Below are 109,504 nucleotides of genomic sequence, written 5' to 3' on the forward strand. Positions count from 1 at the left end.
GTGTCGGTTGTCGGCCTGCGGTTCGCAGCTGTCGCCATTTGCGGCGTGCTGTGCGGGATTGCAGGGGCGTATCTGGCCACTGCCTTGCAGGCTGGGTTCGTCAAAGAGATGACAGCCGGGCGCGGGTTCATCGCGCTGGCCGCGCTGATCTTTGCCAAATGGCGGCCCTGGCATGCCATGTGGGCCTGTCTGCTGTTTGGGTTGTTGCAGGCCATCGCGCTGCGTTTCCAGAACATTGATCTGGGTGGCGTGGTCATTCCGGTGCAGGTCATGGACGCCTTGCCCTATATCCTGACCGTCGTCATTCTGGCCGGGTTCGTGGGCAAGGCCATCCCACCGCGCGCGGGTGGAGAACCTTATGTGAAGGAACGCTGATAAGTCCAGATTCGGACACAGTTCAGTCCTGTTCGCTGCAGGGCGGCATGCAGAGTTGATTTTGCACGCCGCAACCGCTCTAAAGGGGTATGCGTGTGTTTCCTGTGATAGTCGAAATCGGACCTGCCCGAGTCAGGGTGATAGACACACACGACCGCCTCCGGACCGAGGCGCGTTACAATCAGCCAGATCAGACTGCCGGGCAAAAGGCGGGCTCACTACCCGGCAGGACGATATTCGCCATGTGGCAGAAAGGGTTATTCCCTGAACGTCACATTAACGCCTCACCCCAATGGTATGAGCCGAACCGCATCACCTTGCGTGGTGCACCAACGCTCATCCGGTAATTTCACATGCAAATTTACCTTCCTATCGCTGAAGTCTCTGTCAACGCGTTCCTGCTGCTGGGTTTGGGCGGGATGGTCGGCATCTTATCAGGCATGTTCGGCGTGGGCGGCGGGTTCCTGATGACACCACTGTTGTTCTTCATCGGCATCCCCCCCGCCGTCGCTGTTGCGACAGAAGCCAACCAGATCGTCGCATCATCTTTTTCGGGCGTGCTGGCACATTTCCGACGAAAGACCGTCGATTTCAGGATGGGCACGGTCTTATTAACCGGCGGGTTAATGGGGGCCGCCCTCGGGGTGGTGGTCTTCAACTATCTCAAAAGCCTGGGCCAGGTCGATCTGCTGGTAACGCTGTGCTATGTAGTGTTCCTTGGCGTCGTCGGCGGGCTTATGTTCATTGAAAGCCTGCGCGCCCTGCGCAAAGCCAAAAAGGGCACTGCCGCCCCCGCGAAACGTCGGCAGCGCGGCTGGGTCCACTCGATGCCGTTCAAGATGCGCTTTCGCACTTCGGGCCTGTATATCTCGGTCATTCCGCCCGTTCTGGTAGGGCTTTGCGTTGGTGTTCTGTCTGCCATCATGGGCGTCGGCGGCGGGTTCATCATGGTACCTGCGATGATCTACCTGTTGGGCATGCCCACAAAGGTTGTGGTCGGGACCTCTCTGTTTCAGATTATTTTCGTGACCGCGTTCACCACCATGCTGCACGCGACCACCAACTATACGGTCGACATCGTTCTGGCCGTTTTACTGCTGATCGGCGGCGTGATTGGTGCGCAGATCGGAACGGTAATAGGGGCACGGATGCCTGCCGAGCAATTGCGGGTTCTGCTGGCCGCGCTTGTTCTCGTGGTCTGCGGCAAGCTGGCCTTGGACCTATTAATCGAACCGTCCGAACTCTACTCCCTTGGCACTGAAGGGGGACACTGATCATGCTGAAACGCCTGATTGCAGTATTGGTCCTTTGCTGCTCAGCAGCACTGGCAGAGGACGAACAGGTTGTCCTGGGTCTCAGCCAGGACCGCGTCGCCATCACTGCGACGTTCGATGGTTCGGAGATTCTGATCTTCGGCGCCGTCAAGCGAGAGACGCCGATCCCGGACGGCCCGCCGCTCGAAGTCATTGTGGCCGTGGCAGGGCCGTCCAGTCCGGTGATGGTGCGGCGCAAAGAACGGAAGTTGGGGATATGGGTCAACACCGATAGTGTTCTTGTCGATCTCGCGCCCAGCTTTTACGCCGTGGCCACCAGCGGGCCGCTGGACGCTATTCTGACAGACACCGAGGATCTGCGGCACCGCATCTCCATCGAGCGGGCTATCCGCTCGGTCGGGGCGGCCATGCACATCCGCGGCGCACAGGCTTTTGCGGATGCTGTTGTTCGCATTCGCGAGGACGAGGGGCTGTACTCTATTCGTGAAAACACCGTCGCCGTGGACGAGCAAACCCTGTTTCGCACATCGATCGCGATGCCTGCTGACCTGACCGAAGGGGATTATGCAGCGCGGATATTCCTGACACGGAGCGGCGAGATTGTGTCTGAGTTCGAGACCATCATCGACGTGCGCAAGGTCGGGCTAGAGCGGTTTCTATATAATCTATCCCGGCAACAGCCTGTCTGGTACGGGCTGATGTCCCTGGTTATTGCGATTGCGGCGGGCTGGGGCGCGTCGACGGCCTTCCGGTTGCTACGCGAAAACTGACGTTTATCCGCGCCCGATATACGGCATCGTTGTCGCCATCACGGTCATGAACTGGACATTTGCCTCAGGCGGCAGCGTCGCCATATGCAGAACCGATCGGGCGGCATCTTCAACCGCCATGGTCGGGTCGGGCTGTTGTCCAGCCTCAACGGCGGCATCCACCAGCCCCTGCACCATCTGCGTTCGTGCATTGCCGATATCAATCTGACCGCAGGCGATACCCAGATCACGACCGTCCAGCGACAAGCTACGGGTCAGGCCGGTGATGGCGTGCTTCGTCGCCGAATAATGCACCGAGTTCGGACGCGGAACATGCGCGGCAATTGATCCATTATTGATGATGCGCCCACCCTGCGGAGACTGATGGCGCATGGCCCGAAACGCCTCACGTGCGCACAGGAACATGCCGTTCAGATTGACGTTGACGCTCTGATACCAGTCTTCCAGGGCGATTTCGTCGATGGTGCCCCCGGTTGCGAATATTCCAGCGTTGTTGAACAGAACATCCAGACGACCAACCTTTTCCAGAAACGTGTTGAAAGCGGATTGCACCGCCTCTGGATCGGTGACATTGGCGATCAATGGAACCGCGTTTTCGTTGTGCGACGCCATTTCGTGCAAGATGTCCGCGCTGCGTGCAAGCAGGCCAACCTTCCAGCCTTCAGACAAGAACAGTTCAGCGGTGGCGCGTCCGATGCCCGAGCTTGCGCCGGTGACGATGATAGATGTCATAACTCTTCCGCCTCCAATGTCAGCGACGCCGCAGGTACAGCCCTTAGATCGTCCACTCGTAGGGGGTGGGTGGGCTTGGCCAACCGATTGCGCACCACCCAGATCAAGCGTTCCTGAGCCCGGGTAATGGCAACGTAAGCCAGCCGCTTCCACAACGGTTGTCCGGCCTCGGTCCGGCCCATGCGCGCGGCAGCGTAAATGTCGGGGGCAAAGACCTGCACCGTGTCCCATTGCGACCCCTGAGCCTTATGAATGGTCACCGCAGCGCCATGCAAAAAGGTTGCCCCCATCCGCGCAGCAAAGGGAATGAACGGCTCTTCCTCGTCCGGTTTTTCGATCTTGACGATAGACGCGGCACTAACTTGCGGGTCTTCTGCGCCCATGACATGCAGGCGTGAAAATCCCGGTTTACGCCCCGGCCCCAGATAGATAACCTGAGCCCCCTTGATCAGCCCCCGTGCCTCAAGATCCAGCCGTTTCTTGCGGTGTTTTAACGGCAGCTCGATGCCATCACAGATCAGAGGCTCGCCTTCCAGCAGCTCGGTATCCGGTGCGTCATGGACGTGCCGAAATGCTTGTATCAGCCGGATACGCGTGGCGTTGCGCCAGACCAGAACCGGACTGCGAGCCATCAGATCAACCTCGACCCGTTGGCCCCAGACCACACGATCATCCTTTCGCGCGGTCTGTTCGATCAGGCGTTCGAAATCCTCAAAGCCCATCTGTGGGTCCGCCAGCGCGTGGGCCAGATCCAGAATGGGGTTGTCCGCGTCCTGCCGGTGGACCCGGTGCAGAATCTGCTTGCGCGGTTCCGGCAAAGCCTCAAACACCATGCTGCCTGATTGGTTGACCGGGGCCAGCTGCGCCGGGTCACCAAACAGCAGCAGTGTTGGAAATATCTCTTGCAGGTCTTCGAATTGCCGGTCGTCCAGCATCGAGGCTTCGTCCACAAACCCGATATCCAGCGGCTCATCCCGGCGTTTCCAGCCTGTGATGAAATCCGATCCGCGCAGTCCAGCCGCCGCCAGCGCGCCGGGGATAGATTTATTGTTCTCATAAAATGCCGCTGCGCGGTCCAGCGCATCGTCCGTCAGACCTTCGATCTCGGGGCGTTCGTCATTGCCCGCCAGCCATTCGGCGATCCGCTCGTATTCGGGGTCATAGACCGGTGTATAGAGAATGCGGTGGATCGTGGTCGCAGGCACGCCACGTAGGCGCAGAACGCTGGCGGCTTTGTTCGTCGGTGCAAGGATAGCGAGGCTGCGTTTCTCCTTTGCCTTGCGGCTTTCGAAATCACCGGACACGATTTGCACACCGGTCTCAGCCAGAGCCTTGTAAAGCTCGGCCAAAAGCAGGGTTTTACCCGACCCCGCCTTGCCGATCACCGCCATCACACCGGATTTTCCGGCGCCCGGCAATTTCAGCAGTGCATCGTCATCTAGGTCAACACCTGCAGTTTTCAGCATCTCTGAGATGCTGTCATAAGCGGCGGCCTGATCATCAGAGAAGGTCACGGGGGGCATAGACATGGCGCGACCCTACAGGGCCGCGCCAGCTATCACCAGACAGGGATTTGGGATTTCCGTACATCAGGCCGAAAGGGCAAACCTGTGCTGCCGGTCATTGCCAAACGCGGTCTTGAACCAAAGCCGGGACAGCTCGCGCGGGATACCCGCGCGTTCAGCGACACGGGTGCAATCCTCGGCGGAATAGGGCCACAGCCCGACCGATATCTGGTCGCGCCCCTTCCCTTCGGAACCCAATACGATGGGTGACGATCCAATCAGGCGATAGATCCGAATCATACGTGCATCGAAAACACCCGCGATATGGGTCAGGCCGAACCCTTCCATCACTTCTCCACCGCTTAACATGATGGCCCCGGCGGTATGGGGGCTGGCTGTACGGGACAGGCAAAACCGGGTCACTTCCCAGATCAACGGGCTTTTGATCGGGCTACCCCCCGTCAGATGACCAAAGACCTCATTCACCATAACTGGTCCGGTGGTGGGCAGGATGCGCATGGACCCGCCGTGACTGCCATCCTCTTCTTCCCAGATGACATAGAGCGGGTTCAGGTCATCATACTGATCCCGTTCCTCTCCTTTTTCGTTGACGTGAACGTCCCAGCCTAGTCGGGTTTTGAACTGATCCGCGCGGTCCCGGAACATTCCTTTGGCAAGCTCCGGAAACTTGTAAAGCTCGTCGGCAAACAGATAGCGCAACATGACTTTTTTCCCCTTGTCGTCCTGTGCAGGAACGAAGGGGGTACAAAGTCATAGTTAATTTCCCGTTCTAGGGGCGCTCGCCTCTTAAACCACTATTAATCCTCGGCTAAGTGCAGTGGCGATCGCATGGGTCGTGTTCTGCGCCCCAAGCTTGGCCCGAGCGCTTTCGATATAGACCCGCAGCGTGTGCTCGGAAATCGACAGCGAATGTGCCACCTGTGCGCGGCTCTGACCCAGTGCCAACAGGGTCATTGCGTCTACCTCACGAGGCGAAAGTCCACGGGGTGCTTCCGGTTGACGGTCTTTTTCGAACTCCAGGGCTTTGCGATTGAAGTAATGCGCAATCAGGATCAATTCGCGGCCATGTGTGGCGATGAATTTTTGCCAGGTCTCATCGTCACAAGAATGGTTAACCGTGAACAAAGCGAACTGACCATTCGGCCCACGGATCGGAATCGAGTATCCCTGATTTCCAACCCCATGACTCTGCGCGTCCTGCAAAAATGCCTTGGATACCTTGCCCGACCAGTCCAGCGTTTTCCAATCGACCGGATGAAACCGCTGAAAACAGCCCAGAATGACCGGATCTATGCGATGGTAGTTCTTTTCCTGATACCGTTCCGCCCAAGCGTCGGGATAAGTCGTATAACCGTATTGGTCACCGGCGCTGTCGACCCAATGGTAAATGAGATGATTGACACGCAACCTGTCGCGCAATTGGACGGCGACATTGCTAAGCTCATCAAGCGTGCTGGTGTTTTCCAAGGCCTCCAGGACCTGGCTCATATCGAGTTTTGTTCCCATCCCCGGGCGCCCGTACCTCAGTCTTCTTGGACGCGATCTCGGCGGCGGCGATCAGCTTGGTGTCATCCAACTGTTCGGCCAGCGCGATCAAACCGTTCTCAACAGCGAAGGCGTTGAGATCCGACAATACGTCCAGTATCCACTCATTTTGCGCCATCAGGTTCGCTCCGAAAAGGTTAACGAAGGGTTAACTCAACCATAGCATGTGCAGTATTTTTTAGCCTATTCACTGATTTCTACTCCCCAAAAACAGCGGGGGTGAAACGCGCAACCATCTGAAAAGAAAAAGGTTATGGCCAGAAAGACTATGCCCGCGAACCGTCAGGACGATTCGCGGGCATAAGCATGTATTTTAGTGTGCGGCTCAACCGCGAGCGTCCAAAACCTCTCCCAGAGTGCGCATTCCGGTCTGAGGTGCCTGAACCAAGACCGACATATTGCCCGGCTTGTGCTCGTTCCGCATCATCTTCATGTGCGCCTCGGGCAAATCGTTCCAAGCGAACACTTCGGACATGCATGGGTCAAGACGACGCTCAACCATCAGCTGGTTTGCCGCGGCCGCTTGCTTGAGGTGGGCAAAGTGCGATCCCTGCAGGCGCTTCTGGTGCATCCACATATAACGCACGTCGAAGGTCAGGTTGTAACCGGTGGTACCGGCGCAGATCACAACCATGCCGCCTTTTTTCACAACGAAGGTCGAAACCGGGAAGGTGCTTTCGCCGGGGTGTTCGAACACCATGTCGACGTTGTTGCCTTTACCGGTGATGTCCCAGATCGCCTTGCCGAACTTGCGGGCCTCTTTGAACCACTCGGCATATTCCGGCGTGTTGACCGTGGGGAGCTGGCCCCAGCAGTTGAAGTCTTTGCGGTTCAGAACGCCCTTCGCACCCAGACCCATGACAAAGTCACGCTTGCTTTCGTCCGAGATCACGCCGATCGCGTTAGCACCTGCGGTGTTGATCAGCTGGATCGCGTAAGAGCCCAGGCCACCCGAGGCGCCCCAGACCAGAACGTTTTGGCCGGGTTTCAGGTCGTGCGGCTCGTGGCCGAACAGCATCCGATAGGCAGTGGCCAGCGTCAGCGTGTAGCAGGCACTTTCTTCCCAGGTCAGGTGCTTGGGACGCGGCATCAGCTGCTGCGACTGCACGTTGGTGAACTGCGCGAACGAACCGTCCGGGGTCTCATAACCCCAGATACGCTGGCTGGGTGAATACATCGGATCGCCACCGTTGCATTCTTCGTCGTCGCCATCGTCCTGGTTGCAGTGGATGACAACCTCGTCACCAACCTTCCACCGAGTTACTTTCGCGCCAACTGCCCAAACGATGCCAGAGGCATCGGAACCGGCGATGTGATATGGGGCTTTGTGGCCGTCGAAAGGCGAAATCGGCTTACCCAAAGACGCCCAGACACCGTTGTAATTCACGCCTGCTGCCATCACCAGAACCAGCACCTCGTGGCTGTCCAGTTCTGGGACATCGACAACTTCCTGTACCATTGCAGTGTCAGGCTCGCCGTGACGTTCCTTGCGGATCGCCCATGCATACATTTTCTTTGGCACGAATCCCATCGGGGGGATTTCGCCCATCTCATAGAGGTCTTTTTCCGGTGCCTCGTACGACGCGATGCCGCTATCGGTGTCCAGAGCCATGTTGGCCTCCTTTGTTCTAAACGTTTGCCGCGATGCAGAATCGCCCGCATTAACCGATGAGATATTGGCCTGAGAGAAATATTGCAATAGATTTTGCTTGAATTTTGTAATTTTATGACCCAGCGGGTGCAGAAATCTCTTTTGCAGATGCAGCAATGCGCCATTCAGCGTCCGGCGGCACCGAAGCTGCGTAATAATCAAGAAGGTCAACCCGTTGACCTGATGGACATAATTTCCCGTCCTCGCGTCTCAGTATGTGCCGGTCGACCAGTTGATCAATGGCCGCCTCGGTTGCTTCCCTGTCAGAGTGATCGGAAATTCCGTCACAGCGCAAACTTTTTGCCACCAGGTCCAAGGCGTCCTTTTCCAACACCGCCCCCCCGTCCCGCACCAATCGGCAAACAGCCGGTCCCGGAACCATTGGAATCTCGGCGGCTATACCTGCCATCAGATCCCTTGCCAGATCGGTCATTATTTCCGTGCCTCGCACGGCCCGAAAAGCACGCAGTGATATCGGCTGCCCATATCGCACCGACGCCAGACCAAACCGCTTGTATCGTCCGATCAGACGCCGCCCGATCTGTTTGAGTATCCATCTGGCGATCACTCCGATTCTGGCGCGGAACCGTCTTTGATTGCCAAGGGCGGCCTTAGTCAGGATCGTGTCCTCCAATACGCGATCGTAGTTTAAGGCCACGGGTACAAAAACGACGTCCCGCCCCTCGGGGGTAGTACCGTCGATAATGTATTTCAGCAGGCCCAGTTTTGGACGTCCAAGCGCACCTGTCAGGCTCAGGCCACCTTCGGGAAACATCGCCTGTGTGACACCCGCTTCGGTCGCGTGCCGAACATAACTGGCCAGAACCTGACGATACAGCTCACTGCCTGACTTGCGGCGGATAAAATATGCGCCCATCGCCCGGATAAGGCGGCTTAGCGGCCAGACCCGCGCCCATTCGCCCACGGCATAGGACAAAGCGGATTGCTGCGCCGCCAGATAAGTGACCAACACATAATCCATGTTGCTGCGGTGATTCATAACAAAAACAACCGTGGCGTCCGGATCGATGCTTTTCAGGGCGTCTTCGTCAGCATAGCTGAGCCGCACGTCATAGAAGGCATTGCTGAGCATTCTGGCCAGGCGGATAGCGATGCTAAAATAGGCCACAGCTGAAAATGAGGGAACGATCTCGCGTGCATAGCCCCGCGCCTTTTCAAAGGCGACTGCCTCGGGAATACCCTCTTCATGCGCATGAGCCTGAACCGCTTGTCCGACCTGCGGGTCATAGATCAGACGTTGGATCATGTCATGCCGCCGCGCCAATTTGAATGGCTGGATCGGCCTTTGCAGGCGTGTATTCAGGCGCTTGACAGCCCGTTCAAGACGACGTCGAAAGAACCACCGCACCGATGGAAACAAGAAATGCGAGGCCAGTGTGACCGCGGCAAACACCAGGATCAGCAAAAACAGCCAAAGCGGAAGTTCCACGGTCTGCGTCATAGCAGCACCCTGCCATCAATTGGCAACACCCACAATCTGAATAACCCCGCATGCCGCAACGCAGCGAATTGACATATCCCGAAAATTGCGCTTTAGAACCCTTGAACGTAATATTCTTGCCCACTCAAGAGACGAGGTCCAGCAATGACGCAGACGCAGAAAGACCGCCCCTGGCTCATTCGAACCTATGCCGGTCATTCCACCGCCAAAGCTTCGAACACGCTGTATCGCGGGAATCTGGCCAAAGGTCAGACAGGGCTGTCGGTCGCCTTCGATCTACCAACCCAAACCGGGTATGACAGCGACCATACGCTGGCGCGCGGCGAGGTCGGTAAAGTGGGTGTGCCAATCAGCCATCTGGGCGATATGCGAGTTCTGTTCGACCAAATTCCGCTGGAGCAGATGAACACCTCGATGACGATCAATGCGACGGCACCGTGGCTGCTGGCCCTCTATATCGCTGTGGCCGAGGAACAGGGCGCGGATGTATCGAAGCTGCAGGGCACAGTTCAGAACGATCTGATCAAGGAATACCTCAGCCGTGGCACCTATGTCTGCCCGCCAAAACCGTCGCTGAAGATGATCGCGGACGTGGCCGAGTATTGTTATACCAATGTGCCGAAATGGAACCCGATGAACGTGTGTTCTTATCACCTGCAAGAGGCTGGCGCGACGCCCGAGCAGGAACTGGCTTACGCGCTGGCCACCGCGATCGCCGTTCTGGACGAACTGCGCCCCCGCGTCCCGGCCGAAGATTTCCCGGCGCTCTGCGGGCGGATTTCGTTCTTTGTGAACGCCGGTATCCGCTTTGTCACCGAGATGTGCAAAATGCGCGCGTTTGTCGATCTGTGGGACGAGATTCTTCTGGACCGCTATGGCGTTGAGAACCCCAAATTCCGCCGCTTCCGCTATGGGGTTCAGGTGAACTCGCTGGGCCTGACCGAGCAGCAGCCTGAAAACAATGTCTACCGCATCCTGATTGAGATGTTGGCTGTGACACTTTCGAAAAAAGCGCGTGCCCGTGCTGTACAACTGCCCGCGTGGAACGAAGCCCTTGGCCTGCCACGTCCGTGGGATCAACAATGGTCGATGCGGATGCAGCAGATTCTGGCCTATGAAACCGACCTGCTGGAATACGGCGATCTTTTTGACGGCAATCCGGCAGTGGACGCCAAGGTCGAGGAACTGAAAGAAGGCGCGCGCGCCGAACTGGCGAACCTCGAGTCGATGGGCGGTGCCGTTGCCTCGATCGAATACATGAAGTCCCGCCTGGTCGATTCCAACGCCGAACGCCTGAACCGCATTGAACGCAACGAAACCGTTGTGGTCGGTGTCAACAAGTGGACCGAGGGCGAAGCTTCGCCGCTGGAAACCGAAGACGGTGGCATCATGGTCGTCGACCCGGCCGTAGAGCAGGAACAGATCGACCGCCTTAACGAATGGCGGTCTGAGCGCGACGTCGCGGCAGTAACAAAGGCTCTGGCCGCGCTGCGTGAGGCGGCGAAATCCGGGGCCAATGTCATGGAACCCTCGATTGCTGCAGCCAAAGCTGGCGTGACCACCGGCGAATGGGCCGAGGAAATGCGCAAGGTCTTTGGCACCTATCGCGGGCCGACTGGTGTATCCGGATCGGTGTCAAACAAAACCGAAGGTCTGGACGACCTGCGCGCTGCAGTAGATGCAGTAAGCGACAAGCTGGGCCGTCGCCTGAAATTCCTGGTTGGCAAACCTGGACTGGACGGGCATTCAAACGGCGCTGAGCAAATTGCATTCCGGGCACGCGACTGCGGCATGGACATCAGCTATGAGGGTATTCGCCTGACCCCCGAGGAAATCGTGACAGCTGCGCTGGAAGACAAGGCCCATGTGATCGGTCTGTCCATCCTGTCAGGCAGCCATATCCCTCTGGTTCAAGATGTCATGACCCGATTGCGCGACGCAGGTCTAGGTAATGTCCCGGTCGTGGTTGGCGGCATCATACCCGATGACGATGCCGCGAAACTTAAAGCCATGGGCGTTTCCAAAATCTATACGCCCAAGAATTTCGAGCTGAATTCAATCATGGGCGATATCGTTACGCTGGTTGATCCGCAGAATATGGCGGCCGAATAAACTTCGGCGCATCTTAAATCTTTCAAACTATCCCTTTACAGGAAAGGGATAGATAATCTTTGGTTTTGGAATTACGGTGAGCTATTATGTCCATTTGTGGCCCTTTTCAAAATGGAGATTAAAATGGCGATCAGCCTCGAGAAAATGTCACGTAAAGAACTGCTTGAATTACGTGATCAGGTAGAAAAAGCCCTGAAAAGCGCCGAAAAACGCGAGCGCAAAGAAGCGTTAAAGGCCGCCGAAAAGGCAGCAGCAGAATTCGGATTTACCCTTTCTGAACTGTCTACCGAGGGCGGCAATAACGGCAAAGGCACAAAAGCGAGCGCTAAATACAGGAATCCCGCAAACCCGGACCAAACCTGGTCAGGTCGCGGGCGCAAACCGCAATGGATTCATGACGCCATGAAATCTGGCGCCGATATTTCCGATTTGGAAATCTGATTGGAATTGATTTCAAAATGACAATTCATATCGGCGCTGAAAAAGGCGAAATCGCTGAAACCGTTCTATTACCTGGTGACCCTTATCGGGCCAAATGGGCAGCGGAAACGTTTCTGAAGGACTCGAAACTGGTTAACAATGTGCGTGGCATGCTGGGTTTTACCGGAACTTGGAAAGGCAACCCGGTCACAATCCAGGGCAGCGGCATGGGCATGCCGTCACTGTCGATCTACGTCAATGAATTGATCCGCGATTTCGGCGCCAAGACTCTGATCCGCATCGGCTCGTGCGGAGGGATGCAGGACAGCGTCAATATCCGTGATGTTATTTTGGCGATGACGTCCACCACACTCAGCACCCCGTCGCGCGGGATCATGAAAGAGATGAATTTTGCACCTTGTGGTGACTGGGGGCTGCTCAAGGCCGCCGCCGAAGCTGCAGCCGCGAAAGGCACACCAACCCATGTCGGTGGTATTTATTCATCGGATGTATTCTATGACGAACGTCCAGATCTGAATGAGCAGATGGTGCGGCACGGCATTCTCGGCGTCGAGATGGAAGCCGCGGAGCTTTATATTTTGGCGGCGCGCCACAAGTGTCGGGCCCTAGCGGTTCTGACAGTTTCCGATCACCTGCTTACCGGTGAGGCACTACCATCATCCGAACGCGAAAGCAGTTTTGGAGACATGGTCGAGATTGCACTTCAGGCGGCATTCCCAGACGCCGCATGACCTCAAGCGGGGCGCTAAAAGCCCCGCTCCATTCATTGACTGTCTTTGAGGCATCTGGTCGGCTGGTCGGCCCCGTCTTGTTGCGCACCACAATAGGTGCAAATCCACACTCCCTCTTTGCGGTGTTGCCTCCAGCGGCAGTCGCGCGTCAAAGAGGTTGTGCGGGATCGCCAATAAAGAAAGGCGAACACTGCGATGGCCAGCAATAGCAAAAGAATGGGCATGGCTATGCATTGACCAACTTGGAGGCCATTTCAAGCGCAGGTTTTAATGATCAGGCCGCGTTGGCGTATTCGAACAGGTCTGGCTCACGCAAGCTTTCATCCGCCGGCGCAGGCTCGGGCGTGTAATAGGCCCATGCCAGTTCCAGAAAAGCCAGAGCTTCGGCCGCGTCAATTTTGTTTGTTGGATTTTGGTCTTGCATCGGAGCGATCCCTTTTCGGTTCCATCACTCCTCCCTGAATGCAGGGTACGACCAAACGGTTCAGGTCGCATTGCATAATTTTGCAATCTTGCCATGCGCCTGCCGCAAAACGGCAAGCGCAGCTTTTTTGCTCGCTTAAACCGCGCGCTCGATCATCATCTTCTTGATTTCCGCGATCGCTTTGGCCGGGTTCAAACCCTTGGGGCAGGTTTTAGCGCAGTTCATAATCGTATGGCAGCGATACAATTTGAACGGATCTTCCAGCTCATCCAGACGTTCGCCCGTGGCCTCATCCCGGCTATCGATGATCCAACGATAGGCATGCAACAACGCGGCGGGGCCAAGGTATCGGTCACCGTTCCACCAGTAGCTGGGGCACGAGGTCGAACAGCTGGCGCACATCACGCATTCATAAAGACCATCCAGCTTCTTACGGTCTTCGATGGACTGTTTCCACTCTTTCGCGGGGCGGTTGGTCTTGGTTTCCAGCCACGGCATAATACTTGCGTGCTGGGCATAGAAATGGGTCAGGTCCGGGATCAGATCTTTGACAACCGGCATGTGCGGCAGCGGGTAAATCTTCACGTCGCCCTTGATCTCATCCATGCCGTAGATACAGGCCAGCGTGTTGATCCCGTCGATGTTCATCGCACAGGACCCGCAAATACCTTCACGGCAAGACCGGCGGAAGGTCAGAGTCGGGTCAATCTCGTTCTTGATCTTGATCAGCGCGTCCAGAACCATCGGACCGCAGCTGTCCATATCGACAAAGTAGGTGTCGAGCTGTGGATTTTTTTCATCGTCCGGGTTCCAGCGGTAAATCTGAAACTTGCGAACATTGCTGGCGCCTTCGGGCTTGGGCCAGGTTTTACCCGTCGTGATACGGGAATTCTTGGGAAGGGTCAGCTGAACCATGTACCTGAAATTCCTTGCGCTACTCGCGCGCAATCTGCCCTAAAAGCCACTAAAACACAATGCGACAAACGCCCGTATACTGCTGTATTCAGGGTTTTTCTCGCCTAAATTTTCGCGATTTCCGTGTAATTTGCCGTACAATTTTGTCGTGATACTTGGGAACAATCATTCTGGACGCTTCAGCCGAACTTTTAAACTCGAACAGAGCAGGTTTGACCTGAGTTCCGCGCCTCACAAACAGCATCAGATTCTGTTTGAACCATCCCATGACGGCTGGGTCCATCCATAAATTTGGTCGGAACGCATCATAAAAATCATAGTTTTGCTCGGCAAAAATATCTACCCAATAGTCCTGCCATTGTTCATTCTTATGCCCTGTCCCCCCTTGCCCTGCGATAGCGGCTGAAAACAGAACGACATCCGACAAACGGGTCAAATCTGCGACAAAGCTTTCGGCGCGGCCGGGTTCAAGATGTTCGGCGACTTCGGTGCTGACACAAAGATCGAACCTGCGCTCCAATGAGAAGGGTTGCTCCAGGTCGGCACGACGCAATTCACTGGTCGAGAACTTGACGGCGGTCTCCTCTAGCCAATCGCCTTCTACCCCACATATTTCACAACCGGCCCTTTCGAATTCAGCCAGCAGAAACCCAACGCCGCATCCAACATCAATGACAGATTCCACCTCAAGAAACCGTTCACACAATCCATGGATCTTTCTCGCCGAGTGTATGCGGGCTTTTTCCTGACGGATGTGGCCTTTATGTAGACTTTTGTAAATTTTGCCCGCATCCATATCCGTTTGCCTTGAATTGTAGCTTCGGTTTCAAGGCTATATACTACTTCGGTGGGCCGTATCGGCAACTCGAAACTAGCTGAAATTGGAGCGCGTATATGTCACTTGCAGTTGTGACGATGGTCTATGACGACTACGAGTTTTTGCCGATTTGGGTAAAATACTGGTCGCAACACGTAGAACCCAAATGCATGTATGTGATCATTAACGGATCCAACCGCAGGCTCCGACGCATGGCCCGCGGATGCAACGTAATTGAGATGCGTAGACCCCCTCCAAAACGCCATATGGAAGTTGAGCGCTGGCAGATGCTGGGGCACTTTGTCAGCGCCCTAACAGTCATGCATGATTCAGTCATGTATACAGATGTCGACGAAATTGTAACGTTGGACCCAAATGTCGGAACCGACGTCAGAGACTACATCCTCAGCAGCGACTCGGATGTAACGGCACCTTACGGGCTTGAGGTTATCCATCGCGAAGATCAGGAACCCGCTGAATTTGACCCTGACGAAAGCGTTCTTGAGCAACGCGGATTGGTGCGCGTAAATGCAAGTTTTGGAAAACCAAGCATGGTCAAGGCACCTATCGCCTGGCGAAGAGGCGGTCATTTTGCCTATTGCGAAGACATTCTTTTTGACACCAATCTCGTCGCGTTCCATCTGCGGTTTTTTGACATGCAGCTGTTTCGGTCGCGGGCGGTACGCCGGCGGAATACGTCAAAGCCTCGCCCGAAAAAAAATAGTACACCTGCCCGCGCGTGGAGAGCATCCGATAAGGGAATCGACGACATGGTGGCCGAGCTTCACGGCATGCCCCTCGCAGGGCTTCTACCCGAAGATCGATCATCTTACGTAGCCGCAATTGAAAAAAGCCGCCATCTGATCACTGAAGACGGCGCAACTTTCACCAAACACAGAACATATTCATCCGAGCAGTTATTCCAACTGCCAGAACGCTTCAAAGGCCTGTTCTAGATTCCACCAGTCGATGGGCTGCAAACAGAAAACCCACGCAACTAACCATAGTCGCGTGGGTTATTACCACCAGACATTCAGTATCGGTCAGAACGTCCGCGCTTTGGGCGCAATCTTGTTCAGGCTGATACCACCCTCGTCCTCCGTGGTCAGCGGATCAACGATGACCGGACGATAGCTGAGCTCGACCTTGTTACCCTCGACCCGGGAAACAGTGTGAACACGCCAGTTTTCGTCGTCACGCTCGGTGAAATCCTCGTGCGCGTGGGCGCCGCGGGATTCTTTGCGTGCCTCGGCACCGACGATGGTGGCCAGAGCGCTGGGCATCAGGTTGGTCAGTTCCAGCGTTTCCATCAGATCGCTGTTCCAGACCAACGAGCGGTCGGTGACTTTCAGGTCGTCCATCTTGGCGGCAATCGCCGTCATCTTCTCAACACCTTCGGCCATGGTTTTGGCGGTGCGGAACACGGCGGCGTCTTCCTGCATGGTCCGCTGCATCTCAAGCCGCAGATCGGCGGTCGGGATCGCGCCGCTTGCGTTTCGGGCCGCATCAAACCGATCAAATGCCTTATCGACCGACGCTTGGTTCAGAACCGGGTTCGATGCCTTGGCATCAACCACTTCACCAGCACGGATCGCAGCTGCACGTCCAAATACCACCAGGTCGATCAGCGAGTTCGAGCCCAGACGGTTCGCCCCGTGGACCGAGGCACAACCTGCTTCACCCACAGCCATCAGACCCGGCACAACAGCGGTCGGGTTGTCGGCGGTCGGGTTCAGAACTTCGCCCCAGTAGTTTGTCGGGATACCGCCCATGTTGTAGTGCACGGTCGGCAGAACCGGGATTGGTTCCTTGGTGACATCAACACCAGCAAAAACGCGTGCCGATTCCGAAATACCCGGCAGACGTTCAGCCAGTGCTTCGGCTGGCAGGTGGCTGAGGTTCAGGTGAATGTGGTCGCCATTGTCGCCATGGCCACGACCTTCGCGGATCTCCATGGTCATCGAACGCGAGACATAATCGCGCGGCGCAAGGTCTTTGTACTGGGGCGCATAGCGCTCCATGAAACGCTCACCTTCCGAGTTGGTCAGGTATCCACCTTCGCCCCGTGCGCCCTCGGTGATCAGGCAGCCCGAGCCGTAGATGCCGGTCGGGTGGAACTGGACAAACTCCATATCCTGCAGCGCCAGACCCGCGCGGGCCACCATGCCGCCACCGTCGCCCGTACAGGTATGGGCCGAGGTGGCGCTGAAGTATGCCCGGCCGTAGCCACCGGTTGCCAGAACAACCATCTTGGCGTTGAAGACATGCATCGTGCCATCGTCCAGCTTCCAGCAGACGACGCCCTGACACTGCCCGTCATCGGACATTATCAGGTCGATGGCAAAATATTCGATGTAAAACTCGGCGTTGTTCTTCAGCGACTGACCATAGAGCGTGTGCAGGATCGCGTGACCGGTCCGGTCGGCGGCGGCGCAGGTGCGCTGCACAGCAGGGCCTTCACCAAACTCAGTGGTGTGGCCGCCAAAGGGACGCTGATAGATCTTGCCTTCTTCGGTCCGGCTGAAGGGCACGCCATAGTGCTCCAACTCGTACACGGCTTTGGGAGCCTCGCGCGCGAGGTACTCCATCGCGTCGGTGTCACCCAGCCAGTCAGAGCCCTTGACGGTATCGTACATGTGCCACTGCCAGTGGTCGGGGCCCATGTTCGACAGCGACGCGGCGATGCCACCCTGCGCTGCAACGGTGTGGGATCGGGTCGGGAAAACCTTGGTCACGCACGCCGTACGCAGGCCCTGCTCGGCCATGCCAAGAGTTGCCCGCAGACCTGCACCACCTGCGCCTACGACAACTACGTCGTATTCGTGGGTTTCGTATTCGTATGCTGCTGTCATTTATCTTGTTCCTTACCGCGCATCATCACAGGGCGAGCTTGACCAGAGCGAATAGCCCTGCCGCCATCAGCGTGTAGCCCAGGGCCCACATCGCAACGAGTGAGATTTTCTCCATCACACCATGCACGTAGTCTTCGATCGCCTCTTGCGCCTCATACATCAATTGCTGCAGACCCACGATCAGGGCCAGCGCCGTGACAATCGCCGGGAACGGGCGGCTGAAATAGGCGAGGACTTCTTCGTAGGTGCCGCCAATTCCGGCACCGAATGTGAAGATGAAGATCGGAACCAGTACGGTAAGGATCATTGCCCGAACCATGGTTTTCCAATGGGTTTGTGTACCGGCTTTCCCTGCGCCCAGACCCTGCGCGCGCTTGCGGTCAGTCAGATATCGCATGTGCTGTCTCCTTAAACCGCAATCACAGTGATGATGGTCAGGATGGTCGCGCCAACGAACATGCCCAGACCCAGCTTTTCGGACACCTCAACATCAAGGCAATAGCCGAAGTCCCACAGAACGTGCCGCAGACGGCCCAGCGTGTGATACCACAAGCCCCAGGCCGCAGCGGTCAGGATGATATCGCCGAACCAGCTACGCAGAAACGCGTCAATACCGGCAAATGCGGTTTCCGACGTTGCAGCGGCCAAAAGCCACCAAACAAACAGAATGGATACAGCGAACACCCCCAACGCTGAGATGCGAACCATGATCGAAGACACGGATGTCATCTGAGGGCGGTAAATCATAATGTGTGGCGAGAGCGGGCGGTTGCCCCGATTGACATCGGCCATGTCGGCTCCTCTTACGTTGGCTATCAGTGGTTTTACCGTTTTTTGCCTCTCTGTCACGTGCTGCGGGTGCAAAAATGAGTAAAATCACCGCATTTATGTTGATTTTAATCTTATGTGATCACGCAAAATGTTACTGTGATCACAAATACTCTTCAGCTGCTTGAATGTTAGCGTTTTCAGGGGAAAAGCGTTGTGATCACGAATCTGCGCTAGTCAGTCCAAAGCAGCAGATTGCTTTGTCACCTCGCGCAGCAGCTTCTTTCGGATCCGTTCAGGGTAATCCTCGAACCCTGCTGCCGATACAACAAACGCCCCTTCGCCGACGATGACGTTTTCAAAAAAATAAGTCATCAGGTCCGGCTCACTTTCCTCGATTGCAATGGCATTCACGGTCACTCCTCGCATCCGTAAATCCCTGTGCAGTTCAGCAGGTTCGACACCTTCGTTCGACACCCCGTCACCCGAAATATCAATCAGGTGGCGTTTGCAGTCGGCAACCTCGTCAAAGCTGGACATTGTCATCTCCAGCGCTTCTCCGATAGCGGTGGAGAAATTGCGCCAGATCCGTGGATCCTGATTAACCTGATCAGCAAATCTGTCCAGCGCTTCAAAGCTGTCGATCCGCGTCCAGGGGATGGTGATTTTCTGGCGCGAAGAGCCCGTCCACTGCACCAGCATCAACCGCGCCTGCCCGCGCACCAGTGCCTCGGACACGACCGGATCGCGCAAACCTTCGGCAAGCCCGTTCATCTGTATCCGGTATTCGTAGGTATCGACCGACCCGGACACATCCACCGCCAATGCCAGAGCAAGGTCGCACGCAAGGGCGGGCGACGCCAGAAACAGACTAGCAGCGAATGAACGAAGCAATGCCATGAACTCAGCCTAGCATGAATGCGCAAAGCTGCGGTCAAATGAATGTGCGCGGCCGTTAGATCGGCATCAGGGCCCAGTAATCCAGATCCAGCAGAACTTCGGGCAGATACCGACCGTCTTCCCCCTTCAGAGCAAACGGCGCGCCGCCTTTGGTGGCCACAAGCCGAAGGCGGATGGCGCCAACACCGGGCACGTCGGTTTCGGCTTTGTCCAGAACTTCGGACCATGCCTTGATCGTATCACCCGAGAAACAAGGGTTCGCATGCGCGCCGCCATTCAGGCCCACGATCATCTGTGCATTGGCAAGACCGTTAAACGACAGCGTCCGCGCCATCGAGATCACATGACCGCCATAGATCAATCGGCCTTCGGGGCGGAAAGTCAGGTCGAAATGCACCTTGGCCGTATTCTGCCACAGGCGAGTCGCCAGCATATGCTCGGCTTCTTCCACGGTCACGCCATCGACGTGGTCAATGGTCTCGCCGATTTCGTAATCACCCCAACGATGCGGCTCGCCCGCCAGGGCGAAATCGTAGTTCGAGAATCCCAGCCCCTGCGGCACCACCAGATCCTGCGGGTCCAGCACCTTTTTCAGGTCGGGCACCACGGCCTCGGGGGCTGGGGCATCCAGATCCGACTTTCGCACCATCACCCAACGCACATATTCGATCACTACCTCGTCACGCTGGTTCAAACCGCGGGTGCGGACATAAACAACACCGGTCTTGCCGTTCGAGTTCTGCTTGACCCCGATCACTTCGGATTCCGACCGCAGCGTATCGCCGGGATAGACCGGCTTCAGCCAGCGGCCTTCAGCATAGCCCAGGTTGGCCACAGCATTCAGCGAGACGTCCGGCACGGTCTTGCCGAAAACAACGTGGAACGCTGCCAGATCGTCGATCGGGCTTTGCGGCAGGCCGCAGTTCCGGGCAAACTCATCCGAAGAATACAACGCATGCCGCGCCGGATACAGCGCATGATACAGCGCGCGCTCTCCATTGGTCACCGTGCGCGGCACAGCGTGGTGCAGAACCTGCCCTACAGAGTAATCTTCGAAGAAACGGCCCGGATTGGTTTTTACCATTATTGCTGTCCCAGTTTCATGTCGGGGGAATAGTCAGCGTCGACCTGTTTGGTCACAGCCTGCGCACATCGCATCACGTTATTTGCAGTGTCAAAGGCGTATGACGGATCGCCATACAGCTCCCATCCTTTTGCCAACGCGTCCGACACTTTGTGGCAGAAGGCGGCAGTGTCTTCCTCGGTCAGCAGACGGTAGAGTTTTGCCATGATCTGAGTTCCTTATCCGCCGAACGGGTTATAACCAAGCAGAGTGTGAATGTAGCCGATCACGCCCATCAGCACGATCGAGGCGACAAAAAAGATCGCGTCCTTGCCATAGGTGCCAGGTTCGCCCGGGGTCCAATCGGGCTCGGCCTTGTTGATGACCACCGTTTCGGCCATGGCCCACAGAAACAGCCCCCCAAACAGAATGATCGAAGCCAGATCACCGTTCACCAGCAGGTGCGCAAAGGCCCAGGCTCGGAAACCCGCCAGCATAGGGTGACGCATTTTGTTCAGGATGCGGCCCTTCTTGCCTGCCGGGCTCATCAGGAAGATGGCAATCAGCACCAGCAGATTGTTAATGTGGATCATGAACGAGGGCGGCGACCACACGTGAATGAAATCGGTCATGCGATAGCCGAAAATCATCAGCACAATCGCCACCACCAACGTCAGCGCAACTGCGCCTTTACCACCATTACCCAGCGCCGCACGCTGCGCTGGCAGCACGCGCTTAAAAAGATGTGCGGCCCACCAAAGCGCCACACCAAAGATCAGAAGAACAAAGCCCATGCTGGCTTACCCCGCTTGCAATGCTGTAATTGCCTCTGCTTTTGCCAGAATTTCGCGGGCGGTTGCAACGTGCAGGTTTTCAACAATCTTTCCGTCGACAACGGCAACGCCTTGCCCCTGCGCTTCGACCTCCTCAAATGCCGCGATCTGGCGTTGCGCCAGATCAATTTCCGCATCTGAAGGCGCGTAGGCCGCATTGGTAATTTCTACCTGCGCCGGGTGGATCAGTGTCTTACCGTCAAATCCCATGTCGCGACCCTGTTCACATTCGGCGGCCAGACCGTCCGCATCCTTGAAAGCGTTATAGACACCATCGACGATAATCAGCCCCTCGGCCTTGGCAGCCAGCAGACAAAGGCCCAGAGAGGTGACGAGTGGAAGGCGATCAGGGCGGAAGCGGGTCTGCAACTCCTTCGCTAGATCATTGGTGCCCATGACGAACCCGGCCATCAGAGGATGGGCGGCAATCTCCGCAGCGTTCAACATCCCACGTGGTGTCTCCATCATTGCCCAGATCGGAATGTCGCCGGTGATCGTGGCCAGCGCGTCCACGTCAGCAGCCGAATTCACCTTGGGCAGCAGGATCACGTCAGCGTCCATCTCGCGCACGGCCTCGGCATCGGCCCGGCCCCACTCGGTGTCCAGCCCGTTGATCCGCACGATCTTGACCCTGCTGCCATAGCCCCCTGCAGCCAGAGCCCTCTTCAGAGTTTCACGAGCATTGTTTTTTTCATCAGCGGACACCGCATCTTCCAGATCGAAGATGATTGCATCCACCGGCAAGGTACGGGCTTTCTCTAGCGCCCGATCACGGGACCCGGGAATGTAGAGCACAGAACGATAGGGGCGCTGACGGGGATCCATTGGCCTCTCCCTTTGAAATAAAGTTGCGCAGAATGGGGCATTTTTTGTCGGAAAGTTCAAGCGCAAAATTGCCGCAATGCAGCATTCCTGTCTTTCGCGGCGCAACGTGCGTTGCCTTAACGGGATTTCCGCCTACGATCCCCACCCTGAGTTCGAAATGGACTCAAAAAAGGGGATCGTAGATGGAAAAGACTCTGATCAAAATGACGATGGGGTTGGGAATCATGGTTCTGGCGGCGCAGCAAGTACACGCCCGCACCTGCGCACCTCGTGAGGATGTGGTGAAGCGGTTGACGGAATCCTATGGCGAAACACGTCGGGGCATCGGCTTTGCACAACAGGGTACGCTGATGGAGGTTTACGCCTCGGGTCAGACCGGCAGTTGGACGATCACGGTGACGATGGCGGATGGCGTGACGTGTCTAATAGCCTCGGGCCAGGCTTATAAAACGATGGCCGAGGCGCTGCCCCCAAACGCCTGATCAAGTCAGCGCATCCCAGATCAGCTTGCTCCCGGTGAGGGTCAGCAGCACATAGGCAATGCCGAAGAACAGGCGCTCGGACAGCATGAAATGCGCCCGAACGCCCAGCCACGCACCCAGAATTGCAAAAGGGGTCAGCAGCAAGTCGGCCCAAGCGGTGTGCCAGGTAAACAGGCCCAAAAATGCATAGGGCACGAATTTGGCGATATTGATGACCCAAAAAACCAACACTGTACTGGCTTGAAACTCTGTCTTTGTCAGTCGCTGCGACAAGAGGTAGACAGCAGCGGGCGGCCCACCCGCATGGCTGACAAAGCTTGTGAACCCGGCGACCACCCCTGCGGTCAAACCGGCTGTGGGTGGCAAACGGTTGGCAAAGCCGCGCACCCAACCTTTGGTTTGGGCAATATGCCAGACTACAAATCCAACCGATATCGCTCCGATCAGCAGGCGCAGCAGGTCGTCATCGGTGGCGCGATACAGCCACGCACCCAGTGCAACGCCCGGTATAGCACCAAGCATCAATAAGCGGGAATCTGGCCAACTCCAGCGTTTCCAGTAGGGCCCAAGCGTGGCCACGTCGATCACCATCAAGATGGGCAGCATCAGCGCCAACGCCTGTCCCGGTTCGAGTATCAGCGCCAGAATCGATGAGGATGCAAAGGCCACTCCTGACCCGAACCCGCCCTTCGAGATCCCGGCAAAAATCACCGCAGGGATCGCTACAGCAAAAAACATCAGGTTCAGTTCGAACATGCAGCGTCCCGTGAATCGGCTTGTCCCTAAGGCCGTTTAGCGCAATCAGTCAAAGTGGCGCAATCAGTATGCGGCGGTATGCCATCATGCAGCACCCTTGCGCGAAGCCCATTTAGCGACTAGCACAACCGCGATTTCAATACCGACCGGAGATAATCCAAATGGCCAGACCCAAGATTGCGCTGATCGGCGCGGGGAACATCGGCGGCACGCTTGCTCATCTGGCAGCTGTCAAGGAACTGGGTGACGTTGTCCTGTTTGACATTGCTGACGGGCTGCCGCAGGGCAAGGCACTCGACATTGCCGAGTCCGGCCCGTCCGAGGGCTTTGACGCCGCAATGTCCGGCACCAGCGACTATGCCGATATCGCAGGCGCGGACGTCTGTATCGTCACCGCAGGCGTCGCCCGCAAACCGGGCATGAGCCGCGATGACCTGCTGGGCATCAACCTGAAGGTCATGAAGTCGGTTGGTGAAGGCATTGCAGCCCACGCCCCAGACGCTTTCGTGATCTGCATCACCAACCCGCTGGACGCGATGGTCTGGGCGCTGCGTGAATTCTCAGGCCTGCCGCACAATAAGGTCTGCGGCATGGCGGGCGTACTGGACTCGGCCCGCTTCGCGCACTTCCTGTCGGAAGAGTTCAACGTCTCGATGCGCGACGTCACCGCATTTGTTCTGGGTGGCCACGGCGACACCATGGTGCCGTCGGTGCGGTATTCGACCGTTGCCGGTATCCCACTGCCCGATCTGGTCGAAATGGGCTGGACCACGCAAGACAAGCTGGACGCCATCGTTCAGCGCACCCGTGATGGCGGTGCCGAAATCGTTGGCCTGCTGAAAACCGGTTCTGCCTATTACGCGCCTGCAACTTCGGCGATCGAAATGGCCGAAGCCTATCTGAAAGACCAGAAACGCGTTCTGCCCTGCGCTGCGTATTGCAATGGTGAGTTGGGCGTCGACGGCTTGTATGTCGGTGTGCCCACCGTCATTGGCGCTGGCGGCGTCGAGCGCATCGTCGATATCAAGCTGAACGAAGACGAGCAGGCCGGTTTCGACAACTCGGTCAACGCTGTGAAAGGCCTGATCGAAGCCTGCAAAGGCATCGACAGCTCACTGGCATAATCACTCGGTAACCTGAATACCGAACCGGCCCGATTTCGGGCCGGTTTTCTTTTTGACCGACCCCAACCAAGGTCTCTCGGCAAGGCGCTTATGTTGGCGCAAACGGCCCAAACACCCTTTTTGAATGTGTTTTCTTAAGACAAAAATGAGAAATCGAATCAAATTCGAGCGGCTGTAAATTTTGTGATCACGCCCCAAAAAGCTGTGATCACAAATCTCGAAAATCTTCACAAAAAACGACTTCCCCGTCAAAAAACCCTTTAAACTTGCCCACTAGACACGCCTATAACGGTTTGATCGTAGTAAGACGGGACAGTTTCGATGAACATTCACGAATACCAAGCCAAAGCTCTTCTTCGCAGCTATGGCGCTCCGGTCTCCGAAGGACGCGCGGTTCTGCGCGCCGAGGAAGCCAAAACCGCAGCCGGTGAACTCGATGGGCCACTTTGGGTCGTCAAGGCACAGATCCACGCAGGTGGCCGCGGCAAGGGTTCTTTTAAAGAGGCCGACGCTGGCGAAAAGGGCGGTGTCCGTCTGACCAAATCGGTAGAAGAGGCCGCCGAGGAAGCCAAAAAGATGCTGGGGCGCACGCTGGTCACGCATCAGACTGGCCCCGCAGGCAAGCAGGTCAACCGCATCTATATTGAGGCCGGGTCGGGAATCGAGACCGAGATGTATCTGGCCCTGCTTGTGGATCGCCAGACCAGCCGCATTTCCTTCGTCTGCTCGACCGAAGGCGGCATGGACATCGAGGAAGTGGCCGCCGCGACGCCCGAGAAAATACTGTCCTTCTCGGTGGACCCCGCGACCGGCTATCAGGCCTATCACGGCCGCCGCATCGCCTTTTCGCTTGGTCTGCAGGGCGCGCAGGTCAAGCAATGCGTCAAACTGATGAACCAGCTCTATAACGCCTTCGTCGAGAAGGACATGGAGATGCTTGAGATCAACCCGCTGATCGTTTCCGACAGCGGCGACCTCAAGGTGCTCGACGCCAAGGTCGGCTTTGACGGCAACGCGGTCTACCGCCACCCCGACATTGCCGAGCTGCGCGACACGACCGAGGAAGACCCCAAGGAACTGGAAGCCAGTAAATACGACCTGAACTACATCGCGCTGGATGGTGAGATCGGCTGCATGGTGAACGGCGCCGGTCTGGCAATGGCGACGATGGACATCATCAAGCTGTATGGTGCCGAGCCTGCCAACTTCCTCGACGTGGGTGGCGGCGCGACCAAAGAGAAAGTGACCGAAGCATTCAAGATCATCACCTCGGACCCGCAGGTCAAAGGCATTCTGGTCAACATCTTCGGCGGCATCATGCGCTGCGATGTCATCGCCGAGGGCGTTGTTGCCGCGGTGAAAGAGGTCGGCCTGCAGGTTCCGCTGGTAGTGCGTCTGGAAGGCACGAATGTTGAAAAAGGCAAAGAGATCATCAACACCTCTGGCCTGGACGTGATCGCGGCGGACAACCTGAAAGACGGTGCCGAGAAGATCGTGAAGGCGGTTAAGGGGTAAGTCTGTGAAGGTTACTATCAAAGCAGCCTTATTGGCGTGTGCCGCAACCTTGACAGCTTGTGGCGCGCCTTCTGCAGAAAAAATCGCCGCCGTCTCATTCAGCGAGACCGAAACGAACCAGCCCGTTCAATTGTTTTCGGAGGCTTGTTTGACGACGCTACCTAACTTCAACGGGTTCCTAAATGTCGTAGAAAAACGTGGTTTGACAGGCGCAGCTAAGCGAGGCGAAAACACTGCTTACATAGCACCCGGTGAAAAGTTCATGACCGCCACTGTGTTCGAAGAGGACGACAAAGCGGCATGCGCTGTCGCTTTCTTGGGTGCCAGCAATAGTGAAGAAGTCGGCGCGTTGTTCCTAGACGCAGCAAGCCGACGCACGGGTGGAGCCCCAAAAGATCGTTTCCCAAGCGGTCGGTTTAACTATGCCTATCAACTCAAGAACGGCAGCGTTTTGGTCTACGAAGCCAAAGAAAAAAGTGGCCAGTTTCGGCACATCGTTCTGATTTCTAAACCCGTACCTCGAGAGGAGGTTGCGGCGTACATCTACGACTAGGGCCAAACAGTCAGGCAATGCATTCTTTGCCTTTGAATCGGATTTCAGCGGATCTCATTCGCAAATATAAGGAGAACGCCAAATGGCAGTCCTCATCGACGAAAATACCAAAGTGATCTGTCAGGGCTTTACCGGCTCGCAGGGCACATTCCACAGCGAACAGGCCATCGCTTATGGCACCAAGATGGTCGGCGGCGTGACCCCCGGCAAAGGCGGGATGGAGCATCTGGGCCTACCCGTGTTCAACTCGGTCCACGAAGCCAAGCACGTGACCGAAGCCAACGCCTCGGTGATTTATGTTCCGCCGCCCTTCGCGGCTGACTCGATCCTCGAAGCGATCGATGCCGAGATGGAAGTGATCGTCTGCATCACCGAAGGCATCCCGGTTTTGGACATGATGAAGGTGAAACGCGCGCTGGAAGGCTCGAAGTCGCGCCTGGTCGGGCCGAACTGCCCTGGGGTGATTACACCTGATGCCTGCAAGATCGGCATCATGCCCGGCCACATCCACAAGCGCGGCTCGGTCGGCGTTGTGTCGCGGTCGGGCACCTTGACCTATGAAGCCGTCAAGCAGACCACCGATGTGGGTCTGGGCCAGTCCACCTGTGTGGGCATCGGCGGCGACCCGATTAAGGGCACCGAGCATATCGACGTGCTGGAATGGTTCCTGGCCGATGACGAGACCGAGTCGATCATCATGATCGGTGAGATCGGTGGTTCTGCCGAGGAAGAAGCCGCTCAGTTCCTGGCGGATGAGGCCAAGAAGGGCCGCAAAAAGCCGACCGCCGGTTTCATCGCAGGCCGCACGGCCCCTCCGGGCCGCCGCATGGGCCACGCGGGTGCCATTGTCGCCGGCGGCAAAGGCGGTGCCGAGGACAAGATCGAAGCCATGCGCTCAGCCGGTATCGTCGTGGCCGAAAGCCCCGCCCAGCTGGGTGAGGCTGTGCTGGAAGCGATTGGGTAAGTGAATTCGATGAGCCTCGCTAGAGTTTCAATTCTCGCGCTAGCTTCTGTTCTTTTGGCAGCATCAATTGCGGCAGAAGAAGTGTCCGCCATTGCGACAATTGATATGTGCGAGGCTCGCTACTCCTCCATTACAGACCTTGTGGAGCGAGCAGAAGGCTTGGGTTGGAAGCAAGTCAAAGGCGCGGAGGCTGAAAAAGTAGTCGACCGAACCGTTTGGATTGGGTTGCCTTTTCTCAAGTCGGACGAGATTGACCCAGACGATCCAAACGGAACCTTCTGCGGAGGGTTTGCCATGGATTGCCACCTCCCTGAAGTCGGTCAATCACCCTTGAACGATCAAGCTCACTACGTGGCTTTTTCGTCCGGCACTTCCGCGCTTCTTATACTTGTTGATTTCGGGGGCGCGGGCCAGCATTCCAAAGCAGACTTTGTGGAATACAAAAGCTCTTGCACTGCAATCTTTGGGCAGGGCAAAGCCTCTCGTGAGCTCGGAAGCGCCTTTAGCCGACCGGAATTGAAAAGAAACCCGTCTGGCACATCGCAGGTGATCTCGGAACGCACGAGAAACCCGAAACTTGATTGGCCATATCCTCAGATCACTCACAGCACTTCCATTCATGCACCTTATGCACACATACTTGAGGTCAAGGACTTGGAATGGCTTAACTATGTAACAGGTTTTGGAACCGGATACTCCTACACTTACCAAGCGGGGGATTCATGACCTTCTCTGACGCCATCCGAACCTGTTTCTCCAAGTTCTTCACCTTCTCGGGACGTGCCTCACGTCCCGAATACTGGTTCTTTTTCCTGTTCATCGTGATCTGGAGCGTCATCGCCGGGATCATCGATGCGCAGTTCTTCACGCAGGTCTCGGTCAGTGAAAGCGACGAAGTGAAATCCGTCACCGCCACCTCCTCGCAACCGGTGCAAAGCATCGTGAGCCTGATCGTGTTCTTCCCGCATCTGGCCGTCGCTTGGCGGCGGATGCATGATACCGGGCGTAGCGGGCTTTATGCGCTGTTACCGATCCTGCTGATCCTCGCGGCCTTTGCGGTTCTGATCTTCGGCATCGGTCTGGCCTCCAGTTTCCAGCATGGCGGCAATCTGGACATCCTGTTCACCCGCGCCACGTTGCTGGTTGTAATTCCGACACTGCTGGTCCTGTTTGTGTCGCCCCTTCTGGTGCTGTGGTGGCTGACCCGACCCAGCCAACCCGGCACCAATCAATACGGTCCCAACCCATATGAGGTAGCCCCATGACCGAACATACGCCCAACTCTGCCTTTCATGCCTCAAGCTTTATGCAGGGGCATAATGCCGAATATCTGGAGCAGCTCTATGCCCAGTACACAAAGGACCCCAACGCAGTAGATGCCGCCTGGGGCGAGTTCTTCCGGGCCATGGGTGACGCTACCCCGGACGTCCAGCGCGAAGCCGAGGGGCCGTCCTGGGCGCGTTCTGACTGGCCGCCGATACCTGCGGACGATCTGACAGGGGCCTTGACCGGAGAATGGGCCGAGATTGACGCGAAGGCAGCCGGCAAGAAGATCAAGGACAAGGCAGCGGACAAGGGTGTCGAGGTCAGCGAAGACCAGATCAAGCGCGCGGTGCTGGACAGCCTGCGGGCGCTGATGCTGATCCGGGCCTATCGTATCCGGGGGCATCTGGCTGCCGATCTGGATCCGCTGGGCATGCGAACCGCCAGCACGCATCCTGAACTGGACCCGAAGACTTACGGCTTTACCGACGCCGACATGGATCGGCCGATCTTCATCGACAACGTGCTGGGGCTGCAGATGGCCTCGATGCGGCAGATCGTGGATATCGTGAAACGGACTTATTGCGGCACCTTCGCGCTGCAATACATGCATATCTCTGATCCCGAACAGGCCGCTTGGCTGAAGGAACGCATTGAAGGGTACGGCAAGGAAATCGCTTTTACCAAGGAAGGCCGCAAGGCGATCCTGAACAAGATGGTCGAAGCCGAAGGGTTCGAGAAATTCCTGCACGTCAAATATATGGGCACCAAGCGGTTTGGCCTGGACGGTGGCGAAGCTCTGATCCCTGCTATGGAACAGATCATCAAGCGCGGTGGGGCTCTGGGTGTCCGGGACATCGTGATCGGGATGCCGCACCGGGGTCGCCTAAATATTCTGGCCAACGTGATGCGCAAACCATACCGCGCGATCTTCAACGAATTTCAGGGGGGCAGCTTCAAGCCCGATGAAGTGGACGGTTCGGGCGACGTGAAATATCACCTCGGCGCCTCGTCGGATCGTGAATTCGACGGCAATTCGGTTCACCTGTCCCTCACCGCGAACCCATCCCACCTTGAGGCTGTGAACCCGGTGGTTCTGGGCAAGGTTCGCGCCAAGCAGGACCAGCTGGGTGATGAAGACCGTACGAAAGTCATGGGCATTTTGCTGCATGGTGATGCGGCTTTTGCCGGTCAGGGTGTGGTCGCCGAGGGGTTCGGCCTGTCGGGCCTGAAAGGGCACAAGACCGGCGGAACGATGCATATCATCGTGAACAACCAGATCGGCTTTACAACGGCCCCGCATTTCAGCCGCTCGTCCCCTTACCCAACCGATATCGCGCTGATGGTCGAAGCGCCGATCTTTCACGTCAATGGCGACGACCCCGAGGCGGTGGTGCACGCCGCCAAGGTGGCGACCGAGTTCCGGCAGAAATTTCACAAGGACGTGGTCATCGACATCTTTTGTTATCGCCGGTTCGGGCATAACGAGGGTGACGAGCCCATGTTCACCAACCCGATCATGTACAAGAAGATCAAGACGCATAAGACCACGCTGTCTCTGTACACTGAACGGCTGGTCCAGGACGGTCTGATCCCTGAGGGCGAGATCGAGGATATGAAGGCCGCCTTCCAGGCCCACCTGAACGACGAGTTTGAAGCTGGAAAGGACTATAAACCCAACAAGGCCGATTGGCTGGATGGGCGCTGGTCGCATCTGGACAAAAACAAGGAAGAATACGTCCGTGGCGAAACTGCAATCTCGCCCGAGACGCTGACCGAAGTCGGTAAGGCCCTGACCCATGCGCCGGATGATATTGCGGTGCATAAGACGGTGGCGCGTTTGCTTGAACACAAAAAGCAGATGTTCGAATCCGGCAAGGGGTTTGATTGGGCAACGGGTGAGGCACTGGCTTTCGGGTCGCTTTTGACCGAGGGCTACCCGGTGCGACTGTCTGGTCAGGACGCCACGCGCGGGACATTCAGCCAGCGGCACTCCGGGTTTGTCCACCAGGAGACGGAAGAACGTTTTTACCCGCTGAACAATATTCGCACGGGTCAGTCGCAATACGATGTGATCGACTCCATGCTTAGTGAATATGCGGTGCTGGGATTTGAATACGGCTACTCGCTGGCGGAACCCAACGCCCTGACCCTGTGGGAAGCGCAGTTCGGTGATTTCGCGAACGGGGCACAGATCATGTTCGACCAGTTCATCAGCTCGGGCGAAAGCAAATGGCTACGCATGTCCGGTTTGGTCTGCCTGCTGCCGCACGGGTTCGAAGGGCAAGGGCCCGAGCATTCGTCCGCGAGGTTGGAACGGTTCCTGCAAATGTGCGGTCAGGACAATTGGATCGTGGCGAATTGTACGACGCCTGCGAACTATTTTCACATCCTGCGCCGTCAGCTGCATCGGACCTTCCGCAAACCGCTGATTCTGGTGACACCGAAATCGTTGCTGCGCCACAAACTGGCGGTCAGCACGACCGAGGACTTCACCACCGGTTCCAGCTTCCACCGGGTGCTGTGGGACGACGCTCAGAAGGGCAACTCTGACACCAAACTGGTCAAGGATGACAAGATCAAACGGGTCGTAATGTGTTCCGGCAAGGTTTATTTCGACCTGCTGGAAGAACGGGACGCGCGCGGCATCGACGACATCTACCTGATGCGGATCGAGCAATATTACCCGTTCCCCGCGCATTCTCTGATCAACGAGCTTGAGCGCTTCAAGGGGGCTGAGATCATCTGGTGTCAGGAAGAACCCAAGAACCAGGGGGCCTGGACCTTTATCGAGCCGAATATCGAATGGGTTCTGACCCGTATCAAAGCCAAACACACACGGCCGCGTTACGTCGGCCGCGCCACATCGGCCTCACCCGCGACGGGTCTGGCCAGCCAACACAAAGCCCAACAAGAAGCGCTGGTAAACGAAGCGCTGAGCATTGAAGGAAAGTAAGCGATGACGATTGAAGTTCGTGTTCCCACGCTTGGCGAATCGGTAACAGAAGCCACGGTTGCGACCTGGTTCAAGAAACCCGGCGATGCCGTGGCCGTGGATGAGATGCTCTGTGAACTTGAAACCGACAAGGTTACCGTCGAAGTGCCGTCGCCCGCAGCTGGAGTGATGGGCGAAATCGTCGCCGCCGAAGGTCAAACCGTTGGGGTTGATGCATTGCTGGCGACCATCGCGGCAAGCGAAGGTGCAGCACCTGCGACCAAGGCGGCTCCAGCACCTGCAGCAGCTCCGGCGGCGTCGGGTGGTAGCGTCGACGTGATGGTGCCCACATTGGGTGAATCCGTGACCGAGGCTACAGTTTCGACATGGTTCAAGCAGGTTGGCGACAGCGTCGCGCAGGACGAGATGCTGTGTGAACTGGAAACCGACAAGGTTTCGGTCGAAGTTCCGGCACCCGCGGCAGGTGTGCTGGCTGAAATCGTGGCACCCGAAGGCACGACCGTCGATGCATCGGCCAAACTGGCGGTGATCTCGGGTGCCGCGGCGGGCGCTGCACCAGCTCCGGCAGCGGCTGCCCCTGCGGGCGGTGGCGATTCGGCCGGAGGGAAAGATGTTGCAAACGCCCCATCGGCTCAGAAAGCAATGGCTGAGGCAGGTCTTTCCCCTGATCAGGTGACCGGCACCGGCCGTGACGGCCGCATCATGAAAGAGGATGTGGCCCGCGCGGTTGCAACGGCTTCAGCGCCTGCTCCTGCGGCGGCTGCACCCGCCCCCGCTGCCCAAGCCCCACGCGCACCAGTTGCGGCTGCGGATTCGGCACGAGAAGAACGGGTTAAAATGACCCGCCTGCGCCAGACCATCGCGAAACGTTTGAAAGACAGCCAGAACACCGCCGCCATGCTGACCACCTATAACGAGGTGGACATGACCGAGGTGATGGCCCTGCGCAATCAATACAAGGCAGAGTTCGAGAAAAAGCACGGCGTGCGCCTTGGCTTTATGTCTTTCTTCACCAAGGCCTGCTGCCACGCGCTGAAAGAAGTGCCCGAAGTGAATGCCGAGATCGACGGCACTGACATCGTCTACAAGAACTTCGTGCATATGGGCGTTGCCGCAGGTACTCCAACCGGGCTTGTGGTGCCGGTCATCCGTGACGCTGACAGCATGTCATTTGCAGCCATCGAAAAAGCCATCGCTGAAAAGGGCAAACGCGCCCGCGACGGCAAGCTGAGCATGGAAGAGATGCAGGGTGGTACATTCACCATTTCAAACGGTGGTGTCTATGGCTCGCTGATGTCTTCACCGATCCTGAACCCGCCGCAATCGGGTATCCTTGGAATGCACAAAATTCAGGACCGTCCAATGGCGATAAATGGTGAGGTCGTGATCCGTCCGATGATGTATCTGGCGCTGTCCTATGACCACCGGATCGTTGATGGCAAAGGTGCAGTGACGTTCCTTGTTCGTGTAAAAGAGGCGCTGGAAGATCCACGCCGCCTGCTGATGGATCTGTAATCATGGCGACACATGTTCTCTGGCAGGCCGATGTGGCCGATTTCGAAGCCTGGTTAAAGGTTTTCCGCGAAGACCAGCCGATGCGTAAGGCAGCAGGGATTCACGACCTGCACGTCTGGCGTGATCCTGCCCAGCCGGATCACGCAATCGCCATGTTCGAAGTTCGCGATCTGGAAAAGGCTCGCGCCTTTCTGGAATCACAAGAACTGGCCATGCATCACGAACGCGGTGGGGTCGCGCATATCCAGGTGAAACTGCTGACGCCAGTTTAAGCAAATTATCGGAGGCTTTTGTGAAAGGGCCTCCAATTTCAAAATTAACTCCTCGGGTTTTAGGAGAAAGAAATGGCAAATTATGACGTCATCGTAATCGGCGCCGGTCCCGGCGGGTATGTCTGTGCGATCCGCTGCGCCCAGCTGGGGCTGAAAACGGCTGTGGTCGAAGGGCGTGATACGCTGGGCGGCACTTGCCTGAACGTGGGCTGTATCCCATCCAAGGCACTGCTGCATGCCAGCCACCAGTTGCATGAGGCCGAGCATAACTTTGTCAAAATGGGCCTGAAGGGCAAAAGCCCCTCGGTCGATTGGAAGCAGATGCAGGCCTATAAGGACGAGGTGATCGACGGCAACACGAAAGGCATCGAGTTCCTGTTCAAAAAGAACAAGATCGATTGGCTGAAAGGTTGGGGTTCGATCCCCGCCGCCGGTCAGGTCAAGGTCGGCGATGAAGTGCATGAGGCCAAGAACATCATCATCGCCTCGGGCTCCGAGCCGTCATCACTGCCTGGTGTTGAAGTCGATGAAAAGGTTGTTGTGACCTCGACCGGTGCGCTGTCTCTGGGCAAGATACCCAAGAAGATGGTGGTGATCGGGGCCGGTGTGATCGGGCTGGAACTGGGCTCGGTCTACAGCCGCCTGGGTGCCGAGGTAACGGTGATCGAATTCCTCAAGGAAATCACGCCGGGCATGGACCCCGAGGTGCAGAAAACCTTCCAGCGCATCCTCAAGAAACAGGGCCTGAAGTTTGTAATGGGGGCAGCGGTGCAAAAGACCGAAGCCACCAAGACCAAGGCCAAGGTGACATACAAACTGCTGAAAGATGACAGCGAGCATGTGATCGATGCCGATACTGTACTGGTGGCCACCGGACGCAAGCCGTTCTCGGACGGTCTGGGGCTGGAGGCGCTGGGGGTCGAAATGACGCCGCGCGGTCAGATCAAGGTCGGCAGTGACTGGCAGACCAACGTGCCGGGTATTTACGCCATCGGCGATGTCACCGAAGGCCCGATGCTGGCCCACAAGGCCGAGGATGAGGGCATGGCCGCCGCCGAACAGGTCGCTGGCAAACATGGCCATGTGAACTATGGCGTTATCCCGGGTGTCATCTACACGTGGCCCGAGGTTGCCAACGTGGGTGAAACCGAAGCAACGCTGAAAGAGCAAGGCCGCGCCTACAAGGTCGGGAAGTTCATGTTCATGGGCAATGGCCGAGCCAAGGCAAATTTTGCTGCCGACGGGTTCGTCAAAATTCTGGCCGACAAAGACACCGACCGTATTCTGGGCGCACATATCATCGGCCCAGCCGCAGGTGATCTGATCCATGAGGTCTGTGTTGCAATGGAATTCGGGGCCTCGGCCGAGGATCTGGCCCTGACCTGTCATGCCCACCCGACCTATTCCGAGGCTGTGCGTGAGGCCGCGCTGGCCTGCGGCGATGGACCCATTCACAGCTAATGCATGAAACAGATCGGCCCGGCTTTCGCCGGGCCGATCTGATTGGAACCTATTCTGCTGGTTCATTGCTCATTTGTGGGGGCGGCTGTACCTCCCCGGGCGAAGGTCGTTCAGGCCGGAACAGACGCCACGCATCCCTGAATGGGACAAAGTACAATTTCATACACGTATCGAGTTCGTGCCCCCGGTCTTTTTCGGTAACGCCGAACTTAACGTCTCTGTTATCCTCGGGCATCAAATAGGTGCCGAAAATCACGTCCCATAGCGGAAACATAAAGGCAAAGTTCTTGTCCAGATGGTCCGGATGGCAACTGTGATGCACATGGTGATGCGCTGGCGACGGAAAGACCTTTGACCACACACCGGGCCACCGCAGCCAGATATGGGAATGTCGTAGGTTGTAGCCTACGAAGTTGAACAAAAACATCAGCAACGGCACACCCAGAAGAACCGGGATATTAGGTGTGTAACCAACAATTCGGAACGTAAAACCCGTGACCGCTCCAGCGCCAAACCCAATGAGGGCATTGTAAACAATGTTGTCGATCGGGTGTTCGCGAAAGTTCGACATGGGATGCATGACTTCGGCACTGTGATGCACTTTGTGGAACTGCCACAGCAGCGGAACCTTGTGCTGAAGGTAGTGGATATAGAAACCCAGAAAATCCATAACCAGAAAATATGCGAACATGTAGGCAAGGGTTACGACTACACCCAGCCAGCCCACAAGTGGCTTGGTGGCGGCGGCTTCATCCCCCCTAAGTCCACCCATCGTAAGCTGATATCCCAGTGCAGCTGCACCGCCAAATAGACCCAGGATCAAGAAATGCCCGATCAGTTTGTGAAAAAAGAAATAGCGGACATCAAGCCAGGCTGACGGGTGCTGCCACACTTTTTTCGGAAACAAAAACCCAAGAAAGCTTTTCTCGCCGTAAACCTCGGACGCATTTTTCCGTTTGACCCTATAAATCCAGAAAGCAATTGCGATCGAACTGACCAAATAGACATGGTAGATGCGAAAGGACGGATCAAAGGGCAACATGAGCACGTTCTGCGCGTGGTCAATAAAAGCGTTCCAAATCGAATGTAACTGCTGCATCGAGGCCTCGATTTTTTTCGGTATCGTATTGCTGCCCTTTTAATTGTCTACCCTCGTGACAATTCGATGGCGAATTGTGGACAACTCAACACATTGTCCTTGCAAAACGTACATCCCTTTCAGAATCAGGGATGGCTTAGGTCTGGGCGCGATCGCGATCCTGCTGGCCATCGCCGGGATCAAGACCGCTGGCCGCTCGGCACGAAAGTCGAAACGTCATGCGGAGATGGGTTCGCTGCCGCCGGCGGCGTTGCAGGTGATGGATGCCATGTGCCACGCAGCAAAGGCGGACGGCAAGCTGGACGATGCAGAGGTTGCCATGATGGCCGACATCGCCAAAAAGATTACGGGCACCACTTTTCACGAGGCCCGCATTCGACGCATGTTTGAGATGGCCGAGGCCAAGCCGACAGACGCACAGTTCGCGGCGTTCAGCCGGGGTTTGACTGCAGATCAGAGACGGATGGTCATGCAGGCCACGCTGATGGTCGTTGGCGCCGATGGGCATATGGATCAGAGTGAACGGGCCTTTGTTCAGAAACTTGCTCAGGGATTGTCGATCAATGTCGATGAAGTCAAAGCGATGCTTCACGCAATGGTAGCCAAACCGGCCTGATCGGACACAGGCCTACCACATCGTCTTGGCGGCGCGCGCACCCCATTCCTGGTCATAGTGTGCGCCGCCTTCTTCGCCTTTGGTCATCTCGGCCAGAATGGCCCCAGCCGAGGGCAAGTCGGCGCTCTCATCCCCACAGGTCCAGGTTCGGGCCCGCATAAGGGCGCGAGCGCACTGAGTATAGATTTCCGCGATTTCGATCACGATGACTGTGGCCGGGCGTTTGCCCCGCTTTTCAAAACGGGCGCGCAACCCATGGTCCGCTGTCAGGCGAGCCAAACCGTTCAGGCGTACGACCGTGTTCGACCCAGGTACGATGAACAGCAGCGACACGCGCGGATCGCGAACAATGTTGCGCAGACTGTCCAGCCGGTTGTTACCGCGCCAATCGGGCATGGCCAGCGTGTTCGGATCAAGCTCCATCACCACCGGGCCGTCGTCACCGCGGGGACTGCCATCTACACCTTCGGGGCCTACAGTACTGAGGATGCAGAGGCGTGAGGCCATAATCCATTTGCGATAGAGCGGCGTCAGCCCCTGTGCCACCTTTCGCAGCGCTGGCGCGCCAGGGGTGCCGTAGTGCTCTTCGAGCGTGCTGAGATCGTCAATGAACTCCATCCGGATCAAACCCCACTTCTTTCATCAACGCATTGGAGCGCGTTTCGATGGCCGTTTCCAGCCGCCCTAAAAACTCGTCCCGCCCAAGCCCGGTTTCGATCGGATCCAAAAAATCGACAATTGCCAGTCCCGGCTTGCGCAAAACTCCGGTTCGCGGCCAGAAAACACCTGCGTTGGTTGCCACGGGGGTGCAGGGAAATCCCAGGCCTTCGTACAAAATGGCGGTTCCCACCTTGTAGGGTTTCTGCGCTCCTGGTGCCACCCGCGTGCCCTGCGGGTAGATTACCAGCTGGCCGGGCTCACTGAATTCCTTTGCAACGTCCTTGACCATCTTGGCGACCGCGGCACCCTTTTTGCCGCGATTAACCGGAATGCACCCAAGCCTTCGGGCATACATCCCGATGACCGGAGTCCACAGCAGTTCGCGTTTCATGATAAATTTGCCATGCGGAACAGCAGCGAAAATCATGATGATGTCCAGAAATGACTGGTGTTTGGCACCAACCACCACCTCTCCGGTGGGGACGGTTCCGCGCACCTCACACCGGATACCAACCATCCAGCGGGCAAGCCACATAGTGCTGCGTGCATAGGCCTTGCACGCCTTCAGCGCGCCACCTTTGGAAACCAGCGCGTAAGGCAGAAACACGATTCCGAGGATCAGCATCCACGCATAAATGACGATCATGAACAATAGCGAGCGAACCCATTGAAACGCGGCACCCATCAGGAAAGCTCCTTTAGCTTGCGGGCGGCGGCGGACCATGTGGCCAGAAAGGCAACAGCCGCACCCAGAACCGGGATCACCGCCGGCAGCAGCCAACCCACCCCCTGAAATCCGAGACCCGTCAGAAATCCACCCTCGTCCGAAGCTTCGGGCAGCAGAAGTACACCTGTCATACCAAGCAAAACCCCGACGACCGCCCCAAAGAACGCCCGATAGGTAAAGCGACGGACAAAGGCATTGGCGATAAAACGGTCACGGGCACCGACCAGACGCAGAACCTCGATGATCTGCGCGTTGGCAGCCAGTGACGCGTTTGCGGCTAGTGTTATCATCGCCGCCGTTGCCCCCCCAATTAGCATGATCGAAACCCAGCCCAGACGCCGCAATGAAACCGCAGCATCAACCAGCGGCTCGCGCCAACGGGTGTGATCGTCCAGCACTGCACCCGGCACTTCGGCCCCCAGACGCAGGCGAAGGCCAGCGGTATCCAGACCGGGTTCGCCTTCGACAATTTCGATCAATCGCGGGATCGGCAGTGTATCAAACGGCAGATCAGGCCCGAACCAGGGGGAAAGCAGCGCCGCCTGCTCCTCGGTTGTCAGTGCGCGAGCCGAGGCGACGCCCGGAGTTTGGCTCAGCACAGTCAGGGCTGCTTCGGTCTGTCCTGCAAGCTGATCGGCAGGAGCACTGATGCGCAACGTAGCAGCCCCAGCCAGTTCGCTCGCCCATCGGTCGGCCAACCGCCCCGAAGCCATCGACAGCGCAAGTGCGAACACGGCCAGAAACGCCATCGCGCCGGAGACGAACAGAGTCAAATGCGCGGTATAGCCGGTGGGCGGCACGACCCGGTCGGCACGCGCATCGCGTTGAAGCAGGTTTCGAATAGCGTCGCTGATCATAGATCTGCCCCCGCCAACTGGATTTGCCGCTGCGAGATACGAAGAACGCGGGCCTGCACCTGACTTTTGGCTGCGCGGATCAGGCTTAGGTCGTGGGTGGCGATCAGCACGGTTTTGCCCATTCTGTTCAGTTCCACCAGAAGGCGCAGCAGGCGCTGAGACATGTCCCAGTCCACATTGCCGGTGGGCTCGTCCGCCAGCACCACATCCGGCGACAGGATCACTGCGCGGGCCAGCGCGGCACGCTGCCGCTCGCCCCCCGACAATTCCGGTGGGTGAGCATCCAGCCGAGTGCCCAGACCGACCCAGCCCAACAACTCGCTCAGATCCTCTTGCTGGGCCGCTTCGCCTCGGCCCGAAACCATCAGTGGCAGCGCCACGTTCTCTGCAACTGTCATGTGATCCAGAAACCGGCAATCCTGATGTACGACTCCGATCCGGCGGCGTAAAAGGGCCATCTGGTCCCGGTCCAGATTGGCAACGTCCTGCTCAAAAGCGATCAACCGCCCAGACGTCGGCAGCAACGCGCCGTAGCACAGTTTCAGCAACGTGGTCTTGCCGGCACCGGACGGGCCGGTCAGAAAATGGAACGAACCCGGCTGCAATTGTAGCGACACATCGCTCAGCAATTCTCCATCGCCATAGGTATGGCTGACGTTTTCCAGCTCGATCACAGGGGCCCCCGTTTTAGTTGACGCTCTTCTTGCCCGAGCGCTGTCATGGTTTCAATGCCTGCACCGGGTCGAATTGGTGACACTTATGCCGCGATACCGAAAACACCCTTTTCTGTCAGGTCTTAACGGAATACCATTCCTAAAAAAACTACTATCAGGTCGAATTTCCGACCGGGAGGCAGCATGCGTCTTACTTGTCCCAATTGCAGTGCCCAATATGAGGTTCCAGACGAGGTCATCCCAGAGGAAGGCCGCGACGTCCAATGCTCAAACTGTGAGAAAACCTGGTTTCAGGCCAAACACCCAGATCAACCTACCCCTGTGGCGGAGGCCCCCGCTGCCGAGGACGTGCCAGCCGAACCTGAACCAGCTCGGGAAGCGCCCACACCTGTCGCCGCAACGGAAGAACCGAAGCGCGAGCCGCAACCGGCTGAGGCAACCGAACCTGCTGCAACCGGGGCCATCGACCCGGCAGTTGCCAGTATTCTCAAAGAAGAAGCTGCCCGCGAATCTGAACTGCGCGCGCAGGAAAGCGGCGGCCTTGAAACGCAGCCCGATCTGGCGCTGGACGCCCCCCTGGAACCCGACCCAGAGCGGGCGATCAAAGAACTGACTGCAACCGAAACCGCGTCAGACGCGGGTCAGAAAGATGCCCTGCCGGATGTTGAGGCGATCAATTCCAGTCTGCGCAACGACGACGCCCCAGCGAACCCAGACACTGCCGAGCCGCAGCCGCAGAAGTCGCGCGGGGGGTTCGTGCGTGGGTTCGCGCTGATACTGATTGTCGGAGTCATCCTGTTGCTGGTCTACGGTAATGCCCAGCAAATCAGCGAAGCCGTGCCGCAGGCTGAGCCGATCCTCAAGCCTTATGTGTCTCTAGTGGATCAGGCGCGACTGTGGCTTGAAGCGCAGACCGCAGGTGCGGCACAGAACTGAATGAAGCAGGGCAATACAGCCTAGAACCGCTCGAGCAACCGCTTGAGGTATTCCAGTTCGATCTGAGGGCGATCCGTTTCACCGGTGCGGCGGCGGATTTCGTCCAGCAACTCGCGCGCGCGGCGATAGACGTCTTCGCCCTGCAAAAGATTCTCGTCGGTCGAGATTGAGCCATTCGCTCCGGGGCTGCGGCCCAGCGGGTCACGACTGTTGGCCTGCATATCACCGTCCTGCGTACCCTGACCCGGCTGGTTCTGCTGGTTCTGCGCTAGCGCTTCACCCAACGAGCGCATCCCTTCGCGCAGGGCTTCCATTGCCTCGGACTGGCTGTCGATGGCATCAGCAAGATCGTCATTGCGCAGCGCTTGTTCGGCGTCATCCATCGCGCGCCCGGCTCTGCCAAGTGCATCGCGCGCCGCCTCTCCTTCGGGTGTTCCGGCACCGGGTAGATTTTGCTGCTGGCGGCCCAACTCGTCCCGCAAGGCTTGCTGTCGATCGGCCAGTGAACCCTGACCTTGCTGGCCGCCGTCCGCTTGATCTGACCCCTGACTCCGTCCGCCCTGTCCTTCGTGGCTCTGTCCGCGACCCTGTCCTCCCGAGCGGCCCTCGTTACCCTGGCTTTCGCCCGCCTGCGCATCGGGGTTGAATTGTTCCTGCAAATCCCGGAAGGCCTGATCACTAAGGCCCTGCTGTTCCCGCAAGGTTTCAGCCAGCCCTTCCATGGCCTGCTGGCCCTCGGACTGCTGCCCCTGACCCTGCCCTTGTGTGACGCGCATGTTTTCCATCATCCTCTGGAACTCTTCCAGCGCCTGCTGCGCCTCGGCCATACGGCCCTGCTCCATCAGTTCCTGAATGCGATCCATCATGCGTTGCAGGTCGTCCTGCGTCATCTGCAGGGATTCGCCGTTCTGGCCCTGCTGGTTCTGGTCAAACTCACCATTTTCCTGTGCCAGCCGCTGAAGCTGACGCATGTAGTCCTGCGTGGCTTCGCGCAGTTCCTGCATTAGTTCGGCGATCTCCTCATCGGTGGCCCCGTTCTTCATCGCCTCGGTCAGGCGCTCCTGCGCCCGACGCATCCGTTCCAACGCGTCGGCAAGCGTGCCTTCTTCGATAAGAATCGCCAGGTCCCACAAGGCCTGTGCGATCTCTTCCTGTTGTTGGGGCTTCAGGCCAAATTCGTTAAACGTCTCGAGCCGGCGCAGAGTGACGCGCAGACGCAGATAAGCCGTGTCCGATCGGAAGAATCCTTCGGGCAAATGCGACACCGCGCGCAGCAGCTGTGCCACCCGCGTCGCATTATCGCGTGCCCAGAGCAAATCACGCCGCTGTTCAATCACCGCAGCCGCCAGCGGATCAAAGAACCGGCGGGCGGGCAATTCAGTCATGAAGGGTTCGGATTGGCTTTCCTGATCGGCCGCATCCCGCGCGGTCAGTGTTATTGTCACCGGCAAATGCGCCCAAGGGTGCTGTGAGAAATCTTCGATCAGATCCTCGGTGAAATCGGCTCGGTCACCAGTGATTGGCAGCGGCAATTCAACCTCGATCACCTCACGCGGTTCGGGCGCAGTGGTCAAGCCATAACGTCGGTCTACCGACGGCAGATCCAACTGGATCAGAGCCGTCCCGGAAACGATCCCGTAATCGTCGCTGGCCGCAAAGGGTAGTTTCATATGCCCGCCGGCCTCGGCCTCTGCACCTGCGGTCACGGCGATTTGCGGGTGTGCATCCGCAATCACCTTCAACGACCAATCCCGGCCCGAGGGGCCTGCAATCGTCAATTGTCCCGAACGGTCGGCAATAAAATCCTGTTCCGGTTCGGTCGCGCCCTCAGTGCCCAAAGGCGTCGTTGTCTCTGTCAGGGTATGCGCCCCAACCTCACCATAAAAACGCAGGGTGATGCGGCTGCCTTGCGGCACCGACAGGGTCGAATCTGTCTGATCAGCCAGATACAGGGTCGGCAAGCCGGTATAGCGGGGTGGTTCCACCCAACCCTCCCAGCTTGGTCCTTGTCCGGCTACGGCTGTCCCCGGTGTCATCTCGGCCACCGAGCCAATGCGCCAGAACGATCCGAACAGCGCGGCAATGACCAACGCCAACAGCGCCGAATAGCGCAAGGCATACGGATCGCGGTCAGCCAGCCGCAAATCGGGCTTCACCGCTTCTGCCTGCGCCGCACGCTGCGCCATTCGCGCCTGATGCGCGCGCCAGAGCGCGACTGAATCCGCATCCATCGCCCCAATGGCCTGATCATCCATCAGCGCCTGAATCGGACGTCCAGGTAGGGATTCGTCTAGGCGCATCAACGCCTCGGCCCGGCGGGGCAGATGGAATCGCCGGATACCCCACACCAGGGCAGCGACCAGCCCGATCAACGCCCCTACGCCGGTCATCCAGACAATTTCAACCCGCACGTAATCCTGCAATCCAAGCATCAAAACGGCCAGAATCGCCATGAAAATCGAGAAAAACGGCCAGAATGCGCGCAAAGCCTGCTCGGCCAGCATCCCTGCATGCGTCAGCCACAGGGATAATCTTGGGATCGGCAGGGTCGGTCTTGCGGTCAAGGCGGGCCTCCTGAACAGGCCCGCGCGGTTATCGCGTCAGAGCCACTCAGGTATGGTATCGCGGTTTATGATTTCGTCAAAGCTCGGGCGTTCACGAATAACTGCAAATTGATCCCCATTCACCAAAACCTCAGGGATTAGGGGGCGGGTGTTGTATTCGCTGGCCATCACCGCGCCATAGGCCCCGGCGCTACGGAAGGCGACCAGATCGCCCGGAGCCAGCGGCGGCATGTTGCGTTGTTTGGCAAAGGTATCACCGGTTTCGCAAACAGGTCCTACGATATCATAGGGTTGCTGTTCCACACCTGGTGCGGGTTCATGAACCGCGACGATATCGTGATGCGCCTCATACATCGCAGGACGGATCAGGTCATTCATGGCCCCATCGAGGATCAGGAAATCGCGGCCCTCACCGGATTTCACATAGATCACCTTGCTGACCATCAGACCGGCATTGCCCGCTATCAGGCGGCCTGGCTCAATCTCGATCTCACAACCCAGATGGCCCAGCGTTTTCTTGATCAGAGCGCCATATTCCACCGGCAGCGGCGGTGCGTCATTGGCACGGGTATAGGGAATGCCCAATCCGCCTCCCAGATCAAGACGGCGGATGTTGTGGCCCTCGGCGCGCAGTTGCTCGGTCAACTCGGCGACCTTGGTATAGGCCAGCTCGAAAGGCTCCAGCTCGGTCAGTTGCGAACCGATATGGACGTCGATACCGATCACCTCGAGCCCCGGCAGAGTAGCGGCGTGGGCATAAACCTCGGACGCGCGGGCAATTGGGATACCAAATTTGTTTTCGGACTTGCCGGTTGCAATCTTGGCGTGGGTCTTGGCATCCACGTCGGGGTTTACCCGCACGGTGATGGGCGCGACCACGCCCAATTCCAACGCAACCGCGTTGATCACTTCCATCTCGGGCTCGGACTCGACGTTGAACTGGCGGATACCGCCGCTTAGCGCCGTGCGAATTTCATCAGCGGTCTTGCCGACACCGGAAAACACGATCTTGTCGCCGGGTACACCAGCGGCCTTGGCGCGCATGTATTCCCCACCCGAGACCACATCCATCCCCGCGCCCACCTGCGCCAAGGTCTTCAGGATCGCCTGATTGCTGGCCGCCTTCATCGCATAGCAGACAAGGTGGTCGGTGCCCTCCAGCGCGTCATCAAACAGCTGGAAGTGCCGTAATAAGGTTGCGGTTGAATAGACATAGAACGGAGTTCCGACCGCGGCAGCGATTTCGGAAATCGGGACATCCTCGGCGTAAAGCGCGCCGTCGCGGTAGAGAAAGTGATCCATGACTGCGCGCTTAGACCAAAAGCACCCGGCGGATCAATGGATTCCATACGTACCGGGCCGTACCGTCATTGCTTGGTCGACACACCAACGCGACCATAACCCGAGATCGAAATACCCGAACCGCTAGATTCAGCGGCGGGTTCAGGGCGGGGTTTGTAAGAAGGATCGCAGGCCGCCAGAACGGCTAGGGACAGAAACAGGCCGATGATTTTCATTTTATCGTCTTTTGTTAAGTACTTCGGCCACCGAGACCAGTCATGCGGTACAGATGGGCGCGGCCTCAGCGAATTGCAATCACCATTCGGTTACAGACCGAGAAAAACTCCCATTCCGCCGCGCTGCAGGCCGACGCCACCGCCGATATGGGTGCCACTGCTGCCGACACCGATACTTGCGTTCATTGTCGGCTGTATCGGCTCTCCGTCTGCGCCGCAGCCCGCCAAAGCAGCCCCAGCCAAAATCAACGCCATCACACGCAGTATCCGCATCACACCAGCGCCTTCCACCGCTTGATCTGGGCACGCACCTGATCCGGCGCCGTACCGCCATAGGATTGGCGCGAGTTTACCGAATTTTGGACGGTAAGAACAGAATAGACATCATCGGTGATATCGCCGTGAACCGATTGCATGTCCTCCAATTTCAGATCAGGCAGATCGCAGCCCTTGGTTTCGGCCATGGCCACCAGCGATCCGGTTACATGGTGGGCATCGCGGAAGGGCAAACCCAGCACCCGCACCAGCCAGTCGGCCAGATCGGTGGCGGTCGAGAAGCCCGAGCCCGCTGCGGCGGCAAGACTGTCGCGATTGGCGGTCATGTCCTTGACCATCCCCTCCATCGCGGCAAGCGCCAGCATCCAATTGTCGGCAGCATCAAAGACCTGCTCCTTGTCTTCCTGCATATCCTTCGAGTAGGCCAGCGGCAGACCCTTCATCACCATCATTAGGGCCGTGTTCGCACCGTAAATCCGACCGACCTTGGCGCGGATCAGCTCGGCCGCGTCGGGGTTTTTCTTCTGCGGCATGATCGACGATCCAGTCGAGAACCGGTCGGACAGGGTCACAAACCGGAACTGGGCCGAGGACCAAATCACCAGTTCTTCGGCAAAGCGTGACAGGTGCACGGCACAGATTGAAGCCGTCGACAGGAATTCCAGCGCGAAATCACGGTCGCTGACAGCATCCAGCGAGTTCGCTGCGGGGCGGTCAAAGCCCAGCGCCTCGGCTGTCATCTGACGGTCGATTGGGAAAGACGTTCCGGCCAAGGCTGCGGCCCCAAGCGGCGATTCGTTCATCCGGGCGCGGGCATCGCGGACCCGGCTGAGGTCACGCCCAAACATCTCGACATAGGCCATCATATGATGCCCCCATGTCACCGGCTGTGCCGTTTGCAGATGGGTGAAACCGGGCATGACCCAATCGGCCCCGGCCTCGGCCTGCGCCAAAAGCGCGCGGATCAGGGCCAGAAGACCGGATTCCGCAGCGTCCAGCTGATCGCGGACCCACAGTTTGAAATCGGTCGCAACCTGATCATTGCGCGACCGGCCCGTGTGCAAACGGCCTGCGGGCTCGCCAATGACCTCTTTCAGACGCGCTTCGACATTCATGTGGATGTCTTCCAACGCTGTCGAGAACTGAAATTCTCCGTTCTGGATTTCTGACAAAACGGTGAGCAGCCCTTCCCGAATAGCCTGCGCATCACTATCAGTTATAACGCCTGTGGCCGCGAGCATGGCGGCATGGGCGCGCGAGCCTGCAATGTCCTGGGCTGCCATCCGCTGATCGAACCCGATCGAGGCATTGATCGCCTCCATGATCGCGTCTGGACCGGCGGCAAAGCGGCCGCCCCACATCTGGTTCGAGGATTGATCGGTCATGTTGGAAAACCCGGAGTTGATATGCGCCTATTTCGTTTGATCCCCCTTTATATGGCCCTTGCGCTAGGTGCAAACGCGGCTTTGGCCACCGATGCGGAAACCTTGGCGCCGCTGCGGGATGGCACGCTCAAACGGCTGATCCTGCACAAGGAGCCGAAACCCGTCGCTCCGGTCGAGTTTCAGCTGGAAGACGAAGGCGGCACGGCGACGCTCGATGACTACAAGGGCAAATATGTGCTGCTGAACTTCTGGGCCACCTGGTGCGCGCCCTGCCGCAAGGAAATGCCACAGATTGCCGAGCTGCAGGAAGAATTCGGTGGCGACAAATTCGAGGTGCTGACCCTGGCCACCGGGCGCAACTCACCCGCCGGGATCAAGAAATTCTTCGCAGAGAACGGGATCGACAACCTGCCCCGTCATCAGGACCCCAAATCGGCCGTTGCCCGCGAAATGGGCGTGATCGCCCTGCCGATCACAGTCATCCTTGACCCCGATGGCAACGAAATCGCCCGTCTGATCGGTGATGCCGAATGGAATTCGGACAGCGCCAAGGCGATTGTCTCAACGCTAGTGGGGGGCAAATCCTAAGCCCCGCGCCTTTCCCTTACTTTTTGTGCTAGACTGAAACCGGTCCCAACGGGCTGGTTTTCCTGTGCAACCTGAAGGAAGGGAGAGTGCAATGAAACCGGTAGTTCTGTTGATTGGAAAACTACCAAATGTAATTGGCGACGTGGCGCGACAACTGGATCACATGCCGATTCAATGGCTGGGCGCCCATGATCAAGAAGAAGTCCGGCGGCAACTGGACGCCGAACCCCGTATCGTTTGTGCGATCATGGGAGCGGGTCTGGACGATAAGGTCCGCGGCGAATTGGTCGGCATCATCGCCGCGCGCAGACCGGATATCTGTATCCACCTCAAAGATCGGACTTCCGGTCCTGACGGCTTGGTGCCATTTGTTGAACGAGTCGTTCAGCACGAGATCCTTGAGACCCTCGAGGCAGGTTGACGCAACGCTACCTTTGACAGTCTCACTACCGCTTTGCACTTTGCCGGCGGGAGGACGGAATGCCGCTTGAAATTCTATTGGTCCTGGTCGTGGGAGGTATCGCCGGTATTACGGTGATGTTGCACCTGACGGGACGGTCCCGCATACGCGAACTGACGGCAGACAGCGCGCGGTCAGAATGGCTGCGTCATGCGCCAGACGATGTGATCATCGACGTCACTATTGCGCATGACAAACACTCGGCCCTGATCCGCACCGAAACCGGCAACGGGCTGTTGTGGTCCTTCGGGGCCGATACCGTGGCCCGTCACTTGCTGGACTTTGACTGGATGGAGCATTCCGAAGGCTTAGAGGTTCAGTTCCACGATTTCGGCACGCCCAAAGCGATAATCCACCTCGACGATTTCGAACGCCCGCATTGGCAACATCTGATGGACCCCGAATGACCGACCAAGTGAGTTTCCCCGACGCCGTGCAGTGGGCCGTCCCCTTTTTCATCGCCGCCATTTTGGCCGAGTTCGTCTGGATCGCCGTCAAGGGCAAAGGCGGGAGGTATGAAACAAGGGATGCGGTGACCTCACTGATCATGGGGGCAGGCAACATCGCTTCGGGGTTTCTGCTGGGGTTCATCGCCTATGCGTTCTTCATGTGGTTGTGGCAGATCACGCCGCTGAATCTGGGCACATCAATCCCGGTTATCATTCTGTGCTTTGTGCTGGACGACCTGCGGTACTACTGGGTGCACCGGTTCGGCCACCGCATCCGCTGGGTCTGGGCCAGTCACGTGAACCACCACAGCTCGCAACATTACAATCTGACCACGGCACTGCGGCAGACCTGGACCTATACTTTCACTTTCATGATGGTCGTGCGGGCACCGCTGATCCTGCTGGGGTTCCACCCGGCAATGGTGCTGTTCTGCGGCGGCCTGAACCTGATTTACCAGTTCTGGATCCACACCGAGGCCATTGGAAAGATGCCCCGCTGGTTCGAAGCGGTGATGAACACCCCCAGTCATCACCGCGCCCATCATGGCCGAAATGCACGCTATCTGGATTGCAATTACGCAGGCGTCTTCATCATCTGGGACAAACTCTTCGGCACATTCGTACCTGAGCAGGAAGACGACCGGGTCGATTACGGGCTGGTCCACAATATCGGGACGTTCAACCCGCTGCGTGTTGCCTTCCATGAATGGGTCGGCATCTGGCGCGATGTGACCCAGCCGGGGCTGACCTTGCGCGAACGACTGGCCTATTGCTTTGCCCCGCCGGGATACAGCCATGACGGCAGCCGCGAGAACTCGGAACAGATCAAAGCCAGACACTTAGCCCGGCACCCGGAAGATCGTGGAACGCCCGGATTCGAGCACTTGGATGCAAAAACGCCCAATGCACGGGCAAAAGAGGCTTAATCCCGCCGATCCTGCACCTGGTGTCCTTGAAAGCGCATTTTTACATTCCATATTCTGCGGATGTGTAACGTAGCAAGTAACCAGAGGCCGATATGACCCGTTTGACAAACCTGTCCACCATAATCGGATTGTCGGGTCTGGTGCTGGCGATGCTGACCGCCCTTGCCGGAGGTGCGATCACCCTCGTGACACTGGGCTTTGCGATGATGGGTCTGGGCTTTGCAGGTGCCGTGATCGGAGCCGCCACCACGTTGGGCCGCGCTTTGGATACCACCCGCTGACTCCAATCAAACTCCCTTGTCTTAACTGCAAATTCATACCTTTGACCTGAAGTTAAGCCCTGATCGGTAGCGTGAAGGGAATGGCAAAGATATGCAGGACAGAAAACTGGCAGATATGCCCGAAGGCGCCGACAGCCCACTGAACGCTGCAGTTTCATCCCGCGACACGTCAACGGTTCAAATGGCGACCGAGGCGGTGAATCACAAACAATGCAAGCTGGCCTTCCAACCTGTAATGCAAGCTCTTACCCCACACAGCGTGGCTTTTTATGAAGGGTTCATTCGAGTCCTGGACGAAACCGGTCGCGTTATTCCCGCGCGGGAATTCATGCCACAGCTGGAAAACACACCCATCGGGCGGGAACTGGACTGTATTGCGCTTGAGATGGGGTTGCGAACCTTGACCCGAAACCCAGGCATCCGCCTTTCAATTAACATGTCCGCGCGGTCGATCGGATACGCGCGGTATTCGCGCATACTGGAACGGTTTCTCAGGAAAGACAACGGTGTCGGTGAGCGGTTGATTCTAGAGATCTCGGAAAGCTCGGCGATGACAGTGCCCGAACTGGTGGTCGATTTCATGGACCGAATGCAGCCGCGCGGCGTCGCCTTTGCGCTGGATGATTTCGGCACCAGTAACTTCAGCTTTCGTCATTTCCGCGAGTTTTTGTTCGACGCGGCCAAGATCGACGGCCAGTTCGTGCGCGAGGTTAGCAAGAACCCCGACAATCAGGCCTTGGTCCGGGCGCTGGTGGCGGTTGCGCGCGAATTTGAAATCCTTGTCACAGCCGAATCGGTTGAAACAAAAGAGGATGCCGAATTTCTGGTGGCCAACGGAGTAGACTGCCTGCAAGGCTTTTTGTTCGGCGCACCTAGTGTCTCGGCCCCTTGGAAGGACGAGAAATTCCGTCAAACCGGCAGCTAAGCGCGGAAAATTCTGGTGCAACGGCACCTGAGACAAGCTGACCGTTGCTGCAATTGCAGCATTGCGCTATGCCATATTCTGTTGGAGCGGGAGATCATGAGGCGCTCTTGTTTTCAGGGGCGGTGCCCCTAGGACGCGCGTCATCACGGTTCCCACAGGACCTTGATGGTAGAGGATTGTCTATATGACGAACGTAGTAATCGCATCCGCAGCACGGACCGGCGTCGGCAGTTTTGGCGGCTCGTTTGCAAACACACCCGCACATGATCTGGGCGCAGCCGTTCTTGAGGCTGTTGTCGAGCGCGCTGGTGTCGAAAAGGGCGAAGTGAGCGAAACCATTATGGGTCAGGTTCTGACTGCCGCTCAGGGTCAGAACCCGGCGCGTCAGGCGCATATCAACGCCGGCCTGCCGCAGGAAAGCGCAGCCTGGGGTATCAACCAGGTCTGCGGTTCGGGCCTGCGTGCGGTTGCACTGGGGGCACAGCACATCCAGCTGGGTGATGCCGAAATCGTTGCCGCCGGTGGTCAGGAAAACATGACCCTCTCGCCCCACGCCGCCGCTCTGCGCGCCGGTCACAAAATGGGTGACATGAAATACATCGACACCATGATCCGCGACGGTCTGTGGGATGCCTTCAATGGCTATCACATGGGTCAAACGGCCGAGAACGTCGCCGAAAAGTGGCAAATCAGCCGCGACATGCAGGACGAATTCGCCGTTGCCTCGCAGAACAAGGCTGAAGCCGCACAGAAGGCGGGCAAGTTCGCCGACGAGATCACCCCGTTCACGATCAAGACCCGCAAAGGCGACATCGTGATGGACAAGGACGAATACATTCGCCACGGCGCGACCATCGAAGCCATGGGCAAACTGCGCCCTGCCTTCACCAAGGATGGCTCGGTCACCGCAGCCAACGCGTCCGGCCTGAATGACGGTGCGGCAGCGACTCTGCTGATGTCGGCAGAAAACGCCGAAAAGCGCGGGATCGAGCCTTTGGCGCGTATCGCATCCTATGCCACCGCCGGTCTGGACCCATCGATCATGGGCGTCGGCCCGATCTATGCCTCTCGCAAGGCGTTGGAAAAAGCAGGCTGGTCGGTCGATGATCTGGATCTGGTCGAGGCCAACGAAGCCTTCGCCGCGCAAGCCTGCGCCGTGAACAAGGACATGGGCTGGGATCCATCCATCGTAAACGTCAACGGCGGCGCGATTGCTATCGGCCACCCCATTGGCGCCTCGGGCTGCCGCGTTCTGAACACGCTGCTGTTCGAAATGAAGCGACGCGACGCGAAAAAGGGGCTCGCGACCCTGTGCATCGGTGGCGGCATGGGTGTCGCCCTGTGCGTGGAGCGCGACTAAGTGCGTTGACATCTAAATAGAAAAGGGCGTCCACTGGACGCCCTTTTTCGTTACAATCAGGCATTAATCCGTAGATGCGACAATATCGCCGAACAGAAAGACAGAAACGAGAACGAAACGATATTGCGCAGCAATCTCTCTCAGAGTAACAGAATTACCAAGTCAGACTTAATTGGAGGATTCCTCAATGGCACGTACAGCACTCGTCACCGGCGGTTCCCGCGGCATCGGCGCAGCAATTTCCAAGGCGCTCAAGGCCGAAGGCTACAATGTTGCAGCCACCTATGCCGGCAATGACGAAGCCGCCGCAAAATTCACCGAGGAAACCGGCATCGCCACCTACAAGTGGAACGTCGCCGACTATGACGAATCAAAAGCGGGCATCGAAAAGGTCGAAGCCGAAGTTGGACCGATTGACATCGTGGTTGCCAATGCCGGCATCACCCGCGACGCACCGTTCCACAAGATGACACCCGAACAGTGGCATCAGGTTATCGACACCAACCTGACCGGTGTGTTCAACACCGTTCATCCCGTCTGGAGCGGTATGCGCGAGCGCAAGTTCGGCCGCGTCATCGTCATCAGCTCGATCAACGGTCAAAAAGGCCAATTCGCACAGGTCAATTATGCCGCGACCAAGGCAGGCGATCTGGGCATCGTGAAATCGCTGGCGCAGGAAGGCGCGCGCGCAGGCATCACCGCCAACGCGATCTGCCCCGGCTATATCGCCACCGAGATGGTGATGGCAGTACCGGAAAAAGTCCGTGAATCAATCATCGGTCAGATTCCAGCCGGCCGTCTTGGCGAGCCCGAGGAAATCGCCCGTTGCGTGGCCTTCCTTGCGTCCGAAGATTCCCAGTTCATCAACGGTTCAACCATTTCGGCCAACGGCGCGCAGTTCTTCGTCTGATTCAAGCGCAGCGCTGACAGAGAAACGGGCCGGTCCACACGGATCGGCCTTTTTTCTTTGGATCAACACAAGGCATCCACCCCCATGACCAGAAACCGCGCTACTGCTATCGGGTTTGTCGCCGTATTTCTGTGGTCGCTGCTGGCCCTGTTTACGGTCGGTTCAGCCCCGACACCGCCGCTTCTGTTAAATGCGCTGTGCTTCAGTATCGGTGGTGCATTGGGGTTGATCTGGACATCCGCCAGCGGAGGGCTGGGGCGGCTACGTGCGGTTCCGTGGACCACCTATCTGTTCGGCACGGTCGGGCTTTTCGGCTACCATGCCTTGTACTTTTCGGCACTTCGGATGGCCCCGGCGGCCGAAGCCGGTTTGATCGCCTATCTTTGGCCTTTGATGATCGTGCTTTTTTCAGGGTTGTTACCGGGCGAACACCTGCGCATCGGGCATCTGATTGGCGCATCCCTGGGCTTTGCCGGGGCTGCCGTGATCATCGCCGGAGGCGGCAGCGCCGGATTTCAGGCCGATCACCTGCCGGGTTACGCGCTGGCCCTGCTCTGCGCGCTGACATGGTCGGGATATTCCGTTTTGTCACGCCGTCTCGGGGATACGCCTACTAGCTCGGTCGCTGTGTTCTGTCTGATCTCGGCGATAGCCTCGGGTGTGCTGCATTTGGCGCTTGAAGACACGGTTTTGCCCAACACGGCATTTGGCTGGGCGTCGGTTGCAGCATTGGGTTTAGGGCCAGTGGGGCTGGCGTTTTATGTTTGGGATATCGGCGTCAAGCAGGGCGACATTCAGATTCTGGGTACAGCGTCTTACGCGGCACCCCTGTTGTCTACGCTTGTTTTGGTAATGGCCGGGATCGCCGCCCCGTCCTGGGGGTTGGCGATCGGGACCGTATTTATCACTGGTGGCGCGGTGCTGGCCGCGCGGGCCAGTTTGAAACGCTAGTTTGACAGTCGCTCGATCTCTTCCTTCAGCTTTAATTTTTGCTTTTTGAGTTGAGCTATATGGAGATCGTCGATGCCAGGCGAGCGTTGGGCTTGTTCTACTTCAAGACCGAGAGATTCGTGCTTTTTCTTCAGTTCGGTCAGGTGTGCGCTCACGCTCATGGCGATACTCCTTTGTTGGTGTCTGAGTTTCACGTAGGAAGTTGACCACATCGTTTCCACCCTGTCACGCCGCAGGCGCACAGAATCTGTAATAAATCCGACAAATTCGGCTGGTTAATGCCTATTCGTCCGCGAATCCGGGCAAGGCAACCCCGTCCCGCAGCACAGCCGCGACCTGCGGCGTATAGCTTTCGCCATCTTTTTCATGCCGCGCACCATTGTGCAGAATAAGCGGGGCGTGCAGTTGAAAGGCCGCCCGACCACCCTTTCTGGCGCGCAATATCACCAGTTCAGCCTTTCGGCCGACCCGCGCAGACAACGGCAGCACCTCAATCGAGCCCAGCCGCCCTTCGCACGCTACCAGCATGTCAGACAGGCGATCCGCCTTTTGGATCATGTTCAGATAACCGCGCGGCGCGAGGCGTTTGGCAGCCGCGTCGATCCATTGGTCCAAGGGCGTTTGCTCTCCCAATGCGATGCTGCGCCCATTATCTAATGCCCGGCTGTGCGCTCCGGCACGATAATAGGGCGGATTGGCGATCACATGGTCGAATTGCCGTTGCTTCAGGTCGACGGGCAGAGCGCTCAGATCAGCCTCGACCACCTCAAGCGCTGCGTCGTTCTCAGCGGCGTTCCGCCGCGCCAGCTCGGCATATGGCGCCTGCAATTCGACCCCAACGCCGGTGACGCCCGGCACCCGCGCCATCAGGCACAGGATCGCGGCCCCTGCCCCGCAGCCAAGCTCTAGCACGGTGTGACCACGTGTCGCCGTCACGGATGCGGCCAGCAGCACCGGGTCCACGCCCGCACGGTACCCTGCCCGAGGTTGCCACAAGCGTACGCGCCCACCCAGAAAGTCGTTTCGCGTCAGATCACTATCGGGAAACAGGCTCATCTGCCCAACGGAATTTCGTTGTCTCGCATGACCCGCTCGGCACGGGTCAGGTCATCGGTCCGCACCATCAGGCGGCGGGGGAAAATTCCGATGCCCCCTTCGAGGACGCTCATATTTACGTCCATCTGAAAGCAGTCTATATCCTCGCCCTTAAGAAGAGCGGTTGCAAAGGCCAGAATCGTTGGATCGGTGCTGCGCAAAAGTTCTTTCATGGGGATGGATGTAAGGGCAAGGAGTGGCGGAAGTCGAGCCTTGTGTCAGGAGTGTGATGACTATCGACGCGATCACAAAACCACATGAGCGGCTGGCAGAGCTTCTTGCCGGTGAAATGGGCGCCGTCAATGAGCTGATCCGCACGCGTATGGCGTCTGAGCACGCACCGCGTATCCCCGAAGTCACCGCACATCTGGTCGAGGCCGGCGGCAAGCGCCTGCGCCCGATGCTGACGTTGGCTGCAGCGCGATTGTTTGGTTATGCGGGTGACCATCATGTGCGGCTGGCTGCCACGGTCGAATTCATTCACACAGCAACCCTGCTGCATGACGATGTGGTCGACGAAAGCGCCCAGCGGCGCGGACGGCCCACCGCGAACCTGCTGTGGGACAACAAGTCCAGCGTTCTGGTCGGCGACTATCTGTTTTCCCGCAGTTTCCAGTTGATGGTTGAGACCGGTTCGTTGCGCGTTCTGGACATTCTGGCCAATGCGTCAGCCACGATTGCCGAAGGCGAAGTATTGCAAATGACGGCGGCCACCGATCTTAGCACTGATGAAGCGATCTACCTGCAGGTTGTGCGCGGCAAAACGGCCGCACTGTTCTCGGCCGCGACCGAGGTGGGCGGTGTGATCGCGGGAGCATCGGAAGAGCAAGTCAAGGCGTTGTACAACTATGGCGATGCATTGGGCATAGCATTCCAGATTGCCGATGACCTTCTGGACTATCAGGGCGACAGCAAAGCAACCGGCAAAAATATCGGCGACGATTTCCGTGAACGCAAGTTGACACTGCCGGTAATCAAGGCCGTTGCGCAGGCAACCCCAGACGAACATACATTCTGGGAACGCACTATCGGCCGGGGCCGCCAGCAAGACGGTGATCTGGACCATGCGCTGAGCCTGATGAACAGGTACGGTACACTCGAAGCCACGCGATCAGATGCGTTTGGCTGGGCTGCCAAGGCCAAGGCGGCGCTGGATGCCCTGCCCGATCATGAAATCCGCACCTTACTGCGTGATCTGGCCGACTACGTGGTCTCGCGCCTCAATTAAGCTGCGTTGCGCGACACCACCACTCGGGGTGGGCCGCGCCGATTTCATAGGCCGCGAAATGGGCGGCCTTCATCGTCGGATAAAGCGCAAAGCAGGTTGAGCCTGACCCGGACATGCGGGCGAGCATGGCGCGGTTGGTCATTCTGAGTTCATCCAGCAGGACTTCGATTTCGCGCGCCACGCCCATGGCTGGAATTTCCAGATCATTGCGTTGCTCGCTCAGCCAATTGGCGCAGTCTTCGGGCGATTCAAATTCGGGAACGCAGTCTGGCATGGGCGGGTTGTCCCGCAGCGCCAGAGCCTTGAACACAACCCCCGTAGGAACAGGAATGCCCGGATTGACCAGAACGGCGGGTAAGTGCGGCAGAGCTACCGGTACCAGATGGTCCCCTATGCCCTGCATTCGCATCGCTTTGGCCGCCATACAGACAGGCACATCAGCCCCCAACGACAGTGGAACCTTATCGGGGATTTCAACCCCTTGCCCAGACAAGGCCCACAATGTCGCCGCCGCGTCCGAAGAGCCGCCACCGATGCCACCGCCATGCGGCAGCACTTTGTTCAAGCCGATATGCCCGGCCCAGCCGACAGCTTCGGCCGCTTTCCAGACCAGATTGCGGTTATCCGTGGGCACACCCGCCGCATGTTCACCAGAGACCGTCATTGACAAGTTCGGCCCCGGTGTAAAATCCAGCTGATCGCCCACATCCGCAAATACAACCAGCGAATCCAACACGTGATACCCGTCCGCCCGTTGGCCAGTCACATGCAGGGTCAGGTTAATCTTGGCGGGCGCAAAAGCCTCAACCTTCATTGGCGACCTTCAGGGGTTCGGCCCCTTCTTCGGCCAGAACGGCATCCAGTCCGATCTCGATCTTGCGACGGATACGGTCCGGGTCGGCTTCTCCGTCGGTGTCTTCGGGGTCGATGAACGACAGCGCGCGTTTCCACTGAAATTCAGCTTCGCGCGTTCGGCCTACGGCCCAATAGACATCCCCTAGATGGTCATTCACCACCGGATCGACCGGCATCAGTTCAACCGCGCGCTCCATATGTTCTACCGCTTCGTCATAGCGGCCCAGACGGAACAGGACCCAACCCAAACTGTCAACGATATAGCCACTCTCAGGACGTGCGGCGACCGCACGCTGGATCATGTCCAGCGCCTCGTCCAGCTTCTCTTGCCGCTCGACCAGCGAGTACCCAAGATAGTTCAGCACTTGCGGCTGGTCCGGATTCAGCTCCAGCGCGCGTCGGAAATCGGCCTCAGCCAGGTCCCAGTTCTTCAGCCGCTCATGCGAGATTCCGCGGGCATAGTACAAAAACCAGTTTCCGCCTGAACTGAGCTCGTTCAGTTCAATGGCTTTGTCATAAGACAGGACTGCGGCCGAGTATTCCTCTTGCTGCCGCTGAAGATCGGCCAGCGCCACGTGGACGCTGGGCAGGTTTGGATTCTGGCTGGCAAGTAACTGCAAAACTTCGGCAGCGGCATCCTTCTTGCCGGATCGGCTCAGAACTTCGGCCCGGCCCAGTTCGGCAACATGGTGGTCGCTGCTGCTGACGGGCACAGTGCGATAGGCGTCGACCGCTAGATCATATTGTTCCAGCGCATCCAGTAATTCAGCGCTCAGCAGGATCGCATCCACGTGATCCGGGCGCAGAAAAGCAGCTGTGCGTACATAAAGCAGAACGTAGTTCTGGGCAGCCTCGCTGCTGAGCGCGGCACCGACCGAGAAAAACACCTCGGCCATACCGTCCTGAGCGGATTGCACATGGGTGAACGGCAGAGTTTCACCGGCAGTCAGGCGTGCCACGTATCCTTCGAGAGAGGGATCACGGCCAGCGGCAAAAACTTCATCCAGAAATTGCAACGCATCTTCATTGCGGTCCAGTTGCGACAGTACCTCGACACGAGCCAAAGCGGCACGGCGGGAAAAACGGGCAACGGCACCGTTATGAGCAGAAAACACCTCTTCAGCGCCTTCGAAATCGCCAACCGACGCCAAAGCCAGAGCTTTGTGATACAGCGCGAATTCGCGCAGCCCTTCCTGCTGCGCAACTTCGTCGAACTGTTCCATGGCGCGAGTCATGGCCCCTTGGCCAATATGCGCCCAGCCCAGCAACAACCCATCTACCAGCGGCCCCACACCCTGCGTTTCGGGATCGCGGACAAGCAATGCATCCAGATCGCCATCCGCGACCAAATTGGCGACGGTAACCATGCGTGCGGCCTGGCTGGGCAAGCCGAGCTCCTCGATCATCTGAGCTATTGGCAGTGCACCCTGAATCTCACCCAGCGACAGGCGAGCAACGACGACACTTTCCAAAAGATGAGCGTTTTCGGGATCAGCGCGTAGGGCTTGCGCATAGTATTTTTCGGCTGCGGTGTAGTCGTTTTCGTAAACCGCCTGTCGACCGGCAAGGTAGGCACCTGACCCTGAATCCGCATGTAACGGGAGCACCATTGATGAGGTGAAAAGCGCAGCCAGTGCTGCACGACGAACCAGAGAAGCCACCAAATTCCTGCCTTGTTATTGTTGACTGCGCAACAAGCTAGGGCTTTGGCCTGAAAGAGGCAATGGCAGAGCCTTCACGACCCTGCCACTGCCCGGTTTTTTGCTTACATATTTGGATAGTTTGGGCCGTCGCCACCTTGTGGTGTGGTCCAGGTGATGTTCTGGCTGGGATCCTTAATGTCGCAGGTCTTGCAGTGGACGCAGTTCTGGAAGTTGATGACGAATCGCGGACCGTCTTCGTCTTCGACCATCTCGTACACGCCCGCCGGGCAATACCGCTGCGCCGGTTCGTCGAACTTGGGCAGGTTGACCTTGACCGGGATGTCCGGGTCGGCCAGCCGCAGGTGGCAGGGCTGGCTTTCCTCGTGGTTGGTGGCCGCAAAGGACACGTTGGTCAGGCGGTCGAAAGACAGCGTGCCATCGGGTTTCGGGTAATCGATGGGCTGATGCTTGCTGGCCTCTTCGGTCGAGTCCGCATCGTTTTTGCCGTGACCCAGTGTGCCCAGCAGCGAGAAGCCCAGCGTGTTGGTCCACATGTCCATGCCCCCCAGCACCAGGCTGGCGGCCAGGCCGTATTTCGACCACAGCGGCTTGACGTTGCGCACCTTCTTCAGGTCTTCGCCGATGGCGCCGTCACGCACTTCGGTCTCATAGGCGGTCAGCTCATCACCCGAACGCTCGGCCTTGATGGCATCAAAGGCGGCCGCGGCCGCGGCCTTGCCCGACAGCATCGCGTTGTGGTTGCCCTTGATGCGCGGCACGTTGACCATACCCGCCGAGCAACCCAGCAGCGCCACACCGGGCGCGACCAGCTTGGGCATCGACTGATAGCCGCCTTCGGTGATCGCGCGGGCGCCGTAGGCCACGCGTTTGCCGCCTTTGAGCAGATCGGCCACCATCGGGTGATGCTTGAAGCGCTGGAACTCCATATACGGATACAGATGTGGGTTCTTGTAGTTCAGGTGAACCACGAAACCGACGTAAACCTGATTGTTCTCCAGGTGATAGATAAACGATCCGCCACCTGCGTTGCTGCCCAGCGGCCAGCCCATCGTGTGGGTAACGGTGCCTTCTTTGTGCTTGGCCGGGTCGATCTCCCAGATCTCTTTCATGCCAACGCCGTATTTCTGCACCTCTTTGCCGGCCTGCAGGTCGTATTTTGCAATCACTTCCTTGGACAGCGAACCGCGCACACCTTCCGACAGGAAGACATACTTGCCGTGCAACTCCATGCCCGGCTCGGTGCCCGGCCCGTAAGAGCCATCGGGCTCCAGACCAAAGACGCCAGCGACAACGCCTTTTACTTCGCCATTGTCGCCATAGACCAGTTCGGAACAGGCCATGCCCGGGAAGATTTCGACGCCCAGTTCTTCGGCTTGCTCAGCCATCCAGCGGCAAACATTGCCCATCGAAACGATGTAGTTGCCGTGGTTGTTCATCAGTGGCGGCATCGGGAAATTGGGGATGCGGATCTTGCCCGCCTCACCCAGCATGTAGAAATTGTCTTCCTGGACCGGTGTGTTCAGCGGAGCACCTTTTTCTTTCCAGTCGGGGATCAACGCGTCCAGACCGCAGGGATCAAGAACCGCACCCGACAGGATATGCGCACCCACTTCCGAACCCTTTTCCAGAACGACGACGTTCAGGTCAGCATCCAGCTGTTTCAGACGAATGGCCGCCGACAGGCCCGCGGGACCTGCACCCACAATCACCACATCATATTCCATCGCTTCGCGTTCAATCTCGGCCATCGCGGGCTCCTTAGCTAACTTTCCGAATTGGCGCTTTCACTGCGTGGTCTGCGCAATTTTGTTTCACGGCTGATTACATGGTCTGAAAGACCTTGGTCAATCAAAACACGGCGTAACATTGCTGCAATGCGGCAGTTATGCCTCGGGAGCGTCCCCCATCAGGTATCTGGGACCGCTACCATAGGATTTCGCCCGGTCATCGGGGTTGTAGAGGGCGCATTTGGGAAGGCTCAGGCAACCGCACCCGATGCAACCATCCAGGTTATCGCGCAACCGCGTCAGCGTATCGATTCGCTGATCTAGATGAGCCCGCAGGGTGACGCTGATGTTCTTCCAGTCTTGCGGTGTGGGCGTGCGGTTTCCCGGCAAACCTGACAGGACTTCGCGAATTTCGGGCAGAGTCAGGCCGAATTGTTGCGCGATCATGATGAAGCTCAGCCGTCGGATATCGGCCCGCTGATAGCGCCGTTGCCCTCCTGCATTGCGCCAGGGCGCGATCAGACCTTGCGCCTCGTAATATCGAATGGCCGATACGGCCAATCCCGTGCGCCGGGCCAACGCGCCGATTGCCAGTCCTTCGGATACCGCCATGTAACTCTCTCAAATAATATCTTGACCTAAAGTTAGGTTTAGAAATTACAGTGAGTCGGGACAAGCCTCAATTCGCAAAGGAGATCCCATGATGGCGACGCTTGAACACACCAATTTCACCGTGCGCGACCCCAAGGCCTCGGCCGAATGGATGCAAGACGTATTCGGCTGGAAAACCCGATGGGAAGGCCCGTCAATCGCCGGAGGCTACACCGTACATGTGGGCAGCGCGCATACCTACCTGGCACTGTACGCCCCCAGTGATCCGAAACCATCCAGCGAAAGCAGTTATGACATTGTTGGTGGCCTGAACCATGTCGGCGTTCTGGTCGAAGATATCGACGCTACCGAGCAGAAAGTGATCAATGCCGGGTTCACCCCCAAATCCCACGCCGACTACGAACCCGGCAAGCGTTTCTACTTCGACGATGACAATGGCATCGAATTCGAGGTGATTAGTTACGACTAGGGTGTTTCGGGGAACATCTTAAAATTTCTTTATCGCCAATGTCCCGAGAGCGCGTAGCGCGGCAGGGTATTGGCGATTCAAGTTTTTCTCGAACATCATAGGCCGTATTCCGCGCGTTGCATGGCCAAGGCCTCTTGCAATTCACGCCTCATTTGGGTCAGGTATTTGCCAACCCATCAAATCGCCCCGACGCTGGTCCAATGCGGCGGGGCGCATCAATTTATGCGTGGACGACAAGAATATGGAAAAGATTCCCATGACGCCTGCGGGCAATGCCGCGCTCGAGGCGGAGCTGAAGAACCTCAAATCCGTCGAGCGCCCGGCGATAATCGAAGCGATTGCCTCGGCGCGGGAATTGGGCGACCTGAAGGAAAACGCCGAATACCACTCGGCCCGCGAAAAGCAGGGCTTTATCGAGGGGCGTATCAAGGAACTGGAAGGCATCCTGTCTCTGGCCGATGTGATCGACCCGGCCAAGCTGTCGGGCGCGATCAAGTTCGGCGCCAAGGTCACGCTGGTCGATGAAGACACCGACGAAGAAAAGACCTGGCAGATCGTGGGAGAGTATGAGGCCAATATCGAAAACGGCCTGCTCAACATCAAATCCCCCATCGCGCGCGCGCTAATCGGCAAGGACGAAGGCGACAGCGTCGAAGTCCGCACGCCTGGAGGTGTGCGATCCTATGAAGTTCTGAGCATCGAATACGCCTGACCGGAGGGTCTGCTATGTCCGAGCCAACGCCAGAACAGGAAACCGAGCGTACACCCTCGCTGGGTATCTACGACAAGCCTTCGCGGCCGTCGTTAACCGAAATTGAAATCACCGCAATTGTACTCAGTCTGATTTGGCTAGTCGTTTCGGTGGTCTTTCTGGTGCTGCCGGACAAGATAGAAGGCGGCGGCTTTGTGGTGACCCTTCTGGCGGTTTTCATGCCGGTGGCGATGATCTGGGTCGCCGCCACGGCGATGCGGGCCAGCAGGGTCATGCGGGAAGAAAGCGAACGTCTGCAGACCGCCATTGATGCAATCCGGCAGGCTTATGTTGTTCAGCAACAGCGCGCGGCGAGCTCTTACGAGCCAACAGTCAGTAAGAAACTGGACGAAATTGCCGAAACGGCAAAAAAAACCGAAAGCGCGCTGGCCACCTTCCACACTAAACGCACCGCCCCCCCTCGCGGAGCGGTGATCAGCAAAACGGGGGGCCAGACCTCGCTGGAGCTGGGTACGCAGGCCGAAGACATTGCCCCTCCGCTGGGGACCGACATCTTTATCCGCGCGTTGAACTTTCCCGAAACGCAGGATGACGCGGAAGGATTCGACGCGCTTCGTCTGGCTCTGAAGGATCGCAAGACTGCGCAACTGGTGCAGGCCTCGCAAGATGTTCTGACCCTACTTAGCCAGGAAGGCATCTATATGGATGACCTGCGCCCCGACATGGCGCGGCCCGAAATATGGCGGCAGTTCGCGCAGGGCGACCGGGGCCGGTCAATTGCCGCATTGGGCGGCATTCGCGACCGCTCGTCGCTGGCGCTGACGGCAGCCCGGATGAAACAGGACCCGATCTTTCGCGATGCCGCGCACCATTTCCTGCGCCGCTTTGATCACATGATCGTCGCGTTCGAGCCAGAGGCCAGCGATGCCGACCTAACCGCGCTGGGTGAGACCCGCACCGCGCGCGCCTTCATGTTGCTGGGACGTGTAGCAGGAACTTTCGATTAAAGTCCGAAACTCGAGTACGGAAGAAACCGGACCATATCGCCAGGTTTGATGTGACGCGCGCCATCCTCGATTTCGACCAGCCCTTCGGCCCAGCTGAGACCGCTGATCCGGCCTGACCCTTCCGAGGCGAATACCTCGGCCCGGCCATCGCGGATACGGGCGCGCAGATACTCGCGCCGCCCCGGTTTCTTTCGTTTCTCGAATGCGGCGGGCAATTCGTACCCCTGAGGCTCCTGCCAGCCTTCACCCGCCATCAGGCCCAGCGCCGGGCGTGCAAAGATCAGCGTACAGACCATAGCCGCCACGGGGTTGCCCGGCAGACCAAAGACCGGCGTGCCATCCCAAAGGCCCAGCGCCAGAGGCCGCCCCGGCTTCAAGGCGATCCGCCATTCCTGCATCGCCCCCGCCTGCCGTAGCAAGGCCGAAACATGGTCTTCATCCCCCGCAGACGCCCCACCGCTGGTCAGGATCGCGTCTGCCTTGTTCGCCGCCGCATTCAAACACTCGCGCAAGGCATCGCGATCATCCGAAACGCGCCCCATGTCCAGTGCCTGAAAGCCCAGTCGGTCGATCAGCGCCAACAACATCGGGCGGTTGGCGTCGAAAATCTGTCCCGGACCGGCAACCTCGCCGGGCTCGACCAACTCATCTCCGGTTGACAACACCGCCACCCGCAGCGTCTTGCGAACGGGCACCTTTGCGATCCCCGTCGCGGACAGCAAAGCCAGATCGGCGGGCGTCAGCCTGCGTCCGGCTGGCAGAACCGGATCGCCTTCAGTCACGTCCTCTCCGGCGCGGCGCGTGTTTGCGCCCTGTTTCAACGGGCCGTGAAACGCGATGTGGTCGTCTTGCACGGTTACGTCTTCTTCTAGGATGACCGTATCCACCCCCGCTGGCAAAGCCGCCCCAGTCAACACACGCAGCGCGTGACCCTGTGGCACAGCTCCATCAAACGGGATGCCCGCCGCCGCACGGCCCGGATGCAAAGGCATCACCTGAGCACCCTCGGCGGCGGCACCGGAAAAACCGTACCCGTCCACCGCCGTGTTCGGCAGCGGCGGGTTCGAGCGTTGTGCCTTGATGTCTTCGGCCAGAATGCGCCCCGCAGCTTGCATCAAAGGTACAACCTCACCCCCTGTCACCACCGTCAACCGTTCGCGCAACAGGGACAGTGCGTCGTCCACCGGCGTCCAGTTCACTCCGGCGGGCAAGGCAAAACAATCATTGCGCAGGGGCGGGGGCGCGATATCCGGCTTGCTCATAATCCCACTTCCTTAAGGATGAAATTCGCGATTGCCGCTGTGTCGTCCAGATCAAAGACCGGAACCTTTACGTCCAAAGGCCTGTCGCTGGCCACAGCCCGGATCGTATCGTTTTCCGAAGCCATCAGAGCATTTCCAGCCTCGGTGCGAAACGCTTCGATCTTGGGGTGAGCTTCGCGTTTGTACCCTTCGATCAGCACCAGATCGACCGGAGACAGACGTGCCAGCAGGTCTTCCAAAGACGGTTCTGACGTACCGCGCAGTTCCTGCATGATCGCGACGCGCTGCCCTGAGGCCAACAGCACCTCGGACGCTCCTGCCGCGCGGTGACGAAAACTGTCGGTCCCCGGTTGATCGACATCGACGCCGTGATGGGCGTGTTTCACGGTCGACACGGAAAATCCGCGCCCTGTGATGTCAGCCACAAGTCGCTCTACCAAACCGGTTTTGCCCGCGTTTTTCCAGCCTGTGACGCCGTAAACCCTCATGCCTGCTCCAACAGTTTCTGCGCCCGTGCCAGATCTTTGGGTGTGTTGACGTTGAAAAACGGATCAAAGGGTTCGGCGGGGAACAACGCCTCGCGCCCATCATGATTGTCGGTCCAAAGCACAACCTTGCGCAGACCGTCATTCAGAGCAACCCGCAGATCATCGCGCAGCGCGACGGGCCAGAGGCCGAAGGTTGGGTGCCGGTTGATCCGCTTGCCGCCGCCGGATTTCAGCGCCTCGTCCCCGGTGCGTGGGGTCGTAGCCAGCACCAGTGGATGCACCTGTCCCACGGCGGCCTCCTCAAACCGCGCAACCAGATCGCGCGGGAAAAACGGTGTGTCTGCGGCAGCAGTGACGATGCTGTCAGCACCCTGAGCTGCTGCCCAATCGAGACCGGCCAAAACCCCGGCCAGAGGGCCAGCGAACCCTTCGATCGTGTCTGGCAAAACGGGTAGGTTCAGATCGGCAAACCGTTCAGGGTCACCATTGGCATTCAACGCCATACCGTCAACCTGCGGCGTCAGGCGGTCGATCACATGCGTCAGCAGGCTTTGCCCGCCGATCTGCAACAGGCCCTTGTCACCGCCGCCCATCCGGGTCGCGAGGCCGCCTGCCAGTATAACGCCGAGAGGGTTGGTCATTCCTGCACCTTACCGCTGAAAAATCAGTCGTTCGCACGTTGTAGATCGAACTCAACTCAATTGGAACGCGGTTGGATACAAGTGATGCAGGACAAACAGCCACATGATCAGTGTTCCAACCGACAGGAAAGAGGTCGCTGAAACGATATGGGCGGCAAGCTGTGGCTCCTGATCGTAATGCTTGGCCAAAAGAAAGATGTTTTTGGCTGTTGGCACCGCAGAAGAAATGGTCGCCGCAATTGTCCAGAGCGGATCAAGTCCGACAAGATGCGCCGCCAGCAGAACAAGCCCCGGCGCCACGATCAGTTTCACCAGCGTCAACGTTAGGATCAACGGCCCTGTCTGAACAATGGTTCGCACACTGGTCGTGAACCCGATTGCAAAAAGTGCGACCGCAGCCAGTGCCTGGCTGAGCAATTCGAGGTAGTCCGAAACCGCGTCCGAAAACCCAATGCCCGTGAAAGAATACGCAAGACCTGCCAAAGTGGCCGCGATGATTGGGTTTTTCAGGACATTCAGGAAAATCTTGTAAATTGGCGTCCTGGTGTCCGCCTTATGACCGGCCGAGGATTCGAGAACCGTGGTCATGACCAACAGCAAAATGGCGACCACAAGATTGGCCAGAACAGCCGGCAATGCGCCTTTAGACCCGAAAATAGAATGCAGGATGGGCAGAGCGACCAGCGCGGTATTCGACGCGACACCGGCAAAAGCCGCAACAGTCGCCGACCCGACTTGGAAGTTCAGCACGGTCTTCAGGCAGACAAACAAAACAGCGAACAAAATTAGCAGCGTCCCGCCGTAAGAAAGGTAAAACCCATAATTCAGAAGGTTTGCGAATTCCTCCTGCCCGATCAGGTAGAACATGATGGCCGGGATCAGGACATACACCGCGAATTGCACCAGCGCGTCCGACGTGTCCTCGCCCACGAGTTTCGTCCACGAGAAAACATACCCAGTCAGAATGACTGCAAAAACGGGCGCAATAAGGTTTATTAGCTCCATAACCCTCTCAGGCGAATGCCCTTCCAAAAATTTGTCTCTATGCCGCACTGTAGGGCATATCTATAAGAATTTGCAGAGTTTTATTAACGCAGCTGCGAAACGAACGGGCTTCAGAGATGAGAGCTCTTCCTGCGATGCTTTTTGTCCTCGACTGCTACGGTCGCCGGGTCCACGTCACGCATCAGACGATCTTCGCCGGACAGGCACACGAAACGTTGGCCACGCATGCGTCCGATCAGGGTAAGCCCGACCTCACGCGCAATTTCGACGCCCCAGGCGGTGAAGCCCGAGCGGGACGCCAACACAGGAATGCCCATCATCGCCGTCTTGATAACCATCTCAGACGTCAGACGACCGGTTGTATATAAAATCTTGTCCTCTGCCGTTTCGCCTTCCGACAGCATCCAGCCCGCGATCTTGTCGACGGCGTTGTGGCGGCCCACATCCTCCATATAGACCAAGGGTCGGTTTTCACGGCACAGCACCGTGCCATGAATCGCCCCGGCTTCAAGATACAACGATGGTGTACGGTTGATCTTGGCGGCCAGATCGTAAAGCCATGAGGTGCGGACCGTGACCTGCGGCAGTCGCACGTCCTCAAGCCCCTCCATCATGTCGCCGAAAACCGTGCCGACAGCGCAACCGCTGGTGCGGGTCTTTTTTTTCAGCTTGTCCTCATAGGATGTCTGACGCGCGGTGCGCACGATCACGGTTTCCAGATCGTCATCGTATTCGACCCGTTTGATCTCATCATCATTCAGCAGCATGCCCTGATTGCGCAGGAACCCCAGCGCCAGATATTCCGGGTAGTCGCCGATGGTCATCGCTGTCACGATCTCCTGTGAGTTTAGGAAGATCGTCAGAGGGCGCTCCTCGACCACCGAGATCTGGCTGACCTCACCATTATGATCTACCCCCTCGACCGCACGTGTCAGCCGCGCCGCGCCGGGATCTGGGGCGATGATGTAGTCCGAGACATCCGGTTTCGTGGCCAATTGCAACCCTTTCTCAAGACCGCTAATGCTGGTGCGGCCACCATAGGATTTAGCCATGGCAGACACCACATCCAAGTCATACTACTGGAAGGGTTTTCGCGACGGTATACCGTTCATCTTCGTCGCTATCCCGTTTGGCACCCTGTTCGGTGTGTTCGCGACCGAGGCCGGTTTGAACATTGTCCAGACCATGGCCTTCACCTCGACGGTTTTTGCGGGTGCTGCCCAGTTCGCCGCACTGCAACTGTTGCAGGACCAGACGCCCACGGCCATTATCCTGATTTCCGCGCTGGCGGTGAACTTGCGCATGGCGATGTATTCCGCCTCGCTGACCCCGTATCTGGGCGCAGCTCCACTCTGGCAGAGGGCGATAGCGGCTTATCTGACGGTCGATCAATCCTATGCCTGTTCCATCGTGCGGTTCGAGAAAGAACCAAAAATGACCGTGCCCCAACGCATGGCCTACTTTGTTGGCTCGGTCACGCCAATTACACCGCTGTGGATTCTGGCTACATACCTGGGGGCCGTTCTGGGCACGCGCATCCCCGAAAGCTGGGCGCTGGATTTCGCGCTGCCGATCACGTTTCTGGCCATGATCGGCCCGATGATGCGGACCCTGCCACATGTGGTCGCCGCCCTTGTGGCCATTGTCGTGTCGCTGCTGACGGTGGGTATTCCCTACAATCTGGGTCTGCTGATCGCCGGATGCGCGGGCATGATGGCAGGCGCAAAGGCTGAACTGGCCGCCGAGCGCAGGAGAGTGAAGGTATGACCCAGGTCGATCCCGTCACAATCTGGATCATCATTGTCGGCCTGGCACTGGGCAGTTACGGCCTGCGTTTTGTCTTCATCGGTCTGGTCGGAGACCGCCCGATGCCGCCCTGGCTGCTGCGTCACCTGCGCTATACGGCGGTGGCAATCCTGCCGGCGTTGATTGCGCCTCTGGTGGTTTGGCCGACAGCGACCGAAGGCCAGCCGGACATTCCGCGCATGGGCGCGGCCGCCGTTGCGCTGGTTGTCGGGCTGATCACGAAAAACGTGCTGGCCGCCATCTTTTCCGGGGCGGGAACTCTGTACGGTCTGCTGTACCTACTGGGGTAACGCCGCGTTCTGCTGGTTCAGACGTGCGTTATTCTCAGCAAGCCCCTTTTGCAGGTCGGCATCGTCATTTTCGCGGTATTCGGTGGTGGCAACCCCCGGGATCTGACCAAATTGATCAGACAGTTTGACAGGGTAAAAAGTCACGTCGATCTGCTCGAAACCCGGCACCTGCTGCAACAATTGAGCGGTTGCGTTGGCGCAGAACGCACCCGCCACTGGTCCCATCTGCTTAGCCAGTTGCAGAGCGATCTCGGCCTGCTGCGGCGACACTTCGATGGTCTGGATGCGTGCATAATGGGTCGAACGCGCGTGACTGCTGCGATAGGCGCGCTCGGCATTCGGGGTTATCCCATACAGCACGTCATCCTTGATCGGCACCACATCCGCACGGAACGATCCGGCAGGATCAAAGATTATCCGCTCGCTGCCGCTGATCATCAACGAGGTGTGCGCACCCGAACCGGTTCGGGTGCTGATCATGGTGTACAAGGTCAGAGTGGATGGACCCGGGTCACGATAGGACCGGGCCACGATTTCAGCCCGATCCGCCTGAGGTCGCTGCGATCCGGTGCAGCCCGCCACGGTCACTGCCAGAAGGCAGGCAAGCAATATCCTGATCACGGTCGACCCCGTTTTGGATTAAGCAGCAAAAACCGCCAGGAACAGGCAAAGGAAGACGATCGCAACCACGCACCACGTGGTGGCCTTGATGAAACTGTTGAAGGTTTTGGTTTGAACAGTGATGTCCATTTCGCCGTGCTTGTGTTCAGCCATGACTTTCAGATTCCTAATTCGCGTGTTTGAGATGTTGGATAATCGAAAATCAGAAGCCTGTCACCACGTCATTCGCGCGCAGGGGTCCCTGATTGAAAGACCGAGCACCCCGGATACCCAAACCCCCAGCGCCAGGGCAGGCCGGAACAGGGACCACCGCCCAGACGCACGGCGGTGTACATGGCCTCGGCCGTCACAGAGTGGGCCTTGCGGATCTGATCCGGGGTCATGTCATACCGGTCAGCGTATTCCTCGGCGTGGTCTGCTCCGTGTTGTTTGACACAGGCGCGCAATGCATCGTCAGCCGCAAGGCGGGCGTCAAAGCTCTGTTCTGCCTGCGTCGCACCACCCGCATTGTGATAGGCACCGTCATGGATGATGCAGCAGCCTTCCCATGGTGGGTGCGCTTCATAAAGCGCGCGAAACTTGGGAAAGGTGTCGGCTACAAAACGCCAGCTGGAAGAAAGGCCGCCTGAACAGCCATCCGTCTCAAAAGGGATCGGATCCGCCTCACCCCGCTGCGTGATCAACGCGCGATGGGCTGGCATCTCGAGGTTGCGCATGAAGTCCTGCGCCATTGCAGGAGAGGAAATCAACGCCAGAATGACAGCCAGTTTACGGGCTGGCATCGCGCATCGCCTGCGTATCGATGGACATGCCAAAGGTGGTCGCCAGCCACAGCAACAGCCGCTCTGCCGGGCCCATTTCCGCCCTCACCCTTAGCACCTCGTTTGCCATCGCCGGACGGTCGGTGATCAAACCATCCACCCCCAGCGACGCCATGGCCGACATCTGAAGCGGGTCGTTCACCGTCCAGACATAGATGTCCTTGTCGGCCTCATGGACCGAGCGTACCAGCCCCGGTGTCGCCATTGCCGCGTTCACGGCGATGAAATCACCCTCAAGCCCTGTCAGATCACCCACTGCTGTTGCGGCCAGAACACCGGCGCGCCAATCGGGGCGAATGGATTTCATCTTTTGCACCACCGGGTATTTTAGCGACATGGTTGCAATGTCGTCTTGCATCTGCAGTTCTTCAACGATTGCGACAACCCGGTTTTCCAAATCGACGTCATGTCCGTAATATTTCAACTCGATAATGACCTTGGCCTTGCCCTTCGCCGCCTCCAGTACCTCGCGCAACGTCGGTGTCCGCTCGTCGGAGTATTCCGGGCCGAACCAGCTGCCGATATCGATCTGCTCCACGTCCTCCATCGTCGCGTCCCAGACCTTGAGGTTAACGCCGGCCAGCTTCATGAAATCGCTGTCATGAGCCACAATGACCACGCCATCCGCCGTTTCCTGCACGTCTATCTCAACCCAGTCCGCGCCATCCTCTATCGCTTTCAGCACCGAAGCCATTGTGTTTTCAGGCCGTAGGGCGGCAGCTCCACGGTGGCCAATAACCTCGGCCCGGTCCGGGGCCTGCACACGCTCCAGCAGATGCTGCCCGAACCACAGCCCGACCAGCACAGCAACCACCGCCGCGCCAAGTGCGGCAAACAGCGGAATACGCAGACTGCCCGGTTCGGGGTGCGGCGGCTCTGCGGTTTTAGCCTCAAAGAAGCCATCCAACAGCACTGCCAATGCGCCCAATGCCGTGGCGGCCAGCACCAGCCCGGCCAGAGACCAGATGCCCGCAACGGCCAGGCTGTAGATCAGCGCCAGCCGCAGGTTTGCCGCCCCTTGCAACGGCACTAGCGCAAACAACAGCCCCGCTACCCATGCGATCAAAGCGGCAATGACAAGGCGCACAGCCAGCCACAGCGCCAGTTCGATCTTGAGACGACCGCGTTTCCCCTCCATCCGGTTGGCGCTGATGTTGAAGGCATGCGCCGGGTGAATGCTTTCAAACAGCACCAGATGCAGCGACAAAGCCCAGCCTGACAGTCGGCGGATCAACACCCAGACCATTGCCAGAACCACGACCCCGATCAGCCCTACTGCCACCCAGAATGAGGGCGGGTGGAAGGTCAGGTAGTAATTGATGTCATACTCGGTCAACGTCCACCATGCGATCAAAGCGGCGACGGCGGCAAAGGGCAGGACCAGCAGCAGAACGCGTAAGACAAACCGCACCGCAAAGCCGAACAATGCGGGCAGGCGGGTTAGGATCAGACCGATTGAGGAACTGCCCGCGCGCCACGGATCGGCCTCTCCCATCCGCAGTGAACCTGCCATGACCGAGAAAACAAACACTTCGGCCAGCAGAAACAGACTGAGCACGGTAATCGCTGCGACGAACCCGGCGGGCGACAGGATGAAGGCGGCGATGGCCTGATCGGTCAGCGCAGTCTGATTGGACAGCGACACCGCAAGGTTCACCGTGATCGCCACACCCGGCGCGATCAACGCCAGCAGCAGCAGCCGCACGGCAATGTAGATCGGCACAAAGACTCTGCGGCGCGCCCACGCGCCCCTGTAGGCACTTGTAACGGCTGAGAAACTGGTCACGCGGCACCCCCTTGAATAGTGCACTCATTCAAGGCTGCGCAGGCGTGAATTGCAAGTCAGACGGTCAGCTTTCTTCCAGATCCTTCGCCAGCCGGAAACCGATGCGGTTGGCGGGTTTGTCCTCGACCGATTTCGGCAATGCCCGTAGCATCACGTTCAGCTGGCTGACATGCTGCACCAGCTGGGTTCGCGCACCGGCCGCATCCGAGCCGTAAAAGGTGATGATATCGGGGTCGAAATACCCCATTCCTTCGATCCGCATCACACCGGCATCACCGCCGGTGAAGCCCATGGCGACCTCTTGATCGCTGTCCAGTGTCTGTTCGAAGTTCTGGATATAAAGGATCAGCCGTTCATAAGCCCATTGCGCTGGACTTTTGGTTTCGACCGGTTTTTGTAGTTGGCCGGGCAGATCCTTGGCACCGGATTTTGCATTTGGGTTGGCGTGAAACTCATAACATCGGGGCAAAGCCGCCGCTTCCGCTGCTTCGGCCGATGTTTCGATCTGGTCCTGCATGACTTTACCCTTTGCGCTGAAACTCCCACGCCCCGTCCGCGCGCCGCGTGCGGGTAACGGTCCCAATGTGGTAAAGATGGTTCAGATGTGCAACCGCCTCGACCAGCGCCAGCCCATACTCGCCCTCACCGATCGAACGCTTGAACAGCGGGACAAAGCAATCGGCGGCGGTTTTTGGCGTATCGAGGTAATCCTGCAACCGCTCCAGTGCACCATGGTGGTTGTCGATCAGTTGTTTCATGCGCAGCGGCAGGCCGGTGAACGGCAGCTTGTGCCCGCCCAACGCCAAATGATCTGGCCGCGCAAGTTCCTGCAAACGCTCGCAGGCCTCAAGCCATTCGGCAACAGGATCGGCCATCGGTTCGGTGACATAAACGCCCAAGTTCGGACTGATCGAGCTGAGGATCTGGTCCCCGGTAATCACCAGATTGTCATCGCGACTCCAAAAAGTTGCGTGCTCGGGGGCGTGACCATTGCCCATATGCACGTCCCAATCGCGGCCGCCCATGCGGATCACGCTGCCCTGCTTGATCCGGGTAAAGCCCAGCGGCATCGGATAGACCGTGTCGCAGAAGTTGAAAGGCCGTTGGGTCATGCGCCTAGCCAGAAAATCGGCATCCATCCCGGCGCTGCGGTAGTAATCCAGCGTTTCCTGCGGCCAGCTTTCCTGCACGTCCAATTGCAGCATCCGTGCGAACAACCAGGCGGTGCGGGTCGTTACCAGCTCCGCCCCGTGCTCGGACTGGAACCAGCCTGCGTTGCCGATATGGTCGGGGTGGTGATGGGTAACCACCACGCGGTTGATCGACTTGCCAGCCAGCGGCCCCGCCATCAGTTCCGCCCATATGCGGCGGGTCTTGTTCGACGACATACCGGTGTCGATCACCGTCCATCCATCGCCGTCATCCAGCGCATAGATGTTGACGTGATCCAAGGCCATGGGCAGCGGCAGCCGCATCCACAGCACCCCTTCGGCAACCTCAACCGCTTCGCCTGGCGCCGGAGGCTCGGGCCACGGATATCGGAGTGCCAAAGGAGTATCTCCGTCCATTAAGCCACCAGCTCCTCGGCGCTGAGGGCATAAATGTCCTCGGCCCCGTTTTGCGCCTGTACCAGAAGACCAGCATATTCCGGTAGCAACGCGTTGATGTAATACCGCGCCAGTTTGAAGCGCGGACCGTTGGGTTCCGCCAGTGCCGCCTTGAGGTGGTAATGCGCTCCCAACACGCGAGCAAAGGCTTGCAGATACGGAACCGCACCGGCAAACCGGTTGTTCATGTCCGACTGCGCCACAATCCATTCAGTGGTTTCACGCAGGCTCTCGGTCGCCTCCCATACGGGCCCGGCCAGATCTGGTACCGTTGCGCGGGCCTGCTCGGCGTGATCTTCGATCTCGTCCAGCAGACGCGAGGCCGCCTCGCCGCCATCCATCATCTTGCGCGCCACCAGATCCATAGCCTGAATGCCGTTGGTGCCCTCATAGATCGCGGTGACGCGGACATCGCGGTAGAACTGCGCCGCACCGGTTTCTTCGATAAAACCCATGCCGCCATGCACCTGAACGCCGGTCTCGGACACGCGCATACCGGTCTCGGTGCCAAACGCCTTGCAAATCGGTGTCAGTAGCGCAGCGCGTGCTTTCCACTCGTCATCGCCGGTTGCAGTGGCCATGTCGATCGCCGCCGCGTTGGCCAGCATGATTGCCCGCGCGGCAAAGGTATCCGCGCGCATGCTCATCAGCATCCGGCGCACATCTGCGTGGTCGATGATCGTGCCCGAAGGCGTCTTGCCCTGTTTGCGTTCCAGTGCATAGGACAGCGCGTGTTGGTACGCCCCTTCGGCCGCGCCAACGCCCTGACCACCAACGCCCAAACGCGCGTTATTCATCATGGTGAACATCGCGGCCATGCCACCATGCTCATTGCCGACAAGCCAGCCCTTGGCTCCGTCATACTGCATCACGCAGGTCGGCGAACCGTGCAAGCCCATTTTATGCTCAAGCGATACGACCTTCAGATCGTTGGCCACGCCGGGGTTGCCATTCTCATCGGGCAGGTACTTGGGCACCAGAAACAGCGAAATCCCCTTGGTTCCCGGCACTCCATCCGGCAAGCGAGCCAGCACCAGATGGCAGACGTTTTCCGCAAAATCGTTGTCGCCCCAGGAGATGAAAATCTTCTGCCCGGTCACCGAATAGGTGCCATCTCCGTTCGATTCCGCTTTTGACGTCAGCGCGCCAACGTCCGATCCGGCCTGCGGCTCGGTCAGGTTCATGGTGCCCGACCATTCACCGGAAATCATCTTGGGCAGGTAGAGCGCCTTCAGTTCGTCACTGGCGTGATGCTCCAACGCCTCGATCTGGCCCTGTGTCATCAGCGGTGCCAGTTGCAGTGACAGACACGCAGCTGCCATCATTTCGTTCACTGCCGTTGTCACGGTCATCGGCAGGCCCATGCCACCATATTCGGGATCACCACTCATCCCGATCCAGCCGCCTTCCGCAATCGCCTTCCAGCCGTCGCTATACCCCGGAGAGGTCCGCAGCACGCCATTCTCCAGACGCGTGGGTTCCAGATCGCCGGGGCGTTGCAGCGGGGCCATCACCTCTTCGCACATCTTTCCGGCTTCGGTCAGAATTGCGCTGACCACATCTTCGCTGGCTTCCGAGAATTCCTCGGTTTCTGCAATCCGGTCGAATCCGACGACGTGGCGGAATATCAGTTCATAGTCGGAAATGGGCGCGCGGTATGACATGAGTTCCCTCGGGGCTAACAATACGGTTTTTCGCGGGTGGGGTTGGAAATTGCAATGCCCACCTTTATGCATCCTTGTTGAACTCGATTACCTATCCAGCCCCATGGCACAAGCAATCAAAACGCGGCGTCACTACAGATGATCCCAAACGGCACGTTGGAATTAGCCGCCGATCCAGGCGGAATCGCACAGGCCGCTGACCTGTTGCGGCAGGGACTGCTGGTCGCCTTTGCGACCGAGACAGTCTACGGGCTGGGGGGCGACGCGCGCAACGGTGAGGCCGTGGCAGGCATTTACGCAGCCAAGGGGCGGCCCAGCTTCAATCCGCTGATTGCACATGTCGCCTCTGTGGAGGCCGCGCACCGCTATGTCGAATGGTCGGACCGGGCCGAAAGGCTGGCTGCGGCCTTCTGGCCCGGCCCCTTGACGCTGGTATTACCCCTGCGCGCCGGTCATGACATTTCACCGCTGGTCACCGCCGGGCTGGATACGTTGGCAGTGCGGGTTCCCGCTCATGGCACCGCCCGTGCGCTGTTGTCAGACTTTGACGGGCCGGTTGCGGCGCCGTCAGCCAACCCGTCAGGCCAAATCAGCCCAACAACTGCCGATCACGTAATGGCGGGATTGCGTGGTCGCATCGCAGCGGTTTTGGATGACGGCCCGTGCGGTGTTGGCGTAGAATCCACGATCGTTGGCCTCGCGGGAGAGCCCACCCTGCTGCGCCCGGGAGGCGTGGCGCTAGAACAAATCGAAACCGTTCTCAACACACAACTTCACCTGCATCAGGACGGCGATCTGTTGACCGCACCCGGACAGCTGCAATCTCACTACGCCCCGGATGCTTCGGTACGACTGAACGCAAACAACAGGCAAGGCGATGAGGTTTTGCTGGGTTTCGGTCCTGTCGATTGTGACCTGAACCTGTCGGTGGAGGGAAACCTAACGGAGGCTGCGGCGAACCTGTTTTCGGCCATGCATGCGCTAAATGATACCGGCCGCCCAATTGCCGTGTCACCGATCCCGGATCACGGGCTGGGGGCGGCAATCAACGACCGGCTGCGCCGCGCCGCTGCGCCACGCGACAGCTGATCACGCCCGACCGGCGCTGGCCGACAGGGTCAGCGGGTCAACACCCAGCGTGGCCAATGCAGCCTCCCATTTCTCATCGTCGGGCACATCAAACACCAGTTTCGAAGTCGCATCGGTCGTCAACCAGCCATTCATGGCGATTTCATCCTCAAGCTGACCGGGCCCCCAGCCGGAATATCCCAGCGCCAGAGTTGAATTCAGCGGGCCCCGGCCCGAGGCCAGATCCTCGAGCACATCCAGCGTTGCGGTCATGCTGAAATCGTCAGAAATCTGCATGGAATGTAGGTTGGCGTCATAGTCCGCGCTATGCAGGACAAAGCCGCGCGACATCTCGACCGGACCACCGAAATGAACCAGACGTTCACCCACGACCGGGATTCGACAGGCGATATTCAGCTGCTCCAGCAGAGTTTTGATCCGCAGATCTGACGGTTTGTTGACGATCAACCCCATCGCCCCGTCGTCGCCGTGGCTGCACATGTAAACCACCGAATGATCGAAACGCGGATCCCCCATTCCAGGCATCGCAATCAACAGTTTTCCGGTCAGGTCCATGAATCGTCATTCCTTTCTGGATCCCCTCAACAATGGCCTCGGGGCACCGGGATTGGCAAGGGATCAGAGCGTTTTTCCCAAGATTTCACCCGGGTGACCGGAACGTGACTTGGAATCGAAGCCAGAACCGCGCATTTAGAAGGGATGAAGCACCTTTTCAAACCCGTTGTCGTTGCTGTGACAGCCAGCCTGGCCCTGATCTTCCCTGCGCATGCGCAGATTACGGATGGGGTTGTGAAACTGGACGTTCTTGATGGCGGACGCACGGCCGACGGCACCTATTTGGGCGCGTTGCGCCTGACCCTTAAGGATGGCTGGAAGACCTATTGGCGCGCGCCCGGCGATGCTGGCATCCCACCGCAGTTTGACTGGAAGGGATCAAGCAATGTGGGGGATGTGTCGATCACCTGGCCCTCACCCGAGGTTTTTGTGCAAAACGGCCTGCAATCGATCGGCTATGCCAATCAGCTGGTACTGCCGGTTGAAGTCACCCCCCGCAACCCGGCCAAACCCGTACGGTTACGTGGTGAGATGGACCTGGGTGTTTGCAAGGACGTCTGCATCCCCGAACAGCTGGACTTCGATCATGTTCTGAACGCGGACGCCGACCGAAACCCGGCGATTGCGGCAGCATTGGCTCAACGTCCCTATTCGGCGAAAGAAGCTCGTGTAACTGCCGCTACCTGCCACCTGACGCCCACATCAGATGGTATCCGGATCGAGGCCCGCGTTACCATGCCGTCAGCCGGAGGCAGCGAGATCGCCGTAATTGAACCGGGCAACCCGGCACTCTGGGCTTCGCAGCCGGAAACGACCCGGCAGGGGGATACGCTGGTGACCACGTCCGAGGTTATCAACGGGGCAGGTGGACCATTTGCGCTGGACCGATCCGAAATCAGGATCACGGTTCTGGGGGCCAATCACGCCGTCGACATCCAGGGGTGCAACGCGGGCTGAAGCATGGAGAACACTCCAAAGATCGGCGCACTGGCGGTTGTTGTTCACGAGGCCCAGGTTCTGCTGGTACAGCGCAGCAAACAGCCTGACGCAGGGCTGTGGGGATTTCCCGGTGGTCATGTGGAGTGGGGTGAAACCGTTTTGCAGGCCGCGCAAAGAGAGCTGCACGAGGAAACGTCGGTCATCGCAGAACCACTGCTCTATCTCGACAATCTGGACCTGCTGCGCCACGACGCGCAAGGCAATACCCTGTCGCACTACCTGCTGGTTGGGGTAGCCTGCCGATATTGTTCCGGCACACCGCTTGCCAATGACGATGCGCTGGATGCCCGCTGGTTTCCGGTTGAACAGATAAGACGCGGCGATCTGCCGATGAGCGACCGGGTCATCGACCTTCTGGAAACAGCTTTACGCCGGGGTTAAGCGGTTCGCCCCCTGAGGCGCACATATAGTAGACTGGATAGCACAACGCTTAGTACCAGAATTGGCACGGCGCCAACGACGAACACGCCTAGACCCATGCTCAGTGCCGCAGCGCCGCCCTCGCCCGGGTAGAGGCCCGACAGCGGGCCAACAGGCACGCCCGCAATCGCAGGCCACACCATGGTGACACCGAACCAGACCAGCAGGGCCGATCCCGTAGCCAACAATGCGCCCTGCACAACACGATCCGGCGCTCGCAGCGCCCGGCGCATTGCCGTCATTGGCCGCGACAGATCGTTCAGAATGGCCAGCAAGGCCGGCACCAACAGTAACACCAGAAGCATCCCAAAACCCAGTCCGTACACCAGTGTAATCACCGAAGGTTTGAGAAACTGCGCCTGTTGCGAGCCCTCATACAGCAGTGGTGTCAGCCCCAGAACTGTTGTCAGCGTTGTTAACATCACCGGCCGCAACCGGTCTGCAGTTCCCTCGACAATCGAGGGCACCAGTCCGCGGCTTTTCTGATACTCGTCAATGGTTGTCACCAGGACGATCGAATCGTTGATGATGATACCGGTCATTCCCAACAGACCGACTACGGTGAACATACTTAGAGGCACATCCCAGACGTAGTGGCCCCAGATCGCCCCAACTAGACCAAACGGAATAATTGCCATTACCACGACAGGCCGGGTCCAACTGGCAAAAACCCAGGCCAACACAAGGTATATCCCGGTCAGACACAGGATCAGCCCTGTGCGTGCCTCGGACAGGAATTCGTCTTCCTGCTCGCTCAGGCCCGCCAGCCGCCACTCGATCTGTCGTTCGGCTGCGATATTGGGCAAAATGTCTTCTTTCAACGCGCGCTCGATTTCTGTCGCGCGAGCCGGGTCATCTTCGGAAATGTCGCCAAACACGGCGATCGTCCGAAGCCCGTTTTCGCGCCGAACAACCGAAAACCCCGATTTGCGCTCGACCGAAACGATATCGGCCAGCGGCACATACACACCGTCCGGTGTGCGCATCAGGGTGCGTTCCAGAAAATCGGCGGTCAGCTCATCTTCGGGCAGTTCAACGCGAATCTCGGCGCTGCGTGGACCATCGGGGAATGTCGCGGCTTCGATCCCGTTCAACCTGTCGCGCAGTACACGGCCCAGCGTCTCGATCCGGAAACCCAGCGCCTGCCCTTTGGCAGTCAGGTCAAGAACGAAATCTTCCTTGTCATAGGCCAGATCGTCTTCCACCGCCGAAACTTCGGGGTATTTAGCCAACTCTGCCTGCAAGTCCTCGGACGCGGCCTTGAGCGTATTTACGTCGGCACCGTAAAACTCCACGTCTATCGAATCCCCACCGGGCCCCGACCGCCAGCCCCGGAATGAGAGCAGTTCAACCTTGGGGTGGCGTGGAACAAATTCCTGCAACTCGCCCACGAATTCAAAGCTTGAATACGGACGCAGATCCGCGTCGATCAGTTCGATCGAAATACCGCCCAGCAAATCGTCATCCTTGCCGTCGGCCGCCGCCAGACCATACCCCGCCGAACCGCCGATTTCCGCCAGCACATAGTCGATGGGGTTCCGCCCATGGCGCTCTTCATAAATCTTGCCCAGTTCTTCTGTCGCACGCTGCACCTGACGCATCATGTCCAGCGTATCGGCTCGGGTCGCCCCTTCGACCATCATGAAGTTACCGGTTACCGATCCCCGTTCCGGCGCATTGAAGAACCGCCAGTTCACATCTCCACGGATGAACAGGGCAATCTGACTGGCCAGGATCACAACCATCACTGCGACAACCACATACCGTGCCCAGACAACCCAGGCGATCAGCGGCCGGAACAAATGATCCCGCACCCAGCGAAAGCCGCGGTTCACCACCCGATTGGGCAGGTCATACCAATGTTCTTTGGCCGAGTGCGCAATGGCATGGGCCATGTGGTTGGGCAGGATCAGAAAACACTCGATCAGCGAGGCAATCAGAACCGCAATCACGGTAAAGGGGATGTCGCGGATCAGCTCGCCAAACCGTCCACCAATTGCGGTCAGACCAAAAAAGGCGATCACGGTCGTCAGGGTTGCGGCAAAAACCGGCATTGCCATGCGTCGCGCCGCCCGTTCGGCCGCCACGATCGGGGGTTCTCCTAACCGCCGGGCGCGAAAATCGGCATGCTCACCAACGACGATAGCGTCGTCGACGACAATCCCCAACGTGATGATCAGGCCAAACAGAGACACCATGTTGAGAGACAGCCCACCGATATACATCAGGGCAATTGCCGCCGACATCGCAACCGGAATACCGGCGGCAACCCAAAAGGCGATGCGCGCGTTCAGAAACAGGAACAATAAACAGACCACAAGGCCCAGCCCCATCAGTCCGTTATCGACCAGAATATTCAAACGATCTGTGATTGCCTGCGCGCGGGTTCGGATCAGTTCAACTGTCACTCCCTGCGGTAGACTGGCTTGAAATTCGGCGACAACGTCCTCGACCGAGCGTTGAATTTCAATCGCATCGCCGAGGTTTGAACGGTCTATGCGCACTGACATCGCCGGGTTTTCGCCAACAAAGTAGCTGCGGATACGATTGACGCCTTCCACGCGAATTTCTGCAACATCGCCGACGTATAACTTTGACCCGTCAGAGAAATTCCGCAGCGCGATGCCTTCAATCTCATCAGGGGTGCGTTTTTCCGTACCGGTGCGGATACGGGCGTTGGCCCCGGAAACATCGCCTGCCGGGCTAGCCGTGACCTCAGCGGCAATTGCCGAGGCTATGTCGGACATGGCGATATCGTTGGCGATCAGTTGTGCGGTCGGAACCTCGACCACCACGCGAGGGGCGGCGGCGCCCCGGACTGTCGTACGGGTCACTCCAACCGCAAACAGGCGGTTGATCAGCTCGTCGGTAAACTTGGCCAGCTGATCCGGGTCCACCGGCCCGGTGATAACAACATCAGTGACCCGATCCCGCCAGGCACCGCGCCGGATCGAGGGTTCTTCGGCGTCTTCGGGCAGGTTCGTTACACTGTCAACGGCGGTTCTGACTTCGTCGACCGCGCGCGACATATCCCAATTCGGTTCAAATTCCAGCCGGATATTGGCCCGCCCTTCACGCGAGCTTGACGTCGTGCCTGCCACACCTTCCACTGCCTGCAAGGCCGGTTCCAGTAGCTGAACGATGCCGTTATCCACATCCTCGGGGCCAGCTCCGTCCCATTCGACGTCGACATCGACACGTTCGAGAATCACATCCGGGAAAAACTGCGCACGCATTGCTGGCATCGCGGCCGCGCCCAGCACCAGCATGACCACCAACAACAGGTTCGCGATCGTACGATGCCGTGTGAAATAGCTGAGGATACCGCTCGCCGCGCCGGGGATTTCACGCACCATCGTGCCTAACCTCCTGCCCGGTTCTCAATGCTCCGCACTAAAGACGCCGGAACTTTGGCCTCACGCAGCTGCCCCAGAACGCGGGCCTTGGCGTCCTTGGTCATGCGTTCACTGGCCTCGACCCGAGCAACCAGCTGAGCCCGCAATTCATCCGTCAATTCGACCATGTCCAACCCGGTTCCGGCATTGGCCTCGATCCGAAGTGGGCGTACGCGAATGCCTGCGCCCAGTAACGGCGTGCGACCAATAACGACCTCGCGCCCTTCCAGACCCGCCCCCCGCACCAGCACTTCGTCACCCTGACGGCGGATCAAGTTTACAGACAGCGTTTCCAGCCGATCATCTGCGCCCAGCACCAGCACAGCGCCAGCAGCATCCAGCGCCGAAGACGGCAACCGCACCACATTGTCCAGCGGCTGTTCCTCGACCGTCACGGTGACAAAATCACCGGGCTTGAAACCCGGGGCATCTTCCAACCGGGCATAGACCAGCCGCCCGGTCTGCCCTTCACCGGCAGATCCGCTGTCACGACTGATGCGACCCTGCGCCATCAGATCGGTGCCCGTCACCTCAAGCGATACGGTCACTGGTGCGTTGATCAGATTGCCTTCTGCTCCCAGCAAGCGCACGTATTGTGCGGTCGAAACACGAAAGGCCACCTCAAGCGCGTTGGGGTCGACAAGCTCGGCCAGTTTTTCGTTGGCAGAAACCAAACGCCCTTCGACCAATGTCACATCGGTCAAGGTGCCGCCAAACCGCGCGCGTATGGTCATGTCGTCCAGATCGCGTTCGGCGGCCTCAAGCGCAATCCGGGCACGGGCCAGCAGGGTGGTTGCCTGATCTACCCGCGATTCCGCCTGCGCTAGCGCAATACGACGTGCCAGAACCGATTGCTGAGCCGCTGCCGCGGCCAGCTCTGCCTCTTCCACCGAGGCGGCCGCCCCGACCCCGCGGCTTTCCAGATCTTTTTGACGTTGCAGGGCACGTCCGCGCAATTCGGCCTGTGCCTCGGCCGAATTCAGTTCGTCCTGTGCCAAAAGCAGTGAGCGTTCGGCATCCCGTTCTTCGAATTGGGCATCCAGCAGATCGGATTTGGCCCGATCCAACGCCGATTGCGCGTCAGCCGGATCCAATTCAACCAGAATCTCATCGGCCGTAACGGTACCGCCATCCTCGAAGTCGTCGGCCAGCGACATCACGCGCCCGCCCAGTGCCGCGCGCAACTCCAGACGGCGACGGCTTTGCACCTCTCCAAAAGCTTCGAGGTAAGGAGTCACTGTCTCCAATTCGGCAGTTTTGACACTAACGGCAAAAACGCGTTCACGTGATTCCGGCGGCGCGTTATCGCGGTTCAGCGTCTCGCGCACCGCGCCGACAATCAGTTGGAAGGCAACAAACAGCAGGGCCAGCGTCAGAGACGCCAGAAAGACACCTACAAGGCTTTGCCTCAGAAATCGCATCAGTCACTCACCCCGGTCGCATGCGCTGCTATCTGCAAAAGGTAGCCGGACAGAAAAAAATGCCAACCCGCAAAGCAGTTAGAACAGTTATACGCAGGACCAGTCTACTTCCGTCGCAGATGTTCGTCCAATCGGGGCATTATTTCCACGAAATTGCAGGGACGGTGGCGAAAATCGAACTGTTTTTCCAAAATACCGTCCCAGGCATCCTTGCAGGCCCCAGGACTGCCGGGCAATGCAAACAGGTAGGTGCCACTCGCCACGCCGCCCGTGGCACGGGATTGAACGGCCGAAGTGCCGATCTTTTCCATCGAAATATGGGTGAAAACGGTGCCGAATGCCTCGATTTCCTTTTCATAGACGTCCCGATGGGCCTCGACCGTCACATCTCGGCCCGTCAAACCAGTGCCACCGGTCGAGATTACCACGTCAATCAGTGGGTCTCCCACCCACAAGCGCAGTTGCGCCGCGATCTCACCCCGCTCATCCCGGATAATCTTGCGGTCGACCACTGAATGACCCGCGCCTTCGATCCGCTCGACCAGTGTCTGACCCGAACGGTCCTCGTCTAGCGTTCGTGTATCCGAGACTGTCAGAACGGCAATCCGCACTGGAATGAATTCCAGGCTTTCATCAATGCGTGACATGTGACGTCAGGCCCTTTCCATGATGGCAAGCCGGATCGCTAAGGCGGCAAAAATTCCGCCTGTCACCCAGCCCATAATCCTAGATGCGCGCGGGTTCGAGATCAGCACCCGCCCCGCGCCTCCGGCGAATACTCCAACCAAGCCGTTCACTACAAACCCGCCCAGTGCGATGATCACGCCCAGCATTAGGAATTGCGGCAGAATCGGACCAGTCGCCGGGTTCACAAATTGGGGAATGAAAGCCAGAACAAACAGGATGACCTTGGGGTTGGTCAGGTTCACGATCAGACCGTCGCGGAAGGCATATCTTGTAGGTTTGGCCGGGGCGTCGGCCGACACTGCACCGCTGCGGATCGCGCCCCAAGCAAGGTATAGCAGATACGCTACGCCCATCCAGCGAATGACATCGAACAGCCAAGGCAGGCTGGACACGGCTGCGCCCAGTCCCAGCCCCGCCAGCAGAACATGAACCATCAATCCAACCGACACGCCCGCACTGGCAATCAGGGCTGGTCTGGCACCGGATCGCAATCCCTGACCAAAGCAGAACATCATATCCGCACCGGGTGTGAAATTCAGCACCAGCGCTGCCGGAATAAAGGCCAGCAACGTTACCGTTTCTATCATACAGCTACCTCGAACCAGTTTACGCCGGGTCCCAGATTCGCAATCTGAGTGCGCCCGATGGTACCGCGATACCCCCAGCTGTCATGGATATGGCCACAGAGGGCAACTTGCGGCTGCAGGCGTTCCACCGCATCGCGGACCGCCACCGACCCCACCGCATCGCCCGTCGACGTCACATCCCCATGTCCCTTGGGCGGAGAATGCGCGATCAGAATATCCGCGCCATCGCAGCGATCCAGCAACTCAGCGGCCTCGGCATCGGTCAGGTCGCAGGACCAGTCGCCAAACGGTGTAACTGGCACACCATATCCCAACCCAAAGACACGCAGGCCATCCAGCGTCATGCCGGTTCCGTGCAGAACATGCCTGCCCTCGGGCGCGGCGTCCGTCAGTTCCTGCGCACTTTCGGCGTTACCGGGCACCAGCACGAAAGGCGCGGTAATACCGGACAGCATCTCCATCGCCTCATCCAGCCCCTGACGCATGTTGCAATAGTCCCCGGCACCGATCACAAGGTCGGCCTCGGTACTGGCGGAAACCAATTCGGCGGCGCGGTTGCGCGCCATATGCAGATCGGAAAATGCCAGAATACGCATCACTTGCCCTCCAACCGAGCCTTCAGCTCAAGCAGATCCGCCCAGGCCTGTCGCTTCATCTGAGGCTGACGCAGCAGATAAGCCGGGTGAAACATAGGGATGACCGGCAGATCCAGCGCCTGACTCCACTGCCCGCGCAACCGCGTGATACCGCGTTTGCCCAGCACCGCCTGACAGCTGATGTTACCCATGATCACCAGCACCTCGGGCTTAGCCAGTGCTACGTGCCGTTCCAGGAACGGCTTCATCATGCCAATCTCTTCCGGTTTCGGGTCGCGGTTCTGCGGTGGTCGCCACGGCAGGACGTTGGTTATGTAGGCGTTAGACGTCCGATCCAAATCAATCGCGGCCAGCATTCTGTCCAATAACTGACCCGCACGCCCGACAAAGGGCTTTCCTTCGCGGTCTTCCTCGCGACCCGGTGCTTCGCCGATAATCATTACCCGCGCGCCCGGCGTGCCGTCTGCAAAGACCAACTGCCGTGCGCCGCGCTTCAGCTCGCAGTGTTCAAACGCCTCCATCGTGGCGCGCAGTTGATCAAGCGATCCTGCGCTTTGGGCGGCTGATTTTGCCACGGCAACCGGGTCAATCTTTTTGGGTTTTGCAGGCGCAGCCTGCGCCGTTGCCGGTTTCTTGGCCTTGGGCGCAGTGTCGGGCAGCGTATAGCGATCAACCGGCGCATCACCGATCGCATCGGTTGCGCCCAGTTCGATCTGCCACTCCAGCAGCGCCCGCGCGGTATGATAGTCCAAAGCCGATTCCATATCCCACAATCTAACCAGCTTTTGATCGAGGGAAAGCGAATAGGCCTTGATCGGGCGACCCGTCGCACCGACGATTGCGGTATTCATGCTGGTGATTTTGCGATTCCTTCTGATTTTCCTGCTGCTGACACCGCTCAGCGGCCCGACCTTCGCGCAGTTGTTCGACCGGAACAGCCAATGCCGTGCAGGACAGTTCCAATGCGGTACCCGATGCTGTTCAGGCGGTCAGCGGTGCAGCTTTGATGGCCACTGCATCCCCCAGGGCGGTACGTATTGCGGAGGTGGCCGAACCTGTGGGCCGTTCGAGCGCTGCGTTGCCGGCGGCACCCGCTGCGCACCTGCCGGGGCCAACAAATGCACCTCGCGTCTGGATTGCCCGGGCGGCACATTCTGCAACGCACGCGGTGAGTGCGAGCCGACCTCTACCGGAACCAACCCAACACCGCGCGACCTACGCACCATTTGCGATGACGGGCTTACCTGCACCGGCGGCTCGTCCTGCCTGCCGGGCGGAGGGTGCTCTCGTCCCGGCTGGTTCGTGTGCGAGGAAACCGGCTCGCAGTGTCGCCCCGGATTCAAATGCTCGGATCATCAGGGCTGCGTACCAGTCAAGGCCATCGACTGCGGATACGGCAAGTGGTGCAAACCGGGTGAGCAATGCCTGCCCGAGGGCGGATGCGAGAAACTGCCCGAAAGCCCGGAACCTTAGGTTGCCTCGGCGCGCGGACCTTCCTATAAGCAGCCCGATTGTCAGACAGGAGCCCGCCATGCGTTTCGCCCATCGTCACCTTCTTGGCATCGAGCATCTGTCGCAGTCCGATATCACCGCCATTCTGGATCTGGCCGAGAAGTATGTCGACATGAACCGCCAGTCGACAAAGCATTCCGACGTGCTGTCGGGGCTGACCCAGATCAACATGTTCTTTGAAAACTCGACCCGCACGCAGGCCAGTTTCGAACTGGCGGGCAAGCGTCTGGGTGCGGATGTGATGAATATGGCAATGCAGGCCAGCTCGATCAAAAAGGGTGAAACGCTGATCGACACGGCGATGACGCTGAACGCGATGCATCCTGATCTGCTGGTGGTGCGGCACCCGCATTCTGGCGCGGTCGATCTGCTGGCGCAGAAAGTGAATTGCGCAGTGCTGAACGCAGGCGACGGACGGCACGAGCACCCGACGCAGGCTCTGTTGGACGCACTGACCATCCGCCGCGCCAAGGGCCGCCTGCACCGGCTGAACATTGCCATTTGCGGTGATGTCGCGCATTCCCGCGTGGCCCGGTCGAACCTGATCCTGCTGGGCAAGATGGAAAACCGCATCCGCCTGATTGGCCCTCCGACGCTTGTCCCCGGCCAGTTTGCCGAATTTGGCGCCGAAATTTACGACGACATGAACGAGGGCCTCAAGGACGTCGATGTCGTGATGATGTTGCGCCTCCAGAAGGAACGGATGGACGGTGGCTTTATCCCTTCGGAACGCGAATATTATCACCGCTATGGGTTGGACGCTGCCAAGCTAGCGCAAGCCAAGCCCGACGCGATCGTCATGCATCCCGGGCCAATGAACCGCGGGGTCGAGATTGACGGAACCCTTGCCGACGACATCAACCGCTCGGTCATTCAGGAACAGGTGGAAATGGGCGTCGCCGTCCGTATGGCCGCAATGGAACTGCTGGCCCGCAACTTGCGAGAAGCGGCATGAGTGATCTGACCGTCGCCCCCCACGAACGCGGCGTGATCCGCCTGTTTGCACTGGACATGCGCCCGGAAGAGGCAAAATTCCTGCGCGAACCCGGTGCCGCAGATCAGGTTCTGGGGGTCTCTGGGCTGGACAGGGATCAAATCGACGTCTTTCCGGTTTCTGACCTCGAGGATCTTGGGCTCTATGGGTATCTCAACGACGGTTGCGGCGTGTCCGCTGACCAGCTGGACAAGGCGGCCCTTGAAGCCGTCGAAGGCTGGGTCATGGCCGTACGCAGCGCCGCCTTCGGGGGCCGGGCGGCCACGATTAAGCCCGACACTCGAGTCCATCTGATCGGTCTTTTCACTGAAGAGGCCACCAACTGGACCGGCGGTCCTATTGAGACCGAAAGCGCCAAACCTTTCTCGGCACCGCAGCCCGTTCACGACGAAGGCAATCCCCACCGTATCGGGTCGGCCGTTCTGGCGCTGGTGATCCTGCTGGTCATCGGAGGGGCTCTGTGGCTGATATTGTGACCTTCTCACCCGACCGAGGCGCCTATATCCGCACTAATGCATGGCTGGCCGCCGTGGCGATGGCGGGCGCAATGGCCGTGCTTTGGTTGGTCGGCAACCCCTATATATGGACCGGCGCGCCTGCAGGGTTGGCCGCCGTTGGCATCCGCGCCTGGTATCTGGCCTCCGAGGAACTCGTCGCCAAGTGGCAGATGGCAGACACCACTCTGACAGGCCCCGGCCCGCGCAAGGTCGCGCTGAATCAGATCGCATCGGTCAATATCATGGGCAGCTTTGTCCAGATCGTCACCAAGGGCGGTGACAAGCACCTGATCAAATACCAGGCGGACCCCGCCGCCACCAAAGCCGCAATCGAAAGGGCCATGGCATGAGCAATTTGATTTTTACCAATGCCCGCCTGATCGACCCGGAAACCGGCACGGACAGCACCGGTTGGCTGCATGTTCGCGACGGTCAAATTGCAGCGCGGGGCGAGGGCGACGCCCCGGCCTCGGACGCTCAGGTCATCAATTGCGGTGGGCATTGCCTCGCCCCTGGCATCGTCGATATTGGCGTCAAGGTTTGTGAGCCGGGCGAGAGGCACAAGGAAAGCTACAAGTCGGCTGGCCTAGCCGCGGCAGCCGGGGGTGTCACCACCATCGTCACCCGCCCGGACACCATCCCCACGATCGACACGCCCGAAAGCCTTGAATTCGTCACTCGCCGGGCACAGGCGGACACGCCGGTCAATGTGTTGCCGATGGCGGCACTGACAAAAGGGCGTGACGGGCGTGAGATGACCGAGATCGGTTTCCTGCTGGATGCAGGGGCCGTCGCCTTCACCGATTGCGACCATGTGATAACCGATACCAAGGTTTTTTCGCGCGCGCTGACCTATGCAAAGTCTTGTGGTGCCCTCGTCATCGCACATCCGCAAGAACCGGGCCTTAGCAACGGTGCCGCCGCCACCAGTGGCAAGTTCGCGGCCCTGCGCGGCCTGCCTTCGGTCTCACCAATGGCCGAGAGGATGGGGCTGGACCGCGACATCGCCCTGCTGGAAATGACCGGCGCAAAGTATCACGCCGACCAGATCACCACCGCCCGCGCCCTGCCCGCGCTGGAACGGGCCAAGCGCAACGGGCTGGACATCACTGCTGGCACCTCGATCCACCATCTGACGCTGAACGAACTGGACGTGGCCGACTATCGCACCTTCTTCAAGGTAAAGCCGCCACTGCGGTCTGAAGACGACCGGCAGGCGGTCATCGACGCGGTTCGGACCGGGCTTATTGACACGATCAGTTCCATGCACACGCCACAGGACGAAGAAAGCAAACGCCTGCCGTTTGAAGAAGCCGCCTCGGGCGCGGTGGCGCTGGAAACGCTGCTGCCTGCGGCGCTGCGCTTGTATCATGCGGGGCAACTGGACTTGCCGACGCTGTTCCGGGCCATGTCTCTGAACCCGGCAAAACGTCTGGGGCTGGATGGCGGCCGCCTGACCGAAGGTGCACCTGCTGATCTCGTGCTGTTCGACCCGGATGTACCCTTCGTACTGGACCGGTTCTCGCTCAAATCGAAATCGCAGAACACACCGTTTGACGGCCAGAGGATGCAGGGTAAGGTCACCGCAACCTACGTGGTTGGAAAAGAAATTTACCGGAGACCCTGATGCCGCCCTTTGACAGTTCGATAACCCAGCTGATCCTATGGGCTGTGCTTGGATACCTTATGGGGTCGATCCCCTTTGGTATGATCATCGCCAAGGTCATGGGCCTGGGCAACCTGCGCAATATTGGGTCGGGCAATATCGGTGCGACCAATGTTCTGCGCACCGGTAACAAGGCCGCCGCCGCGCTGACCCTGATTTTCGACGCTGCCAAGGGCGCGGTAGCCGTCCTCCTGGCTCGCGCATTGGCCGGAGAGGATGCCGCGCAGATAGCCGCGCTGGCTGCGTTTCTGGGCCATTGCTTCCCGGTCTGGCTGGGTTTCAAAGGCGGCAAAGGCGTCGCTACTTTTCTGGGCCTTTGGCTGGCACTGGACTGGCGCGTGGGCCTGGCCGGCTGCCTGACCTGGCTGGTTGCCGCCGCGATCTGGCGGATTTCATCTCTGGGTGCGCTGGCCGCAGCCGCGATGTCGACCATCTGGGTGATGGTTCTGACCGACGGCTCTGCTTTCTTTCTGGGGATCATTCTGACTCTGCTGGTCTATTGGCGTCACAGCGCAAATGTCGCCCGCATCCGCGCCGGGACGGAACCCAAAATCGGTCAGTCTTGACCGCCACTGACATTTTTCTTTCCGCGTTTTTCGCCATTCCGCCAGGGAGCTCCACAGGGCTGAGCCGTGGTAAACGGTACAGGGTCAGCCGCCTGGAAGCAGCGGGTGGTAAATCCCACAAACTGATCGCGCACGAGCTGGGCGGTGGCGACTATATCAGCCTGAACCTCTATCTTACCCGTAACAGTGGCGCACTGTTACGCCCGTGCGAAATGTCAGTACAGAAGGTGACCGATTTCGTGCTTGGGTTTCGGCCAGACCCATAGTGGGGACTCTGCGTTTCTGAACATGTTTCGTTCGCTGTCGCACATTCACAATTGATTGCTTTGAACGTGAACGGATGCTTGCCCACTTCGGGTTCGTGACGACCAATTACCGGTCGCACTGAACAAAATCCCCAGGGTTTCCTAGGTGCAATTTCCGCACCGATCAGAGGCCCATTTCACGAAAGGTGAAAACCATGAACAAGTTCAAATCCATCCTTGGCGGCGTCGCGCTGTCCGTTGCAATCGCAAGCTCGGCCCTGGCCGCAGGCGTCGAACTGAACACCACAACCACCGGTCTGGCGATGCAGGGCTATGACCCGGTTGCTTACTTCACCGAAGGCGCGCCGACCAAAGGCGATTGGCAGATCACCTCGATCCACAACGACGCCATGTACCGCTTTGCCAACGAAGAAAACAAAGCCGCGTTTGAAGAGAACCCCGAGGCGTACCTGCCCGCATATGGCGGTTACTGCGCCTTTGGCGCGGCCATGGGCTTCAAGTTTGATGGTGACCCGAACTATTGGAAAATCGTCGATAACAAGTTGTACCTGAACCTGTCGGAAGGCATTCAGAAGCGTTGGGAAGGTGATATTCCGGGCTTTATCGAACAGGCCAGCACAAACTGGGAAACCATTGCCGACAAAGACCCGGCAGAGCTTCAGCAATAACCCGCTGACAATACCTTTGAAATCGGCGGCGGATCACTCTGCCGCCGATTGCAGTTTGAAACCCATAAGTCTCAGACCTACGTTCTCAAAAAACAAGCGCCTGAAAATTTACGGGCCAGTGCCGCAAGGCAATCGAGACAGCGGCACATTCTACCGGGTCGGAATCCGAGAAATGCTGTGATCCGGTCATCCGACCGGGCCGTAGTAATTTTATACGCAAATGGGCAGTGCAACGCTGCCGAATTCCATTTCGGATGAAAGGCTAACAACATGACAGGTAAATTTCTTCTCGCCTCGGTAATAGCAACCTTTGCTGCTGGGTCGGCAATGGCGCAATCCTCGGGCAACTGGACCGGGTTCTACGGCGGTTTGCAGTTGGGCTATGCTGACATCGACACCAATGTCTCGGGCGTGGACGGAGATGGCTTCATCGGGGGTATCATACTGGGCTACGACTATGATCTGGGCGACTGGGTCGTCGGTGGTGGGCTGGACTATGACTGGACCGACGTGAACCTGGCACCTGGCATAGACGTCGACGACGTCTGGCGCGTCAAGGCGCGGGCCGGGTACAAGCTGAACTCGCAGAGCCTGCTATACGGGACCGGCGGCTTTGCCGAGGCCGGAACCAACAGTCTTGGCAGCGACGATGGCTGGTTCATCGGCGCAGGCTATGAACAGATCGTTGCGCCGAATGTCAGCATCGGCGGCGAAATCCTGTATCATGAGTTCAACAATTTCAACTCGAGCGGCGTTGACGTGGACGCAACGACCCTTCAGTTCCGCGCAGCCTATCGTTTCTAGGCTGGCGCTGTCGCAAAAGGGGGCCCGGCGTGACATCGCCGGGCCTTTTTCTTTTCTAAAGCCCCAAAATCGTGCTGCCGGTGGTTTGGCGGGCCTCAAGCGCACGGTGCGCGTCGGCCACCTGCTCCAGCGGGAAACGCTGGTCGATGTGAATCTTGACCTCTCCGCCTTCGACCTTGCCGAACAGACGCCGGGCCATAGCCTGACAGACCGCATGATCGGCAATATGGGTAAACAAAGTCGGCCGGGTGATCTTGAGCGACCCTTTCTTGGCCAGAATTCCAATATCCATAAGAGGCACCGGCCCCGAAGCATTGCCGAACGAGATCATCATTCCCAGCGGCTTCAGACTGTCCAGTGATCCGTCGAACGTATCCGCCCCGATGGAATCCATCACCACATCGACACCTTCGCCTCCGGTAATCTCAGCCACACGCTCAGCGAAATTCTCGGTGCGGTAATTGATGCAGTGAGCCGCGCCGTTGAACTGCGCCAGGCTGCATTTTTCATCCGTGCCAGCGGTGCCGATCAGTTTTATCCCCTCGGATTTGGCCCATTGGCAGGCAATCAGGCCAACGCCCCCCGCCGCTGCATGGAACAACACGGTATCCCCACGTTTCAAAGGAGTCGTGCGGTGAAACAGATATTCAACGGTCATCCCCTTGAGCATCATCGCTGCTGCCGCGTCGAACGAAATCCCGTCCGGCAAGGGACAGACTTGCGCGGCGGGCATCACACGTGCCTCGCAATAGGCCCCCGCAGGCGCAGCGGCATATGCGGCGCGCTGACCGGGTTCCAGATGGGTCACACCTTCGCCAACGGCTTCGACCACACCGGCAGCCTCCATCCCTAATGCGTGCGGCAAGTCCATCGGGTACAACCCGGTGCGCTGGTAAACATCGATGAAGTTCAGCCCACAGGCATGATGACGGATGCGCACCTCTCCGGGCCCGGGATCGCTCAGTGGCCTGTCCTCAATCTTCAGTACTTCGGGGCCGCCGTGTTCGTGAATGACGACGGTTCTTGCCGTTTGATGCATGCTGACCTCCTGTTGCCTAACGCCAAGCTAACACGCCTGAAAATCAGGGCAATCGGCGCGATTCCACTCAAACGCAACCAAAACGGGAAAATTGTGCTATAATAGGCGCTCAGGCGTTGCCGGCTGGTCCGGCCAAGGGCAACCGATGCCGGATTCACTCCGCTGCGCTGTCACGCAAGGGAGGGGATGACGATGGCCAAAACGATAGGTAACCCGGTCAGCTGGGCCGCCCAGAACATCGGAGCGACCAGTGATCACATTGCAGAAAGCGTGAACCGCATCGGCAGTGCGGACACACGGCATCTGCCAATAGTCCAGACCCTGACAATGCAGGACCTGCGGGCCTGCCTGCGGGCTGGATACAACGATTTTCTGGAGACTCGGGCCGATGCCATATTCATCGTGCTGATATACCCGATCGCAGGGTTGTTGATGTTCGGGTTCGGGCTGAACCGAAACATGGTGCCGCTGCTGGCGCCGCTGGTCATGGGCTTTGCCCTGATTGGCCCGATTGCGGCAGTCGGATTGTATGAAATCAGCCGCAAACGCGAACAGGGAGGCGAGGTTCACTGGCTTGATGCGTTCGGCGTATTCCGGTCACCCTCGTTCGGTGCGATCCTGATGCTGGGCTTTTATCTGGTCATGCTGTTGCTGGTCTGGCTGATGGTCGCGCAGAGCATCTACGTCCACACGCTTGGTCCCGATCTCCCCACCTCATTGGGTGCGTTTATGACACAAGTGTTCACTACCGGTGCTGGCTGGACGATGATTATCTTCGGTAATGCGGTGGGGTTCCTGTTTGCCCTGGTCGCGCTGGCCGTCAGCGTCGTGAGCTTTCCGCTGCTGTTGGACCGCAAAGTCGGGTTGCCTGTGGCCGTGGTTACATCAGTGCGAGTACTGCGCCAAAACCCCGGAGTGATCTTGGCGTGGGGTTTCATCGTGGCCGCGCTGCTGGTTCTTGGCGCGATCCCGATGTTGCTGGGGCTGATCGTCGTGATGCCGGTTCTCGGCCACGCGACGTGGCACCTGTATCGCCGCGCGGTGGCCTGACCGGAACGGCGCGCGGGACTTGCCCGCGCCACCTTTTAACCTGCGACGTTCAGGACGATCTTGCCGATATGGCCCGAGCTTTCCATCCGCGCATGCGCAGCCGACGCCTCTGCCAGATCAAACTCGCTATCCATAACGGGGGCAACCTTCCCGGCCTCCAGCAACGGCCAGACCGCCTCGCGCAGTTCCTGAGCGATATTGGCCTTGGCCAGATCGCTCTGCGGGCGCAAGGTACTGCCGGTCAGGGTCAGGCGTTTGACCATCATCAGGGCAAAATTCAATTCGACCTTTGGGCCCTGTAGGAATGCGATCTGAACCAGGCGCCCATCCTCGGCCAGGGTCTTGACGTTGCGTGGGATATAGTCGCCTCCAACCATGTCGAGGATCAGGTTCGCGCCGCCTTCAGCGCGCATGACGCCAACAAAATCCTCATCGCGATAGTTGATCGCTTTCTCAGCCCCCAGCTTGACGCAAGCCTCGCATTTTTCCTCGGACCCGGCAGTGGCAAAAACCCGTGCACCGAACGCGTTGGCCAATTGGATCGCCGTCGTACCGATTCCGCTGGAACCTCCGTGAACCAAAAACCGCTCCCCCGCCTTCAGCCCGCCGCGCATGAAAACGTTGGACCAGACGGTAAAGAACGTCTCGGGCAGGCACGCGGCCTCTTTCAGCCCCATGCCGGGCGGAACCGGCAAGCAATGCGCGGCCGGTGTGGCGACATATTCGGCATAGCCGCCACCCGGCAAAAGCGCACAGACCTGATCGCCCACTGTCAGACCTTCGACGCCCGCACCAACAGCCACGACCTCGCCCGAGGCTTCCAGACCCGGCAGATCGCTAGCACCCGGAGGGGGATCATAAGCCCCTGCCCGCTGCAACGCATCCGGGCGGTTCACCCCCGCATAAGCCACCTTGAGGATCACCTGGCCGGCTTGCGGTTCGGGCACGGGGCGTTCGGTCAGTTGCAGAACATCCGGGCCACCGGGTTTGGTGATTTCGACGGCGCGCATCATCTGGGTCATGGGCAAATCTCCTTTGCCCAATGCCTAGCAGGCAAAAATCGAAAGGCCCAGATGCTTACTTGCGCGGGTTCAGCATTCCGGGCAGATCGGCCTTCATTTTCAACGGTGGCTTGACCTGACCGGCCAACCAGTTCGGCACCGCCAGAAAGGGTTTGAACAACGGATTGTCGTTCACCTGCGCCTTGAGTTTTTCAAACTGCATGACGTTGTCGATGCGCCGATCCAGAAACTCCCACGTCTTTTGATGATCCGGCGAGTCATCGCCCAACCAGAACAGCAGGGTCGAGGAATAGACCCCAGACAAGGTCGCGCGCTTGGTGTACCAGTTCACATCTTCCGAGGTATCACCCAGCGTGTCCCAGATCAGATCACAGGTCTGCCACATGGCTTTGGCCCCGTCCGCCGCATGAATGGGTAAAGAGAACAGAGTCATGCCTCGACGCACCAGTTCCTTGTCCGAAACAGCCTCGAGCCGAAACCGCACTGCAGCGGCCACGCGGTCGCGGAATTTCAGATCGCTCAGATCGGTGGATGTCAGGCGTTCGACCATCTCGGCATCGCCGCGCGCATGAAACGCCAGCGCCAGATCAACCGCGCCTCGGGGGCAGATCGCCCGCGCCAGACCGTCCTCCAAATCGCAATCGGAAATCGCGGCGCGGAAACTGGTTTCGGACCACCCATCAAAGGGAACGTGGATCAGAATCGCGTCCAAAAGCTGTTGTTTTGCATCTTCATAGGTAACGGTCATGGCGACTCTCCGGTTCTTGGACCCAGTACTAGACAAGTTAGACCGGCTTTGCTATACGGCCAATTCCTGCAATTTCCTTGCAACTCTATCTAGAAAGGTGGTGACAACCACATGCAGGTTAGTGTTCGCGACAATAACGTCGATCAGGCGCTTCGTGCCCTGAAGAAAAAGCTGCAGCGCGAAGGCGTGTTCCGTGAAATGAAGCTGAAGCAACATTTCGAGAAACCGTCCGAGAAAAAAGCGCGCGAGAAAGCTGAAGCGATCCGCCGTGCCCGTAAACTGGCACGCAAGAAAGCCCAGCGCGAAGGTCTGCTCTAAGACCCGCCTCGTCCAGCTTTGGATGACACTATTTGACGACCCCCGAGGCCCCGCCCGGGGGTTTGTCGTTTTTGGGACCCCAATTTGCCATGCTCAGGGCCCTTGAGGTCTCTGACTGAGACCAGCCGGAGATACGGATTAGCGTCACTCGGCAGGTTGCTGCACGGTCAAATCGGGTTTTGAGTAACTTCTTGCCGAACGGTCGATGCGGACCAAGTAGCGACTTCCTATTGCCAAATTCTCGCCACTAATGTCGCCAAAAATAACGCAATTCACCGGAGGCAGAATCATGTCAGTCGCAAGTAACCTTGAAAGGCAAATGCTTACCCTCATAAACGCGGAACGAGCAAAGCACGGCTTGCAGCCTGTTAAACTCGAACTTCGCTTGAACGACGCGGCCGAAGATCACAGTGCATGGATGCTGAACGTAGACCAGTTCAGCCACACGGGTGCAAACGGCTCAAGCCCGACACAGCGTATTCAAGATGCGGGCTTTGTTTTGTCCGGTAGCTGGCGCACGGCCGAAAACATTGCCTGGCAGAGCGTTCGTGGCGCTCCGGGATTGTCCGACGACGTCCAGAACCTACATGATTCGCTAATGAACAGCCCCGGACACCGGGCCAACATCCTCAACCCTGACGTCACCGTTATCGGCATCGGGATCGAGACTGGAAAATACCTTCACAATGGCACGAACTACGACGCCATCATGGTCACGCAGAACTTTGCCAAAACTTCGGCCCCCTTGCAGCTGGACAATGGCGGATCAGGCAGCGGCGGTTCAGGCGGAGGCAGCAACCAACCAGCGCCCACCTTCGTCAGCCCAGACAAGGTCGGGGACGCCGGTGATAACTGGTTTGTTCTAAAACACGGCACTGCAGGCAGGTTGGACGGCGGTGGCGGCGACGATCAACTTGTCGGCAGAAACGGCAAAGACACTCTTTTTGGCAGGTCAGGGGATGATGTGCTCGACGGGAGTGGCGGAAATGACGTCCTAATGGCCGGGAAAGGTCGTGATACCCTCATCGGTGGTAATGGCAATGACAAGTTGCATGGTCATGGTGGAAATGACATCGTTCGCGGCGGCAGCGGCAATGACGTCGTCAACGGCAATAACGGCAATGATGCCCTTTACGGCAATGACGGTAAGGATATTCTGAATGGCGGAAACGGCCAGGATGCCCTGACCGGAGGATCTGGTGACGACGATTTTGTTTTCTCGGCCGGTGCCGACACCGTCACGGATTTCGGATCGGGGGATCAGATCTCGCTGCGGTTTTCTCATGCAATCACGAGCTATTCCGACCTGGTAAACAATCACATCTATCGATCCGGCAACGATGTCGTCATTGACGATGGTCTTGGCAACACCCTGACACTGGAAAACACCGCAATGTCGGATCTGGACCGCGGCGATTTTATTTTCTGACCTTTTGGTCGGCAGCATGACCAGCAAGGGCGCCCAACGTGTTGGGCGCCCATTTTCTTAGTAGACTTTGGGCACGTGCAGTTCGTCCGGCAGGATGCGGCGTTCGTATTCCGGATTGTATTTACGGTCCGGCAATTGCACCCGTTCCTGCGGGACATCCGTATATGGAATTCTGGTCAGCAGGTGTTCGATACAATTCAGGCGTTCACGTTTCTTGTCATTGCCTTCGACGATGTACCATGGCGCCTCGGGGATGTTGGTGCGGAAGAACATGTCTTCCTTGGCCTTGGTGTAGGCCTCCCAGCGGATGCGCGATTCCAGATCCATCGGGGACAGTTTCCACTGTTTCATCGGATCATGAATGCGCATCAGGAACCGCAGCTGCTGTTCTTCATCCGTGATCGAGAACCAGTATTTCAGCAAAATGATGCCCGAGCGCACCAGCATCCGTTCGAATTCGGGAACGTCCTGAAAAAACTGTTCCACCTGATCTTCGTTGGCAAAGCCCATGACCCGCTCGACCCCAGCACGGTTGTACCACGAGCGGTCGAAGAACACGATTTCCCCAGCCGCGGGTAAATGTGGGACGTAGCGCTGGAAGTACCACTGACTTTGTTCGCGACGACTGGGTGCGGGCAAGGCGACCACGCGGGCGACCCTTGGATTCAAGCGTTGGGTGATGCGTTTGATCACTCCTCCCTTACCGGCGCTGTCACGACCTTCGAACAGAATGCAGACCTTGGCTCCGGTATGTACAACCCAGTCTTGCACCTTGATCAACTCGGCCTGCAGGCGCAGCAGATTACGGAAATAGACCTTGCGATCCAACAAATCCGGATTTTGGTCCTTGTAGATCTTTCGGACCTCCATCGAGAGCATGGGTTCGCTGAATTCGATCTCGAAATCTTCGTCCAGCGTGTCTTCCAACTCGGCTTCCAGCCAGTCTTTGGGGCCACCATTGTTTTCGTAAGCCAAGGTCATATCCTCATCGTCTATCCGGCCAGACCGTACCGGGCGCATGTAACCGCCTGATGTCATCAGAAAAATTGATGAAAGCCCGTCCTCAAGCGAAACCGCATATGTGTTCGGGTCAAAGCGAAGCAAAAGGGGGTTCGGTCCTGTATTAAATCTGGACCCACATGCCCGCAGATACAAGCCTCAGAATTGACGCATTGCCAACGGGTTGGTGCAATTCTGCCTTATGAGCGCTTGCCATCCACCACATTCTGGCGGCATCAATGCGCAAATCAACCCCATGAGACGCCCGTGTCGCACTTCCTATCCCTGCTGCCAGCGATCTGGCCCTGGTCTATTCTGATCGCCGCGCAAATAATCGCTTTGTCAGGCCGACAGGGGTTGAGCCTGACACTGCTGACCGTTTTTGGCGGCAGTGCTTTGGGTCTCGGTCTCGTCACCCCTACGGCCATCGGCATTGCCGGGCTGGGTTTGCTGGGCGCGGTAGGGTTGCGGCGGTTGCACGGTCTTGCAGCCTTTGCGGGCCATTTGGTGCTGATCCTGTGGTGCCTGGCGATGGGTGCGCATCTGATCCCCGGGTTTCACAACCTGCTGGTTCTTGACCGGGTGCAGGCAGGTTCGGCCAGCAGTACGTTCACCATGTATCTGAACCTGGACAAACCTTTGGTTTTGTTTGCCGTTCTTCTGGCTTGGCCTGGAATGTTACACAGCGCAAGGTCAACCAAAACAGGACCATTGTTGGCGGGTCTTGCGCTGCTGCCCGCACTGTTCCTGTTGGGGCTGGGTACGGCCGCCATCCAGCCAGAGGTCAGCCTACCGCCATGGTGGCTGATCTTTGCCCTGTCGAACCTGTTTCTGACCTGCCTGGCTGAGGAAGCCTTTTTCCGCGGCTACCTACAATCCGCCATCACGACGAAAGTTGGTGCGACCGTTGGAATAGCTGCGGCCAGCCTGTTGTTCGGTCTGGCCCATGCGGGCGGCGGTCCCGCACTGGTCGTTTTCGCTTCGATCCTTGGGGCGGCGTGCGGATTGGGATACTATGCGACCGGGCGTTTATGGGTACCGGTTTTGATGCATTTCGGGTTCAATGCGCTACATCTGGCGCTTTTTACCTATCCTGCCCCAGCCTAGGGATCACACTGGCAGGGCGGTGGTTTTGAACACCGTACGCAATGCGAAAGAGCTTTGCATTTGTGCCACCCCCGGAAGCCGTGACAGATACTGTCGATGGATGCGGGCAAAATCCTCGGTGTCTTCGGCGACGACCTTCAGGATATAGTCAGCAGTACCCGCCATCAGGTGACATTCCAGAACATCCGGAATACGCGCCACTGCCTTTTCGAACGCGTCCAAAAGCTCCTCGGCCTGCCCCTGTAGCGTGATCTCGACAAAGACCGTCGTGGGCACATTCATTTTACGGGCGTCCAGCAGGGCCACGTAGTTGCGGATATAGCCTTCCGCCTCCAGCCGCTGTACGCGCCGGTGGCACGCCGATGGCGACAGATTCGCCTGCTCGGATAACTCCGCATTCGACATCCGGCCATTTCGCTGAAGGGCTGCCAGTATCTTCTTATCTGTCGTGTCGATGCTCATCCGCGCAAGTCCATTGCAAGTTTTGGCAATAGTACAGGAAATCTTACCAAACAAAAGCCAGTAGGCGGGCAGAGTTTCACAGAAATTGCATGCAAAAGTGCACATAATTTGGGCAGAGTATTAACGGAGGAACGAAAATGAAAATCGGCTGCCCCAAGGAAATCAAACCCCAGGAATTCCGCGTCGGTATGACTCCGAACGCCGCGCAGGAAGCTGTCGCGCGTGGTCATGAAGTGCTGATCGAAACCAATGCCGGGATTGGCGCAGGCTTTGACAATGATGCCTATGTTGCCGCCGGTGCGCAGATTGTGGACACCGCAGAAGAAGTGTTCGCCACCGCCGACATGATCGTCAAGGTCAAGGAGCCTCAGGCCGTTGAACGCAAGATGCTGCGCGAAGGCCAATTGCTGTTCACTTATCTGCACCTGGCACCCGACCCGGATCAGACCCACGATCTGCTGGAATCGGGCTGCACCGCGATAGCTTATGAAACCGTGACCGACTCCAGCGGTGGTCTGCCTCTGCTGGCGCCAATGTCCGAAGTTGCCGGTCGTCTGGCCCCACAGGTCGGATCGTGGACCCTGCAAAAAGCCAATGGCGGCCGCGGTGTTCTGATGGGCGGCGTGCCGGGTGTTGGTCCGGCCAAAGTCGTTGTCATCGGTGGCGGTGTGGTTGGCACACACGCGGCCAAGATCGCTGCGGGAATGGGTGCTGATGTCACCGTTCTCGACCGTTCCCTGCCACGTCTGCGTTATCTGGACGATGTGTTTGGTGGAACCTTCAAAAACCAATACTCGACCGCCGGTGCCACCGCTGAACTGATCCAGGACGCTGATATGGTAATTGGTGCGGTTCTGATCCCGGGTGCTGCCGCCCCCAAGCTGATCACGCGTGAACAATTGTCGACCATGAAGCCCGGTGCTGTTCTGGTGGACGTGGCCATTGACCAGGGTGGTTGCTTTGAAACCTCGAAAGCTACCACGCATGCCGACCCGATCTATGACGTAGACGGCATCATGCATTACTGCGTTGCAAACATGCCGGGCGCGGTTGCCCGCACCTCAACAATCGCACTGGGGAACGCAACGATGCCGTTCATGTTGGCGCTGGCGGACAAAGGCTGGAAACAGGCGTGTCAGGACGATCCGCACCTGTTGGAAGGTTTGAACGTGCATGCCGGGCAGCTGACCTACTACGCGGTCGGCAAGGCATTGGGGATCGACGTGGTTTCGCCCAACGTGGTGATCAAATCCTGACACCCTCCCGCCCCTGAAAGCGCCCTCTGGCGAGGGCGTTTACAGCGTTGGGCCAAGCGCCGCACCTGCAGTGCGGTGCGGTTGCTTTAGTACCCGACAGTCCCACAAACGAAAACGGCGCCGCGCAATCAGCGCGGCGCCGGGCCCAACCGGAGGAGGGCATTTCAAGGCCCGAACGACGGGCGGGAGCCGTCAGGCTTGTTTGTGGATCTCTACCGTATGCGGATACGGGATTGATACGCCCTCGGCATCGAACGCCTCTTTGACCGCCTTGGTTACTTCAAATTTCACGTCCCAGTAATCCGCCGCCGCACACCACAGGCGGGCAGTCAGATCAACTGAGCTGTCACCCAGATTTGTCACACGCACCCATGGTTCAGGGTCGCTGTGGATACGCTCATCCGCCTTCGCAACATCCAGAATGATCTGCATCGCCTTGTCTGCGCTGTCGGCATAATCAATGCCAAAGACCAGATCGACACGCCGCGTGTCGTGGGCCGAGTAGTTGGTAATGATCGACCCCCAGCTTTGCCCGTTCGGCACGATGATCTGCACGTTATCCGGCGTCACCAGCTCGGTTGTAAACAGGTTCAGGTCCTTCACGGTCCCGGCCGTTCCACCGATATCCACATACTGACCCAGTTTATAAGGACGGAAGACCACCAGCATCACACCCGCTGCCAGATCGCTGAGGGTCCCTTGCAGCGCCAGACCAATGGCAAGCGAAGCGGCACCCAGAATCGCTACGATACTGGTCGCCTCGATCCCAAAAATACCCAGAACGGCGACCAGAACCATCGCCAGGATGACCCATTTCACAAGGCTGGCTACAAAATTGCCCAGAGTCGGGTCGATTTGCGGGGTCGAGTTGATACGGCGACGCACCATGCCGCCGATGGCTCCGGCTACGATCCACCCCAGGATCAGAACGATCAGCGCCTTGACCGCGCTCATGATCAGCGGGGCAAACGCACCCACCTGTGTAACGACGTCATCCACGCGTCTCTCCTTTCCACAGCAAGAAACCCGCGTCATTCGCGCGGGATTTGCGAAATACTGAGGGAAAACTGCCCTTTGGTCTAGGTGCCAGTTCGGCCGGTTTTCCCCGTTGAACGTCAGCAAACACGCACTGACGGCAGCTGCACAGTAACGGGGGCTTAAAAGACGGGCTAACACCGCCTAACTTTGAAACAGAATCCAAACAGGAGACATCAATGTTGGATACCAAGCCACATCCGATCATGAACCGCTGGCCTGCTCAGTTCCCGGACCGAATCCAACTTTATTCCTATCCGACGCCCAATGGGGTCAAAGCTTCCATCATGCTGGAAGAGACGGGCCTGCCCTATGAGGTGCACAAGGTCACCTTGTCAGACGCGGACGTCAAAAGCCCCGAGTTCCTTTCGTTAAACCCAAACAACAAGATTCCCGCAATCATTGATCCCGATGGCCCGGATGGGGAACCCATCGGCCTGTTCGAAAGCGGTGCAATCCTGCTGTATCTGGCAGAAAAGACAGGCAAGTTTATCGGCCAAAGTGCAGCCGACAAGCACCGCATCACCCAATGGCTGATGTTCCAGATGGGCGGCATTGGCCCAATGTTCGGGCAGTTGGGCTTTTTCCACAAATTTGCCGGAAGCGAGATTGAAGACCCACGCCCGCGCGAACGTTACATCAATGAGGCCAAACGCTTGCTGAACGTGCTGAACCAACAATTGGAAGGTCAGGACTGGATCGCTGGCGAATATTCTATCGCCGATATCGCCATCGCCCCCTGGCTACGGGGCTTGGAGTTTTACGATGCAAAAGATGTTGTTGGCTGGCACGACCACGCCAATGTGACGGCATATCTGGACCGTTTTCTCGATCGCCCTTCTGTCCAGAAGGGGCTGGTGACGCCCGCGCGGGACTGATCCTAAACGACTGACAGAAACAGGGCTTGCGTGCCAATGTGGCCGCAAGCCCTGTTCCTTCACTTAACCCGGCAGCTTTCCGGTCAACACATAGCGCAGCACCTCAACCACCTGCGAAGGTTGTTCCGCCACCGCCAACGCGGCGGCATCAACCTCTTTCAGCGCATGCTGATGATCGGGGCCGTGCAACACGATCAACGATTTGCCAAGCGCCGCCGCGTAGCCCGCGTCAAAGGCCGCGTTCCACTGCTTGTACTTTTCACCAAAGCGAACCACGACCACATCGGCATCCGCGATGCCCTTGCGGGTGCGGATCGCGTTGACCATCGCGCCCTTGTGGTCATGCCAGTATTTGTTCAGCTCGGCCCCAAGTATGGCCACACCGCAATCATCGCTGGCGTCATGATCGGTGACGGGGCTGTTGAAGGTAATATCTAATCCCTGCGCACCGTCGATAATCTGTTCGCGCCAGTCGGTGTGGATTTCACCAGAGAGGTAAACGTTCAGGCTCATATTCGTCTCCTTTAACACTTGCGGCGACCCTAGTTGGAATGGCCCAACAACCCAAGAGGCGGTTCAGAAGGAAAGCCGCCAGAATGCCGGGTTTCCACCCTGCGCCAACCTGCGGACGGTGTTTCTCTGTTTCCGGCCCAGAAAATCCGGCCCCTCAGACGTCGGCGTAAAACCATAGCTTCGGGGCAGTTTCGTATAGATCGACCGAGGTGGTAGACGCCCCCAAGTGATCCCCTTCAGTTTCGCCCCCGCCGCAGGCTGGTGCATCCAGACATCCCGCACGGCAAATTCATCGCGCAACAGCATCAGCACCGCCAGCAGCATCGCCTCGGGCCAGATTTTCGCATATTTGCGGTGCAGAGCCTGCTCGTAATCGGTGGTCTGACGCAGCTGGCGGGATCGCGGTGCCCGGTTTTGCAACCGGCGACGGACGTGTCCGACAAAGCGCAGCCAGTCCGATTGAATTTCCTCAATCAAACATTGACCGCTGGCCAGATCGAGATCCAGACGGCACCACGCCAGCGTCGGACGGCCATCCGTGCGTACCGGGTGCCAGCAGCTTTGGAACTGGTCTACAGCACTGCGTTGCTCAAACTTCCACAGCAGCTCCGCATGCTCGGTGGGGAAGCCCAGCTGAACCACCAGATTATGGGCTTTCCGCGTCGTCTGCTCGCCAGACCAGCGGTCGAAGCTCAGGCAGAAATCCAGCCATTGGGACTGATATGCAGTCTCAAGCCCCGAAACTGCCGCCGGACCCAGCCCCTGCAAACGCATGGCGCGGTCCGCATAGGCCACAGCAAATACATCGTGCCGCCGCAAGACCCCACCGCATTGCGCAATCATCGGCTGCACCAGAGGACGCGCCAACAGTCGGGACAGGCCCGATTGCTTCAGGTCCGAAACCGCGGCCTCGGCGTCCATCGACTGACACAACAGCCACGGGCTTTGCCGGTCGGGGTAATAGTGGAAGGGCATCTCTGGCGGCAGAATCTGCCGGATCATCGAGATGTCGTGGCGTTTCATGACAGCTCTCCAACGGGAAACGGGCCCGCCGGTGAACAGGCGGGCAATCAGATTTGGGGGATCGCTTGGGCGCGATTAGGATCTGGCATCTGGCAGACTCCGGGGTTTGATTACATTAGGGGGTCGCATGTAAGCGTTGAGGGTGATTCTGCTCAAGCATTGATTTTGCGGATATTCAGATGTGACCACACCGCAACAGTGCAGGCCACAACGCAAAAAGCGCGCCCAAAGGCACGCTTTGCTTTGTCTCTAAGGTCAAATCAGCCGCGCAGAACGCCGCCCGTCGCTTTGGTTACCTTGGCGATGATCTTCTCGGCCACCGCTTCGATGTCTTTTTCCTTCAACGTCGTATCCGTCGGTTGCAGGCGCACGGTGATGGCCAGAGATTTCTTGCCTTCACCTAGACTGCCGCCGATGAATTCGTCAAAGACGCGGACATCCTCGATTAGCGCCTTGTCTGCCCCGGCTGCGGCATTCACCAGCGTCAAAGCCTCGACACTTTCGTCGACGACAAAAGCAAAATCGCGTTCAACCGATTGCAGATCGCGCAATTCAAGCGCGGCACGGGTGGCACCGGATTTCCGGGGCAGAGGCACCTCGTCCGGCCAGATCGTGAAGGCCATTGCGGGGCCCTTGATGTCCAGAGCCTGCAAAACGCGCGGGTGCAGTTCGCCAAAGACGCCCAGCACCTTCTTCGGACCCAGACAAATCTTGCCGTGACGGCCAGGATGCCACCAGGCATCGCCGTCGCGCAGAATCTGCACCTTGGCAGGCGCACCAATTGCGGCCAGCACGGCCTCGGCATCCGCCTTGGCGTCAAATACGTCCACCGGGCGCGACGCGCCGTGTACGTCCTTGGGACCGTTGCGACCAACCAGCAGGCCTGTGATCTGGATTTTCTGATCGCCGGGTTCGCCATCGTGGAACACCGGGCCAACCTCGAACAGGGCCACATCGGCATAGCCCCGTGCCTGGTTGCGGGCAGCGGCCTGCAGAAGACCGGGCAACAGATCGGGGCGCATATGGCTCATCTCGGATGAGATGGGGTTTTCCAGCTGCGTGGCCTCATTACCGCCACCAAACAGCGCCGCCGATGCCTGATCGATGAACGTATAGGAAACGCATTCGTTATACCCCAGTGCCGCACAGGTACGCCGCGCCATAGACTGGCGGCGCTGCGTTGGCGTCATCACCGGTTTCGGGATGCCATCGGTGACACGCGGCAAAGGCTTACCCTGCAGCTTGGTCAGCGAGGCTATCCGCGCGACCTCTTCCACCAGATCGGCCTCACCCATGACATCGGGACGCCAGCTTGGGACGTGGGCCATCTCACCTTCCAGACGGAACCCCAGACGGGTCAGGGTCTGGCGCTGTTCACTTTCGGGAATATCCATCCCGACCAGAGACTGCACCCGCGCCGCATCCAATTTATAGGCGCGCGCATGGTTCGGCGCTTTGCCGGCCTCGACCACTTTGGAGACCTCGCCACCGCAGATATCCAGGATCATCTGGGTTGCCTGCTCCAGCCCTTCCAGCGTGTATTCCGGATCAACGCCGCGTTCAAAACGATAACGCGCATCCGAGTTGATCTTGAGCGCACGACCGGTCAGGGCAATCTGCACGTGATCCCAGAACGCGCTTTCGAGGAAGACGTTGACCGTCTCATCGGTCACACCTGTGGCCTCGCCACCCATGATCCCGGCAATCGATTCCGGGCCGGTTTCGTCCGAGATCACCATCATACCGGGGTGCAGCGTGTATTCTTTTTCGTCCAGCGCCACCAGCGTTTCGCCGCCCTTGGCGCGGTGCACCCGCAGGTCACCTTTTACCTTATCGGCATCGAATACGTGCAGCGGGCGGTTGCGATCAAAAGTCATGAAATTGGTGATATCCACCAAGGCCGAGATCGGACGCAGACCGATGGCTTTCAGCTGATCCTGCAGCCATTGCGGGCTGGGGCCGTTCTTCACACCTTTGATCAAACGACCGGTGAAATGCGGCGCGCCGTCCAGCGTGTCTTCATCAATCGTGACCTTGATCGGGCTGTCGAAATCGCCCGGCACCGGTGCATAATCGCGCTCTTTCAGCGTGCCAACGCCACGCGCTGCCAAATCGCGGGCAATCCCGGCCACGCCCAGCGCATCTGGGCGGTTCGGGGTGATCGCAATCTCGATCATCGGATCGACCTTCGAAGGCTCATTCTCGGCCAGCCAGTCGATGAACTTGTCGCCCACTGCGCCCGAGGGCAGCTCGATGATGCCGTCATGTTCGTCCGACAGCTCCAGCTCGCGCTCAGATGCCATCATGCCAAAGCTCTCAACGCCACGGATCTTGCCGACGCTGATGGTCAGGTCCAGCCCGGGGATGTACATGCCCGGCTTGCAGACTACGACAGTGATGCCTTCTCGCGCGTTTGGGGCACCGCAGATGATCTGCAATTCACCCTCATCGGTGTCCACCTTGCAAACCCGCAGCTTATCGGCATCGGGGTGTTTCTCGGCGTGTTTGACATACCCGAGGGTGAAATCCTTCAGCCGGTCCGCCGGATTCACAACCTCTTCAACCTCGAGCCCGAGGTCGGTCAGTGCATCGGTGATTTCCTCAACCGACGCGTCGGTGTCCAGGTGATCCTTGAGCCAGGAAAGGGTGAATTTCATCGGTCGTCATCCGCCAGTAAAACTTGGGTCAGACCGCGTGTAACGGATATTGCGCACAGGGGAAAGAGGGCGCGTGCGGCCTACCCGCCTAGTTGTCGGCAACCGTGTTGGAAACACTGTCCGAACCTGCAAACACCGCCAGTATCCGCGCGATGCCCGGCCCCGGGTTCACGCCATTGTGTGGCGACCGGAACGCTTCGATAAACGCGTCGCCTTCTTTGTAGGTCTTGGTCCCCTTGTCGCCGTAATCGACCGTGATCTCGCCTTCCAGAATATAGGCCGCCAGCGGCGCATCATGGCGATGCAGCCCGGTGTCCTGCCCCGGCTGCATTGTGACGATGGCCATGGTGATCTGCGGCGTGCCCCCGGGGTATTCCAGGGGCTCTCCGATCACCGAAGTTTCCGTCTGCACCAGCACCTCGACCGGCGGATAGGTATCTTTGGCAATCACAGGCGAGGCGGCAAGGATCAGGGCGCTCAGCAGCAGGGGTTTCACGGGGTCGGCTCCTGTTTTTCCGGTGGTCGCCCCGCACAGGACCCTGATGCGGAACAGATGTCAAACCCCTCAGGGGTAAACCGGTGCACGGCCTGCCAGCTCATCCAACTGCCAGCCGATCCAGCCATGCGGGATGAAATGCCCGCCGGGATGCGTGTCCAGCGTGACCTGGCCATTGGCGCAATCGGTCCAGTCAACCCGGCTGAGCGTCAGGAACGGTTTCACTCCCCAATCCCCGCGTGGGGTGGCGGTGCTGCAATCATATTTCGCCCGCCACAACGCCACCGGATAGGTCGTGTCGCCATTCGGGCCAAACGGGAAATCCATCACCGTGTCGTCAAGCCCATGCACATGCCGGACCTGAGCTGGGGCCTGCGGGCAATCCTCGGTCTGTTGCAGGGTTCCGGCGATGGCCAGCAGCGCGGTGATCTTGTCGCCCGACTGGCAGACATAGCGCCACGCCATCGCACCACCAAAGGAATAACCCGAGACATAGATGTGTTCAGGATCAATCGGATAGCGGCGGATGACATCATCAAGCACATCGTCGGCAAAGGTCACGTCTCCGGTGTCCGGGGACCAGAAATTCCAGCTTTTGCCCAACCCGTTCGGGGCCACCAGCAGCACGCCCCGCCGTTTCGTCGCCCCGGCGATGCGTTCGTGGTTGACCACCACATCCCCCTGTCGCGCCCAGCCGTGGAAATGCAGCAGCACAGGCAAGGGCGTTTCCCCATCCCAGCCATCGGGCTCCAGCACATGATACGAGCGTTCGCCCAGATCACAGGCGGTATCACCGTGGCAGTCGGGTTTCCACGGCCCCATGGCAAGAGCCGGAGACGCGGTGAGCAGCAGCAGGCACATCAGTCGGTAAATCATCTGGCCGAGCCTACCCGCCACGCGACCGAAGTCACATCACAACCCCGTGGGGCTGTCACAAGCCGCGCCATCGCCAGACCGTGGAGTGGCGAACTGAGGTTTGTGGTGGGCAGTTTATGCTGGCAAGACCCGCATGACGTTCAAACAGAGCGCTTGCGGAGACAAATCGCCAGCCCATCCGGGCGATCTGGCGATAGCGCGGCGGCCTATCGGCCTCTGTCCCGCGCTTGTTATTCTTACATTCACAGTAAGATTTCTATAGATTGATTCCAAGCTTTTCCGCTGCTTCTTGTTTTACATAAGCCAGAGCCAAATCTTTCATCATCCCAAGCGTCATACCGCCGACTTTCGAAGCTCCCGACTTTGTCTTCTTCCAAACGGTGTCGCTTCTAATTGCTTCGACATAGTCGTGTCCAAGCGAAGTTAGCCGAAAGCCATAGTCACCGACGTCAGCAATTAAGCCATCATCTTTCATCAATTGAAGATGGTAGTACTCGCTTTCAGCGCCTTCTTCGAAATCATACACAAACTGCCAATCATCAGACGATTCAGCTTCGAACAAAAGCTTACGAACGACGTCAGGGTCTCGCTTCACCGCGACAGACCACCATGCAGGTTCGGCATATCCAGCGCCGCAAACCCATAGTGGCGCAGCCAGCGCAGGTCGGAATCGAAGAACGCCCGCAGATCGGGGACGCCGTATTTCAGCATCGCCAGACGGTCGATACCGATGCCAAAGGCAAAGCCCTGATAGACCTCGGGGTCGATGCCACCGGCGGCGATCACCTTGGGGTGAACCATGCCCGAGCCCAGAATCTCCATCCAGTCGTCGCCCTCACCGATCTTCAGCTGACCGCCCGCCCAGGAACAGCGGATATCGACCTCGGCCGAGGGTTCGGTGAACGGGAAGTGCGAGGCGCGGAAGCGCAGTTCCACATCATCGACCTCGAAGAAGGCCTTCACGAACTCTTCCAGAACCCATTTCAGGTTCGCCATCGAGATGTCCTTGTCGATGGCCAGCCCCTCGACCTGATGGAACATCGGCGTGTGGGTCTGGTCATAGTCGGCGCGGTACACGCCGCCTGGACAGATGACGCGGATTGGTGCGCCCTGTTTCTCCATCGAGCGGATTTGCACCGGAGACGTGTGCGTCCGCAGCACATGCGGCGGGCGGTTATCGCCCTCAGCGCGGTGCATGTAGAACGTGTCCATCTCGGCCCGCGCGGGGTGGTGGCCGGGGATGTTAAGCGCGTCGAAGTTGTACCAGTCATCCTCGATCCGCGGCCCTTCGGCCACCGAGAATCCCAGTTCGGCAAAAATTGCAGTCAGTTCCTCGGTCGCCTGGCTGACCGGGTGGATCGAGCCCTGACGGCGCGCGCGGGTCGGCAGGGTGACGTCCAGCCATTCAGTGCGCAGACGCTCATCCAGAGCGGCATCGGCCAGCGCGGATTTCTTGGCGGAGAGCGCCGAGTTGAT

120 protein-coding genes (2 of these 120 running past the window's edge) are annotated in these 109,504 nt (G+C 58.4%); 52 read left to right on the plus strand and 68 right to left on the minus strand.

The window, feature by feature from the left end; translation table 11 throughout:
• The 3 genes from ACR0IY_RS16795 to ACR0IY_RS16805 form a co-directional block, all read left to right on the plus strand.
• Positions 1-375, plus strand: the 3' portion of a protein-coding gene (locus tag ACR0IY_RS16795) for an ABC transporter permease (protein WP_480675276.1). 594 nt of this gene lie to the left of the window's left edge; the window shows 375 of its 969 coding nt (coding positions 595-969); the start codon falls outside the window, past its left edge; it ends in the stop codon at positions 373-375.
• A 353-nt stretch (positions 376-728) separates the two neighbouring features.
• Complete coding sequence (locus ACR0IY_RS16800; RefSeq protein WP_480675278.1) at positions 729-1,649, plus strand: sulfite exporter TauE/SafE family protein; 921 nt, start codon at positions 729-731, stop codon at positions 1,647-1,649.
• 2 nt (positions 1,650-1,651) lie between these two features.
• The gene (locus ACR0IY_RS16805; protein WP_480675279.1) at positions 1,652-2,419 is read left to right on the plus strand and encodes a TIGR02186 family protein; all 768 of its coding nucleotides are present in this window, start codon (positions 1,652-1,654) and stop codon (positions 2,417-2,419) included.
• Between the two features lie 3 nt (positions 2,420-2,422).
• Here ACR0IY_RS16805 and ACR0IY_RS16810 read toward each other — a convergent pair whose 3' ends face one another.
• The 7 genes from ACR0IY_RS16810 to ACR0IY_RS16840 all read right to left on the minus strand — a co-directional run bounded on the left by ACR0IY_RS16810 (position 2,423) and on the right by ACR0IY_RS16840 (position 9,335).
• Positions 2,423-3,151 (minus strand): SDR family oxidoreductase, encoded by a 729-nt coding sequence (locus tag ACR0IY_RS16810; RefSeq protein WP_480675281.1) that lies wholly within the window; start codon positions 3,149-3,151, stop codon positions 2,423-2,425.
• On the minus strand, positions 3,148-4,680 hold the full coding sequence (locus ACR0IY_RS16815) for an ATP-dependent DNA helicase (protein ID WP_480675283.1): 1,533 nt from the start codon (positions 4,678-4,680) through the stop codon (positions 3,148-3,150). Before ACR0IY_RS16815 ends, ACR0IY_RS16810 begins: the two co-directional genes overlap by 4 nt.
• Positions 4,681-4,740: 60 nt before the next feature.
• Complete coding sequence (locus ACR0IY_RS16820; RefSeq protein ID WP_480675285.1) at positions 4,741-5,379, minus strand: acyl-homoserine-lactone synthase; 639 nt, start codon at positions 5,377-5,379, stop codon at positions 4,741-4,743.
• An 84-nt stretch (positions 5,380-5,463) separates the two neighbouring features.
• Positions 5,464-6,183, minus strand: a complete 720-nt coding sequence (locus ACR0IY_RS16825; RefSeq protein WP_480675287.1) for a helix-turn-helix transcriptional regulator — start codon at positions 6,181-6,183, stop codon at positions 5,464-5,466.
• Positions 6,122-6,340: a hypothetical protein gene (locus ACR0IY_RS16830; protein WP_480675289.1), complete on the minus strand. Its 219-nt coding sequence runs from the start codon at positions 6,338-6,340 to the stop codon at positions 6,122-6,124. The genes ACR0IY_RS16825 and ACR0IY_RS16830 overlap by 62 nt, the downstream gene beginning before the upstream one ends.
• Before the next feature lie 207 nt (positions 6,341-6,547).
• Positions 6,548-7,834 carry a crotonyl-CoA carboxylase/reductase gene (gene ccrA, locus ACR0IY_RS16835; RefSeq protein WP_480675291.1) on the minus strand — a complete coding sequence of 429 codons (1,287 nt, stop codon included), beginning with the start codon at positions 7,832-7,834 and terminating at the stop codon, positions 6,548-6,550.
• A gap of 112 nt (positions 7,835-7,946) precedes the next feature.
• Positions 7,947-9,335: a 1-acyl-sn-glycerol-3-phosphate acyltransferase gene (locus tag ACR0IY_RS16840; RefSeq protein WP_480675293.1), complete on the minus strand. Its 1,389-nt coding sequence runs from the start codon at positions 9,333-9,335 to the stop codon at positions 7,947-7,949.
• A 144-nt stretch (positions 9,336-9,479) separates the two neighbouring features.
• On the opposite strand from ACR0IY_RS16840, the gene ACR0IY_RS16845 reads away from it, so the two are divergent.
• The 3 genes from ACR0IY_RS16845 (at position 9,480) to deoD (ending at position 12,619) form a co-directional block, all read left to right on the plus strand.
• A complete protein-coding gene (locus tag ACR0IY_RS16845) occupies positions 9,480-11,447 on the plus strand; it encodes a methylmalonyl-CoA mutase family protein (RefSeq protein ID WP_480675295.1) in 1,968 nt (655 codons plus the stop codon).
• Between the two features lie 123 nt (positions 11,448-11,570).
• Entirely contained in the window at positions 11,571-11,888 is a 318-nt protein-coding gene (locus ACR0IY_RS16850) for an H-NS histone family protein (protein ID WP_480675297.1), read from the plus strand.
• Between the two features lie 17 nt (positions 11,889-11,905).
• Complete coding sequence (gene deoD / locus ACR0IY_RS16855; protein ID WP_480675299.1) at positions 11,906-12,619, plus strand: purine-nucleoside phosphorylase; 714 nt, start codon at positions 11,906-11,908, stop codon at positions 12,617-12,619.
• A 274-nt stretch (positions 12,620-12,893) separates the two neighbouring features.
• On the opposite strand, the gene ACR0IY_RS16860 is transcribed toward deoD, so the two are convergent.
• The 3 genes from ACR0IY_RS16860 to ACR0IY_RS16870 form a co-directional block, all read right to left on the minus strand.
• On the minus strand, positions 12,894-13,043 hold the full coding sequence (locus tag ACR0IY_RS16860; protein ID WP_480675301.1) for a hypothetical protein: 150 nt from the start codon (positions 13,041-13,043) through the stop codon (positions 12,894-12,896).
• Between the two features lie 135 nt (positions 13,044-13,178).
• The gene (locus ACR0IY_RS16865) at positions 13,179-13,958 is read right to left on the minus strand and encodes a succinate dehydrogenase iron-sulfur subunit (protein WP_480675302.1); all 780 of its coding nucleotides are present in this window, start codon (positions 13,956-13,958) and stop codon (positions 13,179-13,181) included.
• A gap of 88 nt (positions 13,959-14,046) precedes the next feature.
• Positions 14,047-14,754 (minus strand): class I SAM-dependent methyltransferase, encoded by a 708-nt coding sequence (locus ACR0IY_RS16870; protein ID WP_480675304.1) that lies wholly within the window; start codon positions 14,752-14,754, stop codon positions 14,047-14,049.
• Positions 14,755-14,852: 98 nt separating this feature from the next.
• On the opposite strand from ACR0IY_RS16870, the gene ACR0IY_RS16875 reads away from it, so the two are divergent.
• Positions 14,853-15,731: a hypothetical protein gene (locus ACR0IY_RS16875; protein ID WP_480675306.1), complete on the plus strand. Its 879-nt coding sequence runs from the start codon at positions 14,853-14,855 to the stop codon at positions 15,729-15,731.
• A gap of 87 nt (positions 15,732-15,818) precedes the next feature.
• On the opposite strand, the gene sdhA is transcribed toward ACR0IY_RS16875, so the two are convergent.
• The 8 genes from sdhA to ACR0IY_RS16915 form a co-directional block, all read right to left on the minus strand.
• Positions 15,819-17,627: a succinate dehydrogenase flavoprotein subunit gene (sdhA, locus tag ACR0IY_RS16880; RefSeq protein ID WP_480675308.1), complete on the minus strand. Its 1,809-nt coding sequence runs from the start codon at positions 17,625-17,627 to the stop codon at positions 15,819-15,821.
• 25 nt (positions 17,628-17,652) lie between these two features.
• Positions 17,653-18,024 (minus strand): succinate dehydrogenase, hydrophobic membrane anchor protein, encoded by a 372-nt coding sequence (locus tag ACR0IY_RS16885; RefSeq protein WP_480675310.1) that lies wholly within the window; start codon positions 18,022-18,024, stop codon positions 17,653-17,655.
• An 11-nt stretch (positions 18,025-18,035) separates the two neighbouring features.
• Positions 18,036-18,419, minus strand: a complete 384-nt coding sequence (sdhC, locus tag ACR0IY_RS16890; RefSeq protein WP_480675312.1) for a succinate dehydrogenase, cytochrome b556 subunit — start codon at positions 18,417-18,419, stop codon at positions 18,036-18,038.
• Positions 18,420-18,632: 213 nt separating this feature from the next.
• Entirely contained in the window at positions 18,633-19,295 is a 663-nt protein-coding gene (locus ACR0IY_RS16895) for a DUF1194 domain-containing protein (protein ID WP_480675314.1), read from the minus strand.
• Positions 19,296-19,350: 55 nt separating this feature from the next.
• On the minus strand, positions 19,351-20,379 hold the full coding sequence (locus tag ACR0IY_RS16900; RefSeq protein ID WP_480675316.1) for a MaoC family dehydratase: 1,029 nt from the start codon (positions 20,377-20,379) through the stop codon (positions 19,351-19,353).
• A complete protein-coding gene (locus tag ACR0IY_RS16905) occupies positions 20,379-20,585 on the minus strand; it encodes a DUF1737 domain-containing protein (protein WP_480675318.1) in 207 nt (68 codons plus the stop codon). The genes ACR0IY_RS16900 and ACR0IY_RS16905 overlap by 1 nt, the downstream gene beginning before the upstream one ends.
• A 12-nt stretch (positions 20,586-20,597) precedes the next feature.
• Positions 20,598-21,152 (minus strand): NnrU family protein, encoded by a 555-nt coding sequence (locus ACR0IY_RS16910; protein WP_480675320.1) that lies wholly within the window; start codon positions 21,150-21,152, stop codon positions 20,598-20,600.
• Positions 21,153-21,158: 6 nt separating this feature from the next.
• Positions 21,159-22,016, minus strand: coding sequence for an HpcH/HpaI aldolase/citrate lyase family protein (locus ACR0IY_RS16915; RefSeq protein ID WP_480675323.1), 858 nt, complete (start codon positions 22,014-22,016; stop codon positions 21,159-21,161).
• A gap of 182 nt (positions 22,017-22,198) precedes the next feature.
• Here ACR0IY_RS16915 and ACR0IY_RS16920 point away from each other — a divergent pair, with 182 nt between their 5' ends.
• Positions 22,199-22,498 carry a hypothetical protein gene (locus tag ACR0IY_RS16920; RefSeq protein WP_480675325.1) on the plus strand — a complete coding sequence of 100 codons (300 nt, stop codon included), beginning with the start codon at positions 22,199-22,201 and terminating at the stop codon, positions 22,496-22,498.
• On the opposite strand, the gene ACR0IY_RS16925 is transcribed toward ACR0IY_RS16920, so the two are convergent.
• Positions 22,499-23,254 carry a sulfite exporter TauE/SafE family protein gene (locus ACR0IY_RS16925; RefSeq protein ID WP_480675327.1) on the minus strand — a complete coding sequence of 252 codons (756 nt, stop codon included), beginning with the start codon at positions 23,252-23,254 and terminating at the stop codon, positions 22,499-22,501.
• A gap of 161 nt (positions 23,255-23,415) precedes the next feature.
• Here ACR0IY_RS16925 and mdh point away from each other — a divergent pair, with 161 nt between their 5' ends.
• The 10 genes from mdh (at position 23,416) to lpdA (ending at position 34,877) form a co-directional block, all read left to right on the plus strand.
• Positions 23,416-24,378 (plus strand): malate dehydrogenase, encoded by a 963-nt coding sequence (gene mdh / locus ACR0IY_RS16930; protein WP_480675329.1) that lies wholly within the window; start codon positions 23,416-23,418, stop codon positions 24,376-24,378.
• Positions 24,379-24,699: 321 nt separating this feature from the next.
• Positions 24,700-25,893, plus strand: coding sequence for an ADP-forming succinate--CoA ligase subunit beta (gene sucC / locus ACR0IY_RS16935; protein WP_480675331.1), 1,194 nt, complete (start codon positions 24,700-24,702; stop codon positions 25,891-25,893).
• A gap of 4 nt (positions 25,894-25,897) precedes the next feature.
• Positions 25,898-26,446 (plus strand): hypothetical protein, encoded by a 549-nt coding sequence (locus ACR0IY_RS16940; protein WP_480675333.1) that lies wholly within the window; start codon positions 25,898-25,900, stop codon positions 26,444-26,446.
• 82 nt (positions 26,447-26,528) lie between these two features.
• Complete coding sequence (sucD, locus tag ACR0IY_RS16945) at positions 26,529-27,410, plus strand: succinate--CoA ligase subunit alpha (RefSeq protein WP_480675335.1); 882 nt, start codon at positions 26,529-26,531, stop codon at positions 27,408-27,410.
• Between the two features lie 9 nt (positions 27,411-27,419).
• Positions 27,420-28,136, plus strand: a complete 717-nt coding sequence (locus tag ACR0IY_RS16950; RefSeq protein WP_480675337.1) for a hypothetical protein — start codon at positions 27,420-27,422, stop codon at positions 28,134-28,136.
• Positions 28,133-28,675: a DUF805 domain-containing protein gene (locus ACR0IY_RS16955; protein ID WP_480675339.1), complete on the plus strand. Its 543-nt coding sequence runs from the start codon at positions 28,133-28,135 to the stop codon at positions 28,673-28,675. The genes ACR0IY_RS16950 and ACR0IY_RS16955 overlap by 4 nt, the downstream gene beginning before the upstream one ends.
• Positions 28,672-31,629: a 2-oxoglutarate dehydrogenase E1 component gene (locus ACR0IY_RS16960; protein WP_480675341.1), complete on the plus strand. Its 2,958-nt coding sequence runs from the start codon at positions 28,672-28,674 to the stop codon at positions 31,627-31,629. Before ACR0IY_RS16955 ends, ACR0IY_RS16960 begins: the two co-directional genes overlap by 4 nt.
• 3 nt (positions 31,630-31,632) lie before the next feature.
• Complete coding sequence (odhB, locus tag ACR0IY_RS16965; RefSeq protein WP_480675343.1) at positions 31,633-33,144, plus strand: 2-oxoglutarate dehydrogenase complex dihydrolipoyllysine-residue succinyltransferase; 1,512 nt, start codon at positions 31,633-31,635, stop codon at positions 33,142-33,144.
• A 2-nt stretch (positions 33,145-33,146) separates the two neighbouring features.
• Positions 33,147-33,416: a hypothetical protein gene (locus tag ACR0IY_RS16970; protein ID WP_480675345.1), complete on the plus strand. Its 270-nt coding sequence runs from the start codon at positions 33,147-33,149 to the stop codon at positions 33,414-33,416.
• A 72-nt stretch (positions 33,417-33,488) separates the two neighbouring features.
• On the plus strand, positions 33,489-34,877 hold the full coding sequence (gene lpdA, locus ACR0IY_RS16975; protein WP_480675347.1) for a dihydrolipoyl dehydrogenase: 1,389 nt from the start codon (positions 33,489-33,491) through the stop codon (positions 34,875-34,877).
• A gap of 49 nt (positions 34,878-34,926) precedes the next feature.
• Here lpdA and ACR0IY_RS16980 read toward each other — a convergent pair whose 3' ends face one another.
• Complete coding sequence (locus tag ACR0IY_RS16980; RefSeq protein WP_480675349.1) at positions 34,927-35,976, minus strand: sterol desaturase family protein; 1,050 nt, start codon at positions 35,974-35,976, stop codon at positions 34,927-34,929.
• 76 nt (positions 35,977-36,052) lie between these two features.
• Here ACR0IY_RS16980 and ACR0IY_RS16985 point away from each other — a divergent pair, with 76 nt between their 5' ends.
• Positions 36,053-36,592 carry a tellurite resistance TerB family protein gene (locus ACR0IY_RS16985; protein WP_480675351.1) on the plus strand — a complete coding sequence of 180 codons (540 nt, stop codon included), beginning with the start codon at positions 36,053-36,055 and terminating at the stop codon, positions 36,590-36,592.
• 12 nt (positions 36,593-36,604) lie between these two features.
• On the opposite strand, the gene ACR0IY_RS16990 is transcribed toward ACR0IY_RS16985, so the two are convergent.
• From ACR0IY_RS16990 to ACR0IY_RS17005, 4 genes are read right to left on the minus strand one after another with little or no spacing between them, the layout of a single operon-like run.
• Complete coding sequence (locus ACR0IY_RS16990) at positions 36,605-37,210, minus strand: pyridoxamine 5'-phosphate oxidase family protein (RefSeq protein WP_480675353.1); 606 nt, start codon at positions 37,208-37,210, stop codon at positions 36,605-36,607.
• Positions 37,197-37,937: a lysophospholipid acyltransferase family protein gene (locus ACR0IY_RS16995; protein WP_480675355.1), complete on the minus strand. Its 741-nt coding sequence runs from the start codon at positions 37,935-37,937 to the stop codon at positions 37,197-37,199. The genes ACR0IY_RS16990 and ACR0IY_RS16995 overlap by 14 nt, the downstream gene beginning before the upstream one ends.
• Positions 37,937-38,836, minus strand: a complete 900-nt coding sequence (locus ACR0IY_RS17000; RefSeq protein WP_480675357.1) for a cell division protein FtsX — start codon at positions 38,834-38,836, stop codon at positions 37,937-37,939. Before ACR0IY_RS17000 ends, ACR0IY_RS16995 begins: the two co-directional genes overlap by 1 nt.
• Positions 38,833-39,510, minus strand: a complete 678-nt coding sequence (locus tag ACR0IY_RS17005; protein ID WP_480675359.1) for a cell division ATP-binding protein FtsE — start codon at positions 39,508-39,510, stop codon at positions 38,833-38,835. Before ACR0IY_RS17005 ends, ACR0IY_RS17000 begins: the two co-directional genes overlap by 4 nt.
• Before the next feature lie 183 nt (positions 39,511-39,693).
• Between ACR0IY_RS17005 and ACR0IY_RS17010 the strand changes: the two genes are divergently transcribed.
• A complete protein-coding gene (locus ACR0IY_RS17010; RefSeq protein ID WP_480675361.1) occupies positions 39,694-40,446 on the plus strand; it encodes a zinc-ribbon domain-containing protein in 753 nt (250 codons plus the stop codon).
• 20 nt (positions 40,447-40,466) lie between these two features.
• Here ACR0IY_RS17010 and ACR0IY_RS17015 read toward each other — a convergent pair whose 3' ends face one another.
• The 5 genes from ACR0IY_RS17015 to argH all read right to left on the minus strand — a co-directional run bounded on the left by ACR0IY_RS17015 (position 40,467) and on the right by argH (position 46,188).
• Positions 40,467-43,010 (minus strand): TIGR02302 family protein, encoded by a 2,544-nt coding sequence (locus ACR0IY_RS17015; RefSeq protein WP_480675363.1) that lies wholly within the window; start codon positions 43,008-43,010, stop codon positions 40,467-40,469.
• Positions 43,011-43,046: 36 nt separating this feature from the next.
• On the minus strand, positions 43,047-44,312 hold the full coding sequence (gene lysA / locus ACR0IY_RS17020; protein WP_480675365.1) for a diaminopimelate decarboxylase: 1,266 nt from the start codon (positions 44,310-44,312) through the stop codon (positions 43,047-43,049).
• Between the two features lie 65 nt (positions 44,313-44,377).
• Complete coding sequence (locus ACR0IY_RS17025) at positions 44,378-44,527, minus strand: hypothetical protein (protein WP_480675367.1); 150 nt, start codon at positions 44,525-44,527, stop codon at positions 44,378-44,380.
• Between the two features lie 90 nt (positions 44,528-44,617).
• A complete protein-coding gene (locus ACR0IY_RS17030) occupies positions 44,618-44,800 on the minus strand; it encodes an argininosuccinate lyase (RefSeq protein ID WP_480675369.1) in 183 nt (60 codons plus the stop codon).
• Positions 44,800-46,188, minus strand: a complete 1,389-nt coding sequence (argH, locus tag ACR0IY_RS17035) for an argininosuccinate lyase (protein WP_480675371.1) — start codon at positions 46,186-46,188, stop codon at positions 44,800-44,802. The genes ACR0IY_RS17030 and argH overlap by 1 nt, the downstream gene beginning before the upstream one ends.
• A gap of 21 nt (positions 46,189-46,209) precedes the next feature.
• Here argH and ACR0IY_RS17040 point away from each other — a divergent pair, with 21 nt between their 5' ends.
• The 9 genes from ACR0IY_RS17040 (at position 46,210) to yddG (ending at position 53,038) form a co-directional block, all read left to right on the plus strand.
• Entirely contained in the window at positions 46,210-46,776 is a 567-nt protein-coding gene (locus ACR0IY_RS17040; protein WP_480675373.1) for a TlpA disulfide reductase family protein, read from the plus strand.
• A gap of 91 nt (positions 46,777-46,867) precedes the next feature.
• Positions 46,868-47,197: a hypothetical protein gene (locus tag ACR0IY_RS17045; protein WP_480675375.1), complete on the plus strand. Its 330-nt coding sequence runs from the start codon at positions 46,868-46,870 to the stop codon at positions 47,195-47,197.
• 59 nt (positions 47,198-47,256) lie between these two features.
• Complete coding sequence (locus tag ACR0IY_RS17050) at positions 47,257-47,643, plus strand: hypothetical protein (protein WP_480675377.1); 387 nt, start codon at positions 47,257-47,259, stop codon at positions 47,641-47,643.
• Positions 47,640-48,611, plus strand: coding sequence for a sterol desaturase family protein (locus tag ACR0IY_RS17055; protein WP_480675379.1), 972 nt, complete (start codon positions 47,640-47,642; stop codon positions 48,609-48,611). Before ACR0IY_RS17050 ends, ACR0IY_RS17055 begins: the two co-directional genes overlap by 4 nt.
• Before the next feature lie 92 nt (positions 48,612-48,703).
• A complete protein-coding gene (locus ACR0IY_RS17060; RefSeq protein WP_480675381.1) occupies positions 48,704-48,892 on the plus strand; it encodes a hypothetical protein in 189 nt (62 codons plus the stop codon).
• A 91-nt stretch (positions 48,893-48,983) separates the two neighbouring features.
• Entirely contained in the window at positions 48,984-49,817 is an 834-nt protein-coding gene (locus tag ACR0IY_RS17065) for an EAL domain-containing protein (RefSeq protein ID WP_480675383.1), read from the plus strand.
• A gap of 184 nt (positions 49,818-50,001) precedes the next feature.
• Entirely contained in the window at positions 50,002-51,177 is a 1,176-nt protein-coding gene (locus ACR0IY_RS17070; RefSeq protein ID WP_480675385.1) for an acetyl-CoA C-acetyltransferase, read from the plus strand.
• A 187-nt stretch (positions 51,178-51,364) separates the two neighbouring features.
• Positions 51,365-52,087 carry an acetoacetyl-CoA reductase gene (gene phbB / locus ACR0IY_RS17075; protein ID WP_480675387.1) on the plus strand — a complete coding sequence of 241 codons (723 nt, stop codon included), beginning with the start codon at positions 51,365-51,367 and terminating at the stop codon, positions 52,085-52,087.
• 84 nt (positions 52,088-52,171) lie between these two features.
• Positions 52,172-53,038, plus strand: coding sequence for an aromatic amino acid exporter YddG (yddG, locus tag ACR0IY_RS17080; protein WP_480675389.1), 867 nt, complete (start codon positions 52,172-52,174; stop codon positions 53,036-53,038).
• Here yddG and ACR0IY_RS17085 read toward each other — a convergent pair.
• From ACR0IY_RS17085 to ACR0IY_RS17095, 3 genes are all read right to left on the minus strand, one after another.
• Entirely contained in the window at positions 53,035-53,199 is a 165-nt protein-coding gene (locus ACR0IY_RS17085) for a YdcH family protein (RefSeq protein WP_170674712.1), read from the minus strand. The two genes, yddG and ACR0IY_RS17085, sit on opposite strands and share 4 nt — an antisense overlap.
• Positions 53,200-53,320: 121 nt before the next feature.
• A complete protein-coding gene (locus ACR0IY_RS17090; protein WP_480675391.1) occupies positions 53,321-54,094 on the minus strand; it encodes a tRNA1(Val) (adenine(37)-N6)-methyltransferase in 774 nt (257 codons plus the stop codon).
• A complete protein-coding gene (locus ACR0IY_RS17095; protein WP_480675393.1) occupies positions 54,091-54,306 on the minus strand; it encodes a putative signal transducing protein in 216 nt (71 codons plus the stop codon). Before ACR0IY_RS17095 ends, ACR0IY_RS17090 begins: the two co-directional genes overlap by 4 nt.
• Before the next feature lie 56 nt (positions 54,307-54,362).
• Here ACR0IY_RS17095 and ACR0IY_RS17100 point away from each other — a divergent pair, with 56 nt between their 5' ends.
• On the plus strand, positions 54,363-55,361 hold the full coding sequence (locus tag ACR0IY_RS17100; protein WP_480675394.1) for a polyprenyl synthetase family protein: 999 nt from the start codon (positions 54,363-54,365) through the stop codon (positions 55,359-55,361).
• On the opposite strand, the gene ACR0IY_RS17105 is transcribed toward ACR0IY_RS17100, so the two are convergent.
• From ACR0IY_RS17105 to soxR, 4 genes are all read right to left on the minus strand, one after another.
• On the minus strand, positions 55,354-56,175 hold the full coding sequence (locus tag ACR0IY_RS17105; protein WP_480675396.1) for a 4-(cytidine 5'-diphospho)-2-C-methyl-D-erythritol kinase: 822 nt from the start codon (positions 56,173-56,175) through the stop codon (positions 55,354-55,356). The genes ACR0IY_RS17100 and ACR0IY_RS17105 overlap by 8 nt on opposite strands.
• Positions 56,165-57,877, minus strand: coding sequence for a tetratricopeptide repeat protein (locus tag ACR0IY_RS17110; protein ID WP_480675398.1), 1,713 nt, complete (start codon positions 57,875-57,877; stop codon positions 56,165-56,167). Before ACR0IY_RS17110 ends, ACR0IY_RS17105 begins: the two co-directional genes overlap by 11 nt.
• Positions 57,878-57,981: 104 nt before the next feature.
• Entirely contained in the window at positions 57,982-59,628 is a 1,647-nt protein-coding gene (locus tag ACR0IY_RS17115; protein WP_480675400.1) for an electron transfer flavoprotein-ubiquinone oxidoreductase, read from the minus strand.
• Positions 59,629-59,763: 135 nt separating this feature from the next.
• Positions 59,764-60,219: a redox-sensitive transcriptional activator SoxR gene (soxR, locus tag ACR0IY_RS17120; protein WP_480675402.1), complete on the minus strand. Its 456-nt coding sequence runs from the start codon at positions 60,217-60,219 to the stop codon at positions 59,764-59,766.
• An 88-nt stretch (positions 60,220-60,307) separates the two neighbouring features.
• Here soxR and ACR0IY_RS17125 point away from each other — a divergent pair, with 88 nt between their 5' ends.
• From ACR0IY_RS17125 to ACR0IY_RS17135, 3 genes are all read left to right on the plus strand, one after another.
• The gene (locus tag ACR0IY_RS17125; protein ID WP_480675404.1) at positions 60,308-60,688 is read left to right on the plus strand and encodes a VOC family protein; all 381 of its coding nucleotides are present in this window, start codon (positions 60,308-60,310) and stop codon (positions 60,686-60,688) included.
• Positions 60,689-60,929: 241 nt separating this feature from the next.
• Positions 60,930-61,400 carry a transcription elongation factor GreA gene (gene greA / locus ACR0IY_RS17130; protein ID WP_170749941.1) on the plus strand — a complete coding sequence of 157 codons (471 nt, stop codon included), beginning with the start codon at positions 60,930-60,932 and terminating at the stop codon, positions 61,398-61,400.
• A 14-nt stretch (positions 61,401-61,414) separates the two neighbouring features.
• A complete protein-coding gene (locus ACR0IY_RS17135) occupies positions 61,415-62,407 on the plus strand; it encodes a hypothetical protein (protein ID WP_480675406.1) in 993 nt (330 codons plus the stop codon).
• Here ACR0IY_RS17135 and ACR0IY_RS17140 read toward each other — a convergent pair.
• The 5 genes from ACR0IY_RS17140 to ACR0IY_RS17160 all read right to left on the minus strand — a co-directional run bounded on the left by ACR0IY_RS17140 (position 62,404) and on the right by ACR0IY_RS17160 (position 66,804).
• The gene (locus ACR0IY_RS17140) at positions 62,404-63,669 is read right to left on the minus strand and encodes a molybdopterin-binding protein (RefSeq protein WP_480675408.1); all 1,266 of its coding nucleotides are present in this window, start codon (positions 63,667-63,669) and stop codon (positions 62,404-62,406) included. The genes ACR0IY_RS17135 and ACR0IY_RS17140 overlap by 4 nt on opposite strands.
• Entirely contained in the window at positions 63,666-64,157 is a 492-nt protein-coding gene (gene mobB, locus ACR0IY_RS17145) for a molybdopterin-guanine dinucleotide biosynthesis protein B (RefSeq protein ID WP_480675410.1), read from the minus strand. The genes ACR0IY_RS17140 and mobB overlap by 4 nt, the downstream gene beginning before the upstream one ends.
• Complete coding sequence (gene mobA, locus ACR0IY_RS17150; protein WP_480675412.1) at positions 64,154-64,798, minus strand: molybdenum cofactor guanylyltransferase MobA; 645 nt, start codon at positions 64,796-64,798, stop codon at positions 64,154-64,156. Before mobA ends, mobB begins: the two co-directional genes overlap by 4 nt.
• A gap of 51 nt (positions 64,799-64,849) precedes the next feature.
• A complete protein-coding gene (locus ACR0IY_RS17155; RefSeq protein ID WP_480675414.1) occupies positions 64,850-65,803 on the minus strand; it encodes an AEC family transporter in 954 nt (317 codons plus the stop codon).
• 110 nt (positions 65,804-65,913) lie between these two features.
• Complete coding sequence (locus tag ACR0IY_RS17160) at positions 65,914-66,804, minus strand: formate dehydrogenase accessory sulfurtransferase FdhD (protein ID WP_480675568.1); 891 nt, start codon at positions 66,802-66,804, stop codon at positions 65,914-65,916.
• A 49-nt stretch (positions 66,805-66,853) separates the two neighbouring features.
• On the opposite strand from ACR0IY_RS17160, the gene ACR0IY_RS17165 reads away from it, so the two are divergent.
• Positions 66,854-67,570, plus strand: coding sequence for an AzlC family ABC transporter permease (locus tag ACR0IY_RS17165; RefSeq protein WP_480675416.1), 717 nt, complete (start codon positions 66,854-66,856; stop codon positions 67,568-67,570).
• Entirely contained in the window at positions 67,567-67,899 is a 333-nt protein-coding gene (locus ACR0IY_RS17170; protein WP_480675418.1) for an AzlD domain-containing protein, read from the plus strand. Before ACR0IY_RS17165 ends, ACR0IY_RS17170 begins: the two co-directional genes overlap by 4 nt.
• On the opposite strand, the gene ACR0IY_RS17175 is transcribed toward ACR0IY_RS17170, so the two are convergent.
• From ACR0IY_RS17175 to ACR0IY_RS17205, 7 genes are all read right to left on the minus strand, one after another.
• Positions 67,888-68,520 carry a hypothetical protein gene (locus ACR0IY_RS17175; RefSeq protein WP_480675420.1) on the minus strand — a complete coding sequence of 211 codons (633 nt, stop codon included), beginning with the start codon at positions 68,518-68,520 and terminating at the stop codon, positions 67,888-67,890. The genes ACR0IY_RS17170 and ACR0IY_RS17175 overlap by 12 nt on opposite strands.
• Positions 68,521-68,538: 18 nt before the next feature.
• The gene (locus ACR0IY_RS17180; RefSeq protein ID WP_480675422.1) at positions 68,539-68,673 is read right to left on the minus strand and encodes an aa3-type cytochrome c oxidase subunit IV; all 135 of its coding nucleotides are present in this window, start codon (positions 68,671-68,673) and stop codon (positions 68,539-68,541) included.
• Positions 68,674-68,741: 68 nt separating this feature from the next.
• On the minus strand, positions 68,742-69,302 hold the full coding sequence (locus tag ACR0IY_RS17185) for a hypothetical protein (RefSeq protein WP_480675424.1): 561 nt from the start codon (positions 69,300-69,302) through the stop codon (positions 68,742-68,744).
• Entirely contained in the window at positions 69,289-71,127 is a 1,839-nt protein-coding gene (locus ACR0IY_RS17190; protein WP_480675426.1) for a glycerophosphodiester phosphodiesterase, read from the minus strand. Before ACR0IY_RS17190 ends, ACR0IY_RS17185 begins: the two co-directional genes overlap by 14 nt.
• Before the next feature lie 64 nt (positions 71,128-71,191).
• Complete coding sequence (locus ACR0IY_RS17195; protein ID WP_480675428.1) at positions 71,192-71,644, minus strand: DUF6173 family protein; 453 nt, start codon at positions 71,642-71,644, stop codon at positions 71,192-71,194.
• Positions 71,645-71,648: 4 nt separating this feature from the next.
• Positions 71,649-72,695, minus strand: coding sequence for an MBL fold metallo-hydrolase (locus ACR0IY_RS17200; protein WP_480675430.1), 1,047 nt, complete (start codon positions 72,693-72,695; stop codon positions 71,649-71,651).
• Complete coding sequence (locus ACR0IY_RS17205; protein WP_480675432.1) at positions 72,695-74,398, minus strand: acyl-CoA dehydrogenase family protein; 1,704 nt, start codon at positions 74,396-74,398, stop codon at positions 72,695-72,697. Before ACR0IY_RS17205 ends, ACR0IY_RS17200 begins: the two co-directional genes overlap by 1 nt.
• 138 nt (positions 74,399-74,536) lie before the next feature.
• Here ACR0IY_RS17205 and ACR0IY_RS17210 point away from each other — a divergent pair, with 138 nt between their 5' ends.
• The gene (locus ACR0IY_RS17210; protein ID WP_480675434.1) at positions 74,537-75,487 is read left to right on the plus strand and encodes an L-threonylcarbamoyladenylate synthase; all 951 of its coding nucleotides are present in this window, start codon (positions 74,537-74,539) and stop codon (positions 75,485-75,487) included.
• On the opposite strand, the gene ACR0IY_RS17215 is transcribed toward ACR0IY_RS17210, so the two are convergent.
• The gene (locus ACR0IY_RS17215; protein WP_480675436.1) at positions 75,488-76,042 is read right to left on the minus strand and encodes a YqgE/AlgH family protein; all 555 of its coding nucleotides are present in this window, start codon (positions 76,040-76,042) and stop codon (positions 75,488-75,490) included.
• 144 nt (positions 76,043-76,186) lie between these two features.
• Between ACR0IY_RS17215 and ACR0IY_RS17220 the strand changes: the two genes are divergently transcribed.
• Positions 76,187-76,999, plus strand: a complete 813-nt coding sequence (locus ACR0IY_RS17220) for a protein-disulfide reductase DsbD domain-containing protein (RefSeq protein ID WP_480675438.1) — start codon at positions 76,187-76,189, stop codon at positions 76,997-76,999.
• A 3-nt stretch (positions 77,000-77,002) separates the two neighbouring features.
• Positions 77,003-77,422 (plus strand): NUDIX hydrolase, encoded by a 420-nt coding sequence (locus ACR0IY_RS17225; protein WP_480675439.1) that lies wholly within the window; start codon positions 77,003-77,005, stop codon positions 77,420-77,422.
• Here the strand turns inward: ACR0IY_RS17225 and ACR0IY_RS17230 are convergent.
• The 6 genes from ACR0IY_RS17230 to ACR0IY_RS17255 all read right to left on the minus strand — a co-directional run bounded on the left by ACR0IY_RS17230 (position 77,419) and on the right by ACR0IY_RS17255 (position 84,911).
• On the minus strand, positions 77,419-80,817 hold the full coding sequence (locus ACR0IY_RS17230; protein WP_480675440.1) for an efflux RND transporter permease subunit: 3,399 nt from the start codon (positions 80,815-80,817) through the stop codon (positions 77,419-77,421). The genes ACR0IY_RS17225 and ACR0IY_RS17230 overlap by 4 nt on opposite strands.
• Before the next feature lie 5 nt (positions 80,818-80,822).
• Entirely contained in the window at positions 80,823-82,277 is a 1,455-nt protein-coding gene (locus ACR0IY_RS17235; protein WP_480675442.1) for an efflux RND transporter periplasmic adaptor subunit, read from the minus strand.
• 104 nt (positions 82,278-82,381) lie between these two features.
• Positions 82,382-82,924 carry a molybdenum cofactor biosynthesis protein B gene (gene moaB / locus ACR0IY_RS17240; RefSeq protein WP_480675444.1) on the minus strand — a complete coding sequence of 181 codons (543 nt, stop codon included), beginning with the start codon at positions 82,922-82,924 and terminating at the stop codon, positions 82,382-82,384.
• Positions 82,925-82,930: 6 nt separating this feature from the next.
• On the minus strand, positions 82,931-83,551 hold the full coding sequence (locus ACR0IY_RS17245) for a LysE family translocator (protein WP_480675446.1): 621 nt from the start codon (positions 83,549-83,551) through the stop codon (positions 82,931-82,933).
• Complete coding sequence (locus ACR0IY_RS17250; RefSeq protein ID WP_480675448.1) at positions 83,548-84,147, minus strand: metallophosphoesterase family protein; 600 nt, start codon at positions 84,145-84,147, stop codon at positions 83,548-83,550. Before ACR0IY_RS17250 ends, ACR0IY_RS17245 begins: the two co-directional genes overlap by 4 nt.
• Entirely contained in the window at positions 84,147-84,911 is a 765-nt protein-coding gene (locus tag ACR0IY_RS17255) for a uracil-DNA glycosylase (RefSeq protein WP_480675570.1), read from the minus strand. The genes ACR0IY_RS17250 and ACR0IY_RS17255 overlap by 1 nt, the downstream gene beginning before the upstream one ends.
• Positions 84,912-84,996: 85 nt before the next feature.
• Between ACR0IY_RS17255 and ACR0IY_RS17260 the strand changes: the two genes are divergently transcribed.
• The 8 genes from ACR0IY_RS17260 to ACR0IY_RS17295 all read left to right on the plus strand — a co-directional run bounded on the left by ACR0IY_RS17260 (position 84,997) and on the right by ACR0IY_RS17295 (position 91,120).
• Positions 84,997-85,620, plus strand: coding sequence for a scavenger receptor class F, member 2 (locus ACR0IY_RS17260; protein ID WP_480675450.1), 624 nt, complete (start codon positions 84,997-84,999; stop codon positions 85,618-85,620).
• Between the two features lie 58 nt (positions 85,621-85,678).
• A complete protein-coding gene (locus ACR0IY_RS17265; protein ID WP_480675452.1) occupies positions 85,679-86,614 on the plus strand; it encodes an aspartate carbamoyltransferase catalytic subunit in 936 nt (311 codons plus the stop codon).
• The gene (locus ACR0IY_RS17270) at positions 86,611-87,129 is read left to right on the plus strand and encodes a hypothetical protein (RefSeq protein ID WP_480675454.1); all 519 of its coding nucleotides are present in this window, start codon (positions 86,611-86,613) and stop codon (positions 87,127-87,129) included. Before ACR0IY_RS17265 ends, ACR0IY_RS17270 begins: the two co-directional genes overlap by 4 nt.
• Positions 87,114-87,500: a hypothetical protein gene (locus ACR0IY_RS17275; protein WP_480675456.1), complete on the plus strand. Its 387-nt coding sequence runs from the start codon at positions 87,114-87,116 to the stop codon at positions 87,498-87,500. Before ACR0IY_RS17270 ends, ACR0IY_RS17275 begins: the two co-directional genes overlap by 16 nt.
• Positions 87,497-88,777: a dihydroorotase gene (pyrC, locus tag ACR0IY_RS17280; protein ID WP_480675458.1), complete on the plus strand. Its 1,281-nt coding sequence runs from the start codon at positions 87,497-87,499 to the stop codon at positions 88,775-88,777. The genes ACR0IY_RS17275 and pyrC overlap by 4 nt, the downstream gene beginning before the upstream one ends.
• On the plus strand, positions 88,777-89,382 hold the full coding sequence (plsY, locus tag ACR0IY_RS17285) for a glycerol-3-phosphate 1-O-acyltransferase PlsY (RefSeq protein WP_480675460.1): 606 nt from the start codon (positions 88,777-88,779) through the stop codon (positions 89,380-89,382). Before pyrC ends, plsY begins: the two co-directional genes overlap by 1 nt.
• 460 nt (positions 89,383-89,842) lie before the next feature.
• Entirely contained in the window at positions 89,843-90,316 is a 474-nt protein-coding gene (locus ACR0IY_RS17290; protein ID WP_480675462.1) for a YHS domain-containing (seleno)protein, read from the plus strand.
• A gap of 270 nt (positions 90,317-90,586) precedes the next feature.
• Complete coding sequence (locus tag ACR0IY_RS17295) at positions 90,587-91,120, plus strand: outer membrane protein (protein WP_480675464.1); 534 nt, start codon at positions 90,587-90,589, stop codon at positions 91,118-91,120.
• A 55-nt stretch (positions 91,121-91,175) separates the two neighbouring features.
• On the opposite strand, the gene ACR0IY_RS17300 is transcribed toward ACR0IY_RS17295, so the two are convergent.
• On the minus strand, positions 91,176-92,159 hold the full coding sequence (locus ACR0IY_RS17300; RefSeq protein WP_480675466.1) for a quinone oxidoreductase family protein: 984 nt from the start codon (positions 92,157-92,159) through the stop codon (positions 91,176-91,178).
• A 192-nt stretch (positions 92,160-92,351) separates the two neighbouring features.
• On the opposite strand from ACR0IY_RS17300, the gene ACR0IY_RS17305 reads away from it, so the two are divergent.
• Positions 92,352-93,209, plus strand: coding sequence for a DUF2189 domain-containing protein (locus ACR0IY_RS17305; protein WP_480675467.1), 858 nt, complete (start codon positions 92,352-92,354; stop codon positions 93,207-93,209).
• Between the two features lie 35 nt (positions 93,210-93,244).
• Here the strand turns inward: ACR0IY_RS17305 and ACR0IY_RS17310 are convergent, their stop codons facing one another.
• Positions 93,245-94,231, minus strand: a complete 987-nt coding sequence (locus ACR0IY_RS17310) for an NAD(P)H-quinone oxidoreductase (protein ID WP_480675469.1) — start codon at positions 94,229-94,231, stop codon at positions 93,245-93,247.
• Positions 94,232-94,286: 55 nt separating this feature from the next.
• On the minus strand, positions 94,287-94,979 hold the full coding sequence (locus ACR0IY_RS17315; protein WP_480675471.1) for a COQ9 family protein: 693 nt from the start codon (positions 94,977-94,979) through the stop codon (positions 94,287-94,289).
• 111 nt (positions 94,980-95,090) lie between these two features.
• Here ACR0IY_RS17315 and rpsU point away from each other — a divergent pair, with 111 nt between their 5' ends.
• The gene (gene rpsU, locus ACR0IY_RS17320; RefSeq protein ID WP_005614280.1) at positions 95,091-95,297 is read left to right on the plus strand and encodes a 30S ribosomal protein S21; all 207 of its coding nucleotides are present in this window, start codon (positions 95,091-95,093) and stop codon (positions 95,295-95,297) included.
• 289 nt (positions 95,298-95,586) lie between these two features.
• The gene (locus ACR0IY_RS17325) at positions 95,587-96,726 is read left to right on the plus strand and encodes a CAP domain-containing protein (protein ID WP_480675473.1); all 1,140 of its coding nucleotides are present in this window, start codon (positions 95,587-95,589) and stop codon (positions 96,724-96,726) included.
• Between the two features lie 57 nt (positions 96,727-96,783).
• Here ACR0IY_RS17325 and ppk2 read toward each other — a convergent pair whose 3' ends face one another.
• Positions 96,784-97,707, minus strand: a complete 924-nt coding sequence (gene ppk2, locus ACR0IY_RS17330) for a polyphosphate kinase 2 (protein ID WP_480675572.1) — start codon at positions 97,705-97,707, stop codon at positions 96,784-96,786.
• Between the two features lie 285 nt (positions 97,708-97,992).
• On the opposite strand from ppk2, the gene ACR0IY_RS17335 reads away from it, so the two are divergent.
• Entirely contained in the window at positions 97,993-98,832 is an 840-nt protein-coding gene (locus tag ACR0IY_RS17335; protein WP_480675475.1) for a CPBP family intramembrane glutamic endopeptidase, read from the plus strand.
• A 3-nt stretch (positions 98,833-98,835) separates the two neighbouring features.
• Here the strand turns inward: ACR0IY_RS17335 and ACR0IY_RS17340 are convergent, their stop codons facing one another.
• Positions 98,836-99,294: an Lrp/AsnC family transcriptional regulator gene (locus ACR0IY_RS17340; protein WP_480675477.1), complete on the minus strand. Its 459-nt coding sequence runs from the start codon at positions 99,292-99,294 to the stop codon at positions 98,836-98,838.
• 137 nt (positions 99,295-99,431) lie between these two features.
• On the opposite strand from ACR0IY_RS17340, the gene ald reads away from it, so the two are divergent.
• On the plus strand, positions 99,432-100,550 hold the full coding sequence (gene ald, locus ACR0IY_RS17345) for an alanine dehydrogenase (protein WP_480675479.1): 1,119 nt from the start codon (positions 99,432-99,434) through the stop codon (positions 100,548-100,550).
• Positions 100,551-100,742: 192 nt separating this feature from the next.
• Here ald and ACR0IY_RS17350 read toward each other — a convergent pair whose 3' ends face one another.
• Positions 100,743-101,504 (minus strand): mechanosensitive ion channel family protein, encoded by a 762-nt coding sequence (locus tag ACR0IY_RS17350; RefSeq protein WP_480675574.1) that lies wholly within the window; start codon positions 101,502-101,504, stop codon positions 100,743-100,745.
• A gap of 260 nt (positions 101,505-101,764) precedes the next feature.
• Between ACR0IY_RS17350 and ACR0IY_RS17355 the strand changes: the two genes are divergently transcribed.
• A complete protein-coding gene (locus ACR0IY_RS17355) occupies positions 101,765-102,463 on the plus strand; it encodes a glutathione S-transferase family protein (protein WP_480675481.1) in 699 nt (232 codons plus the stop codon).
• 63 nt (positions 102,464-102,526) lie between these two features.
• Here the strand turns inward: ACR0IY_RS17355 and ACR0IY_RS17360 are convergent, their stop codons facing one another.
• The 7 genes from ACR0IY_RS17360 to pheS all read right to left on the minus strand — a co-directional run.
• A complete protein-coding gene (locus tag ACR0IY_RS17360) occupies positions 102,527-102,976 on the minus strand; it encodes a YtoQ family protein (RefSeq protein WP_480675483.1) in 450 nt (149 codons plus the stop codon).
• 63 nt (positions 102,977-103,039) lie between these two features.
• Positions 103,040-103,999: a hypothetical protein gene (locus ACR0IY_RS17365; protein ID WP_480675485.1), complete on the minus strand. Its 960-nt coding sequence runs from the start codon at positions 103,997-103,999 to the stop codon at positions 103,040-103,042.
• A gap of 260 nt (positions 104,000-104,259) precedes the next feature.
• Positions 104,260-106,656, minus strand: a complete 2,397-nt coding sequence (pheT, locus tag ACR0IY_RS17370) for a phenylalanine--tRNA ligase subunit beta (RefSeq protein WP_480675486.1) — start codon at positions 106,654-106,656, stop codon at positions 104,260-104,262.
• Positions 106,657-106,744: 88 nt separating this feature from the next.
• Positions 106,745-107,152, minus strand: coding sequence for a cupin domain-containing protein (locus ACR0IY_RS17375; RefSeq protein WP_480675488.1), 408 nt, complete (start codon positions 107,150-107,152; stop codon positions 106,745-106,747).
• 69 nt (positions 107,153-107,221) lie between these two features.
• A complete protein-coding gene (locus ACR0IY_RS17380; protein WP_480675490.1) occupies positions 107,222-108,028 on the minus strand; it encodes a CE1 family esterase in 807 nt (268 codons plus the stop codon).
• A gap of 256 nt (positions 108,029-108,284) precedes the next feature.
• The gene (locus tag ACR0IY_RS17385; protein ID WP_480675492.1) at positions 108,285-108,623 is read right to left on the minus strand and encodes a DUF2513 domain-containing protein; all 339 of its coding nucleotides are present in this window, start codon (positions 108,621-108,623) and stop codon (positions 108,285-108,287) included.
• Positions 108,620-109,504, minus strand: the 3' portion of a protein-coding gene (gene pheS, locus ACR0IY_RS17390) for a phenylalanine--tRNA ligase subunit alpha (protein WP_480675494.1). The gene runs 189 nt beyond the window's last position; only the last 885 of its 1,074 coding nucleotides appear in the window; its start codon lies off the right edge, out of view; it ends in the stop codon at positions 108,620-108,622. The genes ACR0IY_RS17385 and pheS overlap by 4 nt, the downstream gene beginning before the upstream one ends.

This window comes from Ruegeria sp. BC1 (assembly GCF_056539305.1).

What these genes read in the sequence shown, in the direction of transcription:
- ACR0IY_RS16900 (WP_480675316.1), bottom strand. Translation starts at nt 20,379, where the DNA reads ATGGTAAAAACCAATCCGGGCCGTTTCTTCGAAGATTACTCTGTAGGG.
- ACR0IY_RS16950 (WP_480675337.1), top strand. Translation starts at nt 27,420, where the DNA reads ATGAGCCTCGCTAGAGTTTCAATTCTCGCGCTAGCTTCTGTTCTTTTG.
- ACR0IY_RS16845 (WP_480675295.1), top strand. Translation starts at nt 9,480, where the DNA reads ATGACGCAGACGCAGAAAGACCGCCCCTGGCTCATTCGAACCTATGCC.
- ACR0IY_RS17230 (WP_480675440.1), bottom strand. Translation starts at nt 80,817, where the DNA reads ATGGTGCGTGAAATCCCCGGCGCGGCGAGCGGTATCCTCAGCTATTTC.
- ACR0IY_RS16905 (WP_480675318.1), bottom strand. Translation starts at nt 20,585, where the DNA reads ATGGCAAAACTCTACCGTCTGCTGACCGAGGAAGACACTGCCGCCTTC.
- ACR0IY_RS17220 (WP_480675438.1), top strand. Translation starts at nt 76,187, where the DNA reads ATGAAGCACCTTTTCAAACCCGTTGTCGTTGCTGTGACAGCCAGCCTG.
- ACR0IY_RS17170 (WP_480675418.1), top strand. Translation starts at nt 67,567, where the DNA reads ATGACCCAGGTCGATCCCGTCACAATCTGGATCATCATTGTCGGCCTG.
- sdhA (WP_480675308.1), bottom strand. Translation starts at nt 17,627, where the DNA reads ATGACAGCAGCATACGAATACGAAACCCACGAATACGACGTAGTTGTC.
- sucC (WP_480675331.1), top strand. Translation starts at nt 24,700, where the DNA reads ATGAACATTCACGAATACCAAGCCAAAGCTCTTCTTCGCAGCTATGGC.
- ACR0IY_RS17030 (WP_480675369.1), bottom strand. Translation starts at nt 44,800, where the DNA reads ATGCGGATACTGCGTGTGATGGCGTTGATTTTGGCTGGGGCTGCTTTG.
- lysA (WP_480675365.1), bottom strand. Translation starts at nt 44,312, where the DNA reads ATGGATCACTTTCTCTACCGCGACGGCGCGCTTTACGCCGAGGATGTC.
- odhB (WP_480675343.1), top strand. Translation starts at nt 31,633, where the DNA reads ATGACGATTGAAGTTCGTGTTCCCACGCTTGGCGAATCGGTAACAGAA.
- ACR0IY_RS17245 (WP_480675446.1), bottom strand. Translation starts at nt 83,551, where the DNA reads ATGATAGAAACGGTAACGTTGCTGGCCTTTATTCCGGCAGCGCTGGTG.
- ACR0IY_RS16885 (WP_480675310.1), bottom strand. Translation starts at nt 18,024, where the DNA reads ATGCGATATCTGACTGACCGCAAGCGCGCGCAGGGTCTGGGCGCAGGG.
- ccrA (WP_480675291.1), bottom strand. Translation starts at nt 7,834, where the DNA reads ATGGCTCTGGACACCGATAGCGGCATCGCGTCGTACGAGGCACCGGAA.
- ACR0IY_RS17260 (WP_480675450.1), top strand. Translation starts at nt 84,997, where the DNA reads ATGCTGGTGATTTTGCGATTCCTTCTGATTTTCCTGCTGCTGACACCG.
- ACR0IY_RS17000 (WP_480675357.1), bottom strand. Translation starts at nt 38,836, where the DNA reads ATGATCAGCGACGCTATTCGAAACCTGCTTCAACGCGATGCGCGTGCC.
- ACR0IY_RS17205 (WP_480675432.1), bottom strand. Translation starts at nt 74,398, where the DNA reads ATGTCATACCGCGCGCCCATTTCCGACTATGAACTGATATTCCGCCAC.
- ACR0IY_RS17255 (WP_480675570.1), bottom strand. Translation starts at nt 84,911, where the DNA reads ATGGAATCGGCTTTGGACTATCATACCGCGCGGGCGCTGCTGGAGTGG.
- ACR0IY_RS16865 (WP_480675302.1), bottom strand. Translation starts at nt 13,958, where the DNA reads ATGGTTCAGCTGACCCTTCCCAAGAATTCCCGTATCACGACGGGTAAA.
- ACR0IY_RS17090 (WP_480675391.1), bottom strand. Translation starts at nt 54,094, where the DNA reads ATGAGCCTGTTTCCCGATAGTGATCTGACGCGAAACGACTTTCTGGGT.
- ACR0IY_RS16840 (WP_480675293.1), bottom strand. Translation starts at nt 9,335, where the DNA reads ATGACGCAGACCGTGGAACTTCCGCTTTGGCTGTTTTTGCTGATCCTG.
- ACR0IY_RS17125 (WP_480675404.1), top strand. Translation starts at nt 60,308, where the DNA reads ATGATGGCGACGCTTGAACACACCAATTTCACCGTGCGCGACCCCAAG.
- ACR0IY_RS16860 (WP_480675301.1), bottom strand. Translation starts at nt 13,043, where the DNA reads ATGCAAGACCAAAATCCAACAAACAAAATTGACGCGGCCGAAGCTCTG.
- ACR0IY_RS16915 (WP_480675323.1), bottom strand. Translation starts at nt 22,016, where the DNA reads ATGGATCCCCGTCAGCGCCCCTATCGTTCTGTGCTCTACATTCCCGGG.
- ACR0IY_RS16815 (WP_480675283.1), bottom strand. Translation starts at nt 4,680, where the DNA reads ATGTCTATGCCCCCCGTGACCTTCTCTGATGATCAGGCCGCCGCTTAT.
- ACR0IY_RS17305 (WP_480675467.1), top strand. Translation starts at nt 92,352, where the DNA reads ATGGCCAAAACGATAGGTAACCCGGTCAGCTGGGCCGCCCAGAACATC.
- rpsU (WP_005614280.1), top strand. Translation starts at nt 95,091, where the DNA reads ATGCAGGTTAGTGTTCGCGACAATAACGTCGATCAGGCGCTTCGTGCC.
- ACR0IY_RS17360 (WP_480675483.1), bottom strand. Translation starts at nt 102,976, where the DNA reads ATGAGCCTGAACGTTTACCTCTCTGGTGAAATCCACACCGACTGGCGC.
- ACR0IY_RS17235 (WP_480675442.1), bottom strand. Translation starts at nt 82,277, where the DNA reads ATGCGATTTCTGAGGCAAAGCCTTGTAGGTGTCTTTCTGGCGTCTCTG.
- mobA (WP_480675412.1), bottom strand. Translation starts at nt 64,798, where the DNA reads ATGACCAACCCTCTCGGCGTTATACTGGCAGGCGGCCTCGCGACCCGG.
- ACR0IY_RS17185 (WP_480675424.1), bottom strand. Translation starts at nt 69,302, where the DNA reads ATGCCAGCCCGTAAACTGGCTGTCATTCTGGCGTTGATTTCCTCTCCT.
- moaB (WP_480675444.1), bottom strand. Translation starts at nt 82,924, where the DNA reads ATGTCACGCATTGATGAAAGCCTGGAATTCATTCCAGTGCGGATTGCC.
- ACR0IY_RS17155 (WP_480675414.1), bottom strand. Translation starts at nt 65,803, where the DNA reads ATGGAGCTAATAAACCTTATTGCGCCCGTTTTTGCAGTCATTCTGACT.
- ACR0IY_RS17200 (WP_480675430.1), bottom strand. Translation starts at nt 72,695, where the DNA reads ATGGACGGAGATACTCCTTTGGCACTCCGATATCCGTGGCCCGAGCCT.
- ACR0IY_RS17095 (WP_480675393.1), bottom strand. Translation starts at nt 54,306, where the DNA reads ATGAAAGAACTTTTGCGCAGCACCGATCCAACGATTCTGGCCTTTGCA.
- ACR0IY_RS17250 (WP_480675448.1), bottom strand. Translation starts at nt 84,147, where the DNA reads ATGCGTATTCTGGCATTTTCCGATCTGCATATGGCGCGCAACCGCGCC.
- ACR0IY_RS17310 (WP_480675469.1), bottom strand. Translation starts at nt 94,231, where the DNA reads ATGACCCAGATGATGCGCGCCGTCGAAATCACCAAACCCGGTGGCCCG.
- ald (WP_480675479.1), top strand. Translation starts at nt 99,432, where the DNA reads ATGAAAATCGGCTGCCCCAAGGAAATCAAACCCCAGGAATTCCGCGTC.
- sdhC (WP_480675312.1), bottom strand. Translation starts at nt 18,419, where the DNA reads ATGGCCGATGTCAATCGGGGCAACCGCCCGCTCTCGCCACACATTATG.
- ACR0IY_RS17355 (WP_480675481.1), top strand. Translation starts at nt 101,765, where the DNA reads ATGTTGGATACCAAGCCACATCCGATCATGAACCGCTGGCCTGCTCAG.
- ACR0IY_RS17025 (WP_480675367.1), bottom strand. Translation starts at nt 44,527, where the DNA reads ATGAAAATCATCGGCCTGTTTCTGTCCCTAGCCGTTCTGGCGGCCTGC.
- ACR0IY_RS16870 (WP_480675304.1), bottom strand. Translation starts at nt 14,754, where the DNA reads ATGGATGCGGGCAAAATTTACAAAAGTCTACATAAAGGCCACATCCGT.
- ACR0IY_RS17105 (WP_480675396.1), bottom strand. Translation starts at nt 56,175, where the DNA reads ATGAAGGTTGAGGCTTTTGCGCCCGCCAAGATTAACCTGACCCTGCAT.
- ACR0IY_RS16995 (WP_480675355.1), bottom strand. Translation starts at nt 37,937, where the DNA reads ATGGGTGCCGCGTTTCAATGGGTTCGCTCGCTATTGTTCATGATCGTC.
- ACR0IY_RS17210 (WP_480675434.1), top strand. Translation starts at nt 74,537, where the DNA reads ATGATCCCAAACGGCACGTTGGAATTAGCCGCCGATCCAGGCGGAATC.
- ACR0IY_RS16810 (WP_480675281.1), bottom strand. Translation starts at nt 3,151, where the DNA reads ATGACATCTATCATCGTCACCGGCGCAAGCTCGGGCATCGGACGCGCC.
- ACR0IY_RS17055 (WP_480675379.1), top strand. Translation starts at nt 47,640, where the DNA reads ATGACCGACCAAGTGAGTTTCCCCGACGCCGTGCAGTGGGCCGTCCCC.
- ACR0IY_RS17010 (WP_480675361.1), top strand. Translation starts at nt 39,694, where the DNA reads ATGCGTCTTACTTGTCCCAATTGCAGTGCCCAATATGAGGTTCCAGAC.
- ACR0IY_RS16830 (WP_480675289.1), bottom strand. Translation starts at nt 6,340, where the DNA reads ATGGCGCAAAATGAGTGGATACTGGACGTATTGTCGGATCTCAACGCC.
- ACR0IY_RS17115 (WP_480675400.1), bottom strand. Translation starts at nt 59,628, where the DNA reads ATGGCCGAGATTGAACGCGAAGCGATGGAATATGATGTGGTGATTGTG.
- mdh (WP_480675329.1), top strand. Translation starts at nt 23,416, where the DNA reads ATGGCCAGACCCAAGATTGCGCTGATCGGCGCGGGGAACATCGGCGGC.
- ACR0IY_RS16875 (WP_480675306.1), top strand. Translation starts at nt 14,853, where the DNA reads ATGTCACTTGCAGTTGTGACGATGGTCTATGACGACTACGAGTTTTTG.
- ACR0IY_RS17165 (WP_480675416.1), top strand. Translation starts at nt 66,854, where the DNA reads ATGGCAGACACCACATCCAAGTCATACTACTGGAAGGGTTTTCGCGAC.
- ACR0IY_RS17100 (WP_480675394.1), top strand. Translation starts at nt 54,363, where the DNA reads ATGACTATCGACGCGATCACAAAACCACATGAGCGGCTGGCAGAGCTT.
- deoD (WP_480675299.1), top strand. Translation starts at nt 11,906, where the DNA reads ATGACAATTCATATCGGCGCTGAAAAAGGCGAAATCGCTGAAACCGTT.
- ACR0IY_RS17300 (WP_480675466.1), bottom strand. Translation starts at nt 92,159, where the DNA reads ATGCATCAAACGGCAAGAACCGTCGTCATTCACGAACACGGCGGCCCC.
- ACR0IY_RS17040 (WP_480675373.1), top strand. Translation starts at nt 46,210, where the DNA reads ATGCGCCTATTTCGTTTGATCCCCCTTTATATGGCCCTTGCGCTAGGT.
- soxR (WP_480675402.1), bottom strand. Translation starts at nt 60,219, where the DNA reads ATGGCGGTATCCGAAGGACTGGCAATCGGCGCGTTGGCCCGGCGCACG.
- ACR0IY_RS17045 (WP_480675375.1), top strand. Translation starts at nt 46,868, where the DNA reads ATGAAACCGGTAGTTCTGTTGATTGGAAAACTACCAAATGTAATTGGC.
- ACR0IY_RS17085 (WP_170674712.1), bottom strand. Translation starts at nt 53,199, where the DNA reads ATGAGCGTGAGCGCACACCTGACCGAACTGAAGAAAAAGCACGAATCT.
- ACR0IY_RS16960 (WP_480675341.1), top strand. Translation starts at nt 28,672, where the DNA reads ATGACCGAACATACGCCCAACTCTGCCTTTCATGCCTCAAGCTTTATG.
- ACR0IY_RS17070 (WP_480675385.1), top strand. Translation starts at nt 50,002, where the DNA reads ATGACGAACGTAGTAATCGCATCCGCAGCACGGACCGGCGTCGGCAGT.
- ACR0IY_RS16980 (WP_480675349.1), bottom strand. Translation starts at nt 35,976, where the DNA reads ATGCAGCAGTTACATTCGATTTGGAACGCTTTTATTGACCACGCGCAG.
- ACR0IY_RS16910 (WP_480675320.1), bottom strand. Translation starts at nt 21,152, where the DNA reads ATGGGCTTTGTTCTTCTGATCTTTGGTGTGGCGCTTTGGTGGGCCGCA.
- ACR0IY_RS17315 (WP_480675471.1), bottom strand. Translation starts at nt 94,979, where the DNA reads ATGACCGTTACCTATGAAGATGCAAAACAACAGCTTTTGGACGCGATT.
- ACR0IY_RS17195 (WP_480675428.1), bottom strand. Translation starts at nt 71,644, where the DNA reads ATGCAGGACCAGATCGAAACATCGGCCGAAGCAGCGGAAGCGGCGGCT.
- ACR0IY_RS17215 (WP_480675436.1), bottom strand. Translation starts at nt 76,042, where the DNA reads ATGGACCTGACCGGAAAACTGTTGATTGCGATGCCTGGAATGGGGGAT.
- ACR0IY_RS16920 (WP_480675325.1), top strand. Translation starts at nt 22,199, where the DNA reads ATGGAAAAGACTCTGATCAAAATGACGATGGGGTTGGGAATCATGGTT.
- pheT (WP_480675486.1), bottom strand. Translation starts at nt 106,656, where the DNA reads ATGAAATTCACCCTTTCCTGGCTCAAGGATCACCTGGACACCGACGCG.
- ACR0IY_RS16925 (WP_480675327.1), bottom strand. Translation starts at nt 23,254, where the DNA reads ATGTTCGAACTGAACCTGATGTTTTTTGCTGTAGCGATCCCTGCGGTG.
- ACR0IY_RS16990 (WP_480675353.1), bottom strand. Translation starts at nt 37,210, where the DNA reads ATGGAGTTCATTGACGATCTCAGCACGCTCGAAGAGCACTACGGCACC.
- ACR0IY_RS17140 (WP_480675408.1), bottom strand. Translation starts at nt 63,669, where the DNA reads ATGAGCAAGCCGGATATCGCGCCCCCGCCCCTGCGCAATGATTGTTTT.
- ACR0IY_RS17325 (WP_480675473.1), top strand. Translation starts at nt 95,587, where the DNA reads ATGTCAGTCGCAAGTAACCTTGAAAGGCAAATGCTTACCCTCATAAAC.
- sucD (WP_480675335.1), top strand. Translation starts at nt 26,529, where the DNA reads ATGGCAGTCCTCATCGACGAAAATACCAAAGTGATCTGTCAGGGCTTT.
- ppk2 (WP_480675572.1), bottom strand. Translation starts at nt 97,707, where the DNA reads ATGACCTTGGCTTACGAAAACAATGGTGGCCCCAAAGACTGGCTGGAA.
- mobB (WP_480675410.1), bottom strand. Translation starts at nt 64,157, where the DNA reads ATGAGGGTTTACGGCGTCACAGGCTGGAAAAACGCGGGCAAAACCGGT.
- ACR0IY_RS17065 (WP_480675383.1), top strand. Translation starts at nt 48,984, where the DNA reads ATGCAGGACAGAAAACTGGCAGATATGCCCGAAGGCGCCGACAGCCCA.
- ACR0IY_RS16850 (WP_480675297.1), top strand. Translation starts at nt 11,571, where the DNA reads ATGGCGATCAGCCTCGAGAAAATGTCACGTAAAGAACTGCTTGAATTA.
- ACR0IY_RS17340 (WP_480675477.1), bottom strand. Translation starts at nt 99,294, where the DNA reads ATGAGCATCGACACGACAGATAAGAAGATACTGGCAGCCCTTCAGCGA.
- ACR0IY_RS17380 (WP_480675490.1), bottom strand. Translation starts at nt 108,028, where the DNA reads ATGATTTACCGACTGATGTGCCTGCTGCTGCTCACCGCGTCTCCGGCT.
- ACR0IY_RS17265 (WP_480675452.1), top strand. Translation starts at nt 85,679, where the DNA reads ATGCGTTTCGCCCATCGTCACCTTCTTGGCATCGAGCATCTGTCGCAG.
- argH (WP_480675371.1), bottom strand. Translation starts at nt 46,188, where the DNA reads ATGACCGATCAATCCTCGAACCAGATGTGGGGCGGCCGCTTTGCCGCC.
- ACR0IY_RS17050 (WP_480675377.1), top strand. Translation starts at nt 47,257, where the DNA reads ATGCCGCTTGAAATTCTATTGGTCCTGGTCGTGGGAGGTATCGCCGGT.
- ACR0IY_RS17365 (WP_480675485.1), bottom strand. Translation starts at nt 103,999, where the DNA reads ATGAAACGCCACGACATCTCGATGATCCGGCAGATTCTGCCGCCAGAG.
- ACR0IY_RS16805 (WP_480675279.1), top strand. Translation starts at nt 1,652, where the DNA reads ATGCTGAAACGCCTGATTGCAGTATTGGTCCTTTGCTGCTCAGCAGCA.
- ACR0IY_RS16895 (WP_480675314.1), bottom strand. Translation starts at nt 19,295, where the DNA reads ATGGCATTGCTTCGTTCATTCGCTGCTAGTCTGTTTCTGGCGTCGCCC.
- yddG (WP_480675389.1), top strand. Translation starts at nt 52,172, where the DNA reads ATGACCAGAAACCGCGCTACTGCTATCGGGTTTGTCGCCGTATTTCTG.
- ACR0IY_RS17295 (WP_480675464.1), top strand. Translation starts at nt 90,587, where the DNA reads ATGACAGGTAAATTTCTTCTCGCCTCGGTAATAGCAACCTTTGCTGCT.
- ACR0IY_RS16955 (WP_480675339.1), top strand. Translation starts at nt 28,133, where the DNA reads ATGACCTTCTCTGACGCCATCCGAACCTGTTTCTCCAAGTTCTTCACC.
- ACR0IY_RS17290 (WP_480675462.1), top strand. Translation starts at nt 89,843, where the DNA reads ATGAACAAGTTCAAATCCATCCTTGGCGGCGTCGCGCTGTCCGTTGCA.
- ACR0IY_RS16820 (WP_480675285.1), bottom strand. Translation starts at nt 5,379, where the DNA reads ATGTTGCGCTATCTGTTTGCCGACGAGCTTTACAAGTTTCCGGAGCTT.
- ACR0IY_RS17350 (WP_480675574.1), bottom strand. Translation starts at nt 101,504, where the DNA reads ATGAGCGCGGTCAAGGCGCTGATCGTTCTGATCCTGGGGTGGATCGTA.
- ACR0IY_RS17270 (WP_480675454.1), top strand. Translation starts at nt 86,611, where the DNA reads ATGAGTGATCTGACCGTCGCCCCCCACGAACGCGGCGTGATCCGCCTG.
- ACR0IY_RS17135 (WP_480675406.1), top strand. Translation starts at nt 61,415, where the DNA reads ATGTCCGAGCCAACGCCAGAACAGGAAACCGAGCGTACACCCTCGCTG.
- ACR0IY_RS17180 (WP_480675422.1), bottom strand. Translation starts at nt 68,673, where the DNA reads ATGGCTGAACACAAGCACGGCGAAATGGACATCACTGTTCAAACCAAA.
- ACR0IY_RS16800 (WP_480675278.1), top strand. Translation starts at nt 729, where the DNA reads ATGCAAATTTACCTTCCTATCGCTGAAGTCTCTGTCAACGCGTTCCTG.
- greA (WP_170749941.1), top strand. Translation starts at nt 60,930, where the DNA reads ATGGAAAAGATTCCCATGACGCCTGCGGGCAATGCCGCGCTCGAGGCG.
- pyrC (WP_480675458.1), top strand. Translation starts at nt 87,497, where the DNA reads ATGAGCAATTTGATTTTTACCAATGCCCGCCTGATCGACCCGGAAACC.
- ACR0IY_RS17225 (WP_480675439.1), top strand. Translation starts at nt 77,003, where the DNA reads ATGGAGAACACTCCAAAGATCGGCGCACTGGCGGTTGTTGTTCACGAG.
- ACR0IY_RS16970 (WP_480675345.1), top strand. Translation starts at nt 33,147, where the DNA reads ATGGCGACACATGTTCTCTGGCAGGCCGATGTGGCCGATTTCGAAGCC.
- phbB (WP_480675387.1), top strand. Translation starts at nt 51,365, where the DNA reads ATGGCACGTACAGCACTCGTCACCGGCGGTTCCCGCGGCATCGGCGCA.
- ACR0IY_RS17060 (WP_480675381.1), top strand. Translation starts at nt 48,704, where the DNA reads ATGACCCGTTTGACAAACCTGTCCACCATAATCGGATTGTCGGGTCTG.
- plsY (WP_480675460.1), top strand. Translation starts at nt 88,777, where the DNA reads ATGCCGCCCTTTGACAGTTCGATAACCCAGCTGATCCTATGGGCTGTG.
- lpdA (WP_480675347.1), top strand. Translation starts at nt 33,489, where the DNA reads ATGGCAAATTATGACGTCATCGTAATCGGCGCCGGTCCCGGCGGGTAT.
- ACR0IY_RS16825 (WP_480675287.1), bottom strand. Translation starts at nt 6,183, where the DNA reads ATGGGAACAAAACTCGATATGAGCCAGGTCCTGGAGGCCTTGGAAAAC.